Below are 106,773 nucleotides of genomic sequence, written 5' to 3'. Positions count from 1 at the left end.
GAGCTCCTCGGCGTGCTTCTCGTCGTCCGTCCAACGCGAGTTGCCGCCGTCGACGACGATGTCGCCCGCGGAGAGCAGTGCGCCGAGCTCGTCGACGGTGGACTGGGTCGCGGCGCCGGCCGGGACCATCACCCACACCACGCGGGGGCCTTCGAGCTTCTCGACGAGCTCCTGGAGGGAGGCGACGTCGGAGACCTCGGGGTTGCGGTCGTAGCCGATGACGGTGTGGCCTGCGCGGCGGATGCGCTCGCGCATGTTGCCGCCCATCTTGCCGAGGCCGATGAGTCCAAGCTGCATGTCAGTTCACTTACCTTCGTGGATCTTGATACGTCAGGCGGTACGGCCGCGCAGGGCGCGGTACGTGTCGACCAGGGACTGGGTGGACGCGTCGAGGCCGGGGACCTCGGCGCCCTCGGTGAGGGCGGGCTCCACGCGCTTGGCGAGGACCTTGCCGAGCTCGACGCCCCACTGGTCGAAGGAGTCGATGTTCCAGACGGCGCCCTGGACGAACACCTTCTGCTCGTAGAGGGCGATCAGCTGGCCGAGGACCGAGGGGGTCAGCTCGCGCGCCAGGATCGTCGTCGTCGGGTGGTTGCCCTTGAACGTCTTGTGCGGCACGAGTTCCTCGGCGACGCCCTCGGCGCGCACCTCCTCCGGCGTCTTGCCGAAGGCGAGCGCCTGGCCCTGCGCGAACAGGTTGGCCATCAGCAGGTCGTGCTGGCCCTTGAGTCCGTCGGACAGCTCGTCGACCGGGTTCGCGAAGCCGATGAAGTCCGCCGGGATCAGCTTCGTGCCCTGGTGGATGAGCTGGTAGTAGGCGTGCTGCCCGTTGGTGCCGGGGGTGCCCCAGACGACCGGGCCCGTCTGCCACTCCACGCGGCGGCCCTGGCGGTCCACGGACTTGCCGTTGGACTCCATGTCGAGCTGCTGGAGGTACGCCGTGAACTTGGAGAGGTAGTGGCTGTACGGGAGCACCGCGTGCGACTGGGCGCCGTGGAAGTTGCCGTACCAGACGCCGAGCAGGCCGAGCAGCAGCGGCGCGTTGGCCTCGGCGGGGGCTGTGCGGAAGTGGTCGTCGACCAGGCGGAAGCCGTCGAGCAGCTCGCGGAAGTGGTCCGGGCCGATCGCGATCATCAGCGAGAGGCCGATGGCGGAGTCGAAGGAGTAGCGGCCGCCGACCCAGTCCCAGAACTCGAACATGTTGGCCGTGTCGATGCCGAACTCGGAGACCTTCTCGGCGTTCGTCGACAGGGCGACGAAGTGCTTGGCGACCGCCGACTCGTCACCGAGGGAGGCCAGCAGCCAGGAGCGCGCGGCCTTGGCGTTGGTGATCGTCTCGATCGTCGTGAACGTCTTCGAGGCGATGACGAACAGCGTCTCGGCCGGGTCGAGGTCGCGGACGGCCTCGTGCAGGTCGGCGCCGTCGACGTTCGAGACGAAGCGGAACGTCAGGTCGCGGGCGGTGAACGGGCGCAGGGCCTCGTACGCCATGGCCGGGCCGAGGTCCGAGCCGCCGATGCCGACGTTGACGACGTTCTTGATGCGCTTGCCGGTGTGGCCGGTCCACTCGCCCGTGCGGATCCGGTCGGCGAAGACGGCCATCTTGTCGAGGACGGCGTGCACCTTCGGCACGACGTTCTCGCCGTCGACCTCGACCACGGCGTCGGCCGGGGCGCGCAGCGCGGTGTGCAGCACGGCGCGGTCCTCGGTCGTGTTGATCTTCTCGCCGCGGAACATGGCGTCGCGCTGCCCGAACACGTCGGTGGCGGTGGCCAGTTCCTGGAGCAGGGCGAGGGTCTCGTCCGTGATCAGGTGCTTGGAGTAGTCGATGTGCAGATCGCCGACGTCGAGCGTGTAGCGCTCGGCGCGCGCCGGGTCCTTCGCGAACAGCTCGCGCAGGTGCGTGCCGTTGAACTTGGCGCGGTGGTCCTCCAGGGCCGTCCACTGCGGGCGACGGGTGAGGAGGGGGTTGCTGTCAGGCATGTTGAACGGACTCCTTGGTGACTTTGCCGTGGGCGGCTGCCTGCAGGGCCACGGCGTACATCTCGTCGGCGTCGAGGCGGCGCAGCTCCTCCGCGATCAGCTCGGCGGTGGAGCGGACCTTGAGGGCCAGGGTGCGCTCGGGCTGGCCGGGGAGGGTCAGCTTGGCGAGCGGTCCCTCGGGGCGGTCGATGCGGATCTCGCCGCTCGGCGTGCCGAGGCGGACCGCGGTGACGACGGGGCCGTCCGTGGTGACGCGCTCGACCGGGACGCCGAGCCGGGCGCCGAGCCAGCGCGCGAGCAGTTCGGCGCTGGGGTTGCCGGCCTCGGACTCGACGGCGGCGGAGACGACGTCGGTGCGGGCCTGGTCGAGGGCGGCGGCCAGCATGGAGCGCCACGGGGTGAGCCGGGTCCAGGCCAGGTCGGTGTCGCCGGGGGCGTAGTGCGCGGCGCGCCGGTCGAGGGCGGCGAGCGCGTCCTCGTCGGCGTACAGGTCGGTGATGCGGCGGGCGGCGAGCGCGCCGAGCGGGTCCTTGGCGGGCTCGTCGGGGGCGTCGACCGGCCACCACACGACGACCGGGGCGTCGGGCAGCAGCAGCGGCAGGACGACGGAGTCGGCGTGCTGGCCGGTCTCGCCGTACAGGCGCAGGATCACCGTCTCGCCGGTGCCGGCCTCGGAGCCGACCCGGACCTCGGCGTCGAGCCGGTTGCCGTGGCGGTCGCGGGGCAGGCGCTTGGTGCGCCGAATGACGACGAGGGTGCGCGAGGGGTGCTCGCGGGACGCCTCCTGGGCGGCCTTCGTCGCGTCGTACGCGTTCTCCTCGTCCGTGACGATGACCATCGTCAGGACCATGCCCACGGCGGGCGTCCCGATGGCCCGGCGTCCTTCGACGAGCGCCTTGTTGACCTTGCTTGCCGTGGTGTCGGTGAGGTCGATCCTCATGGCCTTCGCCAGCTCCGTCCGTCTCGTGCGAGCATCTCGTCCGCTTCCTTCGGGCCCCAGCTGCCCGAGGCGTACTGGGCGGGCCTGCCAGTCTTGTCCCAGTGCTCCTCGATGGGGTCGAGGATGCGCCAGGACTCCTCGACCTCTTCCGTACGGGGGAAGAGGTTGGCGTCGCCCAGCAACACGTCCAGGATCAGCCGCTCGTACGCTTCCGGGCTGGACTCGGTGAACGACTCGCCGTAAGCGAAGTCCATGGACACGTCGCGGATCTCCATCGACGTACCCGGCACCTTGGATCCGAAGCGCACCGTCATGCCCTCGTCCGGCTGAACGCGGATGACGACGGCATTCTGGCCGAGTTCCTCGGTCGCGGTGTGGTCGAACGGGGAGTGCGGGGCGCGCTGGAAGACGACCGCGATCTCGGTGACGCGGCGGCCGAGGCGCTTGCCGGTGCGCAGGTAGAACGGGACGCCCGCCCAGCGGCGGTTGTCGATGCCCAGCTTCACGGCGGCGTAGGTGTCGGTCTTCGACGCGCGGTCGATGCCGTCTTCCTGGAGGTAGCCGCGGACCTTCTCGCCGCCCTGCCAGCCCGGCGCGTACTGCGCGCGGACCGTGGACTTCTCCAGGTCGGCGGGGAGCTGCACGGACTTGAGGACCTTGAGCTTCTCGTTGACCAGCGACTCGGCGTCGAACGCGGCCGGCTCCTCCATCGCCGTGAGGGCGAGCAGCTGGAGCAGGTGGTTCTGGATGACGTCGCGGGCGGCGCCGATGCCGTCGTAGTAGCCGGCGCGGCCACCGATGCCGATGTCCTCGGCCATCGTGATCTGCACGTGGTCGACGTAGGACCGGTTCCAGATGGGCTCGTACATCTGGTTGGCGAAGCGGAGCGCCAGGATGTTCTGGACGGTCTCCTTGCCGAGGTAGTGGTCGATGCGGAAGACCTGCTCGGGCGAGAACACGTCGTGCACGATTCGGTTCAGCTCACGTGCCGACTCGCTGTCGTGGCCGAACGGCTTCTCGATGACGGCGCGCCGCCAGGAGCCCTCGGCCGCGTCCGCGAGGCCGTGCTTCTTGAGCTGCTGCACGACCTTGGGGAAGAACTTCGGCGGTACGGAGAGGTAGAACGCGTAGTTGCCGCTGGTGCCGCGCTTCTCGTCCAGCTCGTCGACGGCGCTGCGCAGTTGCGCGAACGCGGTGTCGTCGTCGAAGTCGCCGGGGATGAAGCGCATGCCCTCGGCGAGCTGCTGCCAGACCTCCTCGCGGAAGGGGGTGCGGGCGTGCTCCTTGACCGAGTCGTGGACGACCTGCGCGAAGTCCTGGTCCTCCCACTCGCGGCGGGCGAAGCCGAGGAGCGAGAAGCCCGGCGGCAGCAGGCCGCGGTTGGCGAGGTCGTACACGGCCGGCATCAGCTTCTTGCGGGACAGGTCGCCCGTGACGCCGAAGATGACGAGCCCGGAGGGGCCCGCGACGCGCGGCAGACGGCGGTCGCGGGCGTCCCTCAGCGGGTTCTGCCAAGCGGTCTCCGAAGAGGACGAGCTCACTTGGACTCAGCCTCCGTCAGGCGCGAGGAGACGGTGGAGAGCAGGTCGTTCCAGGCGATCTCGAACTTGGCGACGGCCTCGTCCTCGAGCTGCTGGGTGACCTCGTCGAGCGAGATGCCGAGCGCGTCGACGGCCTTGAGTTCGGCGCGGGCCTGCTCGTAGCGGCCGGTGATGGTGTCGCCGGTGATCTCGCCGTGGTCGGCGGTGGCCTTCAGGGTGCCCTCGGGCATCGTGTTGACGGTGCCGGGCGCGACCAGCTCGTCGACGTACAGGGTGTCCTTGTACGCGGGGTCCTTGACGCCGGTGGAGGCCCACAGCGGGCGCTGCTTGTTGGCGCCGGCGGCCTCCAGCTTGGTGGCGCGCTCAACGGCGAAGGCCTGCTCGAAGGCCTCGTAGGCCAGGCGGGCGTTGGCCAGCGCGGCCTTGCCCTTCGCCGAGGCCGCCTCGTCGGTGCCGATCTTGTCGAGGCGCTTGTCGATCTCGGCGTCGACGCGGGAGACGAAGAAGGAGGCGACCGAGTGGATCGAGGAGAGGTCGATGCCGCGCTCGTGGGCCTTCTCCAGGCCGGCCAGGTAGGCGTCCATGACGGCCTTGTAGCGGTCGAGGGAGAAGATCAGCGTGACGTTGACCGAGATGCCGAGGCCGATGACCTCGGTGATCGCCGGGAGGCCCGCGAGGGTCGCCGGGATCTTGATCATCACGTTGGGGCGGTCCACGAGCCAGGCCAGCTGCTTGGCCTCGGCGATGGTGGCCTCGGTGTTGTGGGCCAGGCGCGGGTCGACCTCGATGGAGACGCGGCCGTCACGGCCCTGCGTGGCGTCGTACACCGGGCGCAGGATGTCGGCGGCGGCGCGCACGTCCTGCGTGGTCATCATGCGGACGGCCTCGTCGACGGTGACCTTGCGGACGGCCAGGTCGGCGAGCTGCTCCTCGTAGCCCTCGCCCTTGCCGATGGCGGCCTGGAAGATCGAGGGGTTCGTGGTGACGCCCACGACGTGGCTGTCCGCCATGAGCTCGGCGAGGTTGCCGGACTCGATGCGGGTGCGGGACAGGTCGTCCAGCCAGATGGAAACGCCTTCGTCGGACAGCGACTTGAGGGGTGCGACGGCGTTGCTCATGTTCTGCTTCATCTTCTTTCGGGCGTGCTGTTTCTACGGAAGGGTCAGGCGCGGGCGGCGGCGAGGGACTCGCGAGCCTTCGCGGCGACGTTCTCGGCGGTGAAGCCGAACTCGGCGAAGAGGGTTCCGGCGTCGGCGGAGGCACCGAAGTGCTCAAGGGAGACGATGCGTCCGGCGTCACCGACGTAGCGGTACCAGGTCAGACCGATGCCGGCCTCGACCGCCACGCGGGCCTTCACGGACGGCGGCAGGACGGACGCGCGGTAGTCGGCGTCCTGCTCCTCGAACCACTCGACGGACGGCATCGACACGACGCGGGTCGCGATGCCCTCGGCCTCCAGCTGCTCGCGGGCGGCGACGGCGAGCTGGACCTCGGAGCCGGTGGCGATCAGGACGACGTCCGGGGTCTCCTTGGACGCCTCGACCAGGACGTAACCGCCCTTGGCGGCGTCGTCGTTGGCCTCGTAGGTCGGCAGGCCCTGACGGGAGAGCGCGAGGCCGTGCGGGGCCGGCTTGTCGGTGCCGCGCTTGAGGATCTCGCGCCAGGCGATGGCGGTCTCGTTGGCGTCGGCCGGGCGGACGACGTTCAGGCCGGGGATGGCGCGCAGCGCGGCCAGGTGCTCGACCGGCTGGTGGGTCGGGCCGTCCTCGCCGAGGCCGATGGAGTCGTGGGTCCAGACGTAGGTGACCGGGAGCTGCATGAGGGCCGACATGCGGACGGCGTTGCGCATGTAGTCGGAGAACACCAGGAAGGTGCCGCCGTAGATGCGGGTGTTGCCGTGCAGCGCGATGCCGTTCATCTCGGCGGCCATCGAGAACTCGCGGATGCCGAAGTGCACGGTGCGGCCGTACGGGTCGGCCTCGGCGAGCGGGTTGCCCTTCGGGAGGAAGGAGCTGGCCTTGTCGATGGTCGTGTTGTTGGAGCCCGCGAGGTCGGCGGAGCCGCCCCACAGCTCGGGGACGACCGGGCCGAGCGCCTGGAGGACCTTGCCGGAGGCGGCGCGCGTGGCGACCTTCGTGCCGGTCTCGAAGGACGGCAGGGCGTCCTCCCAGCCCTCGGGGAGGCGTCCCGCGAGCACGCGATCGAGGGTCGCGGAGCGCTCGGGGTTGGCGTTCCGCCACTCGGCGAGCTTCTTGTCCCAGGCGGCGTGCGCCTCGGCGCCGCGGTCGAGGGCGCCACGGGTGTGGGCGATGACCTCGTCCTCGACGATGAAGGACTGCTCCGGGTCGAAGCCGAGGACGCGCTTGGTGGCGGCGATCTCCTCGTCGCCGAGCGCGGAGCCGTGCGAGCCCTCGGTGTTCTGCTTGGTCGGGGCGGGCCAGGCGATGATCGTGCGCATGGCGATGATCGACGGCTTGTCGGTGACGGCCTTGGCGGCGGCGAGCGCCTCGTACAGGGCCTTCGGGTCGACGTCGCCCTCGGCGGTGGGCGCGATGCGCTGGACGTGCCAGCCGTACGCCTCGTAGCGCTTCAGGACGTCCTCGGAGAAGGCGGTCGCGGTGTCGCCCTCGATGGAGATGTGGTTGTCGTCGTAGACGAAGACGAGGTTGCCGAGCTTCTGGTGGCCGGCGAGGGACGAGGCCTCGGCGGAGACGCCCTCCTCCAGGTCGCCGTCGGAGACGATCGCCCAGATGGTGTGGTCGAAGGGGCTCTCGCCCTCGGGGGCCTCCGGGTCGAACAGGCCGCGCTCGTAGCGGGCGGCCATCGCCATGCCCACGGCGTTGGCGACACCCTGGCCGAGCGGACCGGTCGTGGTCTCGACACCGGCGGTGTGGCCGTACTCGGGGTGGCCCGGCGTCTTCGAACCCTGCGTGCGGAACGCCTTCAGGTCGTCCAGCTCCAGCTCGTAGCCGGAGAGGAAGAGCTGGGTGTAGAGGGTGAGGCTGGTGTGGCCGGGCGAGAGGACGAAGCGGTCGCGGCCGGTCCACTCCGGGTCGGCCGGGTCGTGCCGCATGGCCTTCTGGAAGATCGTGTACGCGGCCGGGGCCAGGCTCATGGCGGTGCCGGGGTGTCCGTTGCCGACCTTCTGCACCGCGTCCGCGGCCAGCAGGCGCGCGGTGTCGACGGCACGCTGGTCGCGTTCGGTCCACTCGAAGGGCTTCGCGTCGGCGCCCTCAGGGGTGGCGAGTCCGTCCGGTGTCTGCGTGCTCATCTGTCCAGCTTCCTTCACATCCGTTGTCCTGCGAGGTGTCGAAAGACACCGCCCGACCGGGACCAAAGTCCCAGGTCGAACCACCTACGAATGTAAAGGTCATACTTTTGGCTCGACAGGTGCCCCCGTGCCAGCGTTCGGTGAAAATGGGACACGCACCCAGGCCCGAGCCAAGGAAAGTGAATGACGGAGCAGGACCCCTCACAGACGAGCGCACATCTGCGGGCGCCCACTGAAAATCGAGCGCACATCCGCACCTATCCGTTCGACCCGGGCGCGAGCCTGTCCGGCGTCGGGATCCAGGTCGGACCGATGGGTTCGGAGGGTCCGTGGGCGGGTGGCGTCGGCCTCTCGCGGCGCGTGCACCGCATCGACTTCCACCTCCTGCTCTTCTTCCGCGAGGGCCCCGTCCGCCACATGATCGACTTCACCGAGTACGAGGTGGGCGCCGGGGACATCCTGTGGATCCGGCCGGGGCAGGTGCACGGCTTCTCGACCGAGGACACCTACGTCGGCACGGCGCTGACCATGCAGCCGGGCTTCCTGCCCCGCGCGATCGTCGAGGCGACCGGCCTCTACCGCTACGACCGCCCGCCGCTGCTCCACCCCGACCCGGACCAGCTCGCCGCGCTCGACGCCGCGCTGGCCCAGCTGCGCCGCGAGTACCTGGACACGACGACGCTCCCGCTGAGCCTGCACACCGCGGTGCTGCGGCACACCCTGACGGCCCTGATGCTGCGTGTGGCACATGTGTCGGCGCAGGCCGCGGCGGAGGACGACGGGACGCCGCAGCAGGACACGACCTTCACCCGGTTCCGCACGGCGGTCGAGCAGGGCTTCACGTCCAACCACAGCGTCAGCGCGTACGCCGACGAACTCGGCTACTCGCGCCGCACGCTGGTCCGCGCGGTGCGCGCCGCGACGGGCCTCACCCCGAAGGCCTTCATCGACCGGCGCGTGATCCTGGAGGCCAAGCGGCTGCTCGCGCACACGGAGCTGCCGGTGGGGCGGATCGGCGTCGCGGTCGGCTTCGCGGACTCGGCCAACTTCTCGAAGTTCTTCCAGCAGCACACGGGGTCGACACCGGCGGCATTCCGCTCGGAACAGGTGTGAGCGCCCGGCCGGCTACGCCTCCGCGGCGAAGATCAGGCACATGTCCGCCGTGGCCCGCGCGTGGATCCGCAGCTCCTCGCGGGCCCGCCCCGCGTCGCCCGCGACGATCGCGCGGGTCAGCGGATCGTGCAGCTCGCCGGGGGTGGAGCGGGCCTCGGAGCCGCCGGGGTGGGTGGAGATGATCCGGGTCAGCTCGTCCTGGATGCCCTGCTCGGCCTCCAACAGCCGCCGGGAACCGGAGAGTTCGGCGATGCACAGGTGGAACGCGGCGTCGGCGGTGCGGTAGGCGTCCGCGTCGGCCAGCAACTCGTGGGTGCGGTCCGACAGTTCACGCAGGAGCGCGTGCGCGGCGGCACCCTGCACGTCGACCTCGCGCCCGGCACCGTCGTGCACGACGCGTCCGCGGCGAGCGGCGCGCAGTGGGCGCTCCACGACGTCGCCCTGGAACCGGACAGCCGGTGCGCGCGGGCCTACGGCCAGGACGTGCTGCCGATCGCCTCGGGGCACCACCAGGCGGTGGACCGGGTCGGCGCGGGGCTGCGGGTCACGGCGCGGGCGGCCGACGGCTGCGTGGAGGGGCTCGAATCCGTCGACGCCGAGGACGGCTGGGTGGTGGCCGTGCAGTGGTACCCCGAGGCGGAGATTCCCGAACCGGCCCTGCGGGCCCCGCTGTTCGAGGCGCTTCGCCGGGCGGCCGCACACGGCCGCTCCCGCTCCGGCGCGGGGCTCGGCAGTTCCGCCGCGGGGCTCGGCACCTGATCCGTCACAATGACTGCATGTCACGCGCCACCCCCTCCTGCCCCTGCGGACTGCCCGCCTCGTACGCGGAATGCTGCGGCCGCTACCACTCCGGCAGCGCCGCCGCCCCCTCCGCCGAGGCCCTGATGCGCTCCCGGTACGCCGCGTTCGTCCGGCGCGACGGCGCGTACCTGCTGCGGACCTGGCACCCGGACACCCGCCCGCCCGGCATCGACTTCGCCGACGCGCCGCGGTGGACCGGCCTGGAGATCGTGGACACGACGGACGGCTCCGCGTTCCACCAGCACGGCACCGTCACCTTCCGCGCCCACTACCAGGGCGGCGTCCTGCACGAGCGAAGCCGCTTCTCCCGCGTGGCCGGGGCGTGGGTGTACGTCGACGGGGACTTCGTCGAGTAGGCCCGGCCCCTCCGCGACTCCCCCGCACCCCCTCCAGTAACCCCGGCAGGCTCTCGGCCCTTGCGTCCCGAGACCCACCGGGGTTACTTTCGGAATTGTTCCGCAATCGATTGCGGAACTGTTTCGGAACCGTCCGGAACCCGACCTACGAACCAGGTGAGGCCCCATGCCCCGCGTGACCATCGCGGACATCGCCAGGGAAGCCGGCGTCAGCAAGCCGACCGTCTCCCGCGCGCTGAACGGGCACCCGGACGTCGGCGCCGAGACCCGCGAGCGGATCGAGCGGATCGCCGCCGACCTCGGGTACGCCCCGAGCACCAGCGCCCGCTCCCTGCGCACCGGCAGGCACGACACGCTCGGGCTGCTCATGCCGCTCCAGCAGTGGTGGGGCTACTCGGACATCCAGTACGGGATCGCCGAGGAGTCCGCGCGGCGCGGACTGCACCTGATGGTCCACCCGCTGCAGCCGGGCGAGCGCGCCGAGCGCGAGTTCGTCACGCGGACGCTGCCGACACTGCCCGTGGACGGTCTCATCCTGCTGATGCCCGAGGGCACGCCCCGGCACATCGGCGCCATCGCGCAGACCAGCATGCCCTCCGTGGTCATCGACGACCGCGGACACCGCCTCGACCTGCCGTACGTGGAGAGCACCAACCGCGCCGGTTTCCGTGAGGCGGTGCTGCACCTGGTGCGGCACGGGCGGCGCCGGATCGCGTTCGTCGGCGGGCAGCTGAACGACGCCTTCGCCCAGGAGCGCTTCGAGGGATACCTCGACGCCCTGCGCGAGGGCGGCATCGACTACGACCCGGACCTGACGCTGCTGCCGGCCGACCGCGAGCCGACCGCCGACGAGATCACCGAACTGCTCGGCACCGACCCGGACGGGCTGGCCGTCGCCTGGGACGAGATCGCCTTCTCGGCGCTCAACGCCCTGCACACCAGCGGTCACCGGGTGCCCGAGGACGTCGCCGTCATCGGGTTCGACGACTCCCCCATCGCCCGCGTCATGCAGCCGCCGCTCACCACGGTGCGGCAGCCGTTCCGGGAGATGGGCGCCGCCGCGGTACGGATGCTGCTCGACTCGATCGAGCACGGCCGCCCCCCGGCCCACTTCACCGTTCCCACCGAACTCGTGATCCGCGACTCCTGCGGCAGCCACGAGAACCAGTAGCCCCTGCCCCGGCGGCCCGCACGCCCCGGCAGTCCGCATGACTCGAAGGAGAGTTGTGACCATGTCCGCCCCCAGCAGCGCCACTCCCGGCGCTGCCCCCGCACCGCCCGGGGGCGACGCCCGCGAGCGCGTCCCCGGCACCTTCGTCCTCGTCCACTTCCTGGCGCTGCTCGGCGCCTGGATGGGCGTCCTGGTGCCGTCGCTGGTCTCCGTCGCGCTCAAGGTCGAGCGGATGGACGCGGCCGGCAAGGTCGGCGCCCTCTCGCTCGCGCTCGGCGTCGGCGCCCTCGTCGCGCTCGTCGCCAACCCGCTGTTCGGCCTGCTCTCCGACCGCACCACGTCCCGGTTCGGCGCCCGCCGCCCCTGGATGGTGATCGGCACGGCCGGCGGCTTCGTGGGCATCGTGGTGATCGCCTACGCGAACAGCACCTGGGAGATCGTCGTCGGCTGGTGTCTGGCGCAGTGCTTCTACAACGCGCTGGTGGCGGCCATCTACGGCGCCCTCGCCGACCAGGTGCCCGAGCGGCAGATGGGCTTCGCCTCCGCCGTACTCGCCCTCGCCAACCCGCTCGCGACGCTCGGCGGCACCTTCCTGGTGGACTCCCTCAACGCCTCCACCGTCGCGCTGATGCTGGTCCCCGCGCTCGTCGGCGCCGCGCTCGTCGTCCCGTTCCTGCTGTACGGAAGGGACCGCCGCGTCAGCAGGGAGCAGGTGCCGCCGCTCACCGCCCGGCAGCTGATCGCCTTCCTGTGGACCAACCCGGTGCGCTTCCCGAGCTTCGGCTGGGCCTGGCTGAGCCGCTTTCTGATGTGGACCTCGTACGCCACCGTCACCACGTACATGGCGTACTACCTCTCCGACTATCTCGGCCAGAACGCGGACGCCGTCACGCACTACGTGTTCCTGGGCAGCCTGGTCGCCAACATCTTCATCCTGATCGCGACGGTGCCCGCGGGCCGGATCTCGGACCGGATCGGCCGCCGCAAGCCGATCGTGTACGCGGCCGCCGTGCTGCTCGCCGCCTCGATGGGCGTGATGGCACTGGCCACGTCGGTGACCGGGTTCCTGGTCGCGCAGGCGCTCGTCGGGGTCGGCATGGGCGTGTACTTCGCCGTCGACATCGCGCTGCCCGCCGATGTGCTGCCCGATCCGAACAACGCGGCCAAGGACCTCGGCGTGATGAACATCGCCGCCACGCTGCCGTACTCGCTGATCACGCTGATCGCTCCGTCGCTGCTCGCGCTCGGGGGCGGGGACAACTACCCGGCCCTGTTCGTCTTCGGTCTGCTCGCCGCGCTCCTCGCGATCCCGGCCGTGCTGCCCGTCAAGCGCAGCTGAGCAACGACCGCTCCACCCAAGGAAGTTCCGTCATGAACCGCACCGCCCTCCCCTATCTGAACCCCGAACTGCCCGTCGAGCGACGCGTCGAGGACCTGCTCTCCCGGATGACACCGCAGGAGAAGGCAGGGCAGCTCTTCCACACCGCCAACACCCTTGCACCCGGCGGGCAGTTGCTCGCCGAGCCGGACGCCGCCAACGGGGTGCGCACCGCGCACGAGCTGGTCGTCGGCCGCCACATCACCCACTTCAACCTGCTCAACGGCACCGACCCGTACGAGATCGCGCTCTGGCACAACCGACTGCAGGAGCTGGCCGCCGACACCCGGCTCGGCATCCCCGTCACGGTCTCCACGGACCCGCGGCACGGCATGTTCTCCAGCCCGGCCGCGGGGCAGGCCATCGAGCGGATGTCACGCTGGCCCGAGCACACCGGCATCGGCGCGACCGGCGACATACGGCTCGCCGAGGAGTACGGGGAGGTGGTGCGGCGCGAGTACACCGCGCTCGGCATCCGGGTCGCGCTCGGGCCGATGGCCGACCTGTTCACCGATCCGCGCTGGTCGCGCGGGTACGGCACGTTCGGCGAGGACCCGGTCACGGTCGCCAACCTGACGGCGGCGTTCATCCGGGGCCTGCGCGGCGGCGAGGAGCTCGGCCCCCGCTCCGTCGCGGCGATGGTCAAGCACTTCCCCGGCGGCGGGCCGCAGTTGGGCGGCGAGGACGCGCACGACCCGGCGCACCGCGAGCAGGTGTATCCGGGCGGCCTGGCCCGGCTGCACCAACTGCCGTTCGACGCCGCGTTCCGCGCCGGGGCGACGCAGGTCATGACGTACTACGGGATGCCGCTGGCGGTGCCGGGCTGGGAGGAGGTCGGCTTCGCGTTCAACAAGCCGGTGGTGACCGACCTGTTGCGCGGCCACTACGGCTTCGACGGGATCGTCTGCACGGACTGGAACGTCATCGAGTCGACCATGCTCTCCGGCGACGTCTTCGAGGCGCACGCCTACGGCCTGGAGCAGCTGACCCCGGCGCAGCGGATCGCCCGCGCCCTGGACGCCGGCGTCGACCAGTTCGGCGGCGACGACTGCACGGACCTCGTCCTCGAACTCGTGGCGGACGGCGTCGTGTCGCAGGAGCGCATCGACACGTCGGTCCGTCGGATCCTGCGCGAGAAGTTCCGGCTCGGGCTGTTCGAGCAGCGCCGGGTCGACGCCGACGCGGCGGCGGAGACGGTCGGTTCGGCGCCGCTGCGCGAGGCGGGGCGGGCGGCGCAGCGCCGCTCCCTGGTCCTGGTGAAGAACACCGACGCGCTGCTGCCGCTGTCCGAGGGCACGGGCCTGCGCGTGTACGCGGAGGGTCTCGGCCCCGAACCGGTGGGCGCGCGGGCGGAGTTGGTGGACGACGTCGCGGACGCGGAGGTCGCCGTGGTGCGGCTGTGCGCCCCGTACGAGAACCGGGGCACGGCCCTCAGCGAGTGGTTCCACGGCGGCTCGCTCGACTTCCCGGAGGACGTGGTGCGGCATGTGCGCGCACTCGCGGCGCGGGTGCCGACGGTCGTGCTGGTCTATCTGGAGCGGCCGGCCGTGCTCACGGAGATCGGCGACGCGGCGACGGCCGTCGTGGCCGACTTCGGGGCCGAGGACGACGCCCTGCTCGATCTGGTCTTCGGGGCCTGCGCGCCGCAGGGGCGGCTGCCGTTCGACCTGCCGTCGTCGATGAAGGCGGTCGAGGAGAGCCGCGAGGACGTGCCGTTCGACACCCGCTCGCCGCTCTACCGCTTCGGGCACCACCTGACGTACTGAGCCGGACCGAGCCGGAAGGCTCCGCGCACCACCGGGTCGCGGTCAGGGCGCCAGGATGTCCAGTTCCTGGAGGGCTCCGACCGCGATCTCGCGCGTCAACTCCTCGGCGCGCTCCGCGTTGCGCGCGCGTACCGCCTCCGCGACGTCGACGTGGAGGGTGACCGCCGCCGGGTCCGGGTCCTCGAACATGACCTGGTGGTGGGTGCGGCCCGCGAGGACCTCCGCGACCAGGTCGCCGAGGTGCGCGAACATCTCGTTGCCCGACGCGGTCAGCACGATCCGGTGGAACTCGATGTCGTGGCGGAGGTACGCCTCCAGCTGCTGCCCCCGTGACGTCGCCACCATGCCGAGCGCGCACTCGGTCAGCGCCGCCGCCTGTTCGGCGCTCGCGTGCCGTGCGGCCAGGCCCGCGGCGACCGGCTCGACCGCCGAACGGAGCACCGTGAGCGAGCGCAGCTGGCGCGGCCGGTCGGCGCCGGCAAGACGCCAGCGGATCACCTGCGGGTCGTAGACGTTCCACTCCTCCGCAGGCCGTACGGTCACACCGACCCGTCGTCGGGAGGCCACGAGATGCATCGACTCCAGGACCCGCACCGCTTCACGCATGACCGAGCGCGACACCTCGAAGCGCTGGGCCAGCTCGTCGGTGCGCAGCACACTGCCCGCCGGGTACTCGCCCGCGGTGATCGCAGGACCGAGGCTCTCCAGTACGCGGGCATGCAGGCCCTGGCCCTGTGTGGTCATGGGAATACCCTAGCCCCGAGTCAATGGTCTGACTTTTATGTCACAGCCACTTGAATTAGTCAGACCTATTGGGTTTCAGTGTGGTGACACAGCGATGTCGACGAAGACAGCGAGGCAGTACCCGATGAGCACCCCCCACGTCGTCGTGGTGATGGGCGTGGCAGGAACCGGCAAGACAACGATCGGTCCCCTGCTCGCCGAACGACTCGGCGTTCCCTACGCCGAGGGCGACGACTTCCACCCCGAGGCCAACATCGCGAAGATGTCGGCCGGCACCCCCCTGACGGACGACGACCGCTGGCCCTGGCTGGATGCCATCGGCCGGTGGGCGCACAGCCGTGCGGGGATCGGCGGGGTCGTCTCCAGTTCCGCCCTCAAGCGCAGCTACCGCGACCGGCTGCGGGCCGAGGCACCGGGCGCCGTCTTCGTCCACCTCACCGGCTCGCGCGAGCTGATCGAGGACCGGATGGGCCATCGCGAGGGGCACTTCATGCCCACCTCGCTGCTCGATTCGCAGTTCGCCACGCTCCAGCCGCTCGCGGCGGACGAGGCGGGCGTGGCCGTCGATGTCGCTGGGACGCCCGAGGAGATCGCCGACCGGGCCGCAGCGGCCCTGGCCGACCTCGACTCCGGCGCCCCGGCCAAGTAGCGCCTCCCCCCACTGACCCCGTCCCCCCACTCGTACAAGGGATAAGACCGTGACCAGACTCAGCGTCGAGATGCTGGCAGCGGACACCGTCGAGCCGATCACGTCCGCGGGCCATGCCCAGCTCGGGATCGCCGTGCTCGCGGGCATCGCCGTCATCGTCCTGCTCATCACCAAGTTCAAGATGCACGCCTTCCTGGCGCTGACCATCGGCTCGCTCGCGCTCGGCGCGTTCGCCGGTGCGCCGCTGGACAAGGTGATCGAGAGCTTCAGCGCCGGACTCGGTGACACCGTCGCCGGTGTCGGCGTCCTCATCGCGCTCGGCGCGATCCTCGGCAAGCTGCTCGCCGACTCCGGCGGCGCCGACCAGATCGTCGACACGATCCTCGCCAAGGCCGGCAAGTCCGGCGGCAGGGCCATGCCCTGGGCCATGGTGCTCATCGCGGCCGTGATCGGTCTGCCGCTCTTCTTCGAGGTCGGCATCGTGCTGCTGATCCCGGTCGTCCTGATGGTCGCCAAGCGCGGCAACTACTCGCTGATGCGGATCGGCATCCCGGCCCTCGCCGGACTGTCGGTCATGCACGGCCTGATCCCGCCGCACCCCGGTCCGCTCGTCGCGATCCAGGCGGTCGACGCCAACCTCGGCCTCACCCTCGCGCTCGGCATCCTCGTCGCCATCCCGACCGTCGTCATCGCGGGCCCGGTCTTCTCGAAGTACGCGGCCAAGTGGGTCGACGTCCCGGCGCCCGAGAAGATGATCCCGGCGCGCGCCTCCGACGAGCTGGAGAAGCGTCCGAGCTTCGGCGCTGCCGTCGCGACGATCCTGCTGCCGGTCGTGATGATGCTGTCCAAGGCCCTGGTCGACGTCATCGTGGACAACCCGGACGCCACCGTCCAGCGCGTGTTCGACGTGGTCGGCAACCCGATGATCGCGCTGCTCGTCGCCGTCGTCGTCGGCATGTTCACCCTCGGCCGCCCGGCCGGCTTCACCAAGGGCAGGATCCTTTCCACCACCGAGAAGTCCCTCGGCCCGATCGCGGGCGTGCTGCTCATCGTGGGCGCGGGCGGTGGCTTCAAGGGCACCCTGGTCGACTCCGGCGTCGGCGAGATGATCATGGAGATCTCCAAGGACTGGGGTCTGCCGACGCTGCTGCTCGCCTGGCTCATCGCGGTCGTCATCCGCGTCGCCACGGGTTCGGCGACGGTCGCCACGGTCTCCGCCGCCGGTCTGGTCGCACCGCTCGCGGCCCACATGAGCGACACGCACACGGCGCTGCTCGTCCTCGTGATCGGCGCGGGCTCGCTGTTCTTCAGCCACGTCAACGACGCCGGCTTCTGGCTCGTCAAGGAGTACTTCGGACTCAGCGTCGGCCAGACCGTGAAGACCTGGTCGCTCATGGAGACGATCATCTCCGTGGTCGCGGGTGCGCTGGTGCTGCTGCTGTCCCTGGTGATCTAGCGTCCGCACGGCCTTGCACGAGGGCGCCCCCACCGGTCGGTGGGGGCGCCCTCGTCGTTCGGCCGGGCCGGGGCCTCACTCGGCCGGGTCGGTCGCCCGCTTGTCGAGTTGGAACGCCTCGTTGCCCAGGCCGATCCGCGCGTGCGCGGCGGGGTCCCTGCGGCGCAGGAGCAGTCCGTACGCGGCGCCGATCACGGCCGCGAGCGCGATGATCGCCGGGAGCAGCCAGTTGAGCACGGAGCCGGGGCCCGAGCCGACCAGGACGTCGAAGTCCTTGACCGTGTAGCCGGCGATGACGAGGAGCGCGAGGCCCGCCACGGCGGAGGCCGTGAGCCGCCAGGCCTGGACGCGCGCCGCCCCGCGCCGCGCGAAGAAGACGACGACGGCGAGGGACGCGGTCGCCATCAGGAGGATGACGCCGAGCGCGCCGATGTTCCCGCCCCAGGTGAAGAGCCGGAGCACGGGGGCAGTCGGGTCGTTCGCGGCGCCGGAGTCGGTGACGGCGAAGACGGTCACGACGACCGCAGCGATCACCGTGATCAGCACGGAGCCCGCGGCCGGGGCGCCGCTCGCGCTGCTGGTGCGGCCGAACAGGGGCGGCAGCAGGCCCTCGCGGCCCATGGCGAACGCGTACCGGGCGACCACGTTGTGGAAGCTGAGCATCGCCGCGAACATGCCGGTGATGAACAGGACGTGCATGACGTCCGTGAACGTGCCGCCGAGCCGGTCCTCCGTCAGCCCGAACAGCAGCCCCGCCGACTGCTTCCGCGCGGCCCCGACGATCCCCGAGGGGCCGGTGGCCACCGTCAGCGCCCAGGAGCTGATCGCGAAGAAGACGGCGACGCCGCCGACCGCCAGGTACATCACGCGGGGCACCAGGATGTGCGGGCGGCTGGTCTCCTCCGCGTACACGGGCGCCTGCTCGAAGCCGGCGAACGCCGAGATGCAGAAGCAGAGCGCGGTGCCGATGCCCACGCCGGACAGCGTCTGCGGGTCGAAGGCGTGCAGGGAGACGCCCTCGGGGCCGGGTGAGCCGAAGGCCGCGATGTCGAAGACGACGACGAGCGCCACCTCGATCAGCAGCAGCACACCGAGCACCCGCGCGTTGATGTCGATCTTCAGCAGTCCGCAGACGGCGACGACGGCGACCGCGAAGAGCGCCGGGATCCACCACGCGATGCCGACGTCCAGGTGCTCGCGCGCCAGCGCCGACACCTCGAAGCCGAACATGCCGAAGATGCCGACCTGGAACGCGCTGTAGGCGACGAGCGCGACCAGCGCCGCCGCGGATCCCGCCGTCGGTCCGAGCCCGCGCGATATGTATGCGTAGAACGCCCCGGCGTTGTGCACGTGCCGGCTCATCTCCGCGTAGCCGACGCTGAACAGCGCGAGGACCACGCCGAGCGCGAGGAACAGCAGGGGCTGGCCCACCGCGCCCACCACCGCGAAGGTGGTGGGCATGACCCCGGCCACCACCATCAGCGGCGCCGTCGCGGCGAGCACCGAGAGCAGCAGCCCCGTCGTGCCGAGCCGCCCGGCGCGCAGCGCGCTCGCCTCGCCCCGATAGGTGTGGATGGCCGGATCGGCCGACTCGGACGGTCTCGCGCTCGCGGTCATGGAGGGGTTCCCTTCGAGGAGTGGCGGGAGTTGGGGGTGCGCCTCACGCCGAGCCGAGCGCGGCGCCGCGCGCGACCCGGAACGCTTCGTACGGGTCCCGGTCGGGGTACGACCAGGGGTGCGGCGTGCTGTGCCGGCCGATCCGGTGGAACAGGGCGGCCGCCTCCGCGGGGCGGCCCTCGCAGTACTTCGCGTGCGCCAGGTAGTTGAGGTCGACGCGGCCGCGCGGGTGCGGGGTGCCCGGCACCTCGCGCGCGGCGCCCCACTCCAGCCACCAGTCGAACGCGGCCTTCAAGACGAGCCGGGCGCGCCGCCCGGCCCAGTGCCCGGACGTCTTCGGCTCGTCGCCCAGTACGCCCGCGCGCGCGAGCACCCGGTAGCGCTCCGCGTGCGCGACGACCGGCAGCACCGCCAACGGCGATTCGGGCGGGGCCTGTTCGGTCGCCCAGGACGCGAAGTCGTACACCTCGTGCAGCGGGTCCTGGCCGACGTCGGCGCGCCGCTCGGCGAGCCGGGCGACCATCAGGTGGTGTGCGTGGTGATGCCCCGGATGCCGCAGCCGGACCTCGTCGAAGAGCCGTACGACGTCCTCCTCGCTGCCCAGTTCCCGCTCCAGGAGCAGCAGTCCGAGCAGCGGCGTCGGATCGTCGGGCACGAGCTCCGCCGCCTCGGCACAGGCCGCGCGCGCCTTTTCGGGGCGGACGCGGCCCTCGACGGCGCGCAGCACGCCCGCGCAGGCGAGCAGCACCGCGGCGTCGGTGGAGTCGGGTTCGGCGAGCAGCCAGTCGCGGGCCCAGACCCGCGCCGTGGGTTCGTCGGCGAGGCCGAGGACACGGTGGCCGCGCAGGTCCCAGTCGGAACCGGTGTCGCGCAGCAGGGATCTGGCGGCGGTCCAGCGGCCGCGCGCGAGGGCGGAGCGGGCGGAGACGAGCTCGGTGTCGTCGAGCGCGGGGTCGCCGTAGGCGGGAGGGTGCGCGGGCTTCTTGCGGGAGCGCCCGAGCGGAGGCGGAGGTGGGGGCACCGCGGCGGGGTCCTTACGACTGTTCAGATGTGAGTGGGACGGAAGGGGTCGGTGTCCGGTCGATGATCACGCCAAGGAAACCGGTACGGAGGTGTCCGCGTCAAGGTCAACCCGTGACACAGCTCACCAACTAGCCGAAAGAGCAGGTGAGTTCGGCCATGGAGGCGGCGGCTCCGGTCGCTCGCGGGCGGGCGGCGGCGCGGGCCGCTATCGTCGACAGCGTGTCGGTTGTCGTCCTCGTCCTCTCGGTCGGCGCGGCGTTCTGTCTGGGCATCGGTTTCGTCCTCCAGCAGAACGCGGCGGTGCGGGCCCCGCTCAGTGACTTCCTCTCCCCCCGGCTGCTGCTCGATCTGATGCGCGTACCGCGCTGGCTCGGCGGGATCGGTCTGATGGTGTGCGGCATGGTGCTCGGCGCCGTCGCCCTCGGCCAGGGCGAGGTGACCCTCGTCGAGCCGCTGCTCGCCACGAACCTCCTCTTCGCCCTGCTGCTCTCCCGCCGCCAGACGAGATCGCCGCTCGGCCGGCAGGGCTGGGCCGGGCTGCTGCTGCTCGCGGGCGGCGTCACGGCGTTCATCGTCGCCGGGCAGCCGCAGGGCGGCAGCGCGGTCACCGATCCGCTGCGGCACTGGCTGATCATCGGTGTGATGGTCGGCGGGGCGCTGCTCCTCGCGGCCCTGGCCAAGCGCTCCCGGCTGAGCGCGGGCCCGGTGCTGCTCGCGGTGGCGGCGGGGCTGCTGTACGGGGTGCAGGACGCGTTGACGCGGGTGAGCGGTCAGCGGTTCGCCGCGGGCGGCTGGCCTGAGCTGTTCACCGGCTGGCAGCCGTACGCCGTGCTCGTGCTCGGGGTCACGGGGCTCGTGCTGGTGCAGAGCGCGTTCGAGACGGCGCCGCTGCGGATGTCGCTGCCCGCCCTGACGGCGGCGCAGCCGCTGGCCGGGATCGCCTGCGGCGTGGGCTTTCTGGGCGACCGGCTGCGGATGGACACGGGGGCGCTCGCGTGGGAGGCGGTGGGACTCGCCGGGATCGTGGTGGGCGTCGTCCTGCTGGGGCTGCACCCCGCGATGCCGGGCGCCGCGGCGACCGGCCGGGACCGGGTGGAGGCGCCCCTTTAGCCTGCGGTGCATGAACCCCGCAGAAGAAATCCTCGACATCGTCGACGAGCACGACAACGTCGTGCGCCAGGCGCCGCGCGGCGAGGCCTACGCCCGGCACCTGCGCCACCGGTGCGCCTTCGTCCTCGCCAGGAACCCGGCCGGGGACATCTTCGTGCACCGCCGCACGCCCACCAAGCTCGTCTTCCCCTCCCACCACGACATGTTCGTCGGCGGTGTCGTCGGCGCCGGAGAGACCTACGACGAGGCGGCGCTGCGCGAGGCGGAGGAGGAGCTGGGCGTGAGCGGACTGCCGCGGCCCACCCCGCTGTTCAAGTTCCTCTACGAGGGCGATGCGGGGCAGTCCTGGTGGTCGTACGTCTACGAGGTCACATTCGACCTGCCGGTGCACCCGCAGGCCGAGGAGATCGACTGGCACGCGTTCCTGAGCCCCGACGAGCTGGAGCGGCGGATCGGCGAGTGGGACTGGACGCCCGACGGGCTCGCGGCGTACGAGCGGTGGAAGGCGCACAGGTGACCCGCGGGGTCCGGGTGCCCCGCGGGTAATGTGCCGCGGGTGATCGAATTTGTACGCAGTATCCGGCTCTGGTTCGCGCCGGAGCGGGTCAGGGACGAGGGTGACACTCCCGACTACCGCTTCTCGCTCGCCAACGAGCGCACCTTCCTGGCCTGGGTGCGCACCGCGCTCGCGCTGATCGGTGGCGGTTTCGCCGTGGACCAGTTCCTGCCCGACCTGCGCTGGGGCTGGCGCGTCGGGCTCGCGCTCGCGCTGCTCGCGGCGGGCGCGCTGTGCTCGCTGCGGGCCGTGGGGCACTGGGTGCGCTGCGAGCTGGCGATGCGGCGCGGCGAGGACCTGCCGGTGTCGAAGTTCCCCGCGATCCTCGGTGTGGTGGTGGCGCTGGTCTCGGTGGCCATGGTCGTCATCGTGTTCGTGGGGTGGGAGGGGTGAGCGAGGCGGGCGGCCCCGTGCGCGACCCCGGACTCCAGCCCGCGCGGACGCGGCTGGCGTGGCGGCGGACCACGCTGTCCGGCACGGTCGCGGCGGTGCTCGCGCTGAAGGCGACGCTGAACAGCGACAACGGCGCCGTGCGGTTCGTGGCCACGGCGCTGTGCCTGCTGCTGTGGCTCGGCTTCGTGGCGGTCGCCCACCAGCGGATCACCGGCCTCGCCCGGCACGAGGCGGCGCCGCCCGTGATGACCCGGCGGCAGGCCATGGCCGCCGCGCTGTGCACGGTCGCGATCACGGTCTGCGCGGCGGCACTCCTCGTGTGACGGGTGCGGTCACTCGCCCCACGGGACCGTGACCACCACTTTTCCGCGGGTGCGCCCCGTCTCGCTCAGCTCGTGGGCCCGCGCCGCCTGCTCCAGCGGCAGCACCTCGTCGACGTGCACCGTCACCACGTCGGCCTCGGCGAGGTCCGTGAGGCGGGCGAGGTCGGCGGCGTCGGGGTGGACCCAGCAGTACCGGCCGCCGAGCCCGATCACGTCGCCGTCGGCGATGGACGCGAGCCGCCCGCCGGGGGCCAGCAGTTCGGCGGAGACCCGCAGCGTCTCGCCGCCCACCGTGTCGAACGCCGCGTCGACGCCCTCCGGCGCCAGCGCCCGGACGCGCTCGGCGAGGCCGTCCCCGTAGGCGACCGGTTCCGCGCCGAGTTCCCTCAGGTAGTCGTGGTTGCGCTCGCTCGCGGTGCCGATGACGCGGGCCCCGAAGTGCCGGGCGAGCTGCACGGCGAACGAGCCGACGCCGCCGGCCGCCGCGTGCACCAGGACCACGTCGCCCTCCTGCACCTCCAGGCCCCGCGTCAGCACCTGGTACGCGGTGAGCCCGGCCAGCGGCAGGCCCGCGGCCTCCTCGAACGTGAGGTTGCGGGGCTTGCGGGCGAGGGTGCGCACGGGCGCGGCCACGTACTCGGCGAAGGTGCCGCGGGACAGGAAGTCCTCCCGTACGTACCCGATGACCTCGTCGCCCGGCGCGAACTCGGTGACGGCGACGCCGGGCTGGACCACCACGCCGGACACGTCCCAGCCGGGGATCACCGGGAAGACGGGGTCGAGCAGCGCGTCCAGGTGCCCGGCGCGGCAGTGCCGGTCCACCGGGTTGACGGCGGCGGCGCGCACCTTCACGAGGACCGAGTCGGGCCCCACCTTGGGGTCGTGGACCTCGCCGTATTCGAGGACTTCCGGGCCGCCGTACGAGCGGTAGCTGATCGCCTTCATGGCCGGAAGGCTCCCACGGCCCGGGGGTGGGGGCATGCGGGGCGGGGCCGGGCGAGTTGCCGGGGGCGTAAGAACGATCACGTTTCCGGGTGCCCCTGGACGCCATACCGACTGGTCGGCATGATGGCCATCACTGTTGCCCGGATACTGACCGGATACTGCCCGGATTCTCGGAGGAACGCGATGAGTCACCCCAAAGGTCTCGACCTCGACCAGCTCCGCGCCCACCTCGACCGGGAGCGCCCCGGTCTGGTCGCCGGGCCGCTGACCGGTCGGCTGATCGAGGGCGGGCGCTCGAACCTGACGTACCAGGTGAGCGACGGTGCCACGAAGTGGGTGGTGCGCAGGCCGCCGCTGGGGCACGTGCTCGCCACCGCGCACGACATGAAGCGCGAGCACCGGGTGATCGCGGGACTGCATCCGACGAACGTGCCGGTGCCGGAACCGGTGCTCCTGTGCGAGGACGAGAACGTCATCGGGGCGCCGTTCTACGTCATGGAGTTCGTCGAGGGCACGCCCTACCGCACCGAGCAGGAGCTGGCGCCGCTCGGGCCCGAGCGCACCCGCGCCGCCGTGCTGGGGCTCGTGGACACGCTCGTCGATCTGCACGCGGTGGATCCGGCCGCGGTCGGGCTCGGCGACTTCGGGCGGCCCGAGGGCTTCCTCGACCGGCAGCTGCGCCGCTGGGGCAAGCAGCTGGACGCCTCCCGCAACCGCGAGCTCGCCGGGATCGACGAGCTGCAGGCGGGGCTCGGCCGGGCGCTGCCCACGTCCCCCGCGCCGACGATCGTGCACGGCGACTACCGGCTCGACAACGTGCTGGTCCGGCAGGACGCCGACGGGGTCGACCGGATCAAGGCGATCCTCGACTGGGAGATGTCGACGCTCGGCGACCCGCTCACCGACGTGGGCCTGCTCGCGATGTACAGCGCGAACCTGGACATGCCCAATTCACCGATCTCCACGACGTCGTCCGCGCCCGGCCACCCCTCCCCCGCCGAGCTGATCGAGCGGTACGCCGAGCGCTCGGGCCGCGACGTGTCGGCGGTCTCCTGGTACACGGCGTTCGCCTGGTTCAAGCTGGCCGTGATCCTGGAGGGCATCCACTACCGCTTCACCCTCGGCCAGACCGTGGGCGCGGGCTTCGACCGGATCGGCGAACTGGTCCCGGTCTTCATCGACCACGGCCTGCGCACCCTCAAGGAGGGCTGACCCTACGGCCGCAGCGCCCGCAGCAGCAGGTCGGCCAGCTGGTCGGCCAGCTCCTGCGGGGTCAGCGGGCCGTCGGGCCGGTACCACGTGGACAGGTGGTGGATCGAGCCGAAGTGGTAGTCGACCACCAGGTCGGCCGGCGTCCGCGTCGTGAAGACGCCGGTCTTCTGGCCCTCTTCGATGAGCGCGCGGAAGCGCTCGTGGTAGCGCCGCCGCTCGGCCCGCACCTGCTTGTTCTTCTCCGGGCTCAGGTGGTGCATGGACCGGAAGAAGATCGACGCGTCGTCGAGGTTGTCGATCGTCGTGACCACCACGTCGGCGGCGGCCTCCCGCAGCCGCTTCTCGACCGGCTCGTCCCGGTCGGCGAACGCGTCGAGCCGCTCCTGCTGGAGGCGCAGCACGCGCGCGTACACCTCGTGCAGCAGATCGTCCTTCGAGCCGAAGTAGTGGTAGAGGGCGCCCTTGGTGACGCCCGCGGCCTCCACGATCTCCTGCACCGACGTGCGGTCGTAGCCCTGATCGGCGAACAGCCGGGTGGCGGCCGCGAGGAGTCGTTGCGGGACGGGCGTGCCGTCGCCGTCGGTCGTCCTGGGCACTGCCGCCACCTGCCTTTCCATGGTTCCTATGCCTGTGCCTTCGGGGAACGCAGTTCCCGCCGCAGGATCTTCCCACTCGCCGTCTTCGGAAGCTCGACGAGGACCTCGACCTCGCGCGGGTACTTGTACGCGGCGAGGCGTTCCTTGCAGTAGGCGGACAGGTCCTCGGGGCTCGCCTCGGCGCCGGGGCGCAGGCTCACGTACGCCTTCACGCTCTCGCCGCGGTACGCGTCGGGGATGCCGACGACGGCCGCCTCGCGGACGGCGGGGTGGCCGTAGAGGACGTCCTCGACCTCGCGCGGCCACACCTTGAACCCGGACGCGTTGATCATGTCCTTCTTGCGGTCGACGACGTACAGCCAGCCGTCGGTGTCCATGAAGCCGATGTCCCCGGTCCGCAGTTCCCCGTCCGGGAAGCCCTCTTCGGTGGCCTCGGGGCGGCGCCAGTAGCCGGGCACGACCTGCGGTCCGCGCACCGCGATCTCGCCGTGCTCACCGAAGGGGACGTCGCCCCCGAGGTCGTCGACGATGCGGACGACCGAGTCGGGCCCCGGCACGCCGACGGCGAGGGTCCCCGACGCCTCGTCGACGGGCGCCTCGACGCCCGGCGGCACGGACGCGCAAGGAGCGGTGCACTCGGTGAGGCCGTAGCCGTTGTGGATGTACGGGCCGAAGTCGGCACGGAACTTCTCCACCAGGGCGGGCGGCACCGGGGCGCCGCCGGACGAGATGGAGTGGAACGACGCGAAGTGCTCGCGGGTCGCCTGCGGCTGCGCGCCGAGCGCCATGAAGGCCGTCGACGGGCCGACCGTGTAGGCGGGCCGGTGCTCGGCGAACGCGTCGAGGACGACGCCGGGTTCGAAGCGGTAGGCGAGCGCGAGGGTGCCCGCATTGGCGAAGGAGGCGACGAGCTCGCAGACCATGCCGGTGATGTGGAACAGGGGCGCGAGCGCGAAGTAGACGGCTCCCTCGGGGAGTCCGAGGCCGGTGCGCTGGCGCTCCGCGTTGAAGGTGATGTTTCGGTGCAGGTTGGTGGCGCCCTTCGGGGTGCCGCTCGTGCCGGACGTGTAGCTGATCAGCGCGATGTCGTCGGCCGCCGGTTCCCGCCCGCCGGGCGCCTTGTGGCCCGCGTGCGCGACGGTCACGAGGTCGTCGGCGTCGGTGGCGGCGGGCGTGACGCGCTCGAAGTTCAGCACGCGCTCGTCGTTCCGCGTCTGGAGGTCGAGTTCGCAGGCGGTCAGCGCGATCCGCACGGGCGAGTCCGCCGCCGTCTCGCGCAGATACGCCTCCCAGGCCCGGTCCGAGCAGACGATCCCGGTCACCTCGGCGTCGTGCAGGACGTGCCGCACCTCCCCCGCCTTGTACATGGGGTTGACCGGGACGACGACGGCGCCCGCCTTGAACGCGCCGAGCAGCGCGAGCACGAAGTGCGGCGAGTTCTGCAGCATGATCGCGACGCGGTCGCCGCGCTCCAGGCCGCGGGCGGCGAGGTGCCCGGCCACGGAGTCGGAGAGCGCGTCCACGTCGGCGTAGGAGAGGCGGCCGTCGAAGTAGGCGAGGGCCGTGCGGTCGGGGGCGCGGCGCACGGCGTCGGCGAAGGCGTGCACGACGGTGGCGGCCGGGGTGACCGGGGCCTTCTGCGCGTCGTTGAGGACGGCGAGCCAGGGCTTCGCCTCGTAGATCGACTCGCTCACCGGGCGGCCTCCCACTTCTGCTGGATGCGGTTCATGGTGGTCAGCCAGCCCTCGGGGCCGGCGGCCCGGGCCGCGTAGTACTCGGCGACCTCGGGGTGCGGCAGGATCAGGAAGCGGTCCTCGGCGATGCCCTTGAACAGCGCCTCGGCGACGTCCTCCGGTTCGATCGCGGTCGGCGCGAGCACGAGGTCACCGGCGGATCCGGCGCCCTTGAGCATGTCGGTGCGCACGCCCTGCGGGCAGATCGCGTGGACCTTCAGACCGCGGTGCCGGTACGTGAGGGAGAGCCACTCGGCGAAGGCGTACGCGCCGTGCTTGGTGACGCTGTACGGGGCCGCGCCGATCATCGTGAGCAGCCCGGCGGCGGAGACGGTGGAGACGAAGCGGCCGCTGCCCCGCTCCAGCCAGTCCGGCAGGAGCGTGTGCGCGGCGCGGACGTGCGCCATCACGTTGACGTCCCAGGACCGCGCCCACTCCCGCTCGTCGAGGCCCTCGCCCCCGGGGTCGCCGAAGGTGCCGCCGCAGGCGACGCCCGCGTTGGCGCAGTAGACGTCGACGGTGCCGCCGAGCGCCTCGCGGGCCTCGTCGATGATCGCGGAGGCGTCGCCCGGCACGGCCGTCGCGCCGATCTCGTCGGCGACCGCCCGCGCCTTGGCGGCGTCCAGGTCGTTGACGACGACGCGGGCTCCCTCGGCTGCGAAGCGGCGGGCGACGGCGGCTCCGATGCCCCCGCCCGCTCCGGTGACGACGACTGACTGGCCCTGCGGACTGTGCACCATCGGTCTCCTTCGAAAGCTCCGGCTGCCGGGCAGACTAACCAGTCGGTATGTCGCTGGGAAAGGGCTTCGTGGTGTCGGTTCGTTCCGCGACGGGGATTCCGCGACTAGCGTGCGTGACCGTGCCAGTCCCGAAGATCACGGAGGTTCACCCATGAACGTGTCGAGACGAGGGCTGCTCGCGGCGGGAGCGGGCGTCGCGGGTGGCTTGGGCGTCGGCGGCGCGGAGGCGAGCGCCGCCCCCGGCATCGGCGGTCCCCGGCTGCGTACCGGCTTCGAGCGCCTGGTGGACAGCGGCTACGCGCAGCTCGCGGGCCAGAAGGTCGGCATGGTCACCAACCCCACCGGTGTCACCCGCGACGTGCGGCACATCGTGGACGTGATGCACGCCGACGACCGGGTCGACCTGAAGGCGGTGTTCGGGCCCGAGCACGGCTTCCGCGGCACCGCGCAGGCGGGCGGCTCGGAAGGGAAGACCGAGGATCCGGCGACCAAACTGCCGGTCTACGACACGTACCTGAAGAGCGGTCAGGCGCTGGCGGACATCTTCACGGAGTCCGGCGTCGACACGGTCGTCTTCGACATCCAGGACGTGGGCGCGCGTTTCTACACGTACATCTGGACGCTCTACGACTGCATGGAGGCCGCCCGGCTGGCCGGCAAGCGCTTCGTGGTGCTCGACCGCCCGAACCCGGTGACCGGGCGGAACGCCTACGGGCCCATCCTGGACCGGAAGTTCGCGAGCTTCGTGGGCCGCCGCGAGATCGCGCAGGCGCACGGCATGACGGTCACCGAGCTGGCCGGGCTCTTCAACGGCGAGTACCTGGAGCACCCGGTCGAGCTGGAGACCGTCCGGATGACGGGCTGGAAGCGGCGCGACTTCTACGACGCCTCCGGACTGCCGTGGGTGCCGCCGAGCCCCAACATGCCGACGCCGGACACCGCGCTCGTCTACTCCGGCACCTGCATGTTCGAGGGCACGCTGCTCTCCGAGGGGCGCGGCACCACCCGTCCCTTCGAACTGCTCGGCGCCGAGGGCATCGACGCGCGCTGGGCGGCGGCCGCCAATGAACTCGGCCTGCCCGGAGTGCACTTCAGGGAGGCGTACTTCGCTCCGACGTTCTCCAAGTTCCAGGGCAAGACGATCGGCGGCGTGCAGATCCACGTCGACGACCGCGAGGCCTTCGAGCCGGTGCGCACCGGCATCGGCCTCCTTGTGACGGCCAAGAAGGCCTGGAAGGACTTCGGCTGGCGTCCGGACAACGCGATCGACCGGCTCACCGGCTCCACGCGGGTGCGCACGATGGTCGACGCGGGCGCGTCCACGGACGAGATCGTCGGGGCGTGGCAGGAGGAGCTGGCGGCGTTCCGGAACGTGCGGCGCCAGTACCTGCTGTACAAGTGACCGCCGCCCGGGGCGTCTCGGGATCCGGGACGTCCGTTCCAGGACATTGACTGGGCCGTACACGGACACCAGAGTCGGCTCGTGCTCAGAGACGACTCAACCAGGGAAGACCTCGCCGAGGCGGAACCGGCGCAGGCTCAGCCGGAGAGCCTGCGCCGCGTGGCCGTGGCCAGCTTCATCGGCACCGCCATCGAGTTCTACGACTTCTACGTCTACGGAACGGCCGCCGCGCTCGTCCTCAACTCCGCGTTCTTCCCGAACCTCACCCCGATCAACGCCACCCTCGCCTCGTTCTCGACGTACGCCGTCGCGTTCGCGGCCCGCCCGATCGGCTCGCTGGTCTTCGGTCACTTCGGCGACCGGATCGGCCGCAAGTCGGTCCTGGTGGCCTCGCTGCTCCTGATGGGCCTGTCGACGGCCTTCGTCGGACTGCTGCCCGGATACAGCACCCTCGGTCTGTGGGCGCCGATCCTCCTCGTACTGCTGCGGTTCCTCCAGGGCGTCGGCCTCGGCGGCGAGTGGGGCGGGGCGGCGCTGCTCGCGGTGGAGCACGCGCCGCGCGGCAAGCGCGGGCTGTTCGCCGCGTTCCCGCAACTCGGCCCGTCCGTGGGCTTCTTCGCCGCCACCGGCATCTTCTGGCTGCTCTCCGAGTCGCTCTCGGACGACGCCTTCACGTCGTGGGGCTGGCGCATCCCGTTCCTGCTGTCGTTCCTCCTGGTGGCGGTCGGTCTGTTCGTCCGCCTGAAGATCAGCGAGACGCCGGTCTTCGCCAAGGTGATGGCCGAGCAGGAGGCCAGCAGGGCCCCGGCCCTTGAGGTCTTCAAGCGGCACCCGAAGGAGATCCTGCTCGGCGCGGGCGGCATGATCATCGCGTACGGGCTCTTCTACACGGCCACGACGTACTGCCTCGCCTACGGCACGGCGACGCTCGGCGTGCCGCGCTCCACGATGCTCGCCGTGTCGATGGTGGCCTGCCTGTTCCTCGCGGCCGGCACCTGGCTCGCGGCGACGCGCTCGGACGCGGGCGGGCGGCGCACGATGGTGCTCGCGGGCTCGATCCTCGCGATCGTGTGGGGCCTGGTCCTGTTCCCCCTGATGGACACCGAGAAGCCGGTCCTCATCGCGCTCGCGCTCGGCGGCGCCCTGTTCTGCATGGGCGTGGTGTACGGGCCCATGGGCGCGTATCTGCCCGAGCTGTTCGGGGCGAAGGTGCGCTACTCCGGGGCCTCCTTCGCGTACAACCTGGGCGGCGTCCTCGGCGGCGCGGTCTCCCCGCTGATCGCGACGCGGCTGCAGAGCGCGCTCGGCTCCTCGTCGGTGGGCTGGTACGTGAGCGCCATGGCGGTCGTGTCACTGCTGTGCGTCCTGGCGCTTCCCGAGACGCGTGAGCGGCAACTGGACTGACCTATACGGCATTTGACGACACGACATCTGGCCAACCCCCTGGTACGGCGGGACGATGCGCGGCACGCGTCGCCGCACGACGCCTGACCACGGGGGTTCCGCCATGTCCGCATCCGACGTACCAGACGTCCGTGTACGGCCCTACTGGGAGCTGAGGTTCGACGCAGACGGCGATCCGGACGCCGGGCAGCTCGCCACCCTGCTCCGCGAGGCACCCCGGGTGCGCGATCTGGTGGTCTTCGCGCACGGCTGGAACAACACCCGGGCCATGGCGACCCACCTGTACGACCGCTTCTTCGCCCCGTTCCCCGGGCTCGCGCCGAACGCCGGGATCGGCTACGTGGGGGTGCTGTGGCCCTCGATGCGGTTCACGGACGAGCAGATCCCGGACTTCGATCCGTCGGCCGCCGCAGCGGTCCCGCGGACCACGCTCGACAAGGGCACCCGGCAGGCGCTCACCGAGGTCTTCCCGCGCGGCGGACCCGTCGTGGACCTGCTCGCGCGGCGCCTGGAGCAGCAGTCGGACGCGGCGTCCGCGTTCGACGAGTTCGGCGGCCTGGTCCGCCAGTTGGCCGGTGTCGGCCCCGCGGCCACCGGAGCCGACACCACGGAGGACGGCGGGCCGCACAGCACGCCCGCGATGCTCCACGAGGACACCCGGACCGTGTGCCTGGAGTTCGCGGCGGCTCTGCAGACGGCGGCGGGACCGGACGCCGCGGCGTCCTTCGGGCTGCCCGGCGGGCTCGCGCAGGCATGGAAGGGCGGGCACGAACTGCTGCGCCAGGCCGCGTACTTCGCGATGAAGCGGCGGGCGGGGAAGGTCGGCCAGGCCGGGCTCGGCCCGGCGCTCGGCCGCCTCGCCGAGCAGGCGCCCGACGTACGGGTGCACCTGGTGGGGCACAGCTTCGGCGCGCGCCTCGTCTCCTTCGCACTGGCCGGACTGCCGAAGCCCGCCCGCAACGTGAAGTCCGTGACGCTCCTTCAGGGGGCTTTCTCGCACTACGCGTTCGCGCCCGGGGGTGCGCTGAAGGGGCGGCAGGCGCGGGTGGACGGGCCGCTGGTGGCGTGCTTCTCGCGGTACGACACCGCGCTGGGGGTGATGTACCCGCTGGCCTCGCGGCTCGCGGGCGACGACCGGGGGCTGGTCGACCTCGGCGAGCGGTGGGGCGCGCTCGGCCACGACGGGATCAAGGACGTCGGCGGCGCGGTCCGGTTCACGCTGGCGGACGTGCTGCGGGCGGGGGTACCGGGTGCGGGCTGTGTGAGCGTGGACGCGGCGCAGGTGGTGCGCCGCGGGTCCCCGCCTTCGGGGGCCCACAGCGACATCTGCCACGCCGAGCTGGCGCGGGTGGTGCTCGGGGCGGGGCGGATCACCACGGAGAACCGACCACGGTGACCGCCCCGCCCAGGGGCACTAGCGGTGTGCCGGGAACTCCACGACCTGCTGGTACGTGGGCCGGTTCTGCCACTGGATATTGCGGTGCGTGATGCCGCCGACGGCGCGGTGGCCGATGCTGTCGGCGCACCACTGCTCGCCCGCCTTGCAGGTGTCGTCACCGGGGTACACCTCGGTGGCGGGCTTGGCGGCTGCCTCGGACAGCGTCGCGAGGAGCACGTCCCGGCAGGCCGACAGATCGCCGGAGCCGCAGTACGTGGCGCCGAGCCTGCCCTTCACCGGCTCACCGAGCACCGACCGCAGGTCCTTGTCGGCGTAGCCCCACCAGCCGTACTGGAAGGCGGATCCCGCGTGCGCGCCGGTCGGTCCGTGCCCGGCGGACGGCGCCTCGTCGACGGCCAGTTGTGAGGTCAGCGACTTGTACAGCTCGTCGCCGAGGCCCGGCTTGAACTCGGCCTCGACCATCAGCGGCCACCAGGCGTCCATGATCCGGACGGCGTCGGGGTGGGCGTACGTCTTGGACCCGGCGGACGTCTGGTTGCGCTGGGCGCCCGCCTTCTCCCATGCCTCCAACTGCTGCACGGCCTTGGTCAGCTGCGGGTTGTCGAGGTCGCCGAGCGGCTTGCTGCGGATGACCTTGAGCATCTCCGGGAGCACCTGCTCGCCGCGCAGGTCGGTGACGGCGGCCTCCTCCATGGCCCGTGTGAGCGAGGCCCTGGTGACGCCGCCGCGCTCGGTGAGCTTCTTCACCCGGTCGTTCAGCAGGTCGGCGCGGTGAACGGCGCCCATGCTGAAGTTGGGCGAGGAGAAGCCCTTGGCCTGCTTGTTGTTCCAGGAGACGTAGTAGTCCTGGTCGACCGAGTTCGGGTGCTGGGACGGCGGCGTCTCGGCGGAGGTGTTGGCCGCCGGATCGAAGTCCTTCCACTCATAGGCCTGTTCGCCCCGCACCGGCAGCGACATGTCGACGTCCTTGGCGCGCACCGGGTTGGTGCCGCTGTTGTAGTACGCGATGTCGCGGGAGTCGGCGTAGAACCAGTTGAACGCGTAGTTGATGTGCTGCGCCGCCTTCTGGAACGACGCGGCGTCCTTGACGTACGTCGGGTCGTTCAGCATCTGGAAGCCGAGGATCGAGTCGGCCTCGTGGCGGTAGGTGGAGCGAAGTGCGGTGTAGGCGACGGGTTTCCCGTCGACGGTGGCGCGGTGGGAGACGATCCCGTACTTCGTCCGGAAGACCTGCATCCGGTAGGAGCCGGCGGCCGTGGAGTCCGCGACGGTCGGCTTCCAGGCGTTCTTCCGCTCCATCTTCTCCATGGGCGTGCACGTGCCCCGGTACATGTACGAGGTCGACTGCCTGGTCGGCTGGGAGCCGTCGGCCTCGCACAGCGGCACCGCGTACGTGTCGGTGATGTCCTGGGTCGCCGAGGTCGCGGACCAGGAGTAGTCCTGGCCGCGGCCGAGCTGGACGTACATGCCGACGCCCGCGAAGGAGACGCCGCGCGCGCTGATGCCGGGGCCCTGGAGCTCCTGCATCATCAGCAGTTGTGGCGCGAAGTAGCCGGTCTGCGGGCCGAACACGGCGACCGGGTTGCCGGACGCGGTGTGCTTGCCGTTGACGAGGAGCGCGTTCGACATGCCCTTCTTGGACGCCGACCGCGTGAACAGGTCGGAGGGCAGCACCCCGTCGTCGTACATGCCCTGGAGCGGCTTGAGCTTGGCCGGTGCCTTCACGGGGTCCTTGGGGGCCTCCTGCGACTTCTTGGACTCCGTGGCGGCCGAGCCCTCGCGGTCGTACACGAGGGGCTCCTTCTCCACCGAGCCCTTGTCGGGAAGCGCCTGCCCGCGCGCGTTCTCCGGCTTCTCGCCGTACGGGAAGGCGGTGCCGTCGTGGATCGTGGTGACGGCCTCCGGGTCCTCACGGCCGCGGAAGGACTCCCAGACCTGCGTGCCCTTCTCGACGCCGTACTTGTCCTGCGCCTTGAGCAGCGAGAGCGCCGCGTCGACCTCTCCGCCGCCGCCGTTGCCGAAGAGTCCGCCGACCACGGAGGCGAGGGCGATCATGTCGGTGACCTTGAACGGCTGGATCTCGCCCGCGTTCGTGATCGCGTCGACCTTGCCGGTGAGCACGTACTCGCCGGGGAAATAGCGGCCGTTCTTCGACTTCTCGCGATAGGCGTTGAGGCCGTCGATATAGGCCTGCGCGTCCTCCATGGCCTGCTTGCCGCGCTCGCCGCCGGTGCTCTTGATGTACTCGACCTGCTGTTCGAGGTCCTTTTCGGTATACGGGGCCTGGGGCCAGAACTCCTGCTCAAGACCCTGGTTCGCGAGCGCGCCGCCGGCGAACGACGTCAATTCGCCCCGGCCTATGTGGCGGAACAGATCGATCAGCCAGAGACGGTCCTGACCTGCGGCGTAGCCGGCCCCGAATTCTGTTCCGTAGCGCGAGGAACCTTTGATGTGGGGTACGCCGTTCTTCTTGTCACGGGTGATGGTCACGTCCTCGCGGGGCTGGGTGACGGACCCGACCTGATCGTCCTTGACGCCGAAGGAGGAATCGTTGAAGAAGTTCGTGAGAGTGTCGTCGGTGAGCGAGGGATACCCGGACGACAGCGCGTCATAAGGACCGAGTTGATCGTCGGCGTGCGGAGGCTGGGTGCCCAGCAATTTGTTGCCGAGGATCTGGGCGAGCGTGGCGCTTCCGTTCGCGCCGGGCGGAAGTATGTCCGCGCACTGGCCCTTGCAGTAGTCGGTGGCCGGAGCGGGTTCGCCGGCGGCGGACGCGGTGGTCGCGCCCGCCGTCGACACCGGAGTGAGCAGCCCGGCGGTGAGCACGAGCGCCGCCACGGCCGTAACTCTCCTCGTAAGGCTTGCCGTAAGGGTTCTGTACAGGGTGGTGCGGGGAATGCGTCGTCGCATGCCTGGTCCTCCCGACGGTGGTGAGCCGGAGGTTACCGACGGTTAGCCAAAGACAGAAGATGAACATGCGTCACGTTTTCGGAATCAGCACAGGGATCACTCAGGTACTCCCCGACCTCAGAAGGTGACAGTGATGGGTCCCATCGGAAATCGGATGGGACTCGGTGGCCTTCGAGGGGATCCGAATCGCGTGTCGATACGTCTACTCGACGTCGCTTCATGGCTGCGGCGACGCCGACGTACGTGTGACGGAGGTGCAGGGCGATGGCCGGATTCCGAAGTCTGGCGAGACAGGTGCGCGATCCGCTGAGCGATCTGGCACTGCGGCGTTACTCTCTGCGCAAGTGCCTGGAGAGATTTGCCCCTTACGGGCACCGAGCGACCTGGGACCACCTCTGCTCCCGGGCGGGGTTCGACCCCGAGGACCGCTCCCCCGACCCGGCCCGCCTGGTCGCGGCGTTGGAGGAGCTGGAGGAGGCGCGCGCCGTCTGGCTCGCGTACGAAGTCGCCTTCGCGGAGCGCAGGCGCAAGGAGAAGCACGACGGGCTGCGCAGCCCCGGCAGCGTGGACGACTGGCACCGGCTGACCTGGGGCGGCTTCGGAGTCGCCTGGTGCGACGACCCGTCGGTGCATCCCACGGAGCCGCTGGCCGAAGTGCTGCGCAGGCTCATCACGGCACTTGAGCGCGATCCGGGCGCGTGCTGCCCGGTGTGCGCGGACACCCGACTGGTCTGGCAGCACGACCTGGCGCACGAACCCTCATCGGGTCCGGTGTGCACCCACTGCGGCATCGTCGTGCCCCGACCGGTCCTCACACCCATGGCCCTCGCGGAGGCGAGGCTGGCGCGGCTGCTCGTCTCCGCGTAAGGCCGGCCCCACGGAACCGGGTGACGTACAGCGCGACGGGGGTGCGGCCCCGACCATCGGCGCACCCCCTGATCCAGCGCCTGCCGTCCTAGCGCGGCGCGACCTCCAGGCGCTGCCGGTTGAGCAGGTACTTCGGCAGGTACGGCAGGTCGGTGCGGACCGGGAAGTCCATGTCGTACGCGAGGCAGGCGAGGGCGAGCGGGCCGAGCGCCACACGGGCGCGCGGTGCCTGCGACTCGCCCCAGTAACCGGCGTGCTGCACAAGGGATTCCGCGAGCGCCTCGCCGAAGGCCTCGTGGTCGTGCGTGAGCAGCCGATGGAACAGGGCGACGGGCTGGTAGTCGACGAGGTTGAGGAAGTCCTTCGGCGCGAGCGTCGCGACGTCGGGGTGCGAGGCCTCGATGGTGGTGACGAGCCGGTCCACGACGTCGTCGACGGGGCGGCGCAGCCAGTGGCTCTGCAGGACGTCGATCCAGTGCGGCACGTAGTCGTCCACGGGGGCGCCGGCGCGCAGCACGTCGAGCGGCACCTGGCACAGGCGGGTGGTGCGCTCGCGGTCGCGGGTGACGAGGGTGAGGTAGAAGGCGTCGAGCCAGGCGCGGGCAGCATCGCCCCCCGGCTCCGTTTCCCCGCCCTCCGGCGCGGGTTCGCCGTCCTTGCCGTGCTCGGCGAACAGGTCGGTGCCGCGCTGCTGCGCCGCGATCCACGCCTCCCACGTCCCGGCCTCGGCGGCGTCGGGGTCGCTCTCCGCGTGCGCGAGGGCGCGGGTGAGCGCGGCGGCGAAGGAGTCGGGCTCCGGGTGGGGCCCGGTGGCGGAGGAGAGCCGGCCCGCCCGGTCGAGCGCGCGCAGCGCCTGCATCACGTCGACGAGTGCGCGCGGCGGCCGCTGCTCGACCGTGCGGGTCTCGTCGTCGATGACGGTGAGCGAGGTGAGGCGCCCGTCGTGCCACCAGTAGACGCGCGGCGAGAGCGGCCCGGGGCCTTCCTCGTGGGCCCGGACGGCATACGTGGCAAGGTCGTTGAGGGCGTCTGCCACACCCCCGTCGACGATCGGGTGGAAGGCGAGCAGGTGCCGGGTGGGCACGGCGACGAGGGCGCCCGCCTCGGGCATCCGCCGCCCGGTGACCTCGGCGACGACCTCGGGCAGGACGACGGCCTTGGTCGCCACGGAGTGCGCGTCGCCGTACACGGAGTAGAGGACCGGGTGCCCGTCGAGCCGGACCTCCTCGTACCGCATCGACTCCCCGGCCAGGGCGCGCCGCGCGGCCTCCCACAGCTCGTCGGCCCCGGCCCGCGCCACGTCCTCCTCGGTCAACAGGCGTACGGAGTCGGGCCCGTCGAGCGCGAGGGCGAGGCGCAGCCCTTCGGCGACCTCGCGCGCGTGCAGGGGCACGGTCGTGTCGACGGCGTCGGTGGGAACCAGCCGCAGACAGGTCCCCGCGAGCAGTTCCTCGGCGGACTCGTCGCCCCGCGAGGCGTCCGCGAGGGCCGCGAAGTGCTGGTCGACGAGGGCCGGCCAGTCGTCCTCGGGCGCCGCTCCGCACCGCCGCGCCAGGTTCGCGAGGGGGAAGAGGTGGCCGTCGCGCTTGACCGCGTCGCCGACGAGGACGAGGTCCCGCTCCGCCCCGTATCGCGCCCGCACGCACTCGGCGACGAGCGCCCTGAGCCGCTCGGCCTGCGGTGTCGCGAGCATGGGCAGGTGGGAATCCGGAGCCTCGTTCTCAGTCACGGGGGCGACTCTACGAGCCGTGGGGCCCCTCCAGCGGGCCAATCCGGAAGACGGGACCGGACCGCAGGACGGGCGCCGCGGGTCAGGGCGTGATGACGTCCGTCTGGATCGCGAGCTTGAACTCGGCCAGCGTGATCGGCACCTTCAGCGGGTTGTCCCCCGAGCGGGCCGAGACCTTGAAGCCGACCGGCGTGCCGGGGTGCACGAACATCTGCCAGGTGTACGAGCGGAACTGCCCGCCGCCCGTGGCCGAGATGTCGGTGGTGGCGGTCGAGTCGTAGCCGGTGGCGAGGCCCAGCGGATCGCGCACGAAGCGGGCGCGGTACTCGGTCGCGCGCCGGTCCGCGGCCCAGAAGACGAGCGCGGACAGCGTGCCCCAGCCGTCGTGGCTCGGCCAGATGAGCCCGGAGCGGGCGTCAGGGTACGCCGACGCGGCGCCGCCGCCCGCCGGGTCGTGCATGGCCCACGGGTCGTACGACTCCTCGGCGCGCGCGTACGGGAAGCGCACGAGGTGGTAGCCGTCGGGGTCGTAGAACAGGGTCTGCGGGCCCGTGCGGGCGGACTCGTACTTGAGTGAACTGACCGCTACTGCCATGCCGTCGGCCTCCCCCGTGGTGATGGTGGGACGCATGGTCGCGCCAAGTCGGGCCGCCGACAAGGGGTGCGGACGACTGTCGCCGGTTACGGCTTGGCGATCCCCACGACGAGGACCCGTGTCCCCGGTTCCAACGGGCGCCAGCGGTGGGCGAGTCCGGCGGCGCAGTAGAGGGTGTCGCCACGCTCCAGGACGTAGTGGGTGTCGTCCACCTCGGTCTCGATCGAGCCGTCGGCGACGTACATGACCTCGTCGCCCGCGTGCCGGAAGACGCGCTCCCAGTCGTGCTCGCCGGTGAACTCCAGTGCGTGCAGCCGCTGTTCGCCACGGACGAGGGGGCGCGCGCCGTCGGCCATCGCGGGCTTCTCCGCCGCGCGCACCACGTCGACCGGCCGGGGCGGCTCGGCGGAGGCGAGGAGTTCGACGGCGGTGGTGTCGAGGGCGTCGGCGATGCGCTGCAGCGAGCCCATGCTGGGGCGCGAGCGCCCGTTCTCCACCTGGCTGAGGAACGGGACGGAGACCCCGGCACGGCGGGCCACCTCGGCGAGGGTCAGCTCGAGGCCGCGGCGCCTGCGTCGAATGCCCGGTCCCACGTTCATGAACTTGTAACGCCCTTTCGCCTCGGCCCCTGTTCCCCCGCACCCTACCGTCGTGGTTAACTCATTAACCAGTACTTAAAAAAGTTAACCACGCACTTCACCACTGGACGGAGGGCCTCCATGGCTCGTGTGGACCAGAACCAGCGCCGCCGCCGCGGCACCGGACTCCTCGCCCTCGACGAGGACGCGGCGTTCGGCGGCTACACGCTGTTCGCCCCGCTGACCGGCACCGGCGAGGTGTACCTGATCGACCTGCACGGCGAGGTCGTCCACCAGTGGAACCTGCCGAACCGCCCCGGCCGGCACGCCCGGATCCTGGAGAACGGGAACCTCGCCTACAACGGCGTGCTGCCCGACGAGCCCGCCCTCTTCCCCATGTGGCACAAGTACCGCGGCGGCCTCATGCAGGAGATCACCCCGGACGGCACGGTCGTGCGCGAACACCGCGACCCGCTCCAGCACCACGACGCCCACCACTACGGCGACGGCCGGATCCTCTACACCGCGCTCGAAGCGCTGACCGGCGACGCGGCGGCCGCCGTGCGCGGCGGCGTACCCGGCTCGGAGGCGGGCGGGGAGACCATCTGGGCGGACACGATCGTCGAGGTCGATGCCGAGGGGAACACGACCTGGGAGTGGAAGGTCTCCGAGCGCCTGGACCGCGAGGAGTTCCCGCTCCACCCGGACTACGCCCGCGAGCACTACCCGCTCATCAACAGCGTGCTGCCGCTCGCCGACGGGAACATCCTCGCGAGCTTCCGCTCCGTGTCGGCCGTCGTCGTCATCGAGCGGGCCACCGGGGACATCGTCTGGCGCTCCGAGCCGGGCGTCGTCTCGCAGCAGCACTGCCCGACCGAGCTGGAGAACGGCAACTTCCTCGTCTTCGACAACGGCGTCTTCCGGCCGCACTGGGACGTGCCGTTCAGCCGGGTCATCGAGATCGAGCGCTCCAGCGGCAAGATCGCGTGGGAGTACCACGACCCGGCGCGCGAGTCGTTCTTCGCGCCGTTCATGGGCAGCGCCCAGCGCCTCCCGAACGGCAACACCCTGGTCACCGACTCCCCCGCGGGCCGCCTCTTCGAGGTGACCGAGGACGGCTACCTGTGCTGGGAGTACATCGTCCCGTTCTTCGGCGGCTACTCCGAGGAAGAGGTCCGCAAGCTCTTCCCGTCCGAGCCCAACGCCGTGTTCCGTTCCTACCGCTACGCCGCTGCCGAGCTGCCGTGGCTGAACCGGTGACCGCCAACGCGGCACACCCCGACACGAGCACGGCACCCGTCGACGAGCGACTGCCCCTGAAGCGTCTCGTCCCCCTCGCCTGCCAGCACGTGCTGGCGGGCGTGGCGGCCCCCGTCTCCTCCGTCATCCTCATCGCGACGACCCTGAAGCTGTCGACGGCGCAGACCGCCTCGCTGCTCAGCGCGACCCTCGTGCTCTGCGGAATCGGCGCGCTGCTCCAGTCGCTCGGGGTCGCGGCGCTGCGGGTCGGCGCCCGGCTGCCGTTCCTGATGCTGCCGGGCGGCGCCGCGGTCGCGATCTTCCTCCAGATCGCGCAGGAGTACGGTCCGGCGACCGCCTCGGGCTCCGTCCTGGTCGCCGCCGCCTTCCTGCTCTGCGTCCTGCCCTTCTACGGGCGCCTGGTCCGGCTGTTCCCGCCACTGGTGATGGGCACGACCGTTGTCCTCATCGGCATCAACATGATCAAGGTGACCGCGCCGATGGTCGCCTCGGGTCCGGGCCTCGGCTTCGCGACGCTCGGCGTGATCGCGGTGTTCTTCCTCGTCCTGCGGGGCGTGTGGCGGCAGATGGCGGTACTGCTCGGCCTGGTCTGCGGCACGGTGATCGCGGCGCTCTCCGGCACCGACATCGAGGTCGCCCACGGCGGCACGTTCGCGCTGCCCGACCCCTTCCCGTACGGCGCCCCGCACTTCGACCTGCTCGCCGCGATCCCGCTCCTGGTCTTCGCCCTCGCCTCGCTCGCCGAGGCCACCGGGCAGACCGTCCTCAACAGCGAGGCCGTGGGCCGCACCCCCGACGCGGGCCGCGACGTGCCGCGCATCGCCCGCGCCGACGCGCTGGTCTCGCTCGGCTCGGGACTCTTCGGTACGTCGCTGATGGTGACCAGCGCCGAGAACATCGGCATCGTCCAGCTCACCCGCGTACGCAGCCGGTTCGTGACGGCGGCGGCCGGTGTGCTGCTGATCGTGTGCGGACTGATCACTCCGCTGACCCGGATCCTCGCGGCGATCCCGGAGCCGGTGGTGGGGGCCGCGGGGCTCGTCATCTACGCGGTGATCGCGGTCATGGGCTTCGGCATGCTCTCCCGCACCGATCTCACGCACGGCACGGACAGCGTCGTCATCGCGCTCGCTCTCGTGATCGGCATGCTGCCGATCGTGGCACCCGAGATGTACGCGGAGCTGCCGACCTGGGCCCGCACGCTGTTCGGCAGCGGGGTCGCGGCCGGGGCCATCGCGGCGGTCGTGCTCAGCGCCGTGTTCCGGACGCTCGGCCCGAGGCTCACTCCCCCGCAGGACGCTCTCGACGCTCCCCCATCAGACGGGAGCCCGTGAGCCGCTCGCCGAACACGTCGTCCGGGTTGGACAGGACGCAGTTCTCCAGGGACAGGCAGCCGCACCCGATGCAGTCGGTGAGGTGATCGCGCAGCCGGCCCAACTGCTTGATCCGCTCGTCCAGTTCCGACCGCCAGACCTCCGAGAGGCGCGCCCAGTCGTCCCGGTTCGGGGTGCGCTCCTCGGGGAGTTCGGCGAGGGCGTCGCGGATCGTGGCGAGCGGGATGCCGACGCGCTGAGCGGCCCGGACGAAGGCGACGCGGCGCAGCGTGTCGCGGCTGTAGCGGCGCTGGTTGCCGGAGGTGCGGCGGCTGGTGATCAGACCCTTGGCCTCGTAGAAGTGCAGTGCGGAGACGGCGGCTCCGCTGCGCGCCGACACCTGGCCGACGGTGAGCTCGTGGATCTTCTCCGGAATCTGTGGCACCCGGCCGAGCCTAGTGCGGGGGCGGCTGCGTTGTTAGCATGCCGAGAGGTCTGAGCAAGCGCTTAGACAAGTCTCCCGGGAGGTCACGGAACATGGCGGAGCCGCGCGTTTTCAAGGACGTCGACGACCTGAAGGGCGCCGTGGGCGAGCAGCTCGGGTACAGCGACTGGGTCGAGATCGAGCAGAGCCGCATCGACACATTCGCCGAGGCCACGGGCGACCACCAGTGGATCCACGTCGACCCGGAGCGCGCGAAGGAGGGGCCGTTCAAGACGACCATCGCGCACGGGTACCTGACCCTGTCGCTGCTGCCCCTCTTCGGCCCGCAGCTGATGAAGGTCGAGGGAATGAAGATGGGCGTCAACTACGGGACCAACAAGGTGCGCTTCCCCGCGCCGGTCCCCGTCGGCTCGCGGCTGCGCGCCACCGCGAAGATCACGAACGTGGAGGACGTGGCCGGCGGCGTACAGGTCAGCGTGGCGTTCAGCGTCGAGCGCGAGGGCGGCGACAAGCCGGTGTGCGTCGCGGAGTCGGTGTCCCGGTACTACCTGTGAGCCCCGTCCGCTACTGCTTCTGAGCGCTCACCATGCGCAGGACGAGGTCGGCGTAGAGCGCGCCGACCTCGTCGGGCGTGCGCTTGCCGTCCTCGTTGAACCAGCGGGCCACGTCGATGCACAGCGACAGCACGGCGACCGTGGTGCCCGGCACGTCGGGCACGTCGAACTCGCCCGCCCGCACACCGTCGTTGATGATCTCGCGCACCGAGGCGTCGCTCTCCCGGCGCAGCGCCACGATCGCGGGCCGGTTCTCCTCGCCGAGCGAGTCCAGCTCGTACTGGACGACGCGCGCGGTCATGTGGTGACCGGCGTGCCAGCGGACGAAGGAGCGGACGGCCTCGGCGAGCCGGTCCGCGGCCGTGCCCTCGCTCTCGACCGCCCGGCGCAGGATCGCGAGCGCCTTCTCGTGGCCGATCCGGCTGATCCGCAGGAGCAGCTCTTCCTTGGTCTTGTAGTGGATGTAGAGCGCGGCCGGGCTCATGCCGGCGCGGCTCGCGATGTCGCGGGTCGTGGTCGCGTGGTAGCCGCGCTCGGCGAACGCCTCCACCGCGGCGACGAGCAGCCGTCGGGCCGCGTCGGGTGTGACATCGGCCCACGGCATCTCGTCCGTGGCCTCGCCGTCACCGCGCTCTTCCTGCGTCATCGCCGCACTCACATCCTCCCGTGGGGTTGGTGCCACACCATACCCTCCGGGGTGAGCGGGCGCTTAGCGTCAGGCCACCGGTTTGAACGGGTCGTGGTCCGCCAGGATCTTCTCCAGTCGGGCCTGGTCCACGCGGCTGACGATCTGGCCCGCCTCCTGGCGGTCCCGGATCACCTTGGCCAGCGTGAAGGCCGAGGTCGTGAGGTAGAGGACGGCGATCGCCAGGAACGCGCGGATCCAGCCGCTGGCGTCGAGGCTGTAGATGCCGATGGCCGTCGCGCCGAGAGCGACGACGAAGGAGGCGACGGCCTGTCCGTAGAAGGCCACGGTGTTCTGCTGCTTGACCGGTGTGTCACTCATGCCGCACAGCATGGAGCGGATGGGGGCACGCCCCCATCCGCTCACGTACTCAACCGCGTACTCAGAACGCCGATACGCCCGTCAGCGCGCGGCCGATGATCAGCTTCTGGATCTGGCTCGTGCCCTCGTAGAGGGTCATGACGCGGGCGTCGCGCAGCAGCTTGCCGACGGGGTACTCGTCGATGTAGCCGTAGCCGCCGAAGACCTGGAGGGCGTTGTTCGCCGCGCGGACCGCCGCCTCGGACGCGAACAGCTTCGCCTTGGACGCCGCCGTCGCGAAGTCCTCGCCACGGTCGATGAGGTCGGCGACGCGCCAGGTGAGCAGCCGGGCCGCGTCCACGTCGACGGAGATGTCCGAGATCAGCTCCTGCACCAGCTGGTACGAGGCGATGGACTTGCCGAACTGCTCGCGCTCGCCCGCGTATCCGACGGCCGCGTCGAGCGCCGCCTGAGCGATGCCCACGCAGCCGGCCGCCACCGACATCCGCCCCTTGGCGAGCGCGGACATGGCGATGGAGAAGCCCTTGCCCTCCGGACCCATCAGCGCCGAGGCGGGCACCCGGACGTCCTCCAGGACCAGCTCGGCGGTGGCCTGTCCGCGCAGGCCGAGCTTGCCGTGGATGGTGTTGCGGGTCAGTCCGGGGGTGTCGGTGGGGACCAGGAAGGCGGAGATGCCCTTGTGGCCCGGAGTGTCGTTGGTGCGGGCGAAGAGGAGGACGACGTCGGCCCAGGTGCCGTTGGTGATGAAGATCTTGGTGCCGTTGATCACGTACTCGTCGCCGTCGCGTACCGCGCGGGTCTGGAGGTCGGCCGGGTTCGAGCCGTGGCCCGGCTCGGTGAGGCCGAAGCAGCCGAGCGCCTCGCCCGCGGTCAGCCGCGGCAGCCAGTGCCGCTTCTGCTCCTCGCTCGCCCACTGCTGGATCGGCTTGGTGACGAGGCCCAGGGAGACGGAGACGATGCCGCGCACGGACGAGTCCCCGCGCCCCAGCTCCTCCGTGACCAGCGTGTACGCGAGGTGGTCGCCGCCCGAGCCGCCGTACTCCTCGTCGATGGTCAGGCCCAGGAAGCCGACCTCGCCGAGCTTCTTGACGATGCCCTTGTCGACCTCCTCGGCCCGGTCCCACGCCACCACGTGCGGCGCGATCTCGCGGTCCACGAAGTCCTTGGCGAGCCGGCGCACCGCCGTCTGCTCCTCGCTCAGCTCCAGGTTCATGGCCACTCCCGCGTGAATCGAATCGTAAAGCAGTTAATTAGCACTGCTAGTTTTTGGTCTGCAGCCCTACTATGTGCCGCATGGCCCGACCGCGCAAGCCCCTCCTGAGCAGAGATCGCATCGTCGACGCGGCCCGCACCCTCGTCGACACCGAGGGCCTCGCGGCCGTCTCGACGCGCCGCCTCGCCTCCGAACTCGGGGTGAGCGGGCCCTCCCTCTACAACCACTTCCGCACGAAGGACCAGATCCTGGAGGCGGTCGCGGACTCGGTGAGCGCACAGGTCGACCTGTCGATGTTCGACGCCGACGACGACCGGGACTGGCGCACCGCGCTGCACGACTGGGCCGTCTCCTACCGGGCGGCGCTGCGCGCGCACCCGAACATCGTCCCGGTGCTCGCGCAGGGCCCCGGCCGCCGCCCGGCCGGACTCCGGCTCGCCGACGCGGTGTTCGGCGCGATGGTCGACGCCGGATGGCCCCCGCCGCAGGCCACGTCCATCGGCGCGCTCATGCGGTACTTCGTGACGGGCTCGGCGCTCGGCTCGTTCGCGGGCGGCTTCCCCGACGACGAGGCGGCGTACGACCCCGCCGACTATCCGCACCTCGGACAGGCGCACCTGCTCGCCGAGCGGCAGGACGAGGTGGACGACCGGGCCTTCGAGACGGGGCTCACTGCGCTGCTCGACGGGCTCGCCGTGCAGTACGGGCAGGTGGCGACCAAGGCGCACTGACGGTTCGGCGGTGGCCGAAGCGTGCCGGGGGCATCCTGGACGCATGGCCGCCTCGAAGGAACCCGGTGCTCCGCGCCTCGCCGCGCTCGCCTCGCTGATCGCCGACGAGACGCGGGCCGCCTGCCTGCTCGCGCTGCTCGACGGGCGGGCGTGGACGGCGGGTGAGCTGGCGCGGCACGCGGGTGTCGCGGCGTCGACCGCGAGCGAGCACCTCGGCAAGCTCGTCGCGAGCGGCCTGCTGGCCGAGGAGCGGCAGGGCCGCCACCGGTATCTGCGGCTCGCCGACGCACAGGTCGCACAGCTCCTGGAGTCGCTCGCCGGGTACGCCGCGCCGGGCGGCGGCGAGCGGCCCGGCACGCTGCGGGCGGCGTCGGCGCGGACCGCGATGGCCCGCGGGCGGACCTGCTACGACCATCTCGCGGGCCGGCTCGGGATCACCGTCACCGACGCGCTGGTGGAGCGGGATCTGCTGCGGCCGGATGTCGACTCGTCGACCTTCGCGCTCACCGGCGCAGGGCACGACTGGTTCCGGGGCATCGGGGCGCCGCTGGAGCCCGGCGCGCGGCGGCCGTTGACGCGCGGCTGCCTCGACTGGACGGAGCGCCGCCTCCACCTGGCCGGGCGGGCGGGCGCCGCGCTGTGCGCCCACGCGTTCGCGGCGGGCTGGATCGAGCGGATCGGCTCCGAGCGGGCGGTGCGGGTGACCGGGGCCGGGGAGCGGGCGCTGCGGGCCGAGCTGGGAGTGGCGGGGCTGGGCTGAGCGGACGGCGTGGCGCGTTCCCGCCCCCGGCCAAGCCCTTTCCAGGATGTAGCTGTAACGTACATGCGCCGGGCCGGGAAACATCTTCGTAACACGGGAGCGGCGCATGGCGCAGACGGCGGATGCCGCGATTCACCAGAAAATCGGGCAGAGTTGGGCGGCCGATTGCAGACAGTTCGCGCTGCGCGTGCTGCGCGGCGTCGGCCAGGTGACGTTCCTGCCGCGCGCGCTCACCGGCGCGCTGTTCGCCGCCGCGCTGTTCTCCGCCGGGTGGGAGTACGGGCTCTACGGGGTCGGGGGCGCGGCCGTCGGCACGCTGGTCGCGGCGCTGCTCGGCGTGGACAAGGAACGGCTCACGCTCGGCATGGAGGGCTTCAACGCCTGCCTCGTGGGCGTCGCTTGCGCCGTCTTCCTCAACCCCGACCAGCTGTCGTCGGTCCTGGTGGCGCTGCTCGGCTGCGCCGCCGCGACCGTGGCCACCGCCGCCGCGCAGCGGGCCCTCGGGGCGTGGGAGCTGCCCGCGCTGACGCTGCCGTTCTGTCTCGTGGCGAGCGTCGTCACGCTGGCCGCGCCCGGTTTCGCGCGGGTGTGGACCGGCGGGGGCGGGATCGCCGCGTTCCCGAAGGCGGTGTCCGGGGCCAGGACCGGCCTGCGGTTCGACGATGTCGTGCACGGGTTCCTCGCCGGTTTCGGCCAGATCTTCCTGATGCCGCAGTGGTACGCGGGTGCCCTGGTGCTCGCGGGACTCGTGGTGGCCGGTCCGCGGGTCGCGGGTGTGGCGTGCCTCGGGAACGTCGCGGGCATGGCGACCGCGTGGGCCCTCGGCGAGCCGGCCGCGCAGCTCGCCGACGGCACGTCCGCGTACAACGCCGTTCTCGTCTCGCTCGCCCTGTGTGGCGTGTTCCTGAAGGCCACGCCGCGGACGCTGGCGTATGCGGTCGCGGGGGCGGTGGCCGCCACGGTGTGCGCTCCGGCGTTCGGGGCGCTTGCGGCGCCGGTGGGCGGGCACATGTTCACGTGGCCGTTCGCGTTGACCACGTTGGTGTTTCTGGTTGCGGCGCGGTCGTTTCCCCGGCTGACGTCGTCTTCGGCCTGAGTGTTGTGGTTGCGGCCCGCCGTGGTTGACGTCTCGGGGCGCTGCCCCGGACCCCGCGCCTCAATCGCCGGCGGGGCTTGAATTACCCGCCGACGGCGCTGGAAGTAGCTGCCCGCCGCGAGTGGCTTGGCCGGTCAGGCCGACTCGAGGGTCGCGATGTCGATCTTGCCCATTTTCATCATCGCCGCGAGGACGCGTCCGGCCCGCTCGGCGTCCGGGTCGGCGAGGAGTTCGGTCAGGCGGCGCGGGACGATCTGCCAGGACAGGCCGTACTTGTCCTTGCACCAGCCGCACGGTCCCGGCTGCCCGCCGTCCGCCGTCAGGCGCTCCCACAGCCGGTCGACCTCGGCCTGGTCGGCGCAGTCGACGGAGAGCGAGACCGCCTCGTTGAACTTGAACTGGGGACCGCCGTCCAGCGCCTGGTACTCGGTGCCCGCGATGCGGAACGACACGATGACGCCAGAGCCTGGCTCCTGCGACCCCTTCTCGCCGAAGTGCTGGACATTCAGCACCTTGGAGTCGGGGAAGAGCGAGACGTAGAAGTCGGCCGCCTCCTCGGACTTCCCGTCGAACCACAGACAGGGGCGGATCTTCTGGTGGGTGGCGAACGCTGACATGGTGTGCCTCCTGGTTCCCGTGCCGGTGCCGGTCCCGCCGGCCCGTATCAGGTTTCTCCTCATACAGACCGGCCGCCAGCCGGAAACTCATCGCGGGGCAGAAGGGCCTAAAAGACCACCAGCGCGCGCCCGCCCTTGCCCGCCACCATCGCGTCGAACGCCGCCGGGATCCCGTCCAGGGCGATCCGCTCGGTCACCAGCGCGCTCAGGTCGAGGCGGCCCGCGCGGATGTGCTCGGCGAGCACCGGGAGGTCCCGCGCCGGGTCGCAGTTGCCGTAGACGCAGCCGGACAGCGTGCGGCCCCAGTGGAAGATCTCCAGGGCGTTGAAGGTGACCTGCTGGTCCTTGCCGCCGATGCCGACGACGGTGGTGCGGCCACCGCGGCGCGTGGACTCCCAGGCCGTACGGATCGTCACGGCGCGGCCGACGCACTCCACCGCCACGTCGACGCCCTGCTTGCCGGTCAGGCCGCGGATCTCGCGGGCCGTGTTCTCCGACGCGACCACGTAGTCCGTGGCGCCCGCGGCGCGCGCCAGCGCCTCCTTCTCCGGGGAGACGTCGACCGCGATGATCTTCGAGGCGCCCGCGATGCGCGCCGCCTGGAGCGTGGCGAGTCCGACGCCGCCGACGCCGTACACCGCGACGGTCTCCCCCTCCCGCACCCGCGCGGAGTGGTGCACGGCGCCGTACCCGGTGAGGACGGCGCAGCCGAGCAGGGCCGCGTCGGTGAGCGGGATGCCGTCCGGGACCGGCAGGACGCAGTTCGCGGCGACGACGGTCTCCTCGGCGAACGCGGCGACGTTCAGGCCGGGGTGCAGTTCGCTGCCGTCGGAGGCGCGCTTGGCGTGGATGTTGCCCGCGCCGGTGAGCGCGTTGGCGCAGAGCCAGACCTCGCCGAGCGCGCAGGCGTGGCAACTGCCGCACGAGGGCGCCCAGTTGAGGACGACGCCATCGCCGGGCGCCACATGGGTGACGCCGTCGCCGACGGAGACCACGGTGCCCGCGCCCTCGTGGCCGAGGACGGCGGGGACCGGGACGCGCATGGTGCCGTTGGTCAGGGACAGGTCGGAGTGGCAGACCCCGGCGGCGGCGAGCCGGACCCGGACCTGGCCGGGCCCGGGGTCGGGCAGTTCGATGTCGGCGAGCTCCAGCGGGGAACCGACGGCGGGCAGGACTGCGGCGCGGACCATGGTGAACGTAACTCCCTGACTGGCGGATCGACGGATCGACGGATCGGCTGGCTGGCTGGCCGGCTCAGAACTGTAGGGACTTGGTCTGGAGGTACTCGGACAGGCCGTGCGCCCCCAGCTCGCGCCCGACGCCCGACTGCTTGTAACCGCCGAACGGGGCGAGGGGGTTGAAGCGCCCGCCGTTGATGTCGACCTGGCCGGTGTCCATGCGCCGGGCGAACGCGGCCGCCTCCTCGTCGGAGGCCGCCCAGACCGCGCCGGCGAGCCCGTACACGGTGTCGTTGGCGATGCGCAGGGCGTCGTCCTCGTCCTCGTAGCGCAGGATCGAGACGACGGGGCCGAAGATCTCCTCCTGGGCGATGGTCATGTCGGAGGTGACGTCGGCGAACACGGTCGGGGCGACGAAGTAGCCCACGGCGTGCGGGGTTTCGGTGCCGCCGGTGACGAGCCGGGCGCCCTCGGCGACGCCCTTGTCGATGTAGCCGCGCACGCGCTCCTGCTGCTTGGCGTTGACGAGCGGGCCGATGCGGTCGCCGTACTTCGCCGCCGCCGTGGCGGCCAGCTCCACGGCCTCGTCGTACTGGTCGGTGTGCACGAGCATGCGGGTCCAGGCGCTGCACGTCTGGCCGGAGTTGCCCATGACGTTGGCGACGCCGACGTTCACGGCCTTGGCGAGGTCGGCGCCCGGCAGGACGACGTTGGCGGACTTGCCGCCGAGTTCGAGGGCGACGCGCTTGACGGCCGCTCCGGCCGTGGCGCCGATGCGGCGGCCGACCGCCGTGGAGCCGGTGAACGAGACCAGGTCGACGTCCGCGTGCTCGGCGAGCGCCTGCCCCGCCACCGGGCCGAGGCCGGTGACCAGGTTGAACACGCCTGCCGGCAGGCCCGATTCGTGGACCGCTTCGGCGAACAGCTGGGCCGTCAACGGCGTGTCCTCGGCGGGCTTGAGGACGACGGTGCAGCCCGCGGCGAGGGCGGGGGCGACCTTCGCGACGATCTGGTGCAGCGGGTAGTTCCAGGGCGTGATGGCGCCGACGACGCCGACCGGCTCGGCGAGGACCGTGGAGTTGCCCACGCGCTCCTCGAAGGGGTGGGTCGCGGCGAGTTCGGCGTAGGTGCCGGCGACCGCGATCGGCAGGCCCGCGTGCACCGCCTGCGCGAACTGCGCGGGGGCGCCCAGCTCGGCGGTGACCGTCTCGGCGATCTCGTCCTTGCGGGCCACGAGCACGTCCCGCAGCGCCGCGATGCGGGCCGCGCGCTCCGCGGGCGGGGTGGCGGCCCAGGCGGGGAACGCGGCGCGGGCTGCGCGCACCGCCGCGTCCACGTCCTCGGCGGTGCCCGCGGGGACGTGCGCGATGGTCCGCTCGTCCGTCGGGTCGACCACGGCGATGGTGTCGCCGCCCCCGGCCGTGCGCCAGGCGCCGTCGATGTACATCCCGTCGTGCGCCTTCATGGCACTCCCTCGGCCGCAGGTATGTCCTGGCGCCCCAAACTAGCGCCGCTAGTTTCCGGGGTCCAGGGGTCCACGGCTCGCCGGGTCAGTGCCGCTGGTGATCTTTGTCGCGTTGCCGGGCGCCCGGCACCCGTGCCCACCCCCCTCCGGTCTCCTTCCTGCCGCCGCCCCGGACCCCGAGACCGGCCGCCACGAACAGCAGGCCGCCCAGCATCACGAACGGCGCCGCCGTCCCCGCGACGCCCGCGATCAGACCGGCCGACGCCGGGGCCGCGACCTGCCCGAGGCGGTTCCCGGTCAGCCGGAGCGCGAGCGCGGTGGAGCGGGCCTCCGCGGGGGCGGCCTGGACGACCGTGGTCATGGAGAGCGGCTGGCCCACGCCGAGGCAGAAGCCGAGGACGACCAGCATCGCGCCGAGCGCCCACACCGGCACGGGCAGCGCGATGCCCGCGCACAGCAGCGCCGCGAGCAGACACGTGGTGGCGATCAGGGCGGTCCTGCCGAGCCAGTTGATGAGCGGGGTCATGACGAGGCGGCAGGCGACCGTCGCGCCCGCGCGCAGGCTGAGCAGCACGCCGACCACGGAGGGCGCGATGCCCCGGTGCTCGCCCACCACCGGCAGATACGCGGTGAGGATGTCGGTGGCCGACAGGACGGCGAGGCTGATGAAGATGCCGCCGGGCACGCCGCGGGTGCGCAGGATGCGGTGCACGGGGACCCTGGAGGTCTCCTTCGTCCGCGAACCCGTCTGCGTACGACGGGACTCGATGCGCCACAGCGACGTCACGGCCAGCGCGCAGACGCCCGCCGACACGAGGAGCGCGAGCGCGCTCGTGCCCGCCATGTCGTGGCCCTCGATGAGGGCGCCCGCCGCGATCGGCCCGACGAGCTGGCCGAGGGAGGCGCCGATGGTGAAGTGCCCGAAGTTGCGGTCCTGGTCCTCGGGCGCGGACTGCCGGGCCACGATCGACTGGGCCCCGATGACGAAACACAGGTGCCCGAGGCCCATGACACCGCTCCAGGCGGCCATCGCCACGAGCGTGTCGGCGAGCCCGCTCATCGCGCACCCACCCGCGATGAGCACGACCCCCACCGGGAGCAGCGGCGCGCACCGCCCGTGGTCGGTGCGCCGCCCGAGCGGCACGGCCGCGAACAGCGGCAGCAGCGCGTAGACCCCCGCGATGACGCCGACGGCACGCTCGTCGGCGCCGAGCGCGAGGGCCCGGTAGGAGACCGCGGGCCGCGCCATCGACACCGCCCCCTGCGCGAAGCTGAAGGCGATGACGAGGCGGAGCAGCCAGGTACGGCTCATCGGGTCACACGATTCCGAACAGCAGACCGGCACCGAGGACGACCAGCGCGGTCAACGCTGCCCATTTCACGGTGAACTTGGTGTGGTCGCCGAACTCGACCTTAGCCATGCCCACGAGGACGTAGACGGCCGGGACCAGCGGGCTCGACATGTGCAGCGGCTGACCGGCGAGCGAGGCACGGGCGATCTCGAGGGTCGAGACGCCGTGCGCGTTCCCGGCCTCGGCGAGCACCGGCAGGATGCCGAAGTAGAAGCCGTCGTTCGACATGAAGTACGTGAACGGGATGGACAGCACGCCCGTCACGAGCGCCATGTGCGGGCCCATCCAGTCGGGGATGCCGCCCACGACCCACTTCGCCATGTGGTCGACCATGCCGGTGCCCTGGAGCACACCCGTGAAGACGGCGGCGGCGAAGACCATGCCAGCGACGTTGAGCACGTTCTCGGCGTGCGCGCCGATCCGGGCCTTCTGGTCCGCCATGTGCGGGAAGTTGACCGAGAGCGCGAGCGCGGCGCCGAGCATGAACAGGACCGGGATCGGCAGGATCTCCATGATCATGGCGGCCAGGAGCGCGACCGTGAGCAGCGCGTTGAACCAGTAGAGCTTGGGCCGCAGGGTGGCCCGGTTCGGGTCGAGCCCGGAGAACGTCTCGCCCTCCTCGTTCTCGTACGAGGGGGTGGCCGCGGAGCCGCTGCCGGAACCGGCGCCGGCGCCCTTGCCGCCGCTCCCGGCACCGACGAGCACCTTCTCCTCGACGGTCTCGGTCACCGTGACGTCCTCGTCGAGGGACAGGTACCCGAGGCGCTTGCGCTCGCGGCGGCCGAGCACGTACGAGAGGGCGAACACGAAGAGCAGTCCGACGCCGAGCGCCGGGATCATCGGCACGAAGATGTCGCTCGCGTCGACCTTGAGCGCGGTGGCGGCACGGGCCGTCGGCCCGCCCCACGGCAGCGTGTTCATCACGCCGTTGGCGGTCGCGGCGACACCCGTCATCACGATGAGGCTCATCTTCAGGCGCTTGTACAGCGGGTACATCGCCGAGACGGTGATCATGAAGGTGGTGGAGCCGTCGCCGTCGAGCGAGACGATCGCGGCGAGCACGGCCGTGCCGACGACGATGCGCACGGGGTCGGCCTTCGCGAACTTCAGGATGCCGCGCACGATCGGGTCGAAGAGGCCGACGTCGATCATCACGCCGAAGTAGACGATCGCGAACATCAGCATGGCGGCGGTCGGCGCGAGATCACCCACGCCCGCGATGACGTAGTCGCCGAGATGCGCGCCCTTGCCCACCAGGACGCAGAAAAGCGCCGGGATGAGCACGAGCGCCGCGATCGGCGACACCTTCTTCATCATGATCAGCACCAGGAAGGTGGCGATCATGCCGAATCCGAGGATGGTCAGCATGGGGAGGGGCCCTCTCACGTCTACGTTCGCCTTCGAACAGCCGCCGTGGGGGAGGCAGCCAGCGAGACGCTAGGTGGGCCGAACAAGCGTTAACAAGACGTTGACACGCGAGCAATAAGCGCAAAACTCCAGGTCACAGCCGTATCAGTCGAGCACCCGCGCCAGGTAGGCCCGCAGCAGCGCCCGTACCTCGCCGATGATCGCCTCGTCGCCGCGCTCCGGGGCGACGCGGAACGCGAGGCGGACCAGGGCGTCGGCGGCCTCCACGGCGACCAGGAACGCGCGGCGCAGGTCGGCGTCGGGGGTACGGCCGAGGTGCGGGGCCAGGAGGCCGGTGAGGGTGTCGGCGACGCGGCGGTTGGGGTCGGCGTCGGGCGCGCCCACGGGGAGCTGGGTGCCGAAGTCGACCAGGGAGAAGCCCGGCGCCGTGCGCTTCATCGCCAGGTACTCGTCGAGCACGGCGTCCATCGCGGCCCGCCAGTCCCCCTCGGGGACCTCCCGGAGGCGGGCGGTGACCCGGCGCACGTAGCGCTCCAGGTTCCGCTCGGCCAGGGCGTCGACCAGCGCCCGCTTGTTGCCGAAGAAACGGTAGACCGAGCCGATGGGCACCTCGGCGCGCAGCGCGACGGCGCGGGTGCTCAAGCCGTCGTAGCCCGTCTCGTCGAGGAGTTCGGCGCAGGCGTCGAGGATCCGGGTCAGGCGCTCGGCGCTGCGCCGCTGAACGGGCTTGCGGCGCAGGGACGTTGGATGGGCCATGCGGACCAGCCTACGGGGAGGCGGTCACGTCCGCCGTGGCCTCGACGGGCTTGTTCGCGACCGCCCACACCGTGTGGTCGTCCGCGTAGAGGCGGGCGGTGAGGCGGTGGGTGCCGCGGTCGAGGCGGCTGCCGGGCAGGCGGTAGTCGACGGCGCGCAGCCGGGCGAGGGCGCGGCCGTCGAGGTAGAGCCGGGCGTAGCCGCGGCCGTGGACGGCGCGGGGCGGGGTGCCCTCGGGGCTGAGCCGGAAGCGGCGCACCCAGATCCGGACCTCCCAGCCGCCCGCGGGGCCCGTCCGCGGCTTCACGATCAGGCCGATCCGCGGTGCGTCCTTCTCGGGGATGCGGCGGTAGTGGTGGCCGTCGGCGTCGGTGCGGTCGATGACCTCGCCGACGCGCCGCGGCCCGCCGCCGTCGCCCCCGCAGCCGACGGCGCCCGCGAGCAGGACGCAGGCGAGGAGCGCCGCGACGGCCGCACGGAGCGGCGGGAGGCTGGGCATGTACCGGACGGTAGAGGAGCGCCGACCTCGGCGGATCCCCCTCGGGGAGGAAGGCGGCGACCGCCCGTCGCCCGTGCGACGGATGGCGGGGGCGGTACGGCGGGGGCGATGACGTCTTGCGCCGCCCACCCCCGATTCCTATGGTGTGCCATAGGAATCGTTGACGAGGGAGCGATGATGAGCGGGGACGTACGCAAGACCGCCGAGGGGCTGACCTACCTCACCGGTTTCGGGAACGAGCACGGCTCCGAAGCCGTTCCCGGGGCCCTGCCGGTGGGGCGCAACGCACCGCAGCGCGCACCGCTCGGCCTGTACGCGGAGCAGCTCAGCGGCACCGCGTTCACCGAGCCGCGGGCGCACAACCGCCGCTCGTGGCTGTACCGGATCCGTCCGTCGGCGGCGCACCCGGAGTTCACCCGTGCCGACAACGGCGCGGTGCGCACGGCCCCGTTCACCGAGACCGTCCCCGATCCCAACCGCCGCCGCTGGAACCCGCTTCCGGACCCCGCACCCGGCACGGACTGGCTGGCCGGCCTGTGGACGCTCGGCGGCAACGGCGACGCGACGCAGCGCACCGGCATGGCCGTGCACCTCTACCACGCCAACTCCTCCATGACGGACCGGGTGTTCAGCGACGCGGACGGCGAGCTGCTGATCGTCCCGGAGCACGGCGGGCTGCTGCTGCGCACCGAGTTCGGGGTGCTCGCCGCAGGACCGGGCGAGGTCGCCCTGATCCCGCGCGGCGTCCGCTTCCGGGTGGAGCTGCTCGACGCCTCGGCCCGCGGGTACGTGTGCGAGAACTACGGGGCCGCCTTCCAGCTGCCCGACCTCGGCCCGATCGGCGCCAACGGCCTGGCGAACGCGCGGGACTTCAGGGCTCCGGTCGCCGCGTACGAGGACACCGAAGGCCCCGTCGAGGTCGTCAACAAGTTCTGCGGCAACCTCTGGGCGGCCACCTACGACCACTCCCCGCTCGACGTCGTCGCCTGGCACGGCAATCACGTCCCGTACGTGTACGACCTGCGCCGCTTCAACGTGATGGGGACCATCTCGTACGACCACCCCGATCCGTCGATCTTCACCGTGCTGACGTCGCCTTCGGACACCCCGGGTCTCGCGGGCGTCGACTTCGTCGTGTTCGCGCCGCGCTGGCTGGTGGGCGAGGACACGTTCCGGCCGCCGTACTTCCACCGGAACGTGATGAGCGAGTACATGGGGCTCATCGAGGGCGCGTACGACGCGAAGGCCGAGGGCTTCGTGCCCGGCGGCGGCTCGCTGCACAACATGATGTCGGCGCACGGGCCCGACCGGGACACGTTCGACAAGGCGTCGGCGGCCGAGCTGAAGCCGCAGAAGGTGGACGACGGACTGGCGTTCATGTTCGAGACGCGCTGGCCCGTCACCCTCGCCCCACAGGCGTCGACCGCCGGGCATCTCCAGCGCGGCTACGACGACGTGTGGCGGGGCCTGGAGCGCCACTTCCGCGGCTAGCCCCCGGCGGCCGCCGCATTGCACCACTCCCCCCACGACCGGTACGGATAACCCGTGACGTCATTCGCCCCGGACTCGATCGTCCTGAACCGCAAATTGCCGCTCTGGTATCAGGTGTCGCAGTCCCTGCGCGCCTCGATACTCGGAAGATCACCACAGGACCCGCTGCGCCTGCCCACCGAGGAACAGCTCGCGGGGCACTACGGGGTCTCCGTACTCACCATGCGTCAGGCGCTCAAGGAGCTGGAGGACGAGGGGCTGATCACCCGGCACCGGCGCCGCGGCACGTTCATCGAGCCGGACGCCCGCGAGGGGGCGCCGGTGCGCCTGCTGGGCTCGGTGGACGCGATCGTGGCGCAGCAGTCCGGCATGACGACGCGGCTGCTCGACCACGGCACGGCGCCCGTGCCCGTCGCCTTCGCCGAGCTCTTCCCGGGGGCCGCGGCCGTCCCCACCTACCACCGGCTGCGCAGCGACGAGAAGACCGGCGAGCCGACGAACCACGCCCGCAACTATCTGCGCCCCGACCTCGGCGCCCGCGTCGACCTCGCGGACCTGGAGCGGTGGCCGATGACGAAGGTGCTGCGGGACGTGGTCGGCGTCCGGATCAGCCGGATCACGGACTCGGTGCAGGCCCGCCTCGCGGACCCGGAGACGGCGAGGCTGCTCGAAGTGCCGCTGCTCAGCCCGATCCTGCACTACACAGGCATCACGTACGACGAGGAGGGCAGGGTGTTGGACGTGGCGGTCATCCATTACCGGGGAGACCGCTTCTCGTTCACGGTGACGTTGGACGCGGACTAGATCGAGCTCCGGCGGGGCTGGGTATTTCAAGCCCCTGCGGCGATTGAGCAGCGGGGTCCGGGGCAGAGCCCCGAGACCGCAACCCCGGTGCCGCGCAAGAGGGGGGACGTACCATGCCGGTCGTGACGAACGACCCGCTCCTCGCGGAGCTCATGCCCTGGTCCGTGCCCCCACTGCGCACGGGCCGCGGCTGGCCGGTCGCACCGGACGCCGCGTCCCTGAAGGCCCGTTGGAACGCCTTCGTGCGGGCCGAGCCGGCCGAACGCGCGGCGCTCCTCGAACCCTCCCGCGCACGCACCCTGCACACCGCCGCCGCCCAGCTCCCCGGCCAACGCACGGGCACGGAGCCGCTCGCGCACGCGCAGGGGCCCTGCCCGGAGCCGGTGCCGCTGCTGCACGGCCCGTTCGACGAGCAGTGGCTCATTCCGGACCAGCGCCTGATCGACGCGGCGCGGCCCGAGCTGTGGCGGGTCGCGGACGAGCGGCAGCTGTTCCTCGTGGAGCAGGGGTACGTGCCCGACGCGGGCGGCCCCGCGCTGCTCGCGTCCGCCGTGCTCCCGGAGGGCCGCTCCCCCGCGGGCCGCCCCGGCCGCATCCGCCCGCTGTTCCGCCGCCCCGGCGGCGCGGAGCCGAATGTGGCGCCCGGCCTGCTCACGCACCTGAGCGGGGCGTACGACCAGGAGGTCACGGCCGCCGGCCTGTTCGCGTGGATCCTGGCGGTGGGCGCCCGGGCCGGCTCCCCCGACGTCCGGGTGCCGCTGCCGGACGACGCCGACGTGTGGGCGCGCGGCGTGGAACTCGGCCGCCGGGTGCTGTGGCTGGAGCGGCGCGGCGCGGGCACCGAGCGCCCCAAACTGCCCGGTGGCCGCCGCCCCTATGTGCGCGCCCCGCTGCCGGTCCGGCCCACGGAGATCCTCTACGACCGCGAGGAGGAGGCCCTGCTCATCGGCGACGGACGGGTCTCCCCGGTTCCGGCGGCGGCCTGGGACTTCCACGTCAGCGGGGTCGGGGTGCTTGAGCAGTGGTTCGCGCGCCGCGTCGCGCCCGCCGAGCCGGGAACGCTCGCGGCGGTGCTCCCTTCCGAGTGGCCGCAGCCGTGGACGTCGCAGCTCCTGGAACTCGTCACGGTCCTCACGCTGCTCGCGGAACTGGCCCCGCAGCAGACGGAGGTGCGGGAGGCCGCGCTCGCCGACCCGATGACGACGCAGGACCTGGAGCGGGCACGTGTCCTGCCGGTACCGGACGCGGCCACCCGTCCGGCCTCGGTCCTGGACCACCAGGAGGAGGGCCCGGGCGGCCAGTTCGCCATCGTGTGACGCCCGGCGGCGGGGCCTACTCCGCCGCGAACCCCTCCAGCGTCCGCCGCAGCGCGCGCTCGAAGACCGCTTCCAGGTCGATCGGGCCCGCGTCCTCCGCGAAGGACGCCGCGAGGCGCGGGTAGCGGCCCGAGGCCAGTTCGCCGCCCAAGTAGGCGATCCGCACGGCCTGTTCCTGCTCGGCGCTCCACGGCAGGGACCGGGTCCGCTCGGCCGTGGCGATCTCGTTCGCGACGTACGTCGTGACCACGCTGGTCACCGCCGCGACCAGCTCCATCTTCGTGCCGTACGGCAGGTCGAGCGGGTCGAGGCAGGTCAGGCAGTACTCCAGGTACGCGAGCGCGTTCGGGCTGAACCCGTAGACCGGTGACATCAGGCCCGGCAGCCACGGGTGCCGGTGCATCGCGGCCCGCCCCTGATGGGCGAGGGCGAGCACGTCCGCCCGCCAGTCGCCGCTCGGCTCCGGGTACTCGTACTCGGCGCTGACGGCGTCGACCATCAGCTCGTACAGGTCCTCCTTGCGCGGCACGTAGTTGTACAGCGACATCGTGCCCATGCCCAGCTCACCGGCGATCTTCCGCATGGACACCGCGTCGATGCCCTCGGCGTCGGCGACGCGGACCGCCGTCGCCGCGATGTCGGCCCTGCTGTGCGCGGGCTTCGGCCCCCGCCCGGCGCGCTCGGGGCGCGCCCAGATCACTTCGGGTTCGGCCGCTCGGCCCGCCATTGATCATCACCTCGCGCTCCATCCTAGTTACGTACACCGTACGTAGTGCGCTACGGTGGGGCCATGACTTCTACGTACGCTGTACTTAGTGAGGGTCTGGAGAAGAGCTTCGGCAGCGGACCGAAGGCCGTGCACGCCGTACGCGGACTGGATCTGGCGGTCCGCGAGGGCACGGTCTGCGGTCTGCTCGGGCCGAACGGCGCGGGCAAGACCACCGCGGTCCGGCTGCTCACGACACTCCTGCGACCCGACGCCGGCACCGCGCGTGTCGCCGGACACGACATCACCACCGACCCGCAGGCCGTCCGCCGCCGCATCGGCGTCACCGGCCAGTACGCGTCGGTCGACGGAGACCTCACGGGCCGCGAGAACCTGCGCCTGTTCGCCCGCCTGCTGCGCGCGCCGGGCGCCCGGGCCCGCGCCGACGAGCTGATCGAGCGCTTCGAGCTGACGGATGCCGCCGACCGCCCCGCCCGCACCTACTCCGGCGGCATGCGCCGCCGCCTCGACCTGGCCGCGAGCCTGATCACCCCGCCCGCCGTGCTCTTCCTCGACGAGCCCACGACGGGCCTCGACCCGCACAGCAGGAACGGCATCTGGGAGGCCGTGCGCGAGCTGGCCCGCGAGGGCACGACCGTCGTCCTCACCACGCAGTACCTGGAGGAGGCCGACCAGCTCGCCGACGACATCGTGCTGATCGACGGCGGCCGCGCCGCCCACTCGGGCACGCCCGCCGAGCTGAAGGCGCAGATCGGCCACTACGCGGAGGTCGTCGTGGCGCAGGACGCGGGCGAGCGGGCGCTGCACGCCGCGGCGGTCGTCCTCGACCAGCTCACCGGCGCCCGGCCCCGGGTGGACGCCGAACGCCGCACCGTCGGCGCCGTCGTCCTCGACCCGTCCGTCACGCTCCCCCGCGTCGTCCGAGAACTCGACGCGTCCGGCGTCCCGCTGCTCGACGCGACACTGCGCCCGCCCACGCTCGACGAGGTGTTCCTGCGCCTCACCGTCACCGACCACGACCCTCAGGAGGTCGCCGCATGAGCACCGCGATCCTGTACGACGGCACGGCCATGCTCGGCCGCCACCTCCAGCGCATCAGGCACGCCCCGGCGATCCTGGTCATGACGCAGACGATGCCGATCGTGTTCCTGCTGTTCTTCGGCTACGTCTTCGGCTCCGCGCTCGCCATGCCGGGTGCGGACTACCGGGCGTTCCTGGTGCCGGGCATGCTCGTGGCGACGGCGGCGAACGGGATCATGACCGGGATGTTCGGCGCCGCCCAGGACTCGCACCGCGGCGTGATGGACCGCTTCCGTACGCTGCCGATGAGCCGGGCGGCGGTGCCGCTCGGGCAGGCGGTCGCCGATCTGCTGACGACGGCGGTCGGGCTCGTGCCGCTGGTGCTCGTGGGGCTCGCGATGGGCTGGCGGGTCGAGGGCGGTCTGCCGGGCGCGCTCGGCGCGTTCGGGCTGCTCCTCCTCTTCCGGTTCGCGACGACGTGGGTCGGGATCCTGCTCGGCCTCGCCTCGCAGAGCGAGGAGGCGGCGGGGCAGTTGGGCAGCGCCACGTTCATGCTGCCGCTGCTGTCGAACGCGTACATCCCCACCGACGGGATGCCGGGGTGGGTGCGCACGGTCGCCGAGTGGAACCCGATCAGCGCCGTGGCCACGGCCGTGCGCGACCTGTTCGGCAACGCGCCGGTGCCGCACGGCGCGGCGTGGCCGGTGACGCACCCGGTGGCGGGCTCGCTGGCCTGGTGCGCGGTGCTGCTCGCGGTCTGCGCGCCGCTCGCCGTCCGCCGCTACGCGCGCGGCGGACGGTGAACCGAACCAGCACGAAGGCGGCTACTTCTGGGGCGCCAACTCCGGCCCCAGCGAGGAGAACTTCTCCTGCGAGACGACCCGCTTCGGCGGCCAGGTGATGTTGTCCGGCGGCCACTTCTGCCCGGTCTTCTTCAGGAACCACTCCGGCGGCTCGTACATGGGCGGCTCATAGCCCTCCGGAATCGCCGTCTTCCACTCGACGTCCTTCGTGCGGTCCTTGAACTCGTCCTTGATGGCCTTGAGCCGCTCCGGCTGGGTGATCAGGTCGACGGCGGTGGCCGCCAGGTACTTCGCGGCGGCGAGCACCGCGGCCTGACCGGGCGCGGCGGCGGCGCAGGCGGCCGTGGACCAGGTGTGCATCTTCGTGCCGATCGGGGCGAGCGCGGAGCCCATCGACACGGTCGGCACGTTCCAGCTGATGTCCGCGACGTCGGTCGAGCCGCCGCCGAGGAACACCGGGTCCGGCGGCTTGAGTTCGGCGACCTTGTCGTGCATTCCGGCCTCGGGGAGCCCGAGCGACTTCTGCAGGTCCTTCGCCAGCCGGTGGGCCTCCGCACCGAACTTGGGCGGGCCTATCCGCTGCATGTTGTCGTGCAGCAGCTCCGCGAAGGACTTGGACGGCAGCTGGTTCCAGCAGGCGGAGGTGATGCGGTGCTGCACCTTCGTCTGCGAGGCCTTGGCGGCGGCCTCGGAGATCGCGATCACCTTGTCGAGCAGCACCTGGACGCGGGCGGTACTGCCCTCGCGCACGTAGTAGCTGATCTCGGCGATCTCCGGGGTGACGTTCGGTATGTCGCCGCCGTTGTTGATCACCCAGTGCAGCCGGGCGCTCGGCGCCATGTTCTCCTCGCGCAGGAACTCCGACATGGTCGCCATCATCACGGCGGCGTCGAGCGCGGACTTGTTGCCGAGCGGGGTGCCGCCGTGTCCGGCGACGCCGAGGAACGTGAAGGTCACGGCGGTCATGGCGTTGCTGGTGCCCCAGCCGGTGGCGTTGGCGGTCGAGGGGTGCCAGTCGAGGAAGGCGTCCAGACCCTCGTACACGCCCTTGCTCACCGCGTACGTCTTGCCGATCAGGGTCTCCTCGGCGGTGGAGCCGAAGAACTTCACGGTGACGGGGAGCTTGTGCTTCTTGGCGGCCTGCGCGACCGCTGCCGCCGCCGCGGCGGCCGCCGTGCCGAGGGCGCTGTGCCCGCAGCCGTGGCCGGGGCCGTAGCCGGGGGCGAAGGGGTCGTGGATGTACTCGCGCGGGTCGTGGTGCCCGACGCCCTTGCTCTGGGAGAGGCCGGGCAGTGCGTCGTACTCGCCGCTGAAGCCGAGCACCGGGCCGCCGCTGCCGTACGAGTAGGTCGCGGTGAACGCGGTCGGGAAGCCGGCCGTGCCGAACTTCACGTCGAATCCGGCCCGTTCGAGGAAGCCCGCCTCGGCGAGCGAGGAGTTCCACTCGCGCAGCGACAGCTCGGAGTGCTCCCAGATCTCCTCGTTCAGGCCGGTGACGCGGGAGCTGTTGGCGGCGATCCAGTCGAGCGCGGAGGACTTGGCGGGGCTGTCCTCCGCGAGGCCTTCGGGCGCCTTGTACTCGGCGGGGGCCGCGTCCACACCGTCCGAGGCGGCGGCCATCGCCGGGTCGGCCTGCGCCGTCATCGCGGCGGTGGTCACTCCGGCGGCGCCGAGCATCTGCATGATGCGGCGTCTGCTGATCTGCGGCCCGGACACGGCCTGGGGCGTCTCGTGCTCGTGGTGGTCGTGCAGGTCACACACGCGTACCTCCGGGGGTGAGGTGGGTGTAGCTGTAACTGCCATCGACGATCACGCGCCACAGTGGACCCCGGAGATTACCCAGTCAACACCCCTGCGTGACACGGCCGTTACGCGACGTACGGGGTGGTGGGCACGACAAAGGCCCGCATCGTCCCCCTTGCCGGAGTGTCCACCGCATGCCGTGGGGATGACGGTCGCTGTGATGCGCGGCGGTACACCGGACGGCTCGGAGGCTCGATACGGGCCTTGTCTTTTGCTGGGGCGGCCGTCCTGCTAGTGGCCGCCGAACAGCGAGCGGCGAAGCCGGCGCAGGGGCGCGAAGAGGGAGACCCTCCGCACGCGTGCACGACTGCCGCTGCGCTCGTGCGCACTGTCACGCGTGGTCAGCTCGCGCATCAGAGACGTCGCCTCCACCGTCTCGCGCTGCGGGACGGCAGGGCCGCCGAGCACCGAGAGATGGCGGTCGAGACGCGAACTGGTCGCACTGTTCCCGCAGGTGATCGCAGGCACTCGCGGCCTGCTGCGCACTGTTATCTGTTCCATGTCACTCCCCACCCGTACGAGGGCACCCGGCCCGGGCAGGTTAACCCTATCGCCCCCGCCCGACACTCGTGTATCCCGGTAGCAGTATTCACCTCCTCCGTAAGGGGGTTGACGGTTCGAAACCGATCACTCTCCGAATCCGACTGATTCCAGGGCGAGTTGGACAAGTGGGGCTCCCGTGGGGCGCTCGGAGCCGCCGTCGGGCTCCGTCGTGACAGCGAGTGAGGAGGCGTCCGGAGTCAAGCCGGAGGCCACAACGGGCGTGTCGGAGCCGTCGTCGGGCAGTACGGCGAGGGAGCGCGGCGGGGCCGACGGCGTCATCAGCCACAGTTGGTGGTCGCGTCCGGGCGGCGGCTCCTGGAGACCTGTGACAGTGATCACTGCGCCGCGCCGCCGTGCCGACGCGACCACGTTGAGACCGTCGGCGCGCACGGCGGTGGCGTCCGGGGCGGAGAGCACCCGTGTCGCCTCGCGCACGGCGGCCTGCTGCGCGTCGAGGCGGTCGGACGTGCGTTCCCACTGCACGGCGAAGAGGGCGGCCACGGTGAGTGCGCCGGCCCCCGTGGCCACACCGAGCGGAATCAGCAGTCCACGCGCGCGTGGCGCGGTGCGGGGCCGGTCCTCCGCCTCGGTGGACGGGACCGCGGGGGCCCGGGGTGTGGCCCGTACGGCGGTCAGCACCCGCTCGCGCAGGGCGGCGGGCGGTGCGACGGCGGCCGAGCAGGCGAGCCGCACGGAGCTCTCCGTCAGCGCGCGCACCTCGGCGGCGCAGGTGGCGCAGCGCTTCAAGTGCCGCTCGAAGCGAGCGCGTTCACGGAGCTCCAGGGCGTTCAGGGCGTAGGGCGCGGCGAGGGAGTGGACGCGGCGGGCCCAGCGGCGCCCGCCCCCGTCGGCGCTCGTGCGGCTCTCTCCGGCGCTCATGCGGCGTCCCCCAGGCAGGCACGCAGCCGGGTGAGGCCGTCGCGCATCCGTGTCTTGACCGTGCCGAGCGGGACCGCGAGGCGTTGCGCGACCTCCCGGTAGGTGTAGCCCTCGTAGTAGGCGAGGGTCACGGAGCGGCGCTGGAGTTCGGTGAGGCCTTCGAGGCAGCGGCGGACCCACTCGCGGTCCAGGTTCGTCTCGACCTGCTCGGCGACCTCGTCGAACGCGGTCCGGTGCCAGCGGCTCGCGGCCCGCTCCTCGCGCTCCCTCGCCGCGCGGGCGCTGCGCACCCGGTCGACGGCTCTGCGGTGGGCGCGGGTGAGCACCCAGGCCATGGCGGTGCCCCGGTCCGGGTCGAAGCGGGTGGCGTCCCGCCACAGTTCGAGGAACACCTCCTGGCTGACCTCCTCGGACTGGGCGGGGTCGCGAAGCACCCGGAGCACGAGCCCGTACACCGCCCCCGACACCAGCTCGTACAGCTCCTCGTACGCCCGCACGTCGCCCTGCCCGACCATCGGCAGCAATGTGTCCGCCCGCATCGGTTCCCTCCCGTCGGCGGCGCGGCCCGCTGCCGTGCCGCCTCCACTACGTGGTTCGCGGCCGGGCCCGGTCCGGATCGGGGACGCCGCGGACTTTCGTGAGGGAAGTACGGGCGCACGGGCGCGGAACGCGGGCGCGCGGCCGGCCAATCCGCCGTCGGCCCGGTTCACGGCCGACCAATCCGGCGGGCGCGGCGCGCCGAATGGCTTGGCGTCAACCGCACTTCGTGCACGGACCGCGTGAGGACGTGACCCATGACCCCTCTGTCAGCGAAGCCGGCGAAAGCAGCGGCTTCGGCAAGCCCCGACACGGCACGCGGCAGGCCCCGCGTGCGGCTGCGGCGCAGGGGGCTCGCGCTCCTGGTCTGCGGTGGCCTCGCCGCGGGCGGTCTCGCGGCCGCCGGAGCGCCGGGCCTCGCCCCTCAGCGGGCCGAGGCCTCCAGTCACCGCGAGGCCCCGCTGATCTCCGGGCAGCCCCAGTACGACAACACCGACGTGTACGCGTTCGTGAGCCCGGACAAGCCGGACACCACGACGCTGGTCGCCAACTGGACCCCCTTCGAGGAACCCGCGGGCGGGCCGAACTTCTACCCGTTCCCCGAGGACGCCCACTACGACATCCACATCGACAGCGACGGCGACGCGCAGGGCGACCTGATCTACCGCTGGACGTTCGACACGAAGACCAGGAACGGGAACACGTTCCTCTACAACACCGGCCCCGTGAACAGCCTCGACGACCCGGACCTCAACGTCACGCAGACCTACGACATCGATCTGCTGCGCCTGAAGGACCAGCGCATCGTGTCGAAGTCGAAGATCGCCGACAACGCCCCGATCGCGCCGTCGAACGTCGGCAAGGCGTCGATGCCCGACTACAGGAAGCTGCGCGACCAGGCGGTCAAGAAGGTCGGCGGCGGCGTCACCTCGTACGTGGGCCAGGCCGACGACCCGTTCTTCCTCGACCTGCGCGTCTTCGACCTGCTGTACGGCGGGAACCTCTCGGAGGTCGGCCGGGACACGCTCAAGGGCTACAACGTCAACACGGTCGCCCTCCAGGTGCCCACGTCGTACCTGACGGAGTCGAAGCGGCAGCCGACCATCGGCGTGTGGTCGACGACCTCCCGCAAGGACGCGAAGGGCGACTGGACGCAGGTGTCCCGGCTCGGCAGCCCGCTGGTCAACGAGGTGGTGAACCCGCAGAAGGTCAAGGACCGCTTCAACGCGTCCGCGCCGTGGAACGACAGCCATTTCCTGCCGTTCGTGACCGAGCCCGAGCTGCCCAAGCTGATCGAGTCGATCTACAAGATCAAGGCGCCGAAGACCCCGCGCAACGACCTGGTGGACGTCTTCCTCAAGGGCGTGAAGGGCCTCAACCAGCCGCCGGGCGTGCGCCCCTCGGAGATGCTGCGGCTCAACACCTCCATACCGCCGACCGGTTCACCGAAGCGGCTCGGCGTGCTTGAAGGCGACAAGGCGGGCTTCCCGAACGGCCGTCGGCTCGCCGACGACGTCGTGGACGCCGAGCTCCAGGTCGTCGAGGGCGAACTCCTCGGCAAGAAGAACGACCTGGGCGACGCGGTCGACGCCAACGACAAGAAGTTCGAGTCGACGTTCCCCTACGTGGCGCTGCCCACGGAGGGCTCGCGCGGACCGCTCGCCAAGACCAGGACGCAGAGCGACACCGAGGTCCGCGACCAGCTCACCGGCAGCCCGGTGTCCTCGAACCCGGGCGACGACAACACGCTCCTGGCGGCCTCCGCCGCGGCGGCCGGCGCCGGACTCCTGCTGATCGGCACCGGACTGCTCTGGTGGCGCGGCCGGAGCAGGCGGCGCGCGCGGTTCGACCCGCCGTACTCCACGTAACGCACGCCACCGACCGGCGCGGCCCGCGTGCTTCGACCTCCACCGCGGGCCGCGCCTCCCACCCGTCCAACGGACACCGTCCCAAGGAGCGCGCATGCAGGTCTTGTCCGGCAAGTGGCCCGGGGCCCCGGGGTTCGGGCGGCTGCTCGCCCTCGGCGCCGCGCTCGCCCTCGCCCTCACCGCGGGGGCCCTGGTCGCCGACGACGATCGCCCGCCGACGTCCGTGACCACGGGGACCGCCCCGAACCCGGCACCGGCGCGGCTCGCCTCCGGCGACCTCGACCGGGGCGTCACGGCGCTGCAGAAGCACTTGAAGGCCCGCCCCAGGGACTACGCGTCGTGGGCCTCGCTCGGCACGGCGTATGTCGAGCAGGCGCGGGTGAACGCCGATCCGTCCCGCTACCCGCAGGCCGAGCGCGCCCTGAGCCGCTCCCTGACGCTGCGTCCGGGCAACGACCCGGCGCTCGCCGGTCGGGCCGCGCTCGCCGCCGCCCGGCACGACTTCGACGGCGCGCTGCGGCTGTCGCGCAAGGCCCTCGCGGTCAACCCGTACAGCGAGGCCGCGCTGGCGCTGCGCGTCGACGCGCTCGTCGAACTCGGCCACTACGCGCAGGCGTCGAGGGCGGTCGACGAGGCGGACTCGCGCCGCCCCGGCGTCCCGGTCTTCACCCGCTTCGCCTACGTCCACGAGCTGCGCGGCGACGTCACGACCGCGCGCGAGGTCCTGGAGCGGACCCTCGCCTCGTCGACGGCCCCCGGCGACGTGTCGTACGTGGCGACCTCCCTCGGCCAACTGGCGTGGCGGCGGGGCGAGTACAAGACCTCCCTGCGCCACTACGCCACGGCCCTGCGCGCGGACCCGGACTCCGTGGCCGCCCTGGAGGGGCGCGGCAGGGCGCGGGCCGCGAGCGGGGACACGACGGGAGCGATCCGCGACCTGAAGGCCGTCGTCGCACGCGCCCCGCTGCCGACCGCGCTCGTGGAGCTCGGCGAGCTGTACGAGGCGCGCGGCGAGAAGCAGGCGGCGAAGCGGCAGTACGCCCTCGTCGGCACGTGGCTGCGGCTCGCGCGGGCGGGCGGCGTCGACGTCGACCTGGACACGGCGCTCGCCTCGACGGAGCACGGCGACCGGGCCGCGGGCCTGGAGGCGGCGCGCGCCGAGTGGCAGCGCCGGCACACCGTGCACACGGCGGACGCGCTCGCCTGGGCGCTGCACGTCAACGGCCGCGACAAGGAGGCGCTGCCGTACGCGCGCCGGGCCACGGCGACCGGATTCGGCGAGGCCGCGTTCCTCTACCACCGGGGTGTGATCGAACTGGCCGCGGGCGACCGGTCCGAGGGCCGCGTGCTGCTGCGGAAGGCGCTGGACCGCAACCCCGGCTTCTCCCCGCTGGGCGCGAAGGCCGCCCGGGCGGCGCTGGCCGGGGCCGCGGGCAAGGAGGCGGCCCGATGAGGCGCTGGAAGCGGTACGTCGTCCTGCCCACGGCGCTCGGCGCCGCCACGGTCGGGCTCCTCCTCGCCGGATCCCCGCAGGCCGCCGCGCACCCGCTCGGCAACTTCACCGTCAACCACTACGACGGGCTGCTCGTCGGCCGCGACACCCTGCGCGTCGACCACGTGGAGGACCTGGCGGAGATCCCGACGCAGCAGGTGCGGCCCGAACTCGACGAGCGGGGGCGTGCGGCGTGGGCGAAGGAGCGGTGCGCGAGCGCCGCACGGCGCGCCCACGCGACGGTCGACGGGCGCGGCGCGCCCCTGACGGTGCGGACGGCCGACGCCGAGCTGCGCCCCGGCCAGGCGGGCCTGAAAACGCTGCGCGTGGAGTGCGCGTTCACGGCGCCGCTGCCCCGGGACGAGAAGGTGCGCGTCGAACTGCGCACCGGTGTCGCCCAGGGCCCGGGCTGGCGCGAGATCACGGCGCGCGGCGACCGGAGGACACCGACGGACTCGAACGTTCCCGCCGAGTCGACGTCGGACCGGCTGACGCGCTACCCCAAGGGCCTGCTGTCCTCGCCGCCCGACCGGGTCACGGCGTCGGTCACGGCCGTGCCCGGCGGTCCGGCGGCCCCGGCCACGGGCGGGAGCGCGGCCCGGTCCGAAATCCTCCCCCGCGGCGCCGACCGCTGGACCGAGTCCCTCACCCATCTGGTGTCGCGGCGCGAACTCGGCCCCGGTTTCGCCGCGTTGGCCCTCGGACTCGCCCTCGTCCTCGGCGCGCTGCACGCGCTCGCACCCGGTCACGGAAAGACCCTGATGGCGGCCGCCGCCGCGGCCCGCGGGCGGGCCCGGCCGCGCGACGTGCTGCCGCTCGCCGCGTCCGTGACGGTCACGCACACGCTCGGGGTGCTCGCCCTGGGCGTCCTCGTCACGGCCGGTTCCGCGGCCACGCCCTCGGTGATCGCCTGGCTGGGCCTGGCGAGCGGGGTACTGGTGACGGTGGCGGGGGTGGGCCTGCTGCGCAGGGCGTGGCGGTACCGCAAGGCGGCGCGAGCACATACGCACGGCCACGGCCACGGCCACAGTCACCATCACGGCCACAGTCACGATCATCACCACGGCCACGGCCCTCACCACGACCACGCGCACCCGATGCCCCGGCCCACCCTCCGCGGAACCCTGTTCCTCGGTTTCGCCGGGGGCCTCGTGCCCAGTCCCTCCGCCGTGGTCGTGCTCGTCGGCGCCTCCGCGCTCGGCAAGGCGTGGTTCGGCCTGCTGCTGGTGCTCGGCTACGGCGCCGGGCTCGCACTCACCCTCACCGCGGTCGGCTTCACGGTGGTGCGGGTCGGCGGCCGGATCGCGCGGGCCCTGGCGGACCGGCCGCGGCCCGGACGCGGACCGCTGGCCGGTTTCGTACGCCGTGGCGTGAGCCGTGCGGTGCCGTTCGGTTCGGCCTTCGTCGTGGTGGCGCTCGGCTGCGGATTGGCGTTCAAGGGGGCTGCAACGGCGCTCGGTTGAGCTACTTTTGTTCAGACTTGTCTTGCCGCGCTTGCTTGTCATCCCACGAATGGGGGCGCCCGTGGTGGAGCGTGTTGTCGCCGGACGGTACCGGCTGCTCGATCCGCTCGGCGAGGGTGGAATGGGCACCGTGTGGCGGGCCCGCGACGAGGTGCTCGGGCGCGAGGTCGCCGTGAAGGAGGTGCGCGCCCCCGCCGGTCTCCCGGACTCCGAAGTGCAGCGCATGTACGCGCGCCTGGAGCGGGAGGCGTGGGCGTCGGCGCGGGTCACGCACCGCAATGTGGTGACGGTGTACGACGTGGCGACCGAGGAGGACCGGCCGTGGATCGTCATGGAGCTGGTCCGTGGCGTCTCCCTCGCCGAGCAGCTGGACGCGGAGGGCCCGGTGTCCCCCGCATACGCCGCGCACATCGGCGCCGAGGTGCTCGCCGCGCTGCGCGCCGCCCACGACGTGGGCGTGCTGCACCGCGACGTGAAGCCCGCGAACGTACTCCTGTCGAACGAGGGCAGGGTCGTGCTCACCGACTTCGGCATCGCCACGGTCGAGGGGACGCAGGCGCTCACCATGACGGGCGAGGTCATCGGCTCGCCCGAATTCCTCGCCCCCGAGCGGGCGTTGGGGCGCACGCCGGGCCCCGAGTCGGACCTGTGGTCGCTCGGTGTGCTGCTGTACGCGTCCGTGGAGGGGCACTCGCCGTTCCGCCAGGACACCCCGCTGAGCACGCTGCGGGCCATCGTGGACGAGGAGTTGCCGCCGCCGCGCCGCGCGGGTCCGCTGGCCCCGATCATCGAGGGGCTGCTGCGCAAGGATCCGGCCGAGCGGACCCCGGTGGCCGAGGCCGAGCGGGATCTGCGGATCGTCGGTTCGGGCGGCACGCTGCGCGCGGGCCCCGTGCAGGCCTCGCCGCTCGCCTCGCAGCCGACGGTGACCTCGCGGCAGTCCCCCGCGCCCCCGCCTCCTCCGCCGGCGGCCCCGATGGGCGCGGCGCCGACGGCCGCCACGGCCCCGGTCACCGCGGAGCCGGACCCCCGCCACCCGCGCCGCGCGTCGGCGGCCCTGATCGCGGGCATCGTGGTCCTGCTCCTCGCCATCGGAGGACTCACGTACGCACTGGTCAACCGCGACCAGAATCCCAACGGGACGGCGGACAACGGCGGCGGGACGTCCGGGGGAACGAGCGGCGGGACCACCAGCGGCGGCGGCAAGGGCGGCGGCGGGGGCAACGACGGCGACGGCAACGGGGGCGGTGGGACCACCGGCGACAACAGCGGCAGCGGCGGCTCGACCACCGGAGGCGGCGGAGGCAGCAGCGGAAACGGCGGGAGTGGCGGGAGTGGCGGGAGCGGTGGGCACAGCACCACCCCGGCCCAGTCCGTCCGGGTCAGCGTCCAGGCGGTGCGCGGCAGTTACTCGGGGCCGTGCCCGCCGCCGGCCGCCGCGGCCCCGGCGTTCAGCGCGACGATCACCGTGGGCCGCGCCCCGGCCGGCGTCCGGTACCGCTGGGTGGTGCGGAACGGCGAGGCCTCGGACCCCGGCTGGAAGACGCTGGCCGTCCCCAAGGGCGCCGCGAACAAGAGCCGTACGGTCACCACCACGCAGACGGGCCACGAGGCGGGCGGGACGCTGCGCGACCGGATCGGCATCGAGGTGAGCGGCCCGGTCGCGGTGACGTCGAACTACGTGTCGTACGCCATCACGTGCGAGGTGGTGACACCGTCGAGCGGTGCCACCACCGGTTCACCCACGTACTGAGCCAGGACCGGCCTACGCGGCGGAGGTGAACACCGGCAGGTAGCCGCCCGACTGCCCGGCGGCCGTGGGGTGGTAGGACTCGCCGATGTTCGACCAGTTGACGCTGTGCAGCCACGCGTCGCCGGAGCAGATCTCGTGCCCGGTGAACGTGCTCGTCACGTCGCCGAAGGCGAAGCCCCGTGTGGCGGCGTTCTGCTTGATGGTGGAGTTGAGCAGGTTCGCGGCGTCGTTGATGGCCGAGCGCTCCGTCTCGGAGAGGCCCGCCACGCAGGTGCCGCTGAGCTTGTAGAAGCGGGGGTAGCCGAGCACCACCACGCGGGCGGACGGGGCCTTCGTGCTGATCGCCGAGTAGACGTCGCCGAGCTTGCTCGGCAGGGTCGAAGTGATGTAGTTCCGCGCCTCGTTGACCCGGGACACGCAGGTGGACTCGGAGTACAGGACGCAGGTCGTCATGACGTCGGCGAAGCCCGCGTCATTGCCGCCGATGGAGATCGAGACGAGCCCGGTCCCCGTGCCGAGCGGGCCGAGCTGGTTGGCGATGACATCACCCGTACGAGCACCCGAGCACGCGGTGAAATTAAAGCTTGAGGGTGAATGGGCCGCCGCCCACAGGGCCGGGTAGGCCTTCGTGGAGCGCTTGCAGGAGCCGCTGCCGGAGTCGTAGCTGCCGGCGCCGACGCCGGAGGAGTAGGAGTCGCCCAGGGCCACATAGCCCGTGGCGGCGGCGGAGTCGGCGGCCTGCGCGGCCGCCGCCCCGGTGAGGGCCGCCGCCGCGGCGAGGACGAAGGAGGAGACGTAGGCCGCAATCCGGAAAGATCTCATGGAACCTCCCTTTAGCAGGATCGGCAGGGTCGCTGCCGCCCACTGTTGTTGCAGGTTCATGTCAGAGATATGACCTACCCTCGGGTCACTCGCGCTACGCCCGTAGAGGACCACTCAACTGGAGTGCCTGGTACCGGAGTTGCGGGCCACGGCCACCTTGACGGCGTGGCGGGGGCTGCGCGACATTGAAGCCCGGCATCCGGCGCTTCGGGGGGCAAAGTCGCCAATGCAGACCATCGGCATCAAGCCGTCGTCATCGGACGGCCCATATCTGCTCGCGGGGGCGGGCGTCGTCGCGGGAGGCGCGGGTCTCGTGCTCGCGCTCTCGCACGCCGGGTCCCCGCTGCGCGGACCGCTCACGCTCTTCTTCCTGCTCGCCGCGCCCGGCGCCGCGTTCGCGGCCGCGCTGCGCGGCCTCGACCCGTGGGCCCGCGCGCTCGCGTCGGCCGCCGGCGCGGTCGCGGTCGTGATGCTGGTCGCCCAGGGCATGCTCGCCGTGCACCGCTGGTCGGTGGACGGCGGAGTACTCGCGGTGGGTCTGCTGAGCGCTTCCGCTTTTCTCGCGCAATGGCTCGTCCGGCGGCTGCGCGGGGGCGCGACACCGGACATCCATGAACGGACCGGCAAAATCCACTGATGGGGACGGAAGTTAAGGAAATGACCAAAACCATAAAAACGTGAGACCTCGTTCCAGGTCTTGCCATACAGTCGTATTCATCAATACCGTCGTACATCCACCCGCATCGGACCGGCAGGAAATGCGACTCGGGGGAGGGACCGGGGTCGCGAAGGTCCGGGGCGGGGCGCGGCAGGGGGGTGCCGCGTCCGGTGGGCCGTTCGCCTCGGCGTCCGGTGTCGCCGGGTCGCGTGCCGCGCGACCGGTCCGACCGACCGGTGTGTATTGCCAGCTCACCCGGCCTGTACGGAGAGCTCTTCCGGCACGGCCGTAAGTGAGAACCCCCCTTTCGAACCGGACACGAAGCCGGACCGCCCGGGGGCGGGCGGTCCACCGGACGAGAGGGACCAGACTCATGAGCAGTTCCGTTGTGCCTCCGGTGATACCCGAGGGGACATCTCCGGAAGGCCGAATTCCAGCTCAGTATCGGGCCATCTCCACGCACCTGGCCATCGCGCCACGGGTCAGCGTGGTCATTCCGGCCATGAACGAGGCGGAGAATCTTCCGTACGTCTTCAAGACCCTTCCCGACTGGATCCACGAAGTCGTTCTGGTGGACGGCAATTCCACCGACAACACCGTCGCGGTGGCCAGGGAATTGTGGCCGGACGTCGTGGTCGTACCGCAGCGCGGAAAGGGCAAGGGGGACGCCCTGACCACCGGCTTCAAGGCCTGCTCGGGCGACATCATCGTCATGGTCGACGCGGACGGCTCCGCCGACGGCCAGGAGATCGTCAGTTACGTCTCCGCGCTCGTCTCCGGCGCCGACTTCGCCAAGGGCTCGCGGTTCGCCAACGGCGGCGGCACGGACGACATGACGCCCATCCGCAAGCTCGGCAACTGGGCGCTGTGCTCGGCGGTCAACGCCAAGTTCGGGGCCCGCTACACCGACCTGTGCTACGGGTACAACGCGTTCTGGCGGCACTGCCTCGACGAGATCGAGCTCGACTGCACCGGGTTCGAGGTCGAGACCCTGATGAACATCCGGGTCGTCAAGGCGGGCCTGAAGGTCCAGGAGATACCGAGCCACGAGTACTTACGCATCCACGGCGCCAGCAACCTGCGCGCCGTCCGCGACGGGATCCGCGTACTCAAGGTCATCCTGAAGGAGCGCTCGAACCGGCGCGCCCTGCGCAGCAGGCAGAACCCCGCAAAGCTCAACCTCGTACGAGAGGAAGGGTCTTGACGGGACGACAGGAGGACCGGATGACGGCGTCCGTCGTCATCTGCGTGTACACCGAAGACCGCTGGAACGACATCCTCGCCGCCGTCGACTCCGTGCGCGGGCAGTCGTACGCCGCGCTGGAGACACTGCTCGTCGTCGACCACAATCCGGCCCTGCTGGACCGCCTCACCAAGGAGTTCAAGGACGGGGCGGACGTGCGGGTGCTCGCGAACGCCGGGCCGCGCGGGCTGTCCGCCGGGCGCAACACGGGGGTCGCCGCCGCCCGCGGCGAGATCGTCGCGTTCCTCGACGACGACGCCGTCGCCGAGCGGGACTGGCTGCGCTGGTTCGCCGACGGATACGCGGACCCGCGTGTCCTCGCGGTCGGCGGCCGCACCGAGCCCGTCTGGGCCTCCGGGCGCAGGCCCCGCTGGTTCCCGGAGGAGTTCGACTGGGTGGTGGGCTGCACGTACAAGGGCCTGCCGCGCGGCAAGGTCAGGGTGCGCAATGTGCTCGGCGGCAACGCCTCGTTCCGGCGCGGCGCCTTCGACATCGCGGGCGGCTTCGCGACCGGCATCGGCCGGGACGGCGACAAGCGCCCGCTGGGCTGCGAGGAGACGGAGCTGTGCATCCGGATCACGCGCGCCAGACCGGACGCGGTGCTGCTGATCGACGACCGGGCCGTCATCCACCACCGGGTGCCGGCGGCGCGTGAGCGGTTCGGCTATTTCCGTACGCGCACGTATGCCGAGGGCCTCTCCAAGGCACTCGTCGCCCGAAGTGTCGGCGCGGACAGGGGACTCGAGACGGAGCGGGCGTACTCGACGCGGGTGCTTCCGGCCGGGGCGGCGCGCGGTCTGCGGGACTTCGCGCTCGGCCGGCCCGGTGGCGCGGGCCGCGCCGGGGCGATCGTGACCGGGGTGCTCACGGCGGCCGGGGGCTACGTCGTCGGCAGTTGGCGGGCGCGCGGCGGGGGCGCGACGTTCACCGTCGCGGAGATCGCCGCGCCCGCGACGGATCCCGCGGAGGAACCCGTGACGGCGCCCGCGACGGAAGACGCGAAGGAAGACGCCCACACCGAGCAGGTCGGGAGAACGGAGGCGGCGGCGTGAGCGCCCCACAACAGGCATCCGACGGCGGCTCCGTGCCGATCCTCATGTACCACGCGGTCTCCTCCCACCCGAACGCGCAGACGCGCGGACTCTCGGTCTCACCCAGCCAGTTCGCCGAACAGATGGAGCTGCTCGCCGACCACGGCTGCACCCCGCTGACCACCGCGGAACTCGCCGGGATCTGGCGCGGCAGGGGCGGGGCGCTCCCGGACCGGCCCGTCCTGATCACCTTCGACGACGGCTACGAGGGCGTGCACACACACGCCCTGCCCTGCCTCGCCAAGCACGGCTTCGCGGCCACCCTGTTCGTCTCGACGGGGTGGCTGCGCGGCGCGTACGACACCGGGGGCGGGCTCGACGCGATGCTCGACTGGGACCAGGTGCGGGCGCTCGCCGCGCAGGGCGTGGAGATCGGCGGGCACAGCCACACGCATCCGCAGCTCGACCAGCTCGACGACGCGGACCTGGAGTTCGAGCTGCTGCGGTGCCGGGAGATCGTCACCGGCGAGCTCGGCCGGGCGCCGGTCTCCTTCGCGTATCCGTACGGCCACTCCGACCGGCGGGTGCGGCGGGCGGTGCGCGCGGCCGGGTTCGCCCAGTCGCTCGCCGTCGGCAACGCGCTCGCCAGGCGCCGTCAGGGCCCCTACGCCCTGCGGCGGGTCACCGTGCGCCGCTCGACCGGCGTCACCGAGTTCGAGCGGCTGATCGACGGCCGCGCCATCGGCCGTACCTTCGCCGGGGACCGGGCCCTCACCAAGGGCTACGCCGTGGTCCGCAGAGCCCGACAGGCCCGCCGGAAGGCGGCGCGTACCCGTGTCTGACACGACCACCACACCCGCCGAGGCCGAACCGGCCACCACGACCGACGCCGCAGCGCCGTCCCCGGTCGGCCGCCGGCTCAGGCTGCCCGGCACAGGGCGCGCCAAGAAGGGCGGCAAGGACGGCATGGGCGGGTCGGGGGGCGGGAGCCAGCTGTTCCGGAACGCCTATGCGCTGATGCTGAACACCGGCATCTCCGGAGTCCTCGGCGTCGGGTTCTGGCTGGCCGCCGCGCACTACTACACGGCGGACGCGGTCGGGCAGGGCTCGGCGGCGATCGCGGCGATGAAGTTCCTCGCGGGCCTCACCGCCGTGACCCTGACCGGCGCGCTCGCCCGGTTCATCCCGATCGCGGGGCGCAGCACCGGACGGCTCATCTTCCGTACGTACGCGGGGAGTTCGGTGGCCGTCGCGTTCGCCGCGGTGGTCTTCCTGCTGACGCTCGACGTGTGGGGACCCTCGTACAGATTCCTGCACGGAACGCTGCACGGGCTCGGCTTCATCGCGGCCGTCGTCGCCTGGTCGCTGCTGACGCTCCAGGACGGGGTGCTCACCGGGCTGCGCAGCGCGCTGTGGGTGCCGGTGGGCAACACGGTGTTCTCGCTGGTCAAGCTGGGGCTGCTCGTCGCGTTCGCGACCGCGCTCGCGACGACCGGGGTGTTCGTCTCGTGGGTCGTCGCGATCGCGTTCTCGGTGATCCCGCTCGGGCTGCTCGTGTTCCGAAGGCTCGTGCCGCGGCACATCGCGGCCACGGACGGCAAGACGGATCCGCCGACGCTGCGCGAGATGGGCCGGTTCCTCGCGGGCGACTACACCGGCTCGCTGTTCTCGCTCGCCGTCGTCTACCTCGTGCCGGTGATCATCGCCTCGCAGGTCAGCTCGGCGGACAACGCGTACTTCTACATCACCACCACGATCGGCGGCACGGTCAACCTGCTGGCCATCAACATGGGCGCCTCGCTGACCGTGGAGGGCTCGCACGATCCGGCGCAGCTCGCCGCGAACACGCGGGCCGCGCTGCGCCGCATGGCCCGCATCATGCTCCCGATCTGCTTCCTGCTCTTCGTCCTCGCCCCGTACGTGCTGCATGTGTTCGGCCGTGACTACGCGGACGCGGCGACGCCGCTGCTGCGCTGGTTCGCGGTCGGGGCGGCGCTGCGGGTGGTCATGGAGACGTACTTCGCGGTGCTGCGCGCGCAGAGCCGTACCTCAGGACTCGCCTGGCTGCAGGGCCTGTTGTGCGTGCTCGTGCTCGGTCTGACGCTGCTGCTCCTGCCCCGGATGGGGCTCACCGGCGCGGGCGTCGCGGAGATCTCCTCGCTCGCCGTGATCGTGGCGATCGCCGCGCCGAAGCTGTGGGCGGTGGTGCGCACCGCGCCCGCCGCGCCGTTGCCCGAGGACGCGCCGCCCGACGGCGACCTCGCCGACCTCGGCACACCGAAAGTACGGGTCGGCGCGGAGGAGCGCCCCAAGTGGGCGCTGCGCGACGCGATCGACTCGGACACGCTGCAACTCGCGGTGCAGCTGAACCTGGACCATCAGGAACGGCGTCCCGACGTCCGGCCGGGGATGCCCACATGGGCTGCCAAGCCGGCGTCGCCCTCCGCGTCTGCCTCCGCCTCTGCGTCCGCTTCCGCGTCTGCTTCCGCCTCTGCCTCTGCCTCTGCCTCGCAGGCTTCGAGCGGGAGTCACGGGGAGGAGGGCTCCGGGGGCCCCGGCGTGCGGGAGACGGTGGACCTTTCGAGGCCGGAACCGAAGGCGGCACCGGAGCGGGAGCGGGAGCCGATACCGGTGCCGGAGTGGGAGGCGGAACCGGATCCGGAGCCGGATCCCGTCGTCCCTCCCCCGCGCACCGAGGAACCCGCCCCGGCGGCCCCGGCCGCCCCGCACCGGCTCACCCCCACCGTCGTCGTCCTCGCGCTGCTGCTGGTGGCGGCGCTCGGGCTCTACTGGGGGCCCGTCCTCGGGATGGGCGAAACCGATCTGGAGCGGATGGGCGGGCTCGGCCTGGTCTCCGTCCTCTCCCCCGTCACCCTCCTCGGCGCGGCCCTGCTCATCGGCGTCTTCGCCTCGCTCCTGTGGCTCGAACGGCCGCATAAGCGGCTGCTGATGCTGACCCTGCTCGCCACGGTCGTGTCCCTGCACGCGCTGCCCGCCGTCATCGAGGCGGAGCCGCGGTTCGCGACGGCCTGGCAGCACCTGGGCTTCATGGACTACATCGACCGCACCGGCTCGGCGGTCCCCGACCTGGACGCCCGCTGGAGCTGGCCCGGCTTCTTCGCCGCCGCGGCCTTCCTCGCCAAGGCCTGCGGTGTCAGCGACCTGACCGAGGTCGTCCGCTGGTGGCCGACGGCCGTCCAACTCCTCTACCTGGCACCGATGTTCCTGCTGCTGCGCTCGGTCCGGGCGAGCTGGCGGGCCAAGTGGACCGGAGTCTGGATCTTCGTCCTGAGCGGCTGGGTGGGCCAGGACTACTTCTCGCCGCAGGGCTTCACGTACCTGCTCTATCTGGTCTTCGTGGCGATCCTGCTGGTCTACTTCAGGGCGCCCCGCATGCTGTGGGGGAAGCGGCGCCCCGGCGAGAGCGAGGTCGCGCCGACCGACCGGCGCCAGCGCGCGGTGCTGCTCGTCGTCCTGATCCTGCTGTTCGCGGCGACGGTCCCGGCGCACCAGCTGACCCCGTTCGTGATGCTGGGCGTCCTCGCGGTCCTCGTCCTGGTCGGCAGGTCCGAACTGCGCGGGCTGCCGATCCTGTTCGGCGTCGTCGTCGTGGTCTGGCTCGGCTTCCTCGCCGAGCCGTACTGGTCGGGTCACTTCAACGATCTGTTCGGCGGGGTGGGCGGCGTCGGCAGCAATGTGACGTCCTCGGTCTCCGGCCGTATCCAGGAGGGCAGTTCGTCCCACAAGCTGGTGCTCTACACGCGCGTGGCGCTCGCCGGCACGGTCCTCGCGCTCGCCTGCTACGGCTGGTGGCGGCGCCGCGACTGGAAGTACCGCGAGCGCTCGCTGCTCGTCCTGGCCTTCGTGCCGTTCCTGGGCTTCGGGATGCAGTCCTACGGCGGCGAGATGGCGCTCAGGGTCTTCATGTTCGCCCTGCCCGGCGCCGCGCTCCTCGCCGGCCTCGCGCTGTTCCCGCGCACCGGCGTCACGCCGAAGGAACGCGACAAGGACCGCATCAGCCTCGCCCCGCTGGCCGCGCTCATGGCGGGCCTGCTGCTCATGGGCGGGTTCCTGGTGGCCCGCTGGGGCAACGAACCGTTCGAGCGGATCCGGCCCGGCGAGGTCGCCGCGATGGACTACATCTACGCCCGCGACGAGCCGACCGTACGGCTGCTGTGGATGAGCAACGACACGGTCGACAACGTGACGCCCGCGCTGCCGTGGGGCGCCCGTGACATGGAGAAGGTCCAGTACGTGCCGACGCTCGCGCCCGTCGACCCGGTCCTGGTCGGCGGCCTGGTCAAGGCGCTCAAGGACGCGGGCCCCAACTCGTACCTCGTGCTCAACAAGAGCCAGGTGGTCTATCTCCAGCTGGACGTCGGCTACTCGAAGTCCTGGCCCACGCGCCTCGTCGAGAACCTGGACCGGCGCCAGGAGCTGAAGAAGGTCTACGTCAACGAGGACGTGACCATGTACCAGCTGCGGGACAGGCCGAAGGGCAAGGTGGCGAAGGCCGATCCGGGGCCGATCGGACCGCAGGTCACCTGGACGCCGTGGTCCCTGGTGGGCGCGCTCGCGGCGGTCGCGCTGATCGTGCTGCTCACGGCGCGCGAGGTGGTACGGGTCGCGCTGCGGCCGAGCGTGCGGCAACTGCGCTGGCTGCAGAGCACGTTCTGGTTCTCGCTGCCGCTGCTCGCGGTGGTCCTCGCGTCGCTGATCCAGCGGTTCATCACGATGGGGCTCGGCTAGGGTCCTTCTGACGGATCAGGCTGGATCCGGGAGGCCGCACTGTTCGGCTCCGCGAGCGGGGTAAGCCGAGAGCTTGGGGAAGTTGGCAACCGACGACAACGCCGCATATGTGCGTGCCAGGGCTCGCGACTCCAGCAAGATCCGTCAGAAGGACCCCGGCCCGCACGGGTGGCTGCGGTGCTAGCGCCGCAGCCACTTCACCTCGTAGCCGCGCATCTCGAACCGCTTTCCGTCGATCTTCGCGCTGATCGGACGCTTCAGGGTGTTCACGACGAGCAGGGCCTTGTCGTCCGCGAGCACCCGCACGTTCGGCGCGTCGTCCCGCGCCACCGACACCTTCTCGAACTTCGTGCCGGGCCCGAACTCCTCGTTGAACCGGGACACCAGGCCGTACATCGGCAGCGCGCTCCCGCCGGAGTCGCTGTCGGTGGGCCGCCACAGGCAGCCGGCGCAGTTCGCGCCCTTCTCGTCCTCGGGGTTCCAGTAGAACCCGGACGTCGCCCCGCCCATGGCCATCGCGATCATCCCGGACGCCTGCACGGCGACGCGGTGCGGCTCGCTCCAGCCCTGCCGCTCCTCGCGGCTGTCGGCGGGCTCCACGTAGTACTCGGCCCACCACAGCGGCAGGTCGTCGGTCTGCCGCTCGATCCACGCGCTGACGTCGGTGAACTTGTCGGTGGCGGCGAACTCGTCGGGCAGCATCTCGTCGTCGTTCGTGTAACTGGACCCGTCGACGACGACGAAGTCGGCGCCCGCCTTGTTCTTGTTCCAGTAGTCGAAGGCGTCGACGATCCGCTGGTCAAGGCGTCCCCAGAGGCCCTTGACGGCATCGGACCCGCCGTCGGTCTGCCGGGGATGGACGCTGTCCATGACGAGGTACGGGCCGCCGACCATGATGTCCTTGCGGACCTTCTTCAGCGCCTTGTAGACGAGGTTGTAGAGCTTCGTGTAGCCCTCGTAGTCCCAGCGGCCCTTGTCGTCGTTCCAGAAACCCTTGAACTCGTTCCAGACGATGAAGTGCCGTACGTACGGGTACCGCTTGGCCACGGTCGCCGCGAGGTTCGCGTAGTCCTTGTAGTGCTCGGGGGACGGCGCGGTCTCCAGGCTCGCCCGGCTCCAGTCCGTCTTGCCGACGCCCGCCTTGCCGCCCTTCATCCAGTCGGGCGCGCAGCACAGCGTGACCACGGGCGTGCCGCCGGACTTGCGGATGAAGTCGATCCGCCGGTCCATCTCCTCGAACTGGTAGCGCCCCTTCAGCGGCTCCGGGTTGCTCGCGCCCCAGCCCATGATGTGCTGGTTCTGCGGCATCGGGCGCTCGCCGAGCAGCTTCTCCGCGCGCTCGGTCGCCTCGGACGAGCCCTCGTCCGCGGAGAACTGGGTGTGGGTGAAGCCCCAACCGACCTGCGGTCCCAGCTCCTTGGGCGGCTCACCGGGTGTGCCGTGCACCCTGTCGCCGTCCGCGGTGGTGCCCGCGGTGTCGTCACTGTTGTCCGGAAGTGTGCTGATCACCGTCAGCACCAGGGCCAGTACGGCCATCCCCACACCGAGCAGGGCGGCGAGTCGCCATCGCCTTACCCCCGATTCCCACCCATGACGTCCCATCAAGGGCAAGGGTAACGAGGGCAGTTGACGGAAGGACCACCTCCGTTGCCACGGACTCGTAACGAGGTTCGACAACTGACACGGACGTGTCGGCCGGTACGGACCGGGGACGCGCTGCGCAAATGCCGTGCGGGCGGCCGCGTCGTGGCGGATCATGGCGGCATGTCTGCCAACCCATTCGACGTGCTGCCGATCCGGCTGGGTGTCGACGACAGCGACTCGCCCTCCGACGTCGTCGACGCGCTGTTCCTCGGCCGCTTCGCCACGGGCGAGCAGCCGTTCTCGCACTCGGTCAACATCGACCGGGTGCGCTCCGCCGCCACGCTCCTGCCGCCGAACGCCCGTGTGCTGCGCTCCGCGCGCGACGACGACCGCAGCGCGACGCTCGCCGAGGGCGACGGGTGGACGCTGCTCATCTCCCGGTGGAGCCGGGGCGCCGATGTCACCGTGACGGCGACGACGGCGGAGCTGGCGGAGAAGGTCCTGGGGCAGGCCACGGACGGCGCGGCCGACGAGCCGGAGCCGCAGCCGGAGAACGTGACGATGGGCTTCTGGTACGTGTCGCCGCGGCGCGGCCCGCACCGCACGACCCGGCAGATCTCGGCCGGCACCTGGGACGAGGTGCGGTCCAACTACACGGCGCCGGTTGCCGAGGCGATGGACGGGCTGATGAAGACCCGGCCCGACGACATCGCGGGCCGGCTGCTCCTGCTGCACGGTCCGCCCGGCACGGGCAAGACGTCGGCGCTGCGGACGCTGGCGCGGTCCTGGCGGGACTGGTGCCAGGTCGACTGCGTCCTCGACCCCGAGCGTCTCTTCTCCGACGTCGGGTATCTGATGGACATCGCGATCGGCGAGGACGACGGTTCGGCGAACGGGCGGTGGCGGCTGCTGCTCCTGGAGGACTGCGACGAGCTGATCCGCGGCGAGGCGAAGCACACGGCGGGGCAGGCGTTGTCGCGGTTGCTGAACCTGACGGACGGGCTGCTGGGGCAGGGGCGCAACGTGCTGGTGGGGGTCACCACCAACGAGGACCTGGAGCGGCTGCACCCCGCGGTGGTCCGGCCCGGCCGCTGCCTGGCCCGTATCGAGGTCTCCCCGCTGACCCGGCGCGAGGCGACGGACTGGCTCGGAACGGACGAGGGGGTGGGCCGGGAGGGGGCGACGTTGGCGGAGCTCTATGCGTTGCGCCGCGGGGTGTCTCCGACGGCTGTACCCGATCCACGGGGTGGTGGCTCGGAGGCGGGGCTCTACCTGTAGCGCCCCACCGTGGTTGCACCCACGGGGCTCCGCCCCGGACCCCGCGCCTCAATCGCCGGCGGGGCTTGAATGAGCGGCACCGGCCGATGTCGTCTCGCCTTGGGCAATCTGCCGCCTTGGGCGGCAGGGTGGGCAAGGCGGCCCCCGGTGCCGCGCAACGGAAAAGGCGGGCGTCGGCCCCGGCTATGCGTACGCCGCGCGCAGCGCGTCGCGGGCGGCCGAGAGGGCGGCGGATTCCGAGAGGCCGAGCCGCCGGACCCGCTCCGCGTACGCCTGCGCCGCCACCACGGCCTCCCGCTCCGCCGCGTCCCCCGCCGACGCGACGAACGTCCCGTTGCGCCCCCGCGTCTCGATCACCCCGTCCGTCTCCAGGGCCCGGTACGCCTTGGCCACCGTGTTCGCGGCGAGCCCGAGCTCCTCGGCGAGCCCGCGCACCGTGGGCAGCTTGTACCCCACGGGCAGCACCCCCGACCGGGCGAGCTCGGAGATCTGGGCCCGCACCTGTTCGTACGGCGCGGCACTGTCGTCAATGCGGATCTTCAAGGTCACGCGGTCGATTCTCCCGCAGCACCGAAAAATAGGAGGCACCCGGTCGCGCACGGCGCGTAGCGTGCGCCCCCATGACCGTCATCGTGCGCGCGCTGCGCCTCGACAACCCGGCCGACACCGAGAACTTCGCCCGCATCAGGCGCGCCTGTCTGCCCGCCATGCTCGCGACCCCGGCCTCCGTCGCGTACGTCGCCGTACACACCCACCCCGACGCCCACTTCCGCCAGCTGATCGCCCAGACCGGCGACGGCGAGGCGATCGGCACGGCGCAGGTGGGACTCGCGTACGACAGCCCGGAGCCGGGGCAGGGCTACGCGAACGTGTACGTCCACCCGGAGCACACGCGCCGCGGCGCCGGCACCCTCCTGCTGCGCACGGCGGAGGAGCACCTGGCCCAGCACGGCGCGACGGAGGTGCACTGCTGGGCCCTGGACGCCCCGCGCAACCTGGCCTGGGCGGCAGCCCGCGGCTACCGCGCGAGCCGCAGCGCCCACTTCCTGAGCCTGGACCTCACGGCCGTCCCCCTGCCGCCCCGCCAACCCCTGCCGCCCCACGTGGAGTTGCGCACCGCCGCCGACTACGCGGCGGACCCGCGCCCCCTCTTCGACCTGGACGCCGAGACGGTCGCGGACGAGCCGGGCGACATCCCGGCCGAACTGACCGACTACGAGCAGTGGTTGCGCGACACCTGGCACCACCCCCTCCTCAACCACGAGCTGACGACGGTCGCCGTGGTCGACGGCCGCCCGGCGGCGTTCACCGCGGCCCGCACCGACGGCGACGGCCGCTACTCGACGGGCATGACCGGCACGGCCCGCGCCCACCGCGGCCGCGGACTGGCCAAGCTCGTCAAGAACGACTCCCTGCACCGGGCCCGCGCCGCCGGCGTCACGGTGGCGTACACGGGCAACGACACCGGCAACGGGCCGATGCTCGCGATCAACAAATGGCTCGGCTACACCCTCGACGCGACGGAGATCCGCCATGTCCGCTCCCTCTCCCACTGACACCACCCTGCGCGTGCACCTGGTCAAGGCGGGCCGCACGAAGATCAGCTACCCGGTGGACCTCCTCCACGACGACGGCACACGGGTGACGGTCCGCGCCCCCTGGGCGGGCGACGGCGTGCGCGACTTCGGCTTCGTCCGGTTCGCCCCGGGCGACGTCTTCACCGAGCACTACTGGCGCGACCGCTGGTACTCCGTCAAGGAGGTCCGCACGGGCGACGGCACGCTGAAGGGCTGGTACTGCGACATCACCCGCCCCGTCACCCGCACCGCCGACGGCGACATCCGCTGCGAGGACCTGGACCTCGACCTGTGGGTGTCGGCGGACGGCAGCCGGGTGATCCGCCTGGACGAGGACGAGTTCGCCGACAGCGGCCTCGCCGAACGGGACCCTGAGGCCGCCCGGTCCGCTGTGCGGGCCCTCGACGACCTCGAACACCGGGCCGAGCAGGGCGAATTCACCGCTCTGCTCGCACACCAGCCGCTCACGTAACGGCGACGACCGCGTACCGCTCGTCCGCGACCTCCCGCCCCCACAGCCGGGCGTCCCCCGACAGGGGCTCCCGCCGGACGTCCGCGACGAGCGGCGCGAGCGCGTCCGTCAGACGCGCCGCCGGTATCCCGACCGGGCTCAGCCCGCCCCACACCCCCTCGACGAGCACGAGCCGCCCGCCGGGCCGCAGCAGCGACACCCACCGCCGCAGCACGCCCTCGAGGTCGGGCAGCGTCCACAGCACATGCCGGGCGAGCACCACGTCGTACGCACCCGGCTCCACCGGTGGCTGCGCCGCGTCCCCGAGCAGGAGCTGCGCGTCACGGCCCGCGAGCTTGCGCCGGGCGAGATCCAGCATCCCCTGCGCACGGTCCACCCCGGTCACCCGGTGCCCCCGCTCGACCGCGAGCAGTGACAGACTGCCCGTCCCGCAGCCGAGATCGACCACGTCACAGGCCCCGTGCGGCAGCCACCCCGCAAGCCTTTCGGCCCAGGCCCCGCGCACCTCCGGGTCCCGCAGCCCGTGGTCCGGCTCGTCGTCGAAGCCACCGGCCGCGGCCTCCCAGTCGATCGGCCCCTCGGCCGTTCCCCCGAATGTCGTCATGCCCCCATCGTGACAACCGCCACTGACAATTGCGCTTCGATGAGCGACGCTCCGGGAACAGGTCTACAACGGCACCACGTTGGGACCCGTGTAGGTACAGGAGGCACCATGCGCCGAGTGACCATGCACAAGCCGACCGGAGCGAGCAGCATTGCGCGGCGGCTTCAGGACGATGCGGCGGAGCGCAAGCGCGAGCGCCCCGAAGTGCGCAAGGACGTGCGCAAGACGTGGTGGCCGGACGAGTGAGCGGGGGCGGTCACATGTCGCTCAGACCGAGCCGCTTGCGGTAGTGGACGCGGTCGTAGGGGCCGTCCGTGCGGCGCTCCACGACCTCGTATCCGTGGCGCGGGTACAGCTCCTGGTTCTCCCACATCAGCGCGTTCGTGTAGAGCCGCACCTCGGGGAGGCCCCGTACGCGCGCGTGCTCGTCGACGAAGGCGAGCAGGCGGCGGCCCACCCCCTGCCCGTGGGCGTCGGGGTGGACCGCGATGCTGTCGAGGAAGAGATGGTCGGCGTGTTCCTCGACGACGACCAGGCCGGTCACGTCCGGCCGTCCCGTGACGTACACCAGGCCCGCCGCCACGTTCGCCGCGTGGTCCGCCTCCATGGGTGCCGGTACGACTCCGATGCGGGCGATGTAGGGGTGGTAGGCCGCGTCCGTGATCGCCTTGATGGCGGGTACGTCGGCGGCCGTCGCCCGGCGGATGCCCGGTTTCTCGCTGTCAGTGGTCATGCACTCCTGTCTACGTCACCGGCCCTTCCGCGCACCACCAGCTTCTTGAGCAGCGGCCACGCCACAATGAGCAGCACGACCGCGTAGACCGTCACGGAGAACGGCGTGTTGACCAGGCCGCCGACGCTGCCGTCGCTGATCTGGAGGGCGCGGCGCAGCTGTTGCTCGGCGTTCGGGCCGAGGATGACGCCGATGACCGCCGGGAGGACGGGCAGTCCGTAGCGGCGCATACCGAAGCCGATGAGGCCGATGACCAGCAGGATGACGAGGTCGATGGCCTCGCCGCCGACCGCGTACGCGCCGACCGCGGCGAAGAAGAGGATGCCGGCGTAGAGGTACGGCCGGGGGATGCGCAGGAGCTTCGCCCAGACGGGGGCCAGGGGGAGGTTCAGCGCGAGGAGCAGCACCATGCCGACGAACAGCGAGGCGATGAGGCCCCAGACCAGCTCCGGTTCGCGTTCGAAGAGCAGCGGTCCTGGCTGGATTCCGTACTGCTGGAAGGCGGCGAGCATGACCGCGGCGACCGCGGTCGTCGGCAGGCCCAGGGTGAGCATCGAGACCAGCGTGCCCGCCGCGGACGCCGAGGACGCCGATTCGGGTCCCGCGACGCCTTCGATGGCGCCCTTGCCCCACTCGTCCTTGTGCTTGGACAGCCGCTTCTCGGTGACGTAGGAGAGGAACGTGGGGATCTCGGCGCCGCCCGCGGGGATCGCGCCGAACGGGAAGCCGATGAGCGGTCCGCGCAGCCAGGACTTCCAGGTGCGCTTCACGTCCGAACGGCCGAGCCAGGGGCGGCCGACCGGGATCGCCTCGCCGCTCGTGCGGCGCAGATGGGCGGCCACCCACAGGGCCTCGCCGATGGCGAAGAGACCGACGGCGACGATGACGACGTCGATGCCGTCGGCGAGCTGCAGCGAACCGAAGGTGAGGCGCTGCTGGCCCGTCATCTGGTCGAGACCCACCAGGCCAAGCGTCAGGCCGATCAGGAGCGAGGCGAGGCCGCGTACGCGGGACGAGCCGAGCACCGAGGTCACCGCGATGAACGCGAGGACCATGATGGCGAAGTAGTCGGGCGCGCCGATGTCGACGGCGAGCGAGGCGACCTTGGGGGCGAGCGCCACCAGCAGGATCGTGCCGATCATGCCGCCCGCGAAGTGTCCGATGGCGGCGGCCGCGAGGGCCTGTGCGCCGCGTCCGGACTTCGCCATGGGGTTGCCCTCCATGGCGGCGACGACGGCGGCGCTCTCGCCGGGGGTGTTGAGGAGGATCGAGGTCGTCGAGCCGCCGAACATGGCGCCGTAGTAGATGCCCGCGAACATGATGAACGCGCCGGTGGGTTCGAGTCCGTACGTCACCGGGAGCAGCAGGGCGACGGCCATGGCGGGGCCGATGCCGGGCAGGACGCCGATGGCGGTGCCGAGCAGGACGCCCACCGCGGCCCACAGGAGGTTGATGGGGGTGAGGGCCGTGCCGAAGCCGTCGAGGAGGGAGTTGAGGGCGTTCATCGGATCACAGCACTCCCATCAAGGGGCCGCCCGGCAGGGGGACGCCGAGCAGGTTGTTGAAGAGGACGAAGGTGATGAGGGAGAGGCCTGCGGCGATCAGGGGGTCGCGGGTGAGGTGGCGGCTGCCGAGCGCGTACGCGGCGCCCCAGAACAGCAGGGCGCCCGCGAGCGGGAAGCCGAGCGGTTCGATGAGCACGGCGGTGGCGAGGAAGACGCCCGCGAGCAGCAGGACGGTGCGCCAGTCGGCGGGTTCGGACAGGTCGACGTCCTCGCCGGCCTCGGCCTCTCCCCTGCCGCCGCGCAGTACGTCGACGGCGAGCAGGACGGCGACGGCGAGGAGTCCGAAGCCGACGACGAGCGGCACGGTCTTCGGGCCGACGGGTCCGCGCTGGGAGATGTCGACGTTCATGGTGAGCGCGTCGGTGAGGACGAGCACGCCGAGCGCAAGGAGCAGGACGCAGACGCCGAGTTCGGAGTGTGCGCGCAGCCAGGAGGTACGGGGGCCGTCCTCGGGGCCGGGCTCGGTGGCGGTCACGGGCTCTACCGGATTCACAGGCCCAGCTCCTTCAGTACGGACACGACCCGCTTGTCCTCGGCGTCGAGGAACGTCCCGAAGTCGTCGCCGACGAGGAAGGCGTCGTCCCAGCCGTTCGTCTTCAGCGACTTCTTCCACTCCTTGGAGGCGTGCAACTTCCTTACGAGGTTGGTGAGTTTGTCGCGCTCCGCGGCGGAGAGGCCGGGCGGGGCGACGATGCCGCGCCAGTTGGTGAAGTCCACGTCGTAGCCGGACTCCTTGAGCGTGGGCCCGTCGAGTCCGGAGGCGCGTTCGGGTCCGGTGACGGCGAGGAGGCGCAGCTCGCCGCTCTTGATCTGGTCGAGGTACTCGCCGACGCCGGAGACGCCGAAGGCGACCTTGTTGCCGAGAATGGAGGCGAGGAGTTCGCCGCCGCCGTCGAACGGGACGTAGTTGACCTTCTTCGGCTGGATGCCGGCGGCGCGCGCCATCAGCATCGGTGCCAGGTGGTCGGGTCCGCCGGGCGAGGAGCCGCCGCCGACGGGCAGCTTGCCGGGGTTCTTCTTCCAGGCGTCGATGAGCTGCTTGATGTTCTTGTACGGGGAGTTCTTCGCGACCACGACGACATCGGGCTCCTCGGTGAGCCGGGCGATGGGGGTGGTGTCGGCGAGGGTCTTCGGGGAGTGGTTGGAGCGGGCGGCGCCGACGACGCCGAGGCCCATGGACATGGCCAGTTTGCCGTTGCCGTGTTCGCCGACCAGCCGGGTCAGGCCGACGGTGCCGCCGGCTCCCGGCAGGTTGAACACTTCGATGTTGTGCGTGAGTGCGGCGTCCTCGGCGTTCTTGGCGGCGGTGCGCGCGGTGATGTCGTAGCCGCCGCCGGGGGTGTTGGGGACCATGAGGCGCAGGCCGGGGATCTGGGTGCCGGTGTCGGCGCCGCTGCCCGTGGTGAGCAGCGGCGGCCCCACCAGGACGAGCAGCGCGGCCCCGAGCAGGGCGAGGGGTGTGCGCAGGCGCACGTGTGCCACCACCTGTCGAGTTCTGGGGTCGGGGGGTGCGGGTGGCCCACATGTTGCCGACGCGTTAACAAGCTGTCTCTCTTCCGCAAGCAACGAACGTTGTGGTCCTTGTGGTCGCGCACCTACTCTGCGCCAGTGACAAAGGTCTTGATCAAGGTCTTGATCGTGGACGACGACTTCATGGTGGCGAAGCTGCACAGCAGGTTCGTGTCCGCGATGGACGGGTTCGTGGTGGCCGGGGTGGCGCACAGCGGCGCGGACGCGCTGCGCGCCGCCGAGTCGCTGCGGCCCGATCTGGTGCTCCTGGACGTGTACTTGCCGGACATGGACGGCGTCGAGGTGCTGCGGGCGCTGCGCGCGCAGGAGGAGCGGGATCCGGCCCGTACGCCGGTGGACGCGCTGTTCATCACGGCGGCGCGGGACGCGGAGATGGTGCGGGCGGCGCTGCGGGCCGGGGCGCTGCACTATCTGATCAAGCCGTTCAACCAGGCCGCTCTGCAGGAGCAGTTGCGGCATGTGGCGGCGCTGCGGGCCCGCCTCGACGGTCTCGGCGAGGCCCGTCAGGAGGACGTCGACCAGATCTTCGGCGCGCGTCCGCCGGGTTCGCGGGAGCTGCCGAAGGGGCTCGCCGCGCACACCGCGGATCTGGTGGAGCGGACGCTGCGGTCGCATCCGGCGGGGCTCTCGGCGACGGAGTGCGCCCGGGAGGCGGGCACGCTGTCGCGGGTGAGCGCGCGCCGGTATCTGGAGTTCTTCGCGGGGACGGGGCGGGCGCGGGTGTCGCTCAGGTACGGCGGGACGGGGCGTCCCGAACGCCGTTATCGGTGGGTGTCCTGAGCGCAGTCTGAGCCGCGCCTTAAGGGGGCCATAAAGATCGACTCGGGGCGCCCGCAAGGCCCTTCCGGCGCGTTTTTTCGGGCTAACTTCCTTGCCGCAACCCCCAATGCACTCGATCAAGGAGTACCCCCATGCCTGCAACGCGCCGCAAGATCGCCGCGCTCACCACGGTCGGCGCGATCCCCCTCGCCCTGACCGCCCTGTCCGCGACGCCCGCCGCGGCGCACGGCACGCTCGGCGACCCCGCGAGCCGGGTAGCCGCCTGTTACGCGGAGGGTGCCGAGAGCCCCACGTCGGCGGCGTGCAAGGCGGCGGTCGCCGAGGGCGGTCCGCAGGCCCTGTACGACTGGAACGGCATCCGGGACGGCGAGGCCGGCGGCAAGCACCAGGAGAACATCCCGGACGGCAAGCTGTGCTCGGCGAACTCGGACGAGTTCAAGGGCATGGACCTGGCCCGTGACGACTGGCCCGCGACGAAGGTCTCGGCGGGCTCGTACACCTTCAAGTACAAGGTGACCGCGCAGCACAAGGGCACCTTCGACCTCTACATGACGAAGCAGAGCTACGACCCGTCGAAGCCGCTGAAGTGGTCCGACCTGGACCTGGAGAACCCGGTCGCGACGAAGACGGACCCGGTCGCCGAGGGCGGCTACTACACGTTCTCCGGGAAGCTCCCGGAGCGCACGGGCCGCCAGCTGATCTACGGCATCTGGCAGCGCTCGGACAGCCCCGAGGCGTTCTACTCCTGCTCGGACGTGACGTACGGCGGCGCGTCCGCGGCGTCCGCCACGACAAAGGAGGCGGCGGAGCCCTCGGACGAGCAGATCGCCGCGGACGCCGACAAGTCGACGGTCGACCACAGCGGGATGGACATGGGCGACGAGTCGAGCCACTCGGACCACTCGGCCAAGCCCGAGGGGGACGCCAACGCACCTGCGGCGCAGGGCGGTTCGCAGAACCTCGCGGAGACCGGTGGCGACTCCACCACCCCGTACATCGCGATGGGCGGCGCGGCGGCGCTGGCGATCGGTGCGGCGGGCCTGTTCGCCTCGATGCGGCGTCGCGCGACGACTGGCCGCCACGGCCGCTGAGCCGGGGCATTTCAAGCCTCAGGCCGCCGCCGCGGGGCGGGCCGCGTCAGCACCGAACTTGCCCCGGACGGAGTCCACCGCGGCCTCGATGCGGCGGTCCCGCTCGTCGGTCGGGTCGAACAGGAGCTGCCGGGGGGCCTGTTCGGCCGCGACGAGCTGGTCGGCCCGCAGCGTGAAGGAGCGGACCCTGGCGCGCTGCAGGCCGAGCCGGTCGTGGAGTTCGTACGCGCACGTGGTCAGGGCCGGGGTGTGGGCGGTGGCCTCGCTCAGGGTGCGGGTGCGGGTCGTCGTCGTACGGTCCACGTAGCGCACGGTGAGGGCGAGGGTGCGGGCCGCCTGTTCCTCGGCGCGCAGCCGCAGGCCGAGCCGGTCGGCGAGCCCGATCAGCGCGGCGCGCTGCCGGTCGCGGTCCAGCTCGTCCTGCGGGAAGCCGTGTTCGACGCGGATCGAGCGGGCCGGGGCCGCCGGGACCACGGGGGTCGGGTCGAGGCCGCGGGCCGCGTCGTACAGCCGGCGGCCCGCGGCGGCGCCGAGGATCCGTTGCAGGGTGCCGAGCGGCGCGGCGGCGATCTTCCCGACGCTGTCGAGTCCGTACGAGGACAGGGTGCGGGCGGTCGCGGGGCCCACGCCGTGCAGGGCGGCAGCCGGTTTGTGGGCGAGGAAGGCGGTGACCGCGTCCAGATCGTCGGGGAGTTCGCGGACCGCCGAGGGCGGCCCGTCGGCGGCGACCATGCGGGCCAGCATGGGGTTCGCGGCGACCCCGATGGTCGAACGGAGCCCGTAGAGGCCGCCGGTGCGGGCCCGGATCCGCTCGGCGAGGGCCGGGGCGTCCGTGCCGAAGTAGCGCAGGCTGCCCGTGACGTCGGCGAGCGCGGCGTCCGGCGGCAGCGCCTGCACGAGGGGCGTGAACTCGGCGAGCAGGGCGAGCAGCCGGAGGTAGAGCTGCTCGTCCACCAGGTCGTGGAAGTGGACGTACAGCACCTGCGACACCGCCATCTGCTCCTCGCTCTCCTTCGTCATCCCGCGCTCCCCGGGCTCTGGTGCCACAACTTGCGGCTCTGCTTGACGGATTCGCCGGGTGGCTGGAGGTCGGCCCAGGGGTGGAGGTCGTAACCGGTCTCCAGGCGGATGCTGCGGCCGTCCGCCGCCGTGTCCGTCGCGGGGCGCTCCGCGGTGAGCCGTTCGGTCACCGCGGACAGTCCGCCCGTGCGGCGCAGTTCGGCCAGTTCGGCGAGGTCCCAGGCGGCGGATCCGGTGACCGAGAGGGCCTTGCCGCTGCCGCCGCCGCGGCGCTGCACCACTCCGCGTACGAGGAGCAGCCAGGAGTGGAAGACGGTGTGCGCGGCCGCGTCGTGGCTGTCCTCGAAGAACGCGCAGTCGACAAGGCCCGAGGTGTCGTCGAGCGTCGTGAAGATGACGCGTTTCCCGGAGCGGACCGGTGGTGTCTGCACGGCGCCCTTCGCGCCGGCGACGAGGACCACCTGTCCGTGCGGCAGGTCCTTGAGCCGGTGCGCGGAGGCCACCCCCAGTTCGTCGAGCAACTCCCGGTGGTCGCCCAGGAGGTGGCGGGAGGTGTCCATGCCGAGCACGCCGAGTTCGGCGCCGAGCCGTTCGGCGTCGTCGAGGTCGGGCAGCTGGGCGGGGGCGACCGTGTCGGGCGCGGCGTCGGTCTCGCCGAGCGCCAACTGCCCCTGCGCGCCGCCCCGCCCGCCGCGCTGCGATTCGGCGATGTGCAGCATCAGGTCGCGCCGGTTGCGTCCGAACGCGTCCAACGCACCGACCTGTGCGAGTCGTTCGGCGACCGGGCGGGAGGGGCGGGCGCGGGAGAGGAAGTCCTGGAGCGAGACGTAGGGGCGGCCCGCGACGATCCGCTCCGCCTCGGCCTCGCTCATGCCGCGTACGTCGCCGAGCGCGAGCCGGACACCGTGCACCAAAGCAGGATTCTCTCCACCATTCTGATCAGACACCAGTTCGATTCGATAGGCGGCGTCCGACGCGTTCACATCGAGCGGCAGCACCGGCACCCCCCACCGCCGGGCGTCCGCGAGCAGCAGCCGCTTCGGGTACATGCCGGGGTCGTGCGTGAGCAGCCCGGCGTAGAACGCGGCCGGGTGGTGCGCCTTCAGCCACGCCGACTGGTACGAGGGCACGGCGAACGCCACGGCGTGCGCCTTGCAGAAGCCGTACGCGCCGAACGCCTCGACGATCTCCCAGGTCCGCGCCACGACCTCCTCCGCGTATCCGCGCCTGCGGGCCTGCTGCGCGAACCAGGCGCGCACCCGGCCGAGCTGGTCCGGACGCGAGAGCGCCCGCCGCGTGTAGTCGCCGAAGGCGAGGCTGCACCCGGTCATCACGTGCAGGATCTTGATGATCTGCTCGTGGAAGACGACCACGCCGCACGTCTCCTCCAGCGCCTCCTTCAGGTCCGGGTGCGGGTACGCGGGCGCCTGCTTGCCGTGCCGCGCCTTGATGAATGGATCGACCATGTTGGCCGCGACGGGCCCGGGCCGGAACAGCGAGATGTCCACGACCAGATCGTGGAAGGTCTCGGGCAGCAGCCGCGCGAGCAGATCGCGCTGGCCCGGCGACTCGGTCTGGAAGCAGCCCAAGGTCTGCGAGGCCTTGAAGAGTTGATACGTCTTCGGGTCGCCCGGCGGCACCTGTGCCGGATCGTCCAGGTCGATGCGGCGGCCGCTCACCCGCTCGACCTCCTGGACCGAGTGCGCCATCGCGGACTGCATCCGCACCCCGAGGACGTCGAGCTTGAGCAGCCCGAGGTCCTCCACGTCCTCCTTGTCGAACTGGGACATGGGGAAGCCCTCGGTGCTGGTCGGCACGACCGGGGTGCGGCGCAGCAGGGACGTGTCGGAGAGCAGCACCCCGCACGGGTGCATGGCGATCCCGCGCGGCAGCGCGTCGAGCGCCTCGACCAGGTCCCACATCCTGCTCCCGCCGTGCGCGTCCGGGTCGATGCCGCGCAGCTCCGGCAGTTCCCGGAGCGCGGAGCGGGCGTCGCGGGCACGGATGTGCGGGAAGGACTTCGCGAGCCGGTCCACCTCGGCCGGTTCCATGCCGAGGGCGAGGCCGACATCCCGTACGGCGTGCCGGACCCGGTAGGTCTCCGGCATGGACACGGTCGCCACCCGCTCGGCCCCGAAGCGGTCCAGGATCGACCGGTAGACCTCCAGGCGGCGGGCGGACTCCACGTCGATGTCGATGTCGGGCAGCTCCATGCGCTGCTCGGACAGGAAGCGCTCCATCAGGAGCCCGTGTTCGACCGGGTCGGCGGTGGCGATGCCCAGCAGATGGTTGACCAGCGAGCCCGCGCCGGAGCCGCGCGCGGCGACCCGGATACCCAACGCGCGGGTGTCCTCGACGACTTGGGCGACGGTGAGGAAGTAGGAGGCGTAGCCCTGCCGTTCGATCAGGCCCAGCTCGTCCTCCAGGCGGTCCCAGTACCGGCGTTTGTGGTCGTAGCGGCGGGCCAGCATCGCGGCGGCGCAGCGCGAGCGCAGCACCCGCTCGGGGGTGCGCCGGGCGGCGCCGACGAGGTCCGGTTCGGGGAAGTGGACGCGGCCGAGCCCCAGATCGTCCTCGGGGTCGACCCGGCAGGCCGCGGCGGTGTCCTCGGTGACGGCGAGGAGGCGGCGCGCGGTGTTCTCGCGGTAGCCGGCGGCCTCGGACACCTTCAGGGCGACGGCCGCCATGTCCGTCGCGGGCTTGAGCCAGCGTTCGCCGCTGTCGAGGGCTCCGCGCGGGTCGATCGGCACCAGGCGGCGCGCGGAGTCCAGGACGTCCGCGACCGCCCCCTGCCCGGCGTCGGCGTACCGGACGGCGTTGCTGAGTACGGGGAGGATCCCCTGGTCCGCGGCGAACCCGAGGGCGCGGGCGGCGTGCCGCAGCGAGCCGGGCCCGGTGCCGCTCAGTCCGTGGGAGACGACCTCGATGCGCAGCGCCGCGCTGCCGTACCGCTCCCGCCAGGGCGCGAGCAGCCGGGCCGCGCGGTCCGGGCGTCCGGCGGCGAGGGCGCGGCCGACGTCCGAGTCCGGGCCGAGGAGTACGACGACGTGGTCCGCCCCCAGGACGTCCCGGGGCAGCAGCGGGCGCCTGCTCTCCCCCGCGAGGGTGTCCCGGTGCGCGGCGGTGACGAGCCGGCACAGCTCGGCCCAGCCGTGCGCTCCGCCTTGCGCGAGGAAGGTCACGCGCTGCGCCGATTCGTCGACGAAGGCGCCGCCCCTGACCGGGGTGCGCCGCCGCTCGGTGCGCGCGGCCGCCTCGGCGGGCGCGTCGACGGCGAGGTCCACCCCGAACAGCGGCCGGATGCCGGCCTTGCCGGCGGCCTTGGCGAAGCGGACGGCCCCGCCGAGGGTGTCCCGGTCGGTCAGGGCGAGCGCGTCGAGGCCGCGCTCGGCGGCCCGCTCGGCGAGCGCGTCCGGGTGCGAGGCCCCGTACCGCAGGGAGAATCCTGAGGCGGTGTGCAGATGCGTAAAGCTCCGCATCCGAACCACCTCGCCACTACTCCCCCCTCTGTACGACTTGCCACACCAGCCCCATCAGGACCGATGTCCTCACCGTAAACCATGTTCGAATATTTGTGCGAGTCGAAACGTGGGGCCGCGGCCTCCCACTCGTTCGGCCCACCCCGACTGCACGAGCCGGGCAGCCGCCCGAGCGTTGGGGACATGAAGTTCGCCGCAGAGTTCAGATCCGCCGTCACGCCGAGGGCCGCCCTCCTTGTCATCGGTGTCCTGGCGCTCCAGCTCCTGTTCATCACCTCGTACGTGGGGGCGCTCCACAGTCCGAAGCCGAAGGACGTCCCGTTCGGCGTCGTCGCGCCGCAGCCCGCGGCGGCGAAGCAGCTCTCGCAGCAGCTGGACAGGCTGCCCGGCTCCCCGCTCGACGCGCGGGTGGTCGACGACGCGCGGACGGCGCGCCAGCAGGTCCTGAACCGGGAGATCGACGGCGCCCTGGTGTTCCGGGCGAAGGGCGCGCAGGACACCCTCTACGTCGCGTCCGGCGGCGGCACCGTCCTGGCGTCCGCCCTTGAGGGCCTCGCCACCACCATCGACGCCCAGCAGCAGCGCACGGTGAAGACCGTCGACGTGGCACCGGCGTCGGCGCAGGACTTCGACGGGCTCTCGGCCTTCTACCTCGTCGTCGGCTGGTGCGTCGGCGGCTACCTGTGCGCCTCGATCATGTCGATCAGCGCCGGGTCCAAGCCCGCGAGCCCGCAGCGGGCCGCCATCCGGCTCGGTTCGCTCGCGGTCTTCTCGATCGTGGGCGGCATCGGCGGCTCGCTGATCATCGGCGACTCGATCCTGGGCGCGCTGCCAGGATCCTTCTGGGGGCTCGCCGGGCTCGGCGCGCTGGTGACCTTCGCGGTCGGCGCGATCACGCTCGCCCTGGAGGAACTCACCGGCGTCGTCGGCATCGGCCTCGCCGTCCTCCTCATCGTCATCGCGGGCAATCCGAGCGCGGGCGGCGCCTTCCCGCTGCCGATGCTGCCGCCGTTCTGGCAGGCGATCGGGCCCTGGCTGCCGCCGGGCGCGGGCACCTGGGCAGCCCGCTCCATCGCCTACTTCAAGGGCAACGACCTCACCCAGTCGCTGCTCGTCCTGTCGGCGTGGGCCGTGGTGGGCGTCCTCGGGACGCTGCTCGTGTCGGGGCTGCGCGAGAAGCGGCGGGCCGCGAAGGCCGGGCTCGCCCCCGAACCGGCCGCGGAACCCGCCGCATGAACTTCCCGCACCGCTCGGGCCCGGCCGCCCAGGCCAGCTCCGTCAAGCGGATGGAGCCGACGGCGCAGGCCCAGCTCGGGCCGCTCGGCCTGACCGGCTTCATCGTCGTCACGATGATCGCCACCGGGATCGACGCGGGGATCTTCCCGGAGAAGCTGGCGGCGGGCGACGTGCCCACCGTCGGCTTCTTCATCGGCGGCCTCGCCCAGCTGCTCGCGGGCCTCTTCCAGGCCCAGCGCGGCGACACCTGGCACGCCACCGTGTTCGGCGGCTTCGGCCTGTTCTGGATGGCAAAGGCGCTGATGCTCCAGTGGGTGCTGCCCTCCCTCGACCCCGCGCTGCGCGGCGACACGATGGGCCTGTTCACGCTGCCCTGGGTGTTCGTGGTCTTCGTGCTGTGGCTGGCGAGCTGGCGCATCCACCTGGTGCTGCTGCTCACGTTCACGTGCGTGCTCGTCGTCTTCGTCGCGATGACGTGCAACGGCTTCACGGGGCTCGTCGGCTGGAACCGGGTCGCGGGCTGGTTCGGGCTCGCCGCGACGGCCGGGGCACTGTATCTGCTGGCCGGGCAGGTGATGGCGTCGACGTGGGGGCGCCCGGTGCTCCCGATGGGCCGGTTCCTGGCACCGCAGGAGCCCGCCGAGTCGTGACGGGGACACGACTCGACGGGCTCGTCCCACTGGCCGCCGGGCGGCTCTACTCGGTGGTCCCGTAGTACGCCTGCCGCATCAGCCGCTTCATGTCGTCGATCATCGGCATCCGCGGGTTGGCGGGCGCGCACTGGTCGGCGTAGGCGTTCATGGCCTGCTGCGGCAGGGCCGCCATGAACTCCCGCTCGTCGACGCCCTCTTCCTTGAACGAGGCCGGGATCCCGCACCGCTCGCGCAGTTCCTCGACGGCCCTGGCGTACGACTCCACGCCCTCCTCGGGGGTGGTCGCCGGCAGGCCGAGCGCCTTCGCGATGTCCTGGAGCCGCTCGAGCGCCCGGTACGTCTCGGCCTTCGGCCACGGCGTCGCCTTGTACGAGACGGTGCCGTTGTGCCGGATGACGTGCGGCAGGAGCAGCGCGTTGGTGCGGCCGTGCGCGACGTGGAAGGTGTTGCCGAGGGTGTGCGCCATCGCGTGGACGAGGCCGAGGAAGGCGTTGGCGAAGGCCATGCCCGCGATCGTCGACGCGTTGTGCATCTTCTCGCGCGCCTCGGGGGCCTTGGCGCCGTCCTTCACGCACGCCTCCAGGTTCTCGAAGATGAGCTTGATCGCCTGGAGGCACTGGCCGTCGGTGAAGTCGTTCGCGTACACGGAGACGTACGCCTCGGTGGCGTGGGTCAGCGCGTCGAAGCCGGAGTCGGCGGTCACCGTCGGCGGCAGGTTCATCGGCAGCGTCGGGTCGACGATCGCGACGTTCGGGGTGAGCGCGTAGTCGGCGAGCGGGTACTTCTGGGCGGCTTCGGGGTCGGAGATGACGGCGAAGGGGGTGACCTCGGAGCCGGTTCCGGACGTGGTCGGGATGGCGACGAGCTTCGCCTTCTCCCCCAGCTGCGGGAACGTGTAGGCCCGCTTGCGGATGTCGAAGAACTTCTCCTTGGTGTCCGCGAACTCGATCTCCGGGTGCTCGTACATCAGCCACATGATCTTCGCGGCGTCCATCGGCGAGCCGCCGCCGAGCGCGACGATCGTGTCCGGCCGGAAGTCCCGCATGGCGGCGGCGCCCGCCTGCACGGTGGCCAGCTCGGGGTTGGGCTCGACGTTGTCGATGACCTGCACCGTCACGGCCGTGGGCCGGGAGCCGAGGATGTCGGTGATCTTCTGTACGAAGCCGAGGGCGCCCATCGTCTTGTCGGTGACGACGGTGACGCGGTGCACGTCGTCCATCTCGGCGAGGTACTTGACGGCACCCCGCTCGAAGTAGATCTTCGGCGGGATCTTGTACCACTGCATGTTGGTGTTGCGCCGGCCGATCCGCTTGATGTTGACGAGGTTGACCGCGGAGACGTTGTTGGAGACGGAGTTGTGTCCGTAGGAGCCGCAGCCGAGGGTCAGCGACGGGAGGAAGGCGTTGTAGACGTCGCCGATGCCGCCGAAGGTGGAGGGCGAGTTGACGATGACGCGGACCGCCTTGACGCGGCGGCCGAACCTCTCGGCCAGTTCCTCGTCCTCGGTGTGTATCGCGGCGGAGTGGCCCAGGCCGTTGAACTCGACCATCTGCGCCGCCAGTTCGAGCCCGTGCGCGGTGTCGTCCGCCTTGAGCGCGGCGAGGACCGGGGAGAGCTTCTCGCGGGTGAGCGGCTCGGCGGGGCCGACCTCCGCGCACTCGGCGACGAGGATGGAGGTGTCGTCGGGGACCTCGAAGCCGGCCTGTTCGGCGATCCAGCTCGCGGACTTCCCGACGACGGACGCGTTGAGCCTGGCGCCCGAGCAGTCGCTGCCGTGGGCGGTGGTGCCGAAGACGAACTCTTCCAGCTTGGTCTTCTCTGCGGCCGTCACCACGTGCGCCTTCAGCCGCTGCATCTCGGCGATCCCGTCCTCGTAGATCTCCTGGTCGAAGATGACGGCCTGCTCGGAGGCGCAGATCATGCCGTTGTCGAAGGCCTTGGAGAGCACGATGTCGTGGATGGCGCGGCCCAGCTTGGCGTCCTTCGCGACGTACGCGGGGACGTTGCCCGCGCCGACGCCGAGGGCGGGCTTTCCGCACGAGTAGGCGGCCTTGACCATGGCGTTGCCGCCGGTGGCGAGGATCGTGGAGACGCCCTCGTGGTTCATCAGCAGACCCGTCGCCTCCATCGACGGCTCCTCGATCCACTGCACGCAGTGCGCGGGGGCCCCTGCCTCGACCGCCGCGTCGCGCACGATGCGCGCGGCCTCGGCGGAGCACTTCTGGGCGCTGGGGTGGAAGGCGAAGACGATCGGGTTGCGGGTCTTCAGGGCGATCAGCGCCTTGAAGATCGTGGTCGACGTGGGGTTGGTGACGGGGGTCATCGCGCAGATGACGCCGACGGGTTCGGCGATCTCGGTGATGCCGTTGATCTCGTCGCGGGACACGACCCCGGCAGTCTTCAGTCCGCGCATCGAGTTGACGACGTGCTCGCAGGCGAAGAGGTTCTTGACCGCCTTGTCCTCGAACAGGCCGCGGCCCGTCTCGTCGACGGCGGCCTTCGCCAGGTCACCGTGGTGGGCGAGCGCCGCGAGCGACGCCTTCTTGACGATGTGGTCGACCCGTTCCTGGTCGTACGTCTCGAACGCCGCGAGCGCCTCCCGCGCTCCCGCGACCAGTTCGTCGACTGTCCCCTCGACATCCACGGCAGGCTCCCTTTTTCACACCTTTTTCGCTGATGCCTCAATTCCACACCTTTACGCTCCGCTGGTGGACCGGAGAACGGCCCCGACCCGAGGGGCCAAGGTCCCGGCCCGCCTCGCAGGAGGCGGGCGATCACCAACCTGACCTGCACAGACACCGGGGGACCTTGGACCCTTGAGTCCTTGTGAAAGTTTTCACAAGGACTGTGCGAAAAGGCCCCGCCCCCGGTTTCCGGGGGCGGGGCCCAAAGGCGTCAACCGGTCAGCCGATTTCGGTGCCCGTGGCGGAGAGCGCCTCCGTCACCGGCTGGAAGAACGTCTCGCCGCCCGAGGAGCAGTCGCCGCTGCCGCCGGAGGTGAGGCCGATCGCCGAGTCGCCGGAGAAGAGGGAGCCGCCGCTGTCGCCGGGCTCGGCGCAGACGTCGGTCTGGATCAGGCCGTTGACGATGTCGCCGTTGCCGTAGTTCACGGTGGCGTCCAGGCCCTTCACCGTGCCGTCGTGGACCTGCGTGGTGGAGCCGGAGCGGGTGACCTTCATGCCCACGGTGGCTTCCGCGGCCTTGGTGATCTCCTGCGCGGAACCGTCGTAGAGGTTGACCTCGCTGGGGTGGTCGACGTCGGCCGAGTACTTCACGAGCCCGAAGTCGTTGTCCGGGAACTGGGAGTCGGCGTTCGTGCCGATCTCCTGACCGCTGGAGTCGGACCACGTGGAGATCGACTCGGTGCAGTGGCCCGCCGTGAGGAAGAACGGCTCGCCGCCCTTGGTCACGTTGAAGCCGAGGGAACAGCGGCCGCCGCCCCCGCTGATGGCGTCGCCGCCCGCGATGAACGGCTTGAACTCACCCTGGCTGCGCTTGAGTTCGGCCTTGCCGCCGAGCTTCTCGACGACTCCGGTGAGCTGGTTCCAGTCGGCGCCCTTGACCGTGCGGTCGGCGGTGACGACGACCTTGTTGGTGGCGGGGTCGACGGCCCAGGACGTGCCGGGGATGGTCGCGTCCTGCTTCAGGGTCGTCCGCGCGCCCTTCAGGTCGGCGAGGGAGTTCTCGACGACTCTGGCCTTCGCGCCGGCCGCCTGCGCCGCCTGCGCGGCGTCGTCGTTCAGGACGTTGACGACGAGCTGCTTGGTCCTGGCGTCGTAGTAGCTGCCCGCCGAGTCCGCGCCGAGGTCCTTGGTCAGCGACGAGGCGAGAGTTCCGGCCTTGGCGACCGACAGTTTCTGCGGGGTCAGGTCCGGGGCGTCGGTGCTGGCGTTCGCAGTCTGGAAGGTGATGCCCGCGGCGACCAGGGCGAGGATGCCCGCTCCGGTCACGGCGGCGCGCCGCTTGGGTATGCGTCGGTGCTTCAACTCACGTCCTCCTGTGGGGGGTTGGGAAACCGGTTCGCGTGGGGGCGGACCGGATCCGTGAGGCTGACTTGGCCACTATCCCGATCGTCACAGGGAGCACACAAGGTCGACTTCCGGACGCGCGTTCGCCAACTCCCCCGCGCCCTTCACTACTCGACTGCGCCCCCGCCCCGCACGTCGGTCCCCACTGCAAACACCCCGCGCACCCACGGGTGGGCGGAGGGTGAGGACTAGTCCTGTCCGGATTTCGCCCCTGCGGGTTCGCCGGTTACCTCGGGTTCGGGTACATCCGCCGCGCTCCCGCCCTCGAACTCGGTTGCGGGCGACTGCGCCTGAGCGGGCCCCGGCAGCGTTCCCTCGGCGAGTTGAGTGACGGCGCTCTGCGCCACCTGCTCGGCGTCGCCGGGCGTGGCCCGCTCCAGGAAGCGCAGCAGCTCGACCGGGAACGGCAGCACCAGCGTCGAGTTCTTCTCGGCCGCGACCGCCACCACGGTCTGCAGGAGCCGCAGTTGCAGCGCTGCGGGCTGGTCGGACATCACGCCGGCCGCCTCGGCGAGCTTCTTCGACGCCTGCAACTCGGCATCCGCGTTGATGACACGGGCCCGCCGCTCCCGGTCGGCCTCGGCCTGCCGGGCCATCGAGCGCTTCATGGTCTCCGGCAGCGACACGTCCTTGATCTCGACCCGGTCGATCTGCACGCCCCAGCCCACGGCCGGGCTGTCGATCATCAACTCCAGGCCCTGGTTGAGCTTCTCGCGGTTCGACAGCAGATCGTCGAGGTCACTCTTGCCGATGATGGAGCGCAGCGAGGTCTGCGCCATCTGCGAGACGGCGAACCGGTAGTCCTCGACCTGCACCACGGCCTCGGCCGCGTCGATCACCTTGAAGTAGATGACGGCGTCCACGCGCACCGTGACGTTGTCCCGCGTGATGCCGTCCTGCGCGGGCACGGGCATCGTCACGATCTGCATGTTGACCTTGTGCAGCCGGTCCACGAAGGGCACGATCATCGTGAATCCGGGCTCGCGCACGGACCGGGTGAGCCGGCCGAGCCGGAAGACCACCCCGCGCTCGTACTGTTTGACGACCCGCGCCGCCGACATCACGTAGACCGCTCCCGCGCACGCGACGGCCACTCCCGCCGTCACCAGTTCCTCGACCATCTCACGGTCCCCCAGGGTCCGAAGTGGGCGCAAAAGGCGTGTACTTCGACGGTAGACCCGTAAGGGACACATAGGGAGCCCCCGCCGGGCCGAAATGGCCTGACGGGGGCTCCCTCCGCTGGCTGCGGCTGCGGAACGTACCGCGGGGCTGTGCCGTGGGATCAGTAGACGCTCACGCCGTACGCGCTGAGCGCCTCCGTCACCGGCTGGAAGAACGTGGTGCCGCCGGAGGAGCAGTTGCCACTGCCGCCGGAGGTGAGGCCGTAGGCGGTGGAGCCGCCGTAGAGCGGGCCGCCGGAGTCGCCGGGCTCGGCGCAGACCGTGGTCTGGATGAGGCCGGAGACGATGTCGCCGCCGCCGTAGTTCACGGTGGCGTTCAGCGCGGTGACCCGGCCGCTGTGGATGCCGGTGGTGGAGCCCCGCCGGGTGACGGTGGTGCCGACGGACGGCGTGGCCGCACGCGTGATGTCCACGCTGCCGACGGTGCCGGGGGGCGTGGAGACGCCGCTCGCGTACTTGACGATGCCGTAGTCGTTGCCGGGGAAGCTGGACCCGGTGGTGCTGCCGATGGTCGTGGTGTGCGAGGAGTTGGACCACCAGGTCCCGGCGCCGTCGGTGCAGTGCCCGGCGGTCAGGAAGTAGTAGGCACCGGAGCTGTTGCGGACGTTGAAGCCCAGTGAGCAGCGCCAGCTGCTCGCGTAGATGGCGTCGCCGCCGGACACCAGTTTCTTGAAGGTGCCCGCCGTGCGCTCGACCTTGAGGGCGCCCGCGGTGTCGCCGGCCGCCTTCTTGATCTTGTTGATCTCGGCCTGCGAGACCGTGCTGTCGACGGTGACGACGACCTGCTTGGTCTTGGAGTCGACGGCCCAGGCGGTGCCGGCAACATCGGCGGACCGGACGGCGTCACGGGTCTGGGTGAGTTCGGCGGCGCTGAACGTCTGCGGGGCGTCGGACGCGTTGGCGGAGGGAATCGCGAAGGCTGCCACGGCGAGCAGACCGGAACCGACGGCGATCAGCCGGGTCGATCTGGTTCTGCCGCTGCGGGGGGTGCTGCGCTTGATCCTCACTGTTCGTTCCTCCCGTAGGGAAGTCGTGGGCCCTCGTGGGGTTGGGGCCCGTGAGGCGCAGTCAGGAGGACGGCGGCTGCCCGGATTCCGGATACGCCGTGCCCCTGACAATCGCTGACGGGAGTATTCGCCCGGCCGACTGCCGCGCACAAGGTCTCCTTTTGGACTTCCCCCGGTTCTTCGCAAACCTCCCCGCCCCGTACGAAACCTGTGCCTCACACGCCACAGTCACAGCACGAGCAGCAATCACAGCAATCGCAACCATTGCAGTCGCAGCAGCAATCGCAACCGTCGCAGCCGTCCCGGCAGGCGCCCTCGCGCTTCTTCCCGGACCACGGGCCCTCGTACTCGCCGGCGCAGCACATCTGGCAGGTGCAGAAGAGGCCGGACGCGACGGCGCAGCCCGCGAGCAGCCCGCGCTTCTTCCCCTGCTTCGGCGGCTCCGGCGGTGCCCCGCCCGGATCGCCGCCGGGAGCGCCGGGGTCCGCGCCGGGATGCGTGGGGGTGCCGAACGCCCGGTCCACGGAGCGGCCGAGCTCGTGCGCGAGCAGCAGATGCGCCAGCCTGCCCTCGACGAAGTCGACGTCGCGCAGCGCGAGCCGGATGCCGTGCAGGGCGTCGTCGGCGAGCCGCCGGGCCTCCTCGACCGGCGTCCCGGTCGCCGTCAGCGGGTTCCAGGCGCCGGACCCGGCGTCGGCCTCCCGGTCCTCGACGGCGTCGAGGAGGTGTGCGAGCCGTCCGAACAGGCGGCCCACCTCGGCGAGCGGTTCGGCGTTCGCGGGCCGACCGGCGAGCGTCGCGGTGTGCGCGAAGGCGGCGGCGGTCGCGGTCTCGGTCGGCTCGGTGACGACGAGCACGGAGGTGCCGGGTCCGGCGAGCGCCTCGACGCCCGCCTGCCGCTCGACGGCGTCGACCAGGACCGCCGTGTCGAACCCGACGTCAGATCCCGTACGGGCCCCGGCCCTTGTCCAGCCCGCGGCGACCTTCCGCGCGGCGGCCGCCACCGGCCTGCGCGCGAACAGTCCGTCCCGGTCCTCCACATGGTCGCGCACCTTCGCCGAGGCGAGCACCAGGGAGACGGCTGCGGCGAGCCGCGCGCCCTCGCCCTGAGCGACGGAGGCGCCGCGCATGCCGCGCAGCGGGCAGGGCCCGGCCTGCCGCCGCCAGGAACCGGCCGCGCCGCTCCGCGCGCCCTGAGCCTCCGTCAGAACCGAGATGAGCAGACCGTCGTAATTGGTGACGACACGAGCGAACTGCCCGTGGTCGCCGCGCAGTGCGAGACAGAGCCCGCAGAGATGTGCCATCCACTCGGTTCTGAGGCTCTCACCGAGCCGATGCGAGCAGGGTCGGACCATGCCGAACAAGACGACTCCCCCGTATGTCGAATGACGGCCCGTCAACCGGGCCGGGCGACCACGAGGATCGTATCGAGCCCTTGCGCGTGCGCTCGTTCACCCGTACGCACCGAAGGTCACCCATACGCCGTGAAGAATCATATTTCACTCACCATCAGCAGCCTTATCCCGTACAACCCTTGGGAACTGGGGGACAACACCGCATGGACTGTGCACCAGTACCGTCACGAAACCCCCGCGCGGCGGCTATCCCCTTGGCGCCGCATCTGCATCATGGACGAACATTGGGGATGCACGACATGCGGAACGCAGAGGAACCGCTGTGAGAGGAGGCGTCCATGGGATCGGTGCGCAAGGCGAGTGCCTGGCTTGGCCTCGTCGACGACAACGATGAAGAGCGTTACTACGACGACGACTACGACGAGGGGCCCGAGCCCGCCGCCGGCGACGCGGCCTGGGTCACGGATCCGCGCGTGAAGGTCGCCTCCGAGGAGGCCCAGGAGAAGGGCCGCCGGATCGGCACGGTGACCCCCGACACCTTCCGGGACGCGCGGCGCATCGGCGAGATGTTCCGGGACGGGGTTCCGGTCATCATGAACCTCACGTCGATGGAGCCGGCCGACGCCAAGCGCGTCGTGGACTTCGCGGCGGGCCTGATCTTCGGTCTGCGGGGTTCGATCGACCGGGTCGCCACGCGGGTGTTCCTGCTGAGCCCGGCGAACACGGAGATCGTCTCGGGCCGTGACACCAAGGAACCGACGGACGGTTTCTTCAACCAGAGCTGAGCGGTCCGGGGCCTGCCCCGGACCGCGTCACGCGGCCGAGGACTCGGCCGGTGACGAAGCACGCCGCGGCGCCGCCACATCGGCGTCGTCCGCCGCGGGCGCCTCGCACTCCATCTGCCGGGGCAGCCGCAGCGCGGCGAGCGCCCCGAGGAACAGCAGGACAGCACTGACCACCAGCGTGACGTGCAGGCCGTGCACGAACGCGGCGCGCGCGGCCTCCCGCAGGGACTCCCCCGCCGCGCCCCCGAGCTGCGCGGCGAGCTGGTACGCCTCCCCCAGCGAGTGCCCCGCGGCGGTCGACGTGCCGTGGGAGACCCCCGACACATGGCCGAGCCCCGGCGCGTAGGCCGCGTTCATCACGGAGCCGAGCAGCGCGATGCCCATGCCGGCGCCCAGCTGGTACGAGGTCTCGCCGATCGCGGCCGCGCCTCCCGCGTCGTCCGCGGGCGCCTCCGTGAGCATCGACTCGTAGGCCCCGAACAGCGTGGTCTGGAAGCCGAAGCCGAGCAGTATGAAGCCGAAGCCGAGCAGCCACGGCTTGTCCTGCTGGCCCATCGCGCAGAGCATCAAAACCGCGCAGGCGGTCAGCGCGAAACCGGCCGACACCATGGCGCGCGGGCCGAAGCGGCGCAGGTTCGCCGAGCCCATGACGCCCGCGGTCATCGCGGCGAAGGTCAGCGGCAGCATCCGCAGACCGGTCTCGAGCGGGCTGAGGCCGAGCACCAGCTGGAGGTACTGCACCGCGATCAGTTCGAGGCCGACGAGCGCGAGCATCGCGATGACGATGCAGCCGACGGACGTGGAGAACGCGGCCCGCGAGAACAGCTTCATGTCGATGAGCGGGTGCTCGCGGCGGCGCTGGCGGCGCACGAAGAGGGCGAGCAGCACGACGCCGACGAGGAACGGCAGGACGGCCTCGGCGTCCAGCAGATCGCGCTTGGTGCCGAGCTCCTTGATGCCGTAGACGACGCCGAGCACGCCGAGCGCGGCGAGCAGCGCGCCGAACAGGTCCCACGGACCGTCGCTGCGCCCCTTGGACTCGGGCACGAGGACCCGGCACAGCGGCAGCATGATCAGCATCAGCGGGATGTTGATGAGGAAGACGGAGCCCCACCAGAAGTGCTCGACGAGGAAGCCGCCGAGTACCGGTCCGGTGGCGGCGCCGACCGCGGCGACCGCGGTCCACACGCCGATGGCGACGGCCCGCTCGTGCCGGTCGGGGAAGACGTCGCGCAGGATCGAGAGCGTCGCGGGCATGATCATCGCGCCGCCGATGCCGAGGATCGCGCGGGCCGTGATGAGCACCTGCGCGGTGTCGGAGAACACGGCGAGCGCGGAGGCCGCGCCGAACAGCGCGTAGCCGAGCAGCAGGATCCTCCGCCGGCCGACTCTGTCGCCGAGCGTGCCGAACAGGATCAGCAGCGAGGCGCACACCAACGGATACGCGTCGCCGATCCACAGCAGTTCGACGGAGGTCGGCTTGAGGTCCTCGGTGACCGCGGGCAGCGCGACGTAGAGGATGGTCGAGTCGAGGGCGACCAGAAGGAGGCTTGTGCACAGGACGACGAGGACGACCCAGCGATTGGTGCGGGCGCCCAGAGCGGCCAGGCGTCCGAGCCCGCGCCCGGAGGCCGTGTTCGTCCCGGACATGTGCGTACCTCCCAGTGGTCCTCGCATTCGGCGGGTCCCGGGACTGGGGATGTCCTCGGTCTCCGGCTCGGGAGGAGCGGTCTCCCGGCCCCGCGGCGATAAGGCGAGTAAGCCGTCAGCGTACGCGAGTTCTCGCCAATCACACGTGGCGGACCTCTCAAGGCACCTACGAGTGGGTGTGGCGTGCACCACTTGAGGGACGGGGGCCTGCTGACGGGGCGGATGGGACGGATGCCGATAATCGGGGCC

General features: G+C 71.7%; 97 protein-coding genes (1 of these 97 only partly in view). 47 read left to right on the top strand and 50 right to left on the bottom strand.

All coding sequences use genetic code 11. The annotated features are described in order from the left end of the window. The 6 genes from ACY34M_RS34475 to tkt all read right to left on the bottom strand — a co-directional run. The coding region (locus ACY34M_RS34475; RefSeq protein WP_462723160.1) for an NAD(P)-binding domain-containing protein at positions 1-297 on the bottom strand (297 nt) is incomplete at its 3' end. A 33-nt stretch (positions 298-330) separates the two neighbouring features. Further along, complete coding sequence (pgi, locus tag ACY34M_RS34470) at positions 331-1,983, bottom strand: glucose-6-phosphate isomerase (RefSeq protein WP_462723161.1); 1,653 nt, start codon at positions 1,981-1,983, stop codon at positions 331-333. Beyond that, positions 1,976-2,923, bottom strand: coding sequence for a glucose-6-phosphate dehydrogenase assembly protein OpcA (opcA, locus tag ACY34M_RS34465; protein WP_462723162.1), 948 nt, complete (start codon positions 2,921-2,923; stop codon positions 1,976-1,978). Before opcA ends, pgi begins: the two co-directional genes overlap by 8 nt. Next, positions 2,920-4,464, bottom strand: a complete 1,545-nt coding sequence (zwf, locus tag ACY34M_RS34460; protein WP_462723163.1) for a glucose-6-phosphate dehydrogenase — start codon at positions 4,462-4,464, stop codon at positions 2,920-2,922. Before zwf ends, opcA begins: the two co-directional genes overlap by 4 nt. Then, the gene (tal, locus tag ACY34M_RS34455; RefSeq protein ID WP_462723164.1) at positions 4,461-5,582 is read right to left on the bottom strand and encodes a transaldolase; all 1,122 of its coding nucleotides are present in this window, start codon (positions 5,580-5,582) and stop codon (positions 4,461-4,463) included. Before tal ends, zwf begins: the two co-directional genes overlap by 4 nt. 44 nt (positions 5,583-5,626) lie before the next feature. Beyond that, positions 5,627-7,735 carry a transketolase gene (gene tkt / locus ACY34M_RS34450; RefSeq protein WP_462723165.1) on the bottom strand — a complete coding sequence of 703 codons (2,109 nt, stop codon included), beginning with the start codon at positions 7,733-7,735 and terminating at the stop codon, positions 5,627-5,629. Between the two features lie 183 nt (positions 7,736-7,918). Here tkt and ACY34M_RS34445 point away from each other — a divergent pair, with 183 nt between their 5' ends. Beyond that, a complete protein-coding gene (locus ACY34M_RS34445) occupies positions 7,919-8,848 on the top strand; it encodes a helix-turn-helix domain-containing protein (RefSeq protein WP_462723166.1) in 930 nt (309 codons plus the stop codon). A gap of 12 nt (positions 8,849-8,860) precedes the next feature. Here ACY34M_RS34445 and ACY34M_RS34440 read toward each other — a convergent pair whose 3' ends face one another. Then, a complete protein-coding gene (locus ACY34M_RS34440) occupies positions 8,861-9,211 on the bottom strand; it encodes an FCD domain-containing protein (protein ID WP_462723167.1) in 351 nt (116 codons plus the stop codon). Here ACY34M_RS34440 and ACY34M_RS34435 point away from each other — a divergent pair. The 5 genes from ACY34M_RS34435 to ACY34M_RS34415 all read left to right on the top strand — a co-directional run bounded on the left by ACY34M_RS34435 (position 9,191) and on the right by ACY34M_RS34415 (position 14,320). Further along, the gene (locus tag ACY34M_RS34435) at positions 9,191-9,607 is read left to right on the top strand and encodes a gamma-glutamyl-gamma-aminobutyrate hydrolase family protein (RefSeq protein ID WP_462723168.1); all 417 of its coding nucleotides are present in this window, start codon (positions 9,191-9,193) and stop codon (positions 9,605-9,607) included. The genes ACY34M_RS34440 and ACY34M_RS34435 overlap by 21 nt on opposite strands. Before the next feature lie 17 nt (positions 9,608-9,624). After that, positions 9,625-10,005 carry a YchJ family protein gene (locus ACY34M_RS34430; protein WP_462723169.1) on the top strand — a complete coding sequence of 127 codons (381 nt, stop codon included), beginning with the start codon at positions 9,625-9,627 and terminating at the stop codon, positions 10,003-10,005. Between the two features lie 166 nt (positions 10,006-10,171). After that, on the top strand, positions 10,172-11,176 hold the full coding sequence (locus tag ACY34M_RS34425) for a LacI family DNA-binding transcriptional regulator (protein ID WP_462723170.1): 1,005 nt from the start codon (positions 10,172-10,174) through the stop codon (positions 11,174-11,176). 61 nt (positions 11,177-11,237) lie between these two features. Beyond that, positions 11,238-12,515, top strand: coding sequence for an MFS transporter (locus ACY34M_RS34420; protein ID WP_462723171.1), 1,278 nt, complete (start codon positions 11,238-11,240; stop codon positions 12,513-12,515). A gap of 32 nt (positions 12,516-12,547) precedes the next feature. Continuing rightward, positions 12,548-14,320: a glycoside hydrolase family 3 protein gene (locus tag ACY34M_RS34415; RefSeq protein ID WP_462723172.1), complete on the top strand. Its 1,773-nt coding sequence runs from the start codon at positions 12,548-12,550 to the stop codon at positions 14,318-14,320. A 42-nt stretch (positions 14,321-14,362) separates the two neighbouring features. Here the strand turns inward: ACY34M_RS34415 and ACY34M_RS34410 are convergent, their stop codons facing one another. Next, a complete protein-coding gene (locus tag ACY34M_RS34410; RefSeq protein WP_462723173.1) occupies positions 14,363-15,064 on the bottom strand; it encodes a FadR/GntR family transcriptional regulator in 702 nt (233 codons plus the stop codon). 124 nt (positions 15,065-15,188) lie between these two features. Between ACY34M_RS34410 and ACY34M_RS34405 the strand changes: the two genes are divergently transcribed. Together ACY34M_RS34405 and ACY34M_RS34400 are read left to right on the top strand one after the other, a co-directional pair. After that, complete coding sequence (locus tag ACY34M_RS34405) at positions 15,189-15,713, top strand: gluconokinase (RefSeq protein ID WP_462723174.1); 525 nt, start codon at positions 15,189-15,191, stop codon at positions 15,711-15,713. Positions 15,714-15,762: 49 nt separating this feature from the next. Next, positions 15,763-17,169, top strand: a complete 1,407-nt coding sequence (locus ACY34M_RS34400) for a GntT/GntP/DsdX family permease (RefSeq protein WP_462723175.1) — start codon at positions 15,763-15,765, stop codon at positions 17,167-17,169. Between the two features lie 75 nt (positions 17,170-17,244). On the opposite strand, the gene ACY34M_RS34395 is transcribed toward ACY34M_RS34400, so the two are convergent. Together ACY34M_RS34395 and ACY34M_RS34390 are read right to left on the bottom strand one after the other, a co-directional pair. Continuing rightward, the gene (locus ACY34M_RS34395; protein WP_462723176.1) at positions 17,245-18,786 is read right to left on the bottom strand and encodes an APC family permease; all 1,542 of its coding nucleotides are present in this window, start codon (positions 18,784-18,786) and stop codon (positions 17,245-17,247) included. A gap of 43 nt (positions 18,787-18,829) precedes the next feature. After that, positions 18,830-19,807, bottom strand: a complete 978-nt coding sequence (locus tag ACY34M_RS34390; RefSeq protein WP_462723177.1) for a hypothetical protein — start codon at positions 19,805-19,807, stop codon at positions 18,830-18,832. Between the two features lie 221 nt (positions 19,808-20,028). Here ACY34M_RS34390 and ACY34M_RS34385 point away from each other — a divergent pair, with 221 nt between their 5' ends. Genes ACY34M_RS34385 through ACY34M_RS34370 form a run of 4 tightly spaced genes read left to right on the top strand, consistent with a single transcriptional unit; the run spans position 20,029 to position 22,191 of the window. Next, entirely contained in the window at positions 20,029-20,919 is an 891-nt protein-coding gene (locus ACY34M_RS34385) for a DMT family transporter (RefSeq protein ID WP_462723178.1), read from the top strand. A 10-nt stretch (positions 20,920-20,929) separates the two neighbouring features. Then, the gene (locus tag ACY34M_RS34380; RefSeq protein WP_462723179.1) at positions 20,930-21,436 is read left to right on the top strand and encodes an NUDIX hydrolase; all 507 of its coding nucleotides are present in this window, start codon (positions 20,930-20,932) and stop codon (positions 21,434-21,436) included. A 39-nt stretch (positions 21,437-21,475) separates the two neighbouring features. Continuing rightward, positions 21,476-21,868, top strand: coding sequence for a YidH family protein (locus ACY34M_RS34375; protein ID WP_462723180.1), 393 nt, complete (start codon positions 21,476-21,478; stop codon positions 21,866-21,868). Further along, a complete protein-coding gene (locus ACY34M_RS34370) occupies positions 21,865-22,191 on the top strand; it encodes a DUF202 domain-containing protein (protein ID WP_462723181.1) in 327 nt (108 codons plus the stop codon). Before ACY34M_RS34375 ends, ACY34M_RS34370 begins: the two co-directional genes overlap by 4 nt. A 9-nt stretch (positions 22,192-22,200) precedes the next feature. On the opposite strand, the gene ACY34M_RS34365 is transcribed toward ACY34M_RS34370, so the two are convergent. Continuing rightward, positions 22,201-23,136 (bottom strand): NADP-dependent oxidoreductase, encoded by a 936-nt coding sequence (locus ACY34M_RS34365; protein WP_462723182.1) that lies wholly within the window; start codon positions 23,134-23,136, stop codon positions 22,201-22,203. A gap of 183 nt (positions 23,137-23,319) precedes the next feature. On the opposite strand from ACY34M_RS34365, the gene ACY34M_RS34360 reads away from it, so the two are divergent. After that, a complete protein-coding gene (locus ACY34M_RS34360; protein WP_462723183.1) occupies positions 23,320-24,348 on the top strand; it encodes a phosphotransferase family protein in 1,029 nt (342 codons plus the stop codon). Positions 24,349-24,350: 2 nt separating this feature from the next. Here the strand turns inward: ACY34M_RS34360 and ACY34M_RS34355 are convergent, their stop codons facing one another. Genes ACY34M_RS34355 through ACY34M_RS34345 form a run of 3 tightly spaced genes read right to left on the bottom strand, consistent with a single transcriptional unit; the run spans position 24,351 to position 27,417 of the window. Continuing rightward, on the bottom strand, positions 24,351-24,944 hold the full coding sequence (locus ACY34M_RS34355) for a TetR/AcrR family transcriptional regulator (RefSeq protein ID WP_462723184.1): 594 nt from the start codon (positions 24,942-24,944) through the stop codon (positions 24,351-24,353). 26 nt (positions 24,945-24,970) lie between these two features. Further along, positions 24,971-26,638 (bottom strand): class I adenylate-forming enzyme family protein, encoded by a 1,668-nt coding sequence (locus tag ACY34M_RS34350; RefSeq protein WP_462723185.1) that lies wholly within the window; start codon positions 26,636-26,638, stop codon positions 24,971-24,973. After that, positions 26,635-27,417: an SDR family oxidoreductase gene (locus ACY34M_RS34345; protein WP_462723186.1), complete on the bottom strand. Its 783-nt coding sequence runs from the start codon at positions 27,415-27,417 to the stop codon at positions 26,635-26,637. The genes ACY34M_RS34350 and ACY34M_RS34345 overlap by 4 nt, the downstream gene beginning before the upstream one ends. Positions 27,418-27,568: 151 nt before the next feature. Between ACY34M_RS34345 and ACY34M_RS34340 the strand changes: the two genes are divergently transcribed. The 3 genes from ACY34M_RS34340 to ACY34M_RS34330 all read left to right on the top strand — a co-directional run bounded on the left by ACY34M_RS34340 (position 27,569) and on the right by ACY34M_RS34330 (position 31,619). After that, positions 27,569-28,819: an exo-beta-N-acetylmuramidase NamZ family protein gene (locus tag ACY34M_RS34340; protein ID WP_462723187.1), complete on the top strand. Its 1,251-nt coding sequence runs from the start codon at positions 27,569-27,571 to the stop codon at positions 28,817-28,819. 81 nt (positions 28,820-28,900) lie between these two features. Continuing rightward, entirely contained in the window at positions 28,901-30,223 is a 1,323-nt protein-coding gene (locus ACY34M_RS34335) for an MFS transporter (RefSeq protein WP_462723188.1), read from the top strand. A 103-nt stretch (positions 30,224-30,326) separates the two neighbouring features. Next, a complete protein-coding gene (locus ACY34M_RS34330; RefSeq protein WP_462723189.1) occupies positions 30,327-31,619 on the top strand; it encodes a serine-threonine protein kinase in 1,293 nt (430 codons plus the stop codon). 18 nt (positions 31,620-31,637) lie between these two features. Here the strand turns inward: ACY34M_RS34330 and ACY34M_RS34325 are convergent, their stop codons facing one another. Beyond that, positions 31,638-34,532, bottom strand: coding sequence for a penicillin acylase family protein (locus ACY34M_RS34325; RefSeq protein WP_462723190.1), 2,895 nt, complete (start codon positions 34,530-34,532; stop codon positions 31,638-31,640). A gap of 264 nt (positions 34,533-34,796) precedes the next feature. On the opposite strand from ACY34M_RS34325, the gene ACY34M_RS34320 reads away from it, so the two are divergent. Beyond that, positions 34,797-35,399: a hypothetical protein gene (locus ACY34M_RS34320; RefSeq protein ID WP_462723191.1), complete on the top strand. Its 603-nt coding sequence runs from the start codon at positions 34,797-34,799 to the stop codon at positions 35,397-35,399. A gap of 88 nt (positions 35,400-35,487) precedes the next feature. Here ACY34M_RS34320 and ACY34M_RS34315 read toward each other — a convergent pair whose 3' ends face one another. The 3 genes from ACY34M_RS34315 to ACY34M_RS34305 all read right to left on the bottom strand — a co-directional run bounded on the left by ACY34M_RS34315 (position 35,488) and on the right by ACY34M_RS34305 (position 38,322). Continuing rightward, the gene (locus ACY34M_RS34315; RefSeq protein WP_462723192.1) at positions 35,488-37,128 is read right to left on the bottom strand and encodes an immunity 49 family protein; all 1,641 of its coding nucleotides are present in this window, start codon (positions 37,126-37,128) and stop codon (positions 35,488-35,490) included. 82 nt (positions 37,129-37,210) lie between these two features. Then, positions 37,211-37,723 (bottom strand): hypothetical protein, encoded by a 513-nt coding sequence (locus ACY34M_RS34310; protein ID WP_462723193.1) that lies wholly within the window; start codon positions 37,721-37,723, stop codon positions 37,211-37,213. A gap of 86 nt (positions 37,724-37,809) precedes the next feature. Next, positions 37,810-38,322, bottom strand: coding sequence for a helix-turn-helix domain-containing protein (locus ACY34M_RS34305; protein WP_462723194.1), 513 nt, complete (start codon positions 38,320-38,322; stop codon positions 37,810-37,812). Between the two features lie 120 nt (positions 38,323-38,442). Between ACY34M_RS34305 and ACY34M_RS34300 the strand changes: the two genes are divergently transcribed. Beyond that, positions 38,443-39,561, top strand: coding sequence for an aryl-sulfate sulfotransferase (locus ACY34M_RS34300; protein ID WP_462723195.1), 1,119 nt, complete (start codon positions 38,443-38,445; stop codon positions 39,559-39,561). Then, positions 39,546-40,895, top strand: coding sequence for a uracil-xanthine permease family protein (locus ACY34M_RS34295; protein WP_462723196.1), 1,350 nt, complete (start codon positions 39,546-39,548; stop codon positions 40,893-40,895). The genes ACY34M_RS34300 and ACY34M_RS34295 overlap by 16 nt, the downstream gene beginning before the upstream one ends. On the opposite strand, the gene soxR is transcribed toward ACY34M_RS34295, so the two are convergent. Next, positions 40,843-41,319 (bottom strand): redox-sensitive transcriptional activator SoxR, encoded by a 477-nt coding sequence (gene soxR / locus ACY34M_RS34290; protein ID WP_462723197.1) that lies wholly within the window; start codon positions 41,317-41,319, stop codon positions 40,843-40,845. The two genes, ACY34M_RS34295 and soxR, sit on opposite strands and share 53 nt — an antisense overlap. Before the next feature lie 92 nt (positions 41,320-41,411). Here soxR and ACY34M_RS34285 point away from each other — a divergent pair, with 92 nt between their 5' ends. Then, the gene (locus tag ACY34M_RS34285) at positions 41,412-41,873 is read left to right on the top strand and encodes a MaoC family dehydratase (protein WP_462723198.1); all 462 of its coding nucleotides are present in this window, start codon (positions 41,412-41,414) and stop codon (positions 41,871-41,873) included. A 10-nt stretch (positions 41,874-41,883) separates the two neighbouring features. Here ACY34M_RS34285 and ACY34M_RS34280 read toward each other — a convergent pair whose 3' ends face one another. From ACY34M_RS34280 to ACY34M_RS34270, 3 genes are all read right to left on the bottom strand, one after another. After that, positions 41,884-42,519 carry a TetR/AcrR family transcriptional regulator gene (locus tag ACY34M_RS34280; RefSeq protein ID WP_462723199.1) on the bottom strand — a complete coding sequence of 212 codons (636 nt, stop codon included), beginning with the start codon at positions 42,517-42,519 and terminating at the stop codon, positions 41,884-41,886. Positions 42,520-42,588: 69 nt separating this feature from the next. Beyond that, entirely contained in the window at positions 42,589-42,879 is a 291-nt protein-coding gene (locus ACY34M_RS34275; RefSeq protein ID WP_462723200.1) for a YiaA/YiaB family inner membrane protein, read from the bottom strand. 61 nt (positions 42,880-42,940) lie between these two features. Continuing rightward, positions 42,941-44,092 carry an acyl-CoA dehydrogenase family protein gene (locus ACY34M_RS34270; RefSeq protein ID WP_462723201.1) on the bottom strand — a complete coding sequence of 384 codons (1,152 nt, stop codon included), beginning with the start codon at positions 44,090-44,092 and terminating at the stop codon, positions 42,941-42,943. An 80-nt stretch (positions 44,093-44,172) separates the two neighbouring features. Between ACY34M_RS34270 and ACY34M_RS34265 the strand changes: the two genes are divergently transcribed. From ACY34M_RS34265 to ACY34M_RS34255, 3 genes are all read left to right on the top strand, one after another. After that, positions 44,173-44,823, top strand: a complete 651-nt coding sequence (locus ACY34M_RS34265; protein ID WP_462723202.1) for a TetR/AcrR family transcriptional regulator — start codon at positions 44,173-44,175, stop codon at positions 44,821-44,823. 43 nt (positions 44,824-44,866) lie between these two features. Continuing rightward, a complete protein-coding gene (locus ACY34M_RS34260) occupies positions 44,867-45,583 on the top strand; it encodes an ArsR/SmtB family transcription factor (RefSeq protein WP_462723203.1) in 717 nt (238 codons plus the stop codon). Positions 45,584-45,689: 106 nt separating this feature from the next. Continuing rightward, a complete protein-coding gene (locus tag ACY34M_RS34255; protein ID WP_462723204.1) occupies positions 45,690-46,679 on the top strand; it encodes an urea transporter in 990 nt (329 codons plus the stop codon). A gap of 134 nt (positions 46,680-46,813) precedes the next feature. On the opposite strand, the gene ACY34M_RS34250 is transcribed toward ACY34M_RS34255, so the two are convergent. The 7 genes from ACY34M_RS34250 to ACY34M_RS34220 form a co-directional block, all read right to left on the bottom strand. Continuing rightward, positions 46,814-47,296: a VOC family protein gene (locus tag ACY34M_RS34250; RefSeq protein ID WP_462723205.1), complete on the bottom strand. Its 483-nt coding sequence runs from the start codon at positions 47,294-47,296 to the stop codon at positions 46,814-46,816. 107 nt (positions 47,297-47,403) lie between these two features. Continuing rightward, positions 47,404-48,486 (bottom strand): Zn-dependent alcohol dehydrogenase, encoded by a 1,083-nt coding sequence (locus ACY34M_RS34245; protein ID WP_462723206.1) that lies wholly within the window; start codon positions 48,484-48,486, stop codon positions 47,404-47,406. Between the two features lie 64 nt (positions 48,487-48,550). Continuing rightward, the gene (locus ACY34M_RS34240; RefSeq protein ID WP_462723207.1) at positions 48,551-49,939 is read right to left on the bottom strand and encodes an aldehyde dehydrogenase family protein; all 1,389 of its coding nucleotides are present in this window, start codon (positions 49,937-49,939) and stop codon (positions 48,551-48,553) included. Positions 49,940-50,024: 85 nt separating this feature from the next. Beyond that, positions 50,025-51,251: an MFS transporter gene (locus ACY34M_RS34235; protein ID WP_462723208.1), complete on the bottom strand. Its 1,227-nt coding sequence runs from the start codon at positions 51,249-51,251 to the stop codon at positions 50,025-50,027. A gap of 4 nt (positions 51,252-51,255) precedes the next feature. Beyond that, a complete protein-coding gene (locus tag ACY34M_RS34230; RefSeq protein ID WP_462723209.1) occupies positions 51,256-52,659 on the bottom strand; it encodes a CitMHS family transporter in 1,404 nt (467 codons plus the stop codon). Between the two features lie 144 nt (positions 52,660-52,803). Continuing rightward, positions 52,804-53,415, bottom strand: a complete 612-nt coding sequence (locus ACY34M_RS34225; protein WP_462723210.1) for a TetR family transcriptional regulator — start codon at positions 53,413-53,415, stop codon at positions 52,804-52,806. A 10-nt stretch (positions 53,416-53,425) separates the two neighbouring features. Further along, positions 53,426-53,914 (bottom strand): hypothetical protein, encoded by a 489-nt coding sequence (locus ACY34M_RS34220; protein WP_462723211.1) that lies wholly within the window; start codon positions 53,912-53,914, stop codon positions 53,426-53,428. Positions 53,915-54,091: 177 nt separating this feature from the next. On the opposite strand from ACY34M_RS34220, the gene hmgA reads away from it, so the two are divergent. The 3 genes from hmgA to ACY34M_RS34205 all read left to right on the top strand — a co-directional run bounded on the left by hmgA (position 54,092) and on the right by ACY34M_RS34205 (position 57,525). Beyond that, positions 54,092-55,405, top strand: a complete 1,314-nt coding sequence (hmgA, locus tag ACY34M_RS34215) for a homogentisate 1,2-dioxygenase (RefSeq protein ID WP_462723212.1) — start codon at positions 54,092-54,094, stop codon at positions 55,403-55,405. 54 nt (positions 55,406-55,459) lie between these two features. After that, on the top strand, positions 55,460-56,209 hold the full coding sequence (locus tag ACY34M_RS34210; protein WP_462723213.1) for a GntR family transcriptional regulator: 750 nt from the start codon (positions 55,460-55,462) through the stop codon (positions 56,207-56,209). Positions 56,210-56,322: 113 nt separating this feature from the next. Then, entirely contained in the window at positions 56,323-57,525 is a 1,203-nt protein-coding gene (locus ACY34M_RS34205) for a type ISP restriction/modification enzyme (RefSeq protein WP_462723214.1), read from the top strand. A gap of 16 nt (positions 57,526-57,541) precedes the next feature. Here ACY34M_RS34205 and ACY34M_RS34200 read toward each other — a convergent pair whose 3' ends face one another. Next, the gene (locus tag ACY34M_RS34200) at positions 57,542-58,252 is read right to left on the bottom strand and encodes a TetR/AcrR family transcriptional regulator (protein ID WP_462723215.1); all 711 of its coding nucleotides are present in this window, start codon (positions 58,250-58,252) and stop codon (positions 57,542-57,544) included. A 63-nt stretch (positions 58,253-58,315) separates the two neighbouring features. Between ACY34M_RS34200 and ACY34M_RS34195 the strand changes: the two genes are divergently transcribed. Then, the gene (locus ACY34M_RS34195; protein WP_462723216.1) at positions 58,316-59,293 is read left to right on the top strand and encodes an ATP-binding cassette domain-containing protein; all 978 of its coding nucleotides are present in this window, start codon (positions 58,316-58,318) and stop codon (positions 59,291-59,293) included. After that, the gene (locus ACY34M_RS34190) at positions 59,290-60,075 is read left to right on the top strand and encodes an ABC transporter permease (protein WP_462723217.1); all 786 of its coding nucleotides are present in this window, start codon (positions 59,290-59,292) and stop codon (positions 60,073-60,075) included. The genes ACY34M_RS34195 and ACY34M_RS34190 overlap by 4 nt, the downstream gene beginning before the upstream one ends. Before the next feature lie 21 nt (positions 60,076-60,096). Here the strand turns inward: ACY34M_RS34190 and ACY34M_RS34185 are convergent, their stop codons facing one another. From ACY34M_RS34185 to sigK, 4 genes are all read right to left on the bottom strand, one after another. Then, positions 60,097-61,836: an amidohydrolase gene (locus ACY34M_RS34185; RefSeq protein WP_462723218.1), complete on the bottom strand. Its 1,740-nt coding sequence runs from the start codon at positions 61,834-61,836 to the stop codon at positions 60,097-60,099. Positions 61,837-62,109: 273 nt separating this feature from the next. Further along, a complete protein-coding gene (locus ACY34M_RS34180) occupies positions 62,110-62,379 on the bottom strand; it encodes a hypothetical protein (protein WP_462723219.1) in 270 nt (89 codons plus the stop codon). Positions 62,380-62,505: 126 nt separating this feature from the next. After that, the gene (locus ACY34M_RS34175) at positions 62,506-63,300 is read right to left on the bottom strand and encodes an anti-sigma factor (protein ID WP_462723220.1); all 795 of its coding nucleotides are present in this window, start codon (positions 63,298-63,300) and stop codon (positions 62,506-62,508) included. Continuing rightward, positions 63,297-63,917, bottom strand: a complete 621-nt coding sequence (gene sigK / locus ACY34M_RS34170) for an ECF RNA polymerase sigma factor SigK (protein WP_462723248.1) — start codon at positions 63,915-63,917, stop codon at positions 63,297-63,299. Before sigK ends, ACY34M_RS34175 begins: the two co-directional genes overlap by 4 nt. 177 nt (positions 63,918-64,094) lie before the next feature. Here sigK and ACY34M_RS34165 point away from each other — a divergent pair, with 177 nt between their 5' ends. The 4 genes from ACY34M_RS34165 to ACY34M_RS34150 all read left to right on the top strand — a co-directional run bounded on the left by ACY34M_RS34165 (position 64,095) and on the right by ACY34M_RS34150 (position 70,413). Next, on the top strand, positions 64,095-65,705 hold the full coding sequence (locus ACY34M_RS34165) for a DUF4331 domain-containing protein (protein ID WP_462723221.1): 1,611 nt from the start codon (positions 64,095-64,097) through the stop codon (positions 65,703-65,705). 94 nt (positions 65,706-65,799) lie between these two features. Continuing rightward, a complete protein-coding gene (locus tag ACY34M_RS34160) occupies positions 65,800-67,158 on the top strand; it encodes a tetratricopeptide repeat protein (protein WP_462723222.1) in 1,359 nt (452 codons plus the stop codon). Further along, positions 67,155-68,660: a nickel transporter gene (locus tag ACY34M_RS34155; RefSeq protein ID WP_462723223.1), complete on the top strand. Its 1,506-nt coding sequence runs from the start codon at positions 67,155-67,157 to the stop codon at positions 68,658-68,660. The genes ACY34M_RS34160 and ACY34M_RS34155 overlap by 4 nt, the downstream gene beginning before the upstream one ends. 49 nt (positions 68,661-68,709) lie before the next feature. Continuing rightward, positions 68,710-70,413 carry a serine/threonine-protein kinase gene (locus ACY34M_RS34150; RefSeq protein WP_462723224.1) on the top strand — a complete coding sequence of 568 codons (1,704 nt, stop codon included), beginning with the start codon at positions 68,710-68,712 and terminating at the stop codon, positions 70,411-70,413. Between the two features lie 12 nt (positions 70,414-70,425). Here ACY34M_RS34150 and ACY34M_RS34145 read toward each other — a convergent pair whose 3' ends face one another. Then, a complete protein-coding gene (locus ACY34M_RS34145; RefSeq protein ID WP_462723225.1) occupies positions 70,426-71,235 on the bottom strand; it encodes an SGNH/GDSL hydrolase family protein in 810 nt (269 codons plus the stop codon). A gap of 226 nt (positions 71,236-71,461) precedes the next feature. Between ACY34M_RS34145 and ACY34M_RS34140 the strand changes: the two genes are divergently transcribed. From ACY34M_RS34140 to ACY34M_RS34120, 5 genes are all read left to right on the top strand, one after another. Further along, on the top strand, positions 71,462-71,872 hold the full coding sequence (locus tag ACY34M_RS34140; RefSeq protein WP_462723226.1) for a hypothetical protein: 411 nt from the start codon (positions 71,462-71,464) through the stop codon (positions 71,870-71,872). A 394-nt stretch (positions 71,873-72,266) separates the two neighbouring features. Then, positions 72,267-73,097 (top strand): glycosyltransferase family 2 protein, encoded by an 831-nt coding sequence (locus ACY34M_RS34135; RefSeq protein WP_462723227.1) that lies wholly within the window; start codon positions 72,267-72,269, stop codon positions 73,095-73,097. A 20-nt stretch (positions 73,098-73,117) separates the two neighbouring features. Beyond that, positions 73,118-74,188: a glycosyltransferase family 2 protein gene (locus ACY34M_RS34130; protein ID WP_462723249.1), complete on the top strand. Its 1,071-nt coding sequence runs from the start codon at positions 73,118-73,120 to the stop codon at positions 74,186-74,188. 44 nt (positions 74,189-74,232) lie between these two features. Beyond that, the gene (locus ACY34M_RS34125; RefSeq protein WP_462723250.1) at positions 74,233-75,009 is read left to right on the top strand and encodes a polysaccharide deacetylase family protein; all 777 of its coding nucleotides are present in this window, start codon (positions 74,233-74,235) and stop codon (positions 75,007-75,009) included. Further along, the gene (locus ACY34M_RS34120) at positions 75,002-78,916 is read left to right on the top strand and encodes a lipopolysaccharide biosynthesis protein (RefSeq protein ID WP_462723228.1); all 3,915 of its coding nucleotides are present in this window, start codon (positions 75,002-75,004) and stop codon (positions 78,914-78,916) included. Before ACY34M_RS34125 ends, ACY34M_RS34120 begins: the two co-directional genes overlap by 8 nt. A 180-nt stretch (positions 78,917-79,096) precedes the next feature. On the opposite strand, the gene ACY34M_RS34115 is transcribed toward ACY34M_RS34120, so the two are convergent. Beyond that, complete coding sequence (locus ACY34M_RS34115) at positions 79,097-80,518, bottom strand: GH39 family glycosyl hydrolase (protein ID WP_462723229.1); 1,422 nt, start codon at positions 80,516-80,518, stop codon at positions 79,097-79,099. 162 nt (positions 80,519-80,680) lie between these two features. Between ACY34M_RS34115 and ACY34M_RS34110 the strand changes: the two genes are divergently transcribed. Further along, a complete protein-coding gene (locus ACY34M_RS34110; RefSeq protein ID WP_462723230.1) occupies positions 80,681-81,778 on the top strand; it encodes a DUF5925 domain-containing protein in 1,098 nt (365 codons plus the stop codon). Between the two features lie 183 nt (positions 81,779-81,961). Here the strand turns inward: ACY34M_RS34110 and ACY34M_RS34105 are convergent, their stop codons facing one another. Continuing rightward, a complete protein-coding gene (locus ACY34M_RS34105) occupies positions 81,962-82,327 on the bottom strand; it encodes a GntR family transcriptional regulator (protein ID WP_462723231.1) in 366 nt (121 codons plus the stop codon). 71 nt (positions 82,328-82,398) lie between these two features. Here ACY34M_RS34105 and ACY34M_RS34100 point away from each other — a divergent pair, with 71 nt between their 5' ends. Continuing rightward, positions 82,399-83,334: an N-acetyltransferase family protein gene (locus ACY34M_RS34100; RefSeq protein WP_462723232.1), complete on the top strand. Its 936-nt coding sequence runs from the start codon at positions 82,399-82,401 to the stop codon at positions 83,332-83,334. Further along, on the top strand, positions 83,312-83,827 hold the full coding sequence (locus ACY34M_RS34095; protein WP_462723233.1) for a ribonuclease FAU-1 family protein: 516 nt from the start codon (positions 83,312-83,314) through the stop codon (positions 83,825-83,827). The genes ACY34M_RS34100 and ACY34M_RS34095 overlap by 23 nt, the downstream gene beginning before the upstream one ends. Here the strand turns inward: ACY34M_RS34095 and ACY34M_RS34090 are convergent. After that, positions 83,820-84,431, bottom strand: coding sequence for a class I SAM-dependent methyltransferase (locus ACY34M_RS34090; RefSeq protein ID WP_462723234.1), 612 nt, complete (start codon positions 84,429-84,431; stop codon positions 83,820-83,822). The two genes, ACY34M_RS34095 and ACY34M_RS34090, sit on opposite strands and share 8 nt — an antisense overlap. 108 nt (positions 84,432-84,539) lie before the next feature. On the opposite strand from ACY34M_RS34090, the gene ACY34M_RS34085 reads away from it, so the two are divergent. Further along, a complete protein-coding gene (locus tag ACY34M_RS34085; protein ID WP_462723235.1) occupies positions 84,540-84,677 on the top strand; it encodes a hypothetical protein in 138 nt (45 codons plus the stop codon). Positions 84,678-84,687: 10 nt separating this feature from the next. On the opposite strand, the gene ACY34M_RS34080 is transcribed toward ACY34M_RS34085, so the two are convergent. Genes ACY34M_RS34080 through ACY34M_RS34065 form a run of 4 tightly spaced genes read right to left on the bottom strand, consistent with a single transcriptional unit; the run spans position 84,688 to position 88,202 of the window. After that, positions 84,688-85,164: a GNAT family N-acetyltransferase gene (locus ACY34M_RS34080; protein ID WP_462723236.1), complete on the bottom strand. Its 477-nt coding sequence runs from the start codon at positions 85,162-85,164 to the stop codon at positions 84,688-84,690. Continuing rightward, complete coding sequence (locus ACY34M_RS34075; RefSeq protein ID WP_462723237.1) at positions 85,161-86,669, bottom strand: tripartite tricarboxylate transporter permease; 1,509 nt, start codon at positions 86,667-86,669, stop codon at positions 85,161-85,163. Before ACY34M_RS34075 ends, ACY34M_RS34080 begins: the two co-directional genes overlap by 4 nt. A gap of 4 nt (positions 86,670-86,673) precedes the next feature. Continuing rightward, entirely contained in the window at positions 86,674-87,222 is a 549-nt protein-coding gene (locus ACY34M_RS34070; protein WP_462723238.1) for a tripartite tricarboxylate transporter TctB family protein, read from the bottom strand. Next, positions 87,219-88,202, bottom strand: a complete 984-nt coding sequence (locus ACY34M_RS34065; RefSeq protein ID WP_462723239.1) for a Bug family tripartite tricarboxylate transporter substrate binding protein — start codon at positions 88,200-88,202, stop codon at positions 87,219-87,221. Before ACY34M_RS34065 ends, ACY34M_RS34070 begins: the two co-directional genes overlap by 4 nt. Positions 88,203-88,349: 147 nt before the next feature. Between ACY34M_RS34065 and ACY34M_RS34060 the strand changes: the two genes are divergently transcribed. Beyond that, positions 88,350-89,039: a response regulator gene (locus ACY34M_RS34060; RefSeq protein WP_462723251.1), complete on the top strand. Its 690-nt coding sequence runs from the start codon at positions 88,350-88,352 to the stop codon at positions 89,037-89,039. Positions 89,040-89,170: 131 nt separating this feature from the next. Further along, positions 89,171-90,130: a lytic polysaccharide monooxygenase auxiliary activity family 9 protein gene (locus ACY34M_RS34055; protein ID WP_462723240.1), complete on the top strand. Its 960-nt coding sequence runs from the start codon at positions 89,171-89,173 to the stop codon at positions 90,128-90,130. 18 nt (positions 90,131-90,148) lie between these two features. Here ACY34M_RS34055 and ACY34M_RS34050 read toward each other — a convergent pair whose 3' ends face one another. Together ACY34M_RS34050 and ACY34M_RS34045 are read right to left on the bottom strand one after the other, a co-directional pair. Continuing rightward, complete coding sequence (locus tag ACY34M_RS34050) at positions 90,149-91,150, bottom strand: DNA polymerase Y family protein (RefSeq protein ID WP_462723241.1); 1,002 nt, start codon at positions 91,148-91,150, stop codon at positions 90,149-90,151. Next, positions 91,147-94,629 carry a DNA polymerase III subunit alpha gene (locus tag ACY34M_RS34045; RefSeq protein WP_462723242.1) on the bottom strand — a complete coding sequence of 1,161 codons (3,483 nt, stop codon included), beginning with the start codon at positions 94,627-94,629 and terminating at the stop codon, positions 91,147-91,149. Before ACY34M_RS34045 ends, ACY34M_RS34050 begins: the two co-directional genes overlap by 4 nt. Positions 94,630-94,812: 183 nt before the next feature. Between ACY34M_RS34045 and ACY34M_RS34040 the strand changes: the two genes are divergently transcribed. Together ACY34M_RS34040 and ACY34M_RS34035 are read left to right on the top strand one after the other, a co-directional pair. Then, positions 94,813-95,865: an ABC transporter permease gene (locus ACY34M_RS34040; protein ID WP_462723243.1), complete on the top strand. Its 1,053-nt coding sequence runs from the start codon at positions 94,813-94,815 to the stop codon at positions 95,863-95,865. Continuing rightward, on the top strand, positions 95,862-96,515 hold the full coding sequence (locus ACY34M_RS34035; RefSeq protein WP_462723244.1) for an acetate uptake transporter: 654 nt from the start codon (positions 95,862-95,864) through the stop codon (positions 96,513-96,515). Before ACY34M_RS34040 ends, ACY34M_RS34035 begins: the two co-directional genes overlap by 4 nt. 46 nt (positions 96,516-96,561) lie before the next feature. Here ACY34M_RS34035 and adhE read toward each other — a convergent pair whose 3' ends face one another. From adhE to ACY34M_RS34010, 5 genes are all read right to left on the bottom strand, one after another. Then, a complete protein-coding gene (gene adhE, locus ACY34M_RS34030; protein WP_462723245.1) occupies positions 96,562-99,162 on the bottom strand; it encodes a bifunctional acetaldehyde-CoA/alcohol dehydrogenase in 2,601 nt (866 codons plus the stop codon). 259 nt (positions 99,163-99,421) lie between these two features. After that, positions 99,422-100,504, bottom strand: a complete 1,083-nt coding sequence (locus tag ACY34M_RS34025) for a S1 family peptidase (RefSeq protein ID WP_462723246.1) — start codon at positions 100,502-100,504, stop codon at positions 99,422-99,424. Between the two features lie 230 nt (positions 100,505-100,734). After that, on the bottom strand, positions 100,735-101,667 hold the full coding sequence (locus ACY34M_RS34020; protein WP_462724131.1) for a slipin family protein: 933 nt from the start codon (positions 101,665-101,667) through the stop codon (positions 100,735-100,737). A gap of 161 nt (positions 101,668-101,828) precedes the next feature. Then, the gene (locus ACY34M_RS34015; RefSeq protein ID WP_462723599.1) at positions 101,829-102,734 is read right to left on the bottom strand and encodes a S1 family peptidase; all 906 of its coding nucleotides are present in this window, start codon (positions 102,732-102,734) and stop codon (positions 101,829-101,831) included. Positions 102,735-102,949: 215 nt separating this feature from the next. Beyond that, positions 102,950-104,089 (bottom strand): DUF5685 family protein, encoded by a 1,140-nt coding sequence (locus ACY34M_RS34010; protein WP_462723598.1) that lies wholly within the window; start codon positions 104,087-104,089, stop codon positions 102,950-102,952. A gap of 338 nt (positions 104,090-104,427) precedes the next feature. Here ACY34M_RS34010 and ACY34M_RS34005 point away from each other — a divergent pair, with 338 nt between their 5' ends. Beyond that, the gene (locus tag ACY34M_RS34005) at positions 104,428-104,874 is read left to right on the top strand and encodes a cell division protein SepF (protein ID WP_462723597.1); all 447 of its coding nucleotides are present in this window, start codon (positions 104,428-104,430) and stop codon (positions 104,872-104,874) included. 27 nt (positions 104,875-104,901) lie between these two features. On the opposite strand, the gene ACY34M_RS34000 is transcribed toward ACY34M_RS34005, so the two are convergent. Further along, complete coding sequence (locus ACY34M_RS34000) at positions 104,902-106,524, bottom strand: MFS transporter (protein ID WP_462723596.1); 1,623 nt, start codon at positions 106,522-106,524, stop codon at positions 104,902-104,904. Positions 106,525-106,755: 231 nt separating this feature from the next. Between ACY34M_RS34000 and ACY34M_RS33995 the strand changes: the two genes are divergently transcribed. After that, positions 106,756-106,773, top strand: partial view of a hypothetical protein gene (locus ACY34M_RS33995; RefSeq protein ID WP_462723595.1) — the beginning only. Its footprint extends 1,134 nt past the window's final position; 18 of the gene's 1,152 nt are visible here — the first part of the coding sequence; its start codon is at positions 106,756-106,758; the stop codon falls past the right edge of the window.

The sequence above is a fragment of the Streptomyces sp. EDA2-14 genome, assembly GCF_054963755.1.
The sequence above is the reverse complement of the archived record's forward strand: the minus strand, read 5'-3'. Positions and strand labels throughout refer to the sequence as shown.

Coding starts and splice junctions, on each gene's coding strand:
- hmgA (WP_462723212.1), top strand. CDS start 54,092: ATGAGCGGGGACGTACGCAAGACCGCCGAGGGGCTGACCTACCTCACC.
- ACY34M_RS34010 (WP_462723598.1), bottom strand. CDS start 104,089: ATGGTCCGACCCTGCTCGCATCGGCTCGGTGAGAGCCTCAGAACCGAG.
- ACY34M_RS34155 (WP_462723223.1), top strand. CDS start 67,155: ATGAGGCGCTGGAAGCGGTACGTCGTCCTGCCCACGGCGCTCGGCGCC.
- tkt (WP_462723165.1), bottom strand. CDS start 7,735: ATGAGCACGCAGACACCGGACGGACTCGCCACCCCTGAGGGCGCCGAC.
- ACY34M_RS34380 (WP_462723179.1), top strand. CDS start 20,930: ATGAACCCCGCAGAAGAAATCCTCGACATCGTCGACGAGCACGACAAC.
- ACY34M_RS34410 (WP_462723173.1), bottom strand. CDS start 15,064: ATGACCACACAGGGCCAGGGCCTGCATGCCCGCGTACTGGAGAGCCTC.
- ACY34M_RS34305 (WP_462723194.1), bottom strand. CDS start 38,322: ATGAACGTGGGACCGGGCATTCGACGCAGGCGCCGCGGCCTCGAGCTG.
- ACY34M_RS34260 (WP_462723203.1), top strand. CDS start 44,867: ATGGCCGCCTCGAAGGAACCCGGTGCTCCGCGCCTCGCCGCGCTCGCC.
- ACY34M_RS34055 (WP_462723240.1), top strand. CDS start 89,171: ATGCCTGCAACGCGCCGCAAGATCGCCGCGCTCACCACGGTCGGCGCG.
- ACY34M_RS34110 (WP_462723230.1), top strand. CDS start 80,681: ATGTCTGCCAACCCATTCGACGTGCTGCCGATCCGGCTGGGTGTCGAC.
- ACY34M_RS34285 (WP_462723198.1), top strand. CDS start 41,412: ATGGCGGAGCCGCGCGTTTTCAAGGACGTCGACGACCTGAAGGGCGCC.
- ACY34M_RS34415 (WP_462723172.1), top strand. CDS start 12,548: ATGAACCGCACCGCCCTCCCCTATCTGAACCCCGAACTGCCCGTCGAG.
- ACY34M_RS34175 (WP_462723220.1), bottom strand. CDS start 63,300: ATGAGCGCCGGAGAGAGCCGCACGAGCGCCGACGGGGGCGGGCGCCGC.
- ACY34M_RS34145 (WP_462723225.1), bottom strand. CDS start 71,235: ATGAGATCTTTCCGGATTGCGGCCTACGTCTCCTCCTTCGTCCTCGCC.
- ACY34M_RS34265 (WP_462723202.1), top strand. CDS start 44,173: ATGGCCCGACCGCGCAAGCCCCTCCTGAGCAGAGATCGCATCGTCGAC.
- ACY34M_RS34255 (WP_462723204.1), top strand. CDS start 45,690: ATGGCGCAGACGGCGGATGCCGCGATTCACCAGAAAATCGGGCAGAGT.
- ACY34M_RS34005 (WP_462723597.1), top strand. CDS start 104,428: ATGGGATCGGTGCGCAAGGCGAGTGCCTGGCTTGGCCTCGTCGACGAC.
- ACY34M_RS34235 (WP_462723208.1), bottom strand. CDS start 51,251: ATGAGCCGTACCTGGCTGCTCCGCCTCGTCATCGCCTTCAGCTTCGCG.
- ACY34M_RS34125 (WP_462723250.1), top strand. CDS start 74,233: ATGTACCACGCGGTCTCCTCCCACCCGAACGCGCAGACGCGCGGACTC.
- ACY34M_RS34115 (WP_462723229.1), bottom strand. CDS start 80,518: ATGGGACGTCATGGGTGGGAATCGGGGGTAAGGCGATGGCGACTCGCC.
- ACY34M_RS34420 (WP_462723171.1), top strand. CDS start 11,238: ATGTCCGCCCCCAGCAGCGCCACTCCCGGCGCTGCCCCCGCACCGCCC.
- ACY34M_RS34205 (WP_462723214.1), top strand. CDS start 56,323: ATGCCGGTCGTGACGAACGACCCGCTCCTCGCGGAGCTCATGCCCTGG.
- ACY34M_RS34080 (WP_462723236.1), bottom strand. CDS start 85,164: ATGACCACTGACAGCGAGAAACCGGGCATCCGCCGGGCGACGGCCGCC.
- ACY34M_RS34345 (WP_462723186.1), bottom strand. CDS start 27,417: ATGGTGCACAGTCCGCAGGGCCAGTCAGTCGTCGTCACCGGAGCGGGC.
- ACY34M_RS34035 (WP_462723244.1), top strand. CDS start 95,862: ATGAACTTCCCGCACCGCTCGGGCCCGGCCGCCCAGGCCAGCTCCGTC.
- ACY34M_RS34150 (WP_462723224.1), top strand. CDS start 68,710: ATGGGGGCGCCCGTGGTGGAGCGTGTTGTCGCCGGACGGTACCGGCTG.
- tal (WP_462723164.1), bottom strand. CDS start 5,582: ATGAGCAACGCCGTCGCACCCCTCAAGTCGCTGTCCGACGAAGGCGTT.
- ACY34M_RS34050 (WP_462723241.1), bottom strand. CDS start 91,150: ATGACGAAGGAGAGCGAGGAGCAGATGGCGGTGTCGCAGGTGCTGTAC.
- ACY34M_RS34220 (WP_462723211.1), bottom strand. CDS start 53,914: ATGCCCAGCCTCCCGCCGCTCCGTGCGGCCGTCGCGGCGCTCCTCGCC.
- ACY34M_RS34300 (WP_462723195.1), top strand. CDS start 38,443: ATGGCTCGTGTGGACCAGAACCAGCGCCGCCGCCGCGGCACCGGACTC.
- ACY34M_RS34245 (WP_462723206.1), bottom strand. CDS start 48,486: ATGGTCCGCGCCGCAGTCCTGCCCGCCGTCGGTTCCCCGCTGGAGCTC.
- ACY34M_RS34165 (WP_462723221.1), top strand. CDS start 64,095: ATGACCCCTCTGTCAGCGAAGCCGGCGAAAGCAGCGGCTTCGGCAAGC.
- ACY34M_RS34075 (WP_462723237.1), bottom strand. CDS start 86,669: ATGAACGCCCTCAACTCCCTCCTCGACGGCTTCGGCACGGCCCTCACC.
- ACY34M_RS34095 (WP_462723233.1), top strand. CDS start 83,312: ATGTCCGCTCCCTCTCCCACTGACACCACCCTGCGCGTGCACCTGGTC.
- ACY34M_RS34270 (WP_462723201.1), bottom strand. CDS start 44,092: ATGAACCTGGAGCTGAGCGAGGAGCAGACGGCGGTGCGCCGGCTCGCC.
- ACY34M_RS34325 (WP_462723190.1), bottom strand. CDS start 34,532: ATGCGACGACGCATTCCCCGCACCACCCTGTACAGAACCCTTACGGCA.
- ACY34M_RS34275 (WP_462723200.1), bottom strand. CDS start 42,879: ATGAGTGACACACCGGTCAAGCAGCAGAACACCGTGGCCTTCTACGGA.
- ACY34M_RS34310 (WP_462723193.1), bottom strand. CDS start 37,723: ATGGCAGTAGCGGTCAGTTCACTCAAGTACGAGTCCGCCCGCACGGGC.
- ACY34M_RS34190 (WP_462723217.1), top strand. CDS start 59,290: ATGAGCACCGCGATCCTGTACGACGGCACGGCCATGCTCGGCCGCCAC.
- ACY34M_RS34135 (WP_462723227.1), top strand. CDS start 72,267: ATGAGCAGTTCCGTTGTGCCTCCGGTGATACCCGAGGGGACATCTCCG.
- ACY34M_RS34405 (WP_462723174.1), top strand. CDS start 15,189: ATGAGCACCCCCCACGTCGTCGTGGTGATGGGCGTGGCAGGAACCGGC.
- ACY34M_RS34250 (WP_462723205.1), bottom strand. CDS start 47,296: ATGTCAGCGTTCGCCACCCACCAGAAGATCCGCCCCTGTCTGTGGTTC.
- ACY34M_RS34445 (WP_462723166.1), top strand. CDS start 7,919: ATGACGGAGCAGGACCCCTCACAGACGAGCGCACATCTGCGGGCGCCC.
- ACY34M_RS34140 (WP_462723226.1), top strand. CDS start 71,462: ATGCAGACCATCGGCATCAAGCCGTCGTCATCGGACGGCCCATATCTG.
- ACY34M_RS34130 (WP_462723249.1), top strand. CDS start 73,118: ATGACGGCGTCCGTCGTCATCTGCGTGTACACCGAAGACCGCTGGAAC.
- ACY34M_RS34240 (WP_462723207.1), bottom strand. CDS start 49,939: ATGAAGGCGCACGACGGGATGTACATCGACGGCGCCTGGCGCACGGCC.
- ACY34M_RS34430 (WP_462723169.1), top strand. CDS start 9,625: ATGTCACGCGCCACCCCCTCCTGCCCCTGCGGACTGCCCGCCTCGTAC.
- ACY34M_RS34160 (WP_462723222.1), top strand. CDS start 65,800: ATGCAGGTCTTGTCCGGCAAGTGGCCCGGGGCCCCGGGGTTCGGGCGG.
- ACY34M_RS34020 (WP_462724131.1), bottom strand. CDS start 101,667: ATGGTCGAGGAACTGGTGACGGCGGGAGTGGCCGTCGCGTGCGCGGGA.
- opcA (WP_462723162.1), bottom strand. CDS start 2,923: ATGAGGATCGACCTCACCGACACCACGGCAAGCAAGGTCAACAAGGCG.
- ACY34M_RS34090 (WP_462723234.1), bottom strand. CDS start 84,431: ATGACGACATTCGGGGGAACGGCCGAGGGGCCGATCGACTGGGAGGCC.
- ACY34M_RS34040 (WP_462723243.1), top strand. CDS start 94,813: ATGAAGTTCGCCGCAGAGTTCAGATCCGCCGTCACGCCGAGGGCCGCC.
- ACY34M_RS34225 (WP_462723210.1), bottom strand. CDS start 53,415: ATGGCCCATCCAACGTCCCTGCGCCGCAAGCCCGTTCAGCGGCGCAGC.
- ACY34M_RS34340 (WP_462723187.1), top strand. CDS start 27,569: ATGAACGTGTCGAGACGAGGGCTGCTCGCGGCGGGAGCGGGCGTCGCG.
- ACY34M_RS34085 (WP_462723235.1), top strand. CDS start 84,540: ATGCGCCGAGTGACCATGCACAAGCCGACCGGAGCGAGCAGCATTGCG.
- ACY34M_RS34045 (WP_462723242.1), bottom strand. CDS start 94,629: ATGCGGAGCTTTACGCATCTGCACACCGCCTCAGGATTCTCCCTGCGG.
- ACY34M_RS34330 (WP_462723189.1), top strand. CDS start 30,327: ATGTCCGCATCCGACGTACCAGACGTCCGTGTACGGCCCTACTGGGAG.
- pgi (WP_462723161.1), bottom strand. CDS start 1,983: ATGCCTGACAGCAACCCCCTCCTCACCCGTCGCCCGCAGTGGACGGCC.
- ACY34M_RS34000 (WP_462723596.1), bottom strand. CDS start 106,524: ATGTCCGGGACGAACACGGCCTCCGGGCGCGGGCTCGGACGCCTGGCC.
- ACY34M_RS34365 (WP_462723182.1), bottom strand. CDS start 23,136: ATGAAGGCGATCAGCTACCGCTCGTACGGCGGCCCGGAAGTCCTCGAA.
- ACY34M_RS34395 (WP_462723176.1), bottom strand. CDS start 18,786: ATGACCGCGAGCGCGAGACCGTCCGAGTCGGCCGATCCGGCCATCCAC.
- ACY34M_RS34360 (WP_462723183.1), top strand. CDS start 23,320: ATGAGTCACCCCAAAGGTCTCGACCTCGACCAGCTCCGCGCCCACCTC.
- ACY34M_RS34195 (WP_462723216.1), top strand. CDS start 58,316: ATGACTTCTACGTACGCTGTACTTAGTGAGGGTCTGGAGAAGAGCTTC.
- ACY34M_RS34200 (WP_462723215.1), bottom strand. CDS start 58,252: ATGGCGGGCCGAGCGGCCGAACCCGAAGTGATCTGGGCGCGCCCCGAG.
- ACY34M_RS34280 (WP_462723199.1), bottom strand. CDS start 42,519: ATGACGCAGGAAGAGCGCGGTGACGGCGAGGCCACGGACGAGATGCCG.
- ACY34M_RS34425 (WP_462723170.1), top strand. CDS start 10,172: ATGCCCCGCGTGACCATCGCGGACATCGCCAGGGAAGCCGGCGTCAGC.
- ACY34M_RS34230 (WP_462723209.1), bottom strand. CDS start 52,659: ATGCTGACCATCCTCGGATTCGGCATGATCGCCACCTTCCTGGTGCTG.
- ACY34M_RS34320 (WP_462723191.1), top strand. CDS start 34,797: ATGGCCGGATTCCGAAGTCTGGCGAGACAGGTGCGCGATCCGCTGAGC.
- ACY34M_RS34180 (WP_462723219.1), bottom strand. CDS start 62,379: ATGGAACAGATAACAGTGCGCAGCAGGCCGCGAGTGCCTGCGATCACC.
- ACY34M_RS34100 (WP_462723232.1), top strand. CDS start 82,399: ATGACCGTCATCGTGCGCGCGCTGCGCCTCGACAACCCGGCCGACACC.